We start from the raw sequence: 115,343 nt of genomic DNA, 5'->3' as shown, positions 1-115,343 counted from the left end.
CGCCCCCTGGTGGTGGGCGGACGGCGGCCCGAGGACCCGCGGTGCGGGGACGTCTCCGGACTCGACGCCCGCCTGAAGGGGGACAGATCGGTCGGCTGCCTCGTGCTGTCCCGGCCGCCGGAGGGTGCCGGCGAGGGGGCGCAGGAAGCACTCGTCGCCCTGAGATGCGGGGTTCCCGCCCTCCTCTGGGATTCGCGGGACAGACGTGACCTGAGCACACCGCCGGACGTTGTGCAGTCCGACAACGCGTTGCTCCGCGACCTTTCAGGCCTCCGCGAGGCCGTGACAGAATTGCGAACCGAAGCCCACGGGGGTTCCTTGAACGGCCGCGACGATCATCCGGGGCACCATCTGGTACTCCTGTGGGACGACCCGACGAGGCCGGTCGAGAGCCCTCAGCCGTTGACGGGACCGGACCAGGGGGTGGACGGTCGATGACCGGCGCTGCCCAATTCGAGGGGAACGGCACGGCGGCCGGTTCCGCGCGCCTTCCGCGGCCCTGGTGGATCTACCGGGGCACCGGCCTGCCGCTGCACGACATCGAGCTGTCCGACGTACTGCCCGGGCCCCCGCCCTGGCGGACGTTCACGGGTTCCTCCCCGTCCGCGGACGGGGACGGGACCGGCGGGGCACAGGCGCCGGTGGAGCCGCCCGCGCCGCCGCAGGACGAGGCCGAGCTGCGGCGCAGACTCGGGGCGACCCGCGAGGGCATGGTGGCCGACCCCACCGAGGTCGATCTGGTGAACGCGGCGCTGATCCTGCGCCGGCCGCTGCTGGTCACCGGGCGCCCCGGCACGGGCAAGTCGTCACTGGCCTACCGGATCAGCCGTGAACTGGGGCTGGGACGGGTGCTGCGCTGGCCCGTCACGTCCCGGACCACCCTCTCCTCCGGCCTGTACCGCTACGACGCCGTGGGCCGGATCCACGCGGCGGCCACCTCGGACTCCCGGGCCACGGTCCTGGCCGACGCGCCGTCCGGTGCCGGTGACGCGCCGTCGTCCGACATCGGCGCCTTCCTCGAACTCGGACCGCTGGGGACGGCGTTGCTGCCCCACGCGCTCCCCCGGGTGCTACTCGTCGACGAGTTCGACAAGAGCGACATGGACCTGCCCAACGACCTCCTCGACGTGTTCGAGGCGGGTGAGTTCACCATCCCCGAGCTGGCCCGGCTGCGCGGCCACCGTCCGGTGGTGGAGGTGCGGTCCGACGACCCTGACCGCACGGTCCTGATCCGGGACGGCCGGGTCCGGTGCCGGGAGTTCCCGCTCGTCGTCATCACCAGCAACGACGAACGCGAGTTCCCGCCGGCCTTCCTGCGCCGCTGTCTGCATCTGCACGTCAGGGAACCCGAGCGGGACCGGCTGGCCGACATCGTGGCCGCGCACCTCGGGTCACGGGACGACGATCCCCGGGTCGCGGAACTCATCCGTCTGTTCGCCGAGCGCAGCGCGCAGGAGAACGGCCTGGCCACCGACCAGTTGCTGAACTCCATCTGGCTCGCGACGTCCGGCGCCTACTCCCGTGGCGCCGACTGGGAAGCACTGCTGCGGGCGGTCTGGCACCGGCTCGACGGCGTGAGAGAGCCGTGACGCGAGACGGCGGCACCGAACCGGCCCCTGCGGACCCGGGATCGTTCGGCGCCTCGTGGTCCGAGATCGCCGACGCGCTGATCCTGCTGGCCGTCGGCGCGGGCGAGGGCACCGGCGAACGCGCGGCGGACGGCCCGGAGCCGGCCCGGTCCGAGCCGGAGGCGGCCGATCCACCGCCGGCCGACGCCCAGGGGACGGAGGACGAGCACGGCGCCCCGCCGTCCCCCGCACCGCCCGAGCAGGGCGCCGCGGAGGACGAGACGGGCACCCGGACGTACGCCCCGGACCCGGACGGCACGGGGCGGGCCGACGCGCTGCTCGGCGCCCCGGCCGGGCCGGCGCCGGACGACGCCGTCCCGTCCACCGGCGGTCCGCACGCGCCGGTGCACCGGGCGGCCTGGCCCGCGATCCGGGCCCGTGAGCTGGCCCGGGCGTTACGCCCGTTCAAGCGGGCCACCGCGTCGGCCACGCAGACCGAGCTGGACGAGGAGGCGACCGCGGAGTCCACGGCGCTCAGCCTCCGCTGGGTTCCGCAGTTCCGGCCGCTGCGGGAACGGTGGATGGACGCCGTGCTGGTCGCCGACGTCAGTTCGTCGATGACCGTGTGGCGGCGCACGGTGGCCGAGTTCGAGCAGGTCCTGCGGCACACCGGCGCGTTCCGCGACATCCGGGTGCACACCCTCGACGGCGACCGGCTGGCGGTGTCCGATCCGCCCTGGCGCCTCGGGCGGTCGCCGCTGACCGTGCGGCTGCCCGACCGGGGGCGCCAAGTGGTGTTCCTGGTGACCGACGGCGTCGGGCCCGGCTGGCGCGGCGGACGGGCGGCCCGGCTGCTCGCGGAGTGGGCCCGGCACGCCTCGGTGGCCGTGGTGAACGTGCTCGGCGAGGCCGTGTGGCACCGCACCGGCCTGCCCGCGCACCTGGCGCGGGTCCGCGTCCCGGGGCCCGGCGCGCCCAACAGCACCTGGCAGGTGCGCGGTGGTACGGACACGGCGGTCGTCCCGGTGCTGGAACTGGCCCCGGCGTGGCTGGGCCGCTGGGCCCGGCTGGCCACGGGGCTGGCGACGGGCGCGCACGACGTGTGGGTGACCTCGCCCGGTGCGGGCCGCCAACCGGATCCGGCCGTCGTCGCGGAGCCGCCACCGGACCCGATGGAACGGGTGTCGCGGTTCCGGGCCGACGCGAGCCCGGCGGCCTGGGAACTGGCCGCGCGCCTGGCCGCGATCCCGCTCAACATCCCCACCATGGAACACCTGCTCCGGGCCGGCGGAGCGCGGACCGGGCCCGGCGAGCTGGCCGAGGTCATGCTGGGCGGCCTGCTGCGCAGGGTCGGCGCAGACCCGCTCGACGAACTGGACGTCGCCTACGAATTCCACGACGGCGTACGGGAGTTGATGCTCTCGGCGGCCGAGTCGAGGGACGAGACCCGCTATCTGCTGCGCAGCACCCTGGAACGGCTGGGCCGCAAGTGGCAGCCACTACGGGAACTCGGAGCCCTGCTGGACGACCCGCGGGCCTCCCCGGGGGACATCCCGTTACCCGAACGGCTCATTCCGTACGCCCACGTTCAGGTGAAGGTGACCAGGGCACTGAGCGGCCCCTACTTGGAATCTTCGCGCGTGCTCCGAAGCCGCTTGGAGCAGTCCACTTCCGCTCTCCCGGCCCAGACCGACCAGTCTGAGGTGATAAACGTGAACAATAGCCGCAATTCGGGCGCGGATCGACCCCAAGCCGGAGCGGCGAGCGATCGCACGGCGGATGCGCCACCGACCGACATACACGACTTACCCGATGTGTCAGATGATTCGATAAGAGGAGCACCAGTGTCAGTCCCCCTCGTCCGGAGCTCTCCGCCGACGGAGGAGCGTCGGGCCGGAGACCCGGCCGTGTGGAACGTCCAGCCCCGGAACCCGAGCTTCACCGGGCGGTCGAGAGAACTCGCGGCACTCCACCAGAGACTGACCACGGAGGGCGCGACCGCGGTGCTGCCCGAGGCGCTGCACGGTCTTGGCGGTGTCGGGAAGACGCAGATCGCCATCGAGTACGTGCACCAGCACGCGCCGGAGTACGACGTCATCTGGTGGATCTCCGCCGAGCGCCCGGAGCAGATCCGCCAGTCGCTCACGCAGCTCGGCGCGGCACTCGGCCTGGAGACGGGCGGCGAGCAGGAGATCACCATCGCGACGGTGCTCTCCGCGCTCGGCTCCGGCCACCCCTACCGCCGCTGGATGCTGGTCTTCGACAACGCCGAGGACCCCGATGTGGTACGGCGGTTCTTCCCCGCACAGAACGCCGGCAGGATCCTCGTGACCTCACGCAACGCACAGTGGGGCCGCATCGCCCGGACGGTCGACATCGACGTCTTCACCACCGAGGAGAGCATCGAGCTGCTCGCCCGGCGCGGCCCCGAGCTGCAGCGGGAGCAGGCGGCCCGGATCGCCCAGGCCCTCGGCAACCTCCCCCTCGCCCTGGAGCAGGCCGCCGCCTGGCTGTCGGAGACCGGCATGCCCGCCGACGAGTACCTGCACATCTTCGAGGACGAACGCGCGGACCTCGACTCCCAGCGCAGCGAACTCCTGGCCGCCGGCGTCCCCGTGGACTACCCGGAACCGGTCGCCGCCGCCTGGAACATGTCCCTCGGCCGGCTGGCCGAGCGGCACCCCGGGGCCCATCAACTCCTGCAGGTCTGCTCCTTCTTCGCGCCCGAGCCGATCCCCCGCCGCATCTTCGCCGGCGTCCGCGGGGTCGAACTGCCCGCCGAACTCACCCAGGTGCTGCGCAGCCCGGTCAAACTCGGCGAGGCGATCCGGGAGATCAACCGGTACTCGCTGATCAGGATCAACCACCGGGACGGCACCGTCCAGATGCACCGCCTGGTGCGGGCCGTCCTCGTGGGCCGCATGTCCCTCCAGGAACAGGCCGACATGCGCCACGCCGCGCACATCCTGCTCGCCAACTACGACCCGGTGGACGTGGCCCCCGCCAACTGGCCCCGCTACGCGGAACTGCTCGTCCACGCCCGCTTCTCGCGCGCCCTGGAGTGCGATGACGGCTGGGTGCGGGACATGGTGGTCAACATCATCCGCTATCTGCACCGCTCGGGGGACAACCTGACCTGTGCGGAGTACGGCCGTGAGGTGGTCGAGGCCTGGACCGCCCGCCGCGGCGAGACCGACCTGCAGACGCTCAACGTGGCCGGAACGCTCGGGCACACCCTGCGTGCCCTGGGCCACTTCAGGGAGGCCTCGGAGCTCAACGACAAGAGCCTGCGCCTGCTGCGCGACAGTGTCGGGGACGATCACCCTGACACGCTCGCCGCCATCGGCTCGGTGTCCCAGAGCATGCAGATCCGCGGCGACTTCGGCGCCTCGGTGGAGCTGGAGGAGGACCGCTGGCGCCGCGCCGTCCGCGTGTTCGAGGACGGCGACCCCACGCTGCTGGCCGCCGCCAACGACTACGCCCTGGCGCTGCGGCTGGTCGGTAAGTACACGCAGGCCCGGGACATCGACTCCCAGGCACGGGACGCCGCCCTCAGGTCGCTCGGGTACGACGCCCTGCTGACCCTGCTGATCACCAGCAACCTCTCCATCGACGTGCGGGAGTCCGGTGACTACCTGCGCAGCCGGGAGATGCAGGAGGAGACCCTGCAGCGGGTCCGGAACGTCATCAAGGACCGTGCCGCACCGGTGAGTCTGATCGCCGCCCGCACCCTCGCCGTGGCCCGCCGCAAGGCCGGGGACCACGCCGGTGCTCTGGAACTGAACGAGGAGACCCTGCGGCAGTACCGGAGCAAGTTCGGGGAGCGGAACCTGAACGTGGCCGCGACCGTGCTCAACCTCTCGATGGACCTGCGGCAGAACGCGGACCTGGAGCAGGCCCGTGCCGTCGGCGAACAGTGCCTGACCACGCTGCGGGACCTCCTGGGACCGCGGCATCCCTACACGCTCGCCGCCGCCGCCGACCTGGCGGTGACGCGGCGGCTGATCGGCGAGGTGGACGAGGCGCTCGCGGCGGACAGGGAGACGTACGACGCGCACTGTGCCGCTCTCGGCGCGGAGCACCCGGGTTCGCTGGGCATCGCGATCAATCTGGCGAGCGACCACTACACGCTCGCCGACTACGCCGAGGCGCTCGCGCTCGACGAGCGCACGCTGCCGCAGTGCCGGGCGCGGCTGGGCGACGACCACCCGGCGACGCTGGCGTGTTCGATGAACCTGTCGCTCGACCTGCGAGCCCTCGGCCGCGGTGAGGAGGCCCAGCGCCTGCACGCCGACACGCTGGAGCGCTATCGCTCCGTCCTGGGCAACAGCCACCCGGCCACCGTGGGATGCGCCCGCGGCATGCGCGCGGACTGCGATGTGGAGGTGCACCGCTGACGGCGGGGCCGCCCGGCGCACCGGGCGGCCCGGCAGCGTCGGCCCCGCCCCCGCGGCGGTGACCGTCCGCCTGCCCAGCCGGCCTTTCCGCCGGTTCAGCCGGCCGTCGCGCCCCGGGCGGCCGCCTCGGCGATCAGGGCGGCGAGGGTCTGCGGGGGCTGAGGACGGCCTCGCAGCAGCAGCCGCCGGTACACGGCGGCCACCAGTTCCGGCCGGTGCAGGAGGATGCCGCGGGCCCGGCCCTCGGGCAGGCTGAGCGCCAGTCCGGCCCAGGCGGCGGGGTCGGCCGGGTTCTCGGCGATCAGCCGGCGGTATCCGGCCTGTGCGGCGCCCCGGTCCCCCGCCGCCCACGCGTAGTCCGCCGGGGAGGCACCGACGCTGCCCGGATCCGCGCGCAGGCCCTCGAAGCGCTCGCGGTCGCCGATGCGGATCCGCACCAGCCGGGTGCGGACGTCGGGCGTGAGCGGTCCCGTCCGCAGCGTCACGTCGGGGAACGCGGGCGGTGCCGGTGTGCCGTCCGCGAGGGCGTCGGCCCAGGCCTCTGCCTGAGCGCTGTCGCAGCACAACTGGGAGAGGCGGAAGACCATCCGGTGGTCGTCGCGGGCCTCCTCGGCGGCCAGCGCCGCCGCCGCGGGCACCGACTCCTTCAGCACGGCGGCGAGCGAGCCCTCCACGGCACGCAGGAACCGTTCACCGGCGTCGGTCAGCGCCGCCTGGGCCCACAGCGTGCCCAGCCCCTCCTCCACCTGTCCCCTGCGCAGCGCGCCCTCGAAGTCCGCGGCCGCGCGCTCGGCGTCCGTGATGCCGGGCCGCTCCCTGAACGCGAACCAGAAGGCGGCCACGCCGAGGAACGCGTAGACGCCGTGCAGCATCCCGCGCAGCGGTCTGGGATCCGCGCGCCAGGGCGCGTAGTGCGTCTCCTCCCGCCCCCCGCGCAACAGCGTGACCAGGTCCATGAGCGTGCTGAGTTTGCTGTGCTGTGCCTCGTGGACCAGGGCGACGGCCAGGTCCACGGGCCTGGCCGGTCTGGTCAGCAGCAGCCCTCCGAACGCCTCGGGGTCGCTGCCGCTGAAGACCTCCGCGGGGCTGCGATCGGGCAGCGGGGTGACGGCCAGCAGGCAGTCCGCGAGGCCCTCGGGATCGATCCGGCGCTGTTCGGCCACCAGCGGCCAGGCGTCCTCGTAGAGTCGTCGCCATTCCCGCGTCTCGTCCTCGTCCAGCCGCTCCACCGGCAGCCTGCGCAGGAAGTGCCTCCAGGGGTCGAGATCGTCCAGCAGCGGTGCGCCGGCCGGCTCCGCACCGGGTGCCCGCAGCCGCCGCAGCGCCCACCAGCCGGGGGCGTCGCGGGTGAGGTCGGCGGGTAAGGGGACGGTCCCCGAGGAACACCGCACACCGGAGCCGCCGTGGTCGCGGAAGACCTCGGCGACGGGGTCCGCGGGGTGCCCGGGAAGCCTCACGTACCCGAGCGAGGGAAGGAGCACGCCGCGCTCCGTGAGAGGCACGACGGTGCGGAACGGCACGCGGGCCCGGAGGGCCGCCGCCGCGGCCAGGGCGTGCACCCGGGCGGCGTCCCGCAGCACCGCGGGCGCCGGCCCGGCGTCCCCCTCGGTGCGCAACTCTCGCAGCGTGCGGGCCAGCCAACTGCCCACGCTGGGATGGAGCAGGACGGATTCCACGGCCTGACGGTCGGCGGTCTCGGCGCCGGCCAGCAGTTCCCAGGCCTCCTGCGCGGCGGGCAGCGACGCGTGCCACGGGACGTACCGGTCGGCGCTCTCCACCAGCGCGCGCAGCAGCACCAACCGGCGACTGCGCTGCGCGGAGCGGAGGGCGGCGACGGCGTCCCGCCCGCCACCGCCCTGAGCGAGTTGCACGAAGTGCCCGCCCCGCAGCCGATGCCGTGCCCCGGCGGCCGGGCACGAGTCCGATCCGGCTCCGTTCTTCCCGCCGGGGAGGGTGGTGCCCGCGTCCGACATGGTTCTCCTCACCATGGACCGGCTCAGGACAGTGCTGTCCGGTGCTGTGGCCGGGAAAGGCTCACCGGCTCGCGGCGCCCGGCGCGGGGCCTCGCCGCGCGGCCGTCCGGCACAGCGTCACGGACACGGCGCTAGCAGTCGGCGCTCGACGAATTCCCCAGCGTGGGCGGGTTGTCGACGAGCGCGAGCAGGCGCCGGGCCTCCATGGTCAGACCCGCGGACGCCAGGGAGCCGACTGCCGCCAACGGCACTTCCGAGAGATCCACCAACTCGGTCTCGACATCGGCTGCCGACAGATCCACGGCTCGTCCCCCTTTTTGACGACAGCACACCCGTCCCCTGTCATGGTTACCCAATCGATCGGGTTGCGAAAGATGGCCGCCCGCCGGGACCACGACAAATGGCCATCCTCGGCGGGCCCGCGATCAGCCCGACGCCCGCATTCCGTACGGCGGTTCACCGGCCGGGCGGCGCGGCTGCGGCCGGGCCGCGAGGACCGCGACGTCGTCCTCCGCGTGCCGGGCGTCCAGCCCCGCCAGGATGGTGTCCAGTACGCCGTCGACATCCTGGCCGCCCTGGAAGCGCAGGCCGGCCAGGCGGGCCAGGGAACGGTCGATGTCCTCGCCGCGGCGTTCCACGAGGCCGTCGGTGAACAGCACCAGCGTCTGCCCGGGGGCCGCCGGGTGGGTGACCGACTCGTATCCGCCGAGGCCGGTGCCGAGCGGCGGCCCGACCGGCACCGGCAGCAGCGCGGCCGCGCCGTCCGTTCCGATCAGCAGGGGCGGCAGGTGACCGGCGCCGGCCAGCGTGATCTGCCCCCGGCCGGGGTCGACCCGGGCCAGCAGACAGGTGGCCGGTCTTCGCTCGGTCTCGCCGGAGGCGATGTCGTCCATCTGTCGCAGCACCCGGTGCGGGGGCAGGTCGGCGGAGGCGATGTAGCGCAGGGAGGAGCGGTAGGCGTTCATGTCGACGGCGGCCTCGAGGCCGTGGCCCATGACGTCACCGACGACCAGCAGAGTGCGGCCGAAGTGCAGCCGTACGGTCTCGCACCAGTCGCCGCCGACCAGCGCCCGGCCGCCCGCGGGAATGTGGCGGACGGCGATGTCCAGGTTCGGGTGCGGGCGGCCGGGCTCGGCCAGCAGCGCGCGTTGCAGGTCACCGGCGGTACGGCTGATCCGCTCGTGGGTGCGGGCGTGCCGGATGTGCGAGGCCGCGCGCTCGGCGAGCAGGGCGAGCAGCTCGGCTTCGGCCCGGTCGTGGGGCGCGCCCCGACGGGCCGTGACCAGGAGGCCGTAGTCGTCGCCGCTGGTCAGGGGTGTGACGAGGATGGATCGGCCGGGGGCGCCGGGCGGGCCCCCGGCCCGGCTCCCGGGTGGCAGGCCTCCTGCCGGGGAGCCCGGCTCCCGGGCGGCGGCGAGGGCCCAGCCGGCGGCGGGCAGCAACTCCCCGTCACCGCTGACCGCCCGGTATCCGGAGCGGACGCCACCGCCGTACCCCGCCCCGGCGCCACCGCCGCTGCCGGACCCGGGGTCGCCGCCGTACCCCGGGCCGGTGCCGCCGCCGCGGGGCAGGACGGCCGCCGAACCGCCGGTCAGCCGTACGGCGGCGGCGGTCAGCTCGGCACAGGTCGCCCCCTCGTCGAGCGTCGTGCCGATACCGCCCAGCGCGGCCCGCAGCACCGCCGGCCGCGCCGCCCCGCCGGCTCCGTGCGGCAGCCGGCGGCGGCCGCCGGACACGGGCCCGCGGCGGGACTGGATCCAGCGCGGCACGCCCCACACATGCACAGAATCTCAGACCACGACAAACCGGCCAGCCGGCACTTCGCGCCCCGGCCGATGAGCTTCGCCGGCACGAGGCCCCGGGGCCCCGACGGGACCGGGCGGTCAGCGTTCGGCGGCGGCACCGGTCTCGCGTGGCGCGGGCAGCGCGGCGGCCTGGTCCTGCTGGAGACCGGCGCGGAACTCGGCGGTCCAGTCGCCGGTCTCGGTCTCCAGGTGGATGCGGAGCTTGCCGGTCAGGTCGCCGATCAGCCGCATCCTGCGCTCGACCAGGGTCTGTTCCGGCACACCGGTCGCGTCCCGCAGCAACTCGGCCGACCAGGCCAGACGGAACTCGTTCAGCTCGCCGCGCAGCGCCTGCGCCGCCGTGATGTCCCGCATCCAGGCCGTGGACAGGCCGAAGAAGTGGTCGAAGCCCTTGCAGCCCGCGGCGGCGGCCAGGAAGACATAGCCCCAGCTCTGGATGTCCGCGCCGGTGGCCGCGCCGGCCAGCGGGATCACGGTGCCGGTCGTCGCGAGGACGATCATCAGACCGCGCAGCAGGCGGGAACCGAGCCGTTTGAGGCGCTTGTCCCGCAGGTACCACTCGATGGCGTCCTCGGCCTCCTGCTCGGTCCAGGCGCGCAGCGACTGGACCGACTCCAACCTCTCGTGCGGCGTACCGGTGGTGAGCGCCGGAAAGGCCCTGCCCCGCAGATCCCTTCCGCCCGCCCGGCCACCACCCGACCGGACAGCCGCTGTGCTCCCCGTCAACTCACCCTCCTCGGCAGGGTATTGCCAGCAGGGTAACGGAAACGGCTGCACCCGGTCGGCCTCCGGTCACGGCGGGTGAGCTCCGGCGGGCACCGTCGGCCGAGGGCCCGGGCACGGTCCTCGTCGGCCCGGGCCGGGCCGGTCAGCCCTCGTCGGGCGCCAGCCGCAGCGAGACGCTGTTGATGCAGTACCGCTGGTCGGTCGGGGTCGGATACCCCTCGCCCTCGAAGACATGGCCGAGGTGGGAGCCGCAGCGGGCGCAGCGCACCTCGGTGCGGACCATGCCGTGCGAGCGGTCCTCGACCAGCTCGACGGCGTCGGTGTCCTTGGGGTCGTAGAAGGACGGCCAGCCGCAGTGCGACGCGAACTTGGTGTCCGATGTGAACAGTTCGGCGCCGCATGCACGGCAGGAGTAGACGCCCTCGGTCTTGGTGTCGGTGTACTCACCGGTGAAGGCCGGCTCGGTGCCGGCCTGGCGCAGTACGGCGTACTCGGCCGGGGTCAGCTCCGCCCGCCACTGCTCGTCCGGCTTCTCGACGCTGTACGACATGAGCCTCAGCCCCTTCACTGCTGCGACAGGCGGTCCAGGATCTTCGGGCCCAGGTCGGTCACGTCGCCCGCGCCCATGGTGAGAACGAGATCACCGGGCTTCGCCATTCCCGCGATCACCGTGGGGATCTCCGCCTTGTCGTGCACGGCGGTGACGTCGGCGGCGGCCGCGCGCGCGGCCTCGATGATCAGCTCGCTGGTCACACCGGGGATCGGGTCCTCGCGGGCCGGGTAGATGTCCAGCACGACCGAGGCGTCGGCGAGCGCCAGCGACTGGCCCATCTCCTTGCCCAGTTCCTGGGTGCGGGAGAACAGGTGCGGCTGGAAGACGACCAGGATGCGCGCGTCACCGGCGGCGGCGCGCATGGCCTCCAGGTCGGCGGTCATCTCGGTCGGGTGGTGGGCGTAGGAGTCGATGACCTGCACCCCGGCGGCCTCGCCCTTGAGCTGCAGGCGCCGCTTGACGCCGGTGTACGCGGCGAGCGCGGACGCCAGACCGGCCGCCGGGACGCCGAGCGCGGCACCCGCGGTGAGCGCGGCGACGGCGTTGAGGGCGTAGTGCCGGCCGGGGACGGAGACGGTGAAGGTCAGCTCCTGCCCGTCGAGCACCGCGGTCACCTGGCTGCGCAGCCCCTGCGGGACGATGGAGAGCACCCGCACGTCCGCGTCCTCGGCCTCGCCGTAGGTCACGCACCGCACCGCGCCGGCCAGCCGCCGGGTGAGTTCGCGGGCGCCCTCGTGGTCGGCGGAGATCACCAGCGTGCCGCCGGGCACGATGCGGCCGGCGAAGGTCTCGAAGGACTCGTAGATCTCGTCCATCGAGGCGTAGTTGGCGTGGTGGTCCAGCTCGACGTTGAGGACGATGGCGACCTCGGGCGCGTACTTGTGGAAGCTGCGGTCCGACTCGTCGGCCTCGGCGACGAAGATGTCGCCCTCGCCGTGCAGCGCGTTGGAGCCGGGGGCGTCCAGATCGCCGCCGATGGCGTACGACGGCCGCAGGCCCAGCTCGCCGAGGGAGACGGCCAGCATGGACGTGGTGGTGGTCTTGCCGTGGGTGCCGGCCACGGCGATCGGCCGCAGCCCCTCCATCAGCGCGGCGAGCGCGTCGGAGCGGTGCACCACCGGGATGCCCAGCTCGGCGGCGCGCACCAGCTCCGGGTTGTCCCCGCGGATCGCGGACGACACCACGACACAGCTCGCGTCGTCGGCGAGGTGCCCGGCGGCGTGCCCGATGTGCACGGTCGCGCCGAGGGCCCGCAGCGCCTCGGCGGTCGCCGACTCCTTGGCGTCGCTGCCGGCCACCTCGGCGCCGCGCTGGGCGAGGATCTTGGCGATCCCCGACATCCCGGCGCCGCCGATGCCGATGAAGTGCGGTCGGTCCATGGCGGCAGGAAGTCCGGGTGCCATGCGCGTTTCTCCCAAGATCCGGTACGGGCTGAGCGTGTCTAGCCTATGCGCTCGCGCCCGGCCTCCTTCGCAACGGGCACAACACCCCCGGCCGCCGCCGTGTCAGTCCTCGCCGTGCGCGAAGAGCTTCAGCACCGGCACGCCCACCTTGTGGCGGGCCCGGGAGGCCCAGTCCCGGTGGAAGAACTCCTCCACGTAGTGCGGAGCGGTCAGCACGATCACCTCGTCCGCGTCCACCTCACCGACGAGGGTCCTGAGCGCGTCCAGCGGATGGTCCTCGACGAGCCGCCCCTGCGCCTCGCTGCCCGCGGCGCGCAGCGCCCGCAGGGAGACCGCCAGCGCCTTCTCGGCGGGCTCCTTCGCCGCCTCGCCCTCCGGCGTCCTGCCCTCGCGGACGGCGTCGTCCAGTTCGCCGAGCGCGATGTCGTCGATGGCCCGCAGCAGGCGGTCCTGGTCTCCGCGCGGCTGGAGAAGCACGTGGAACGAGACCGGCTCGTCCCCGTGCAGGGTGGTGACGAACTCCACGTCGACCGACGACAAGGCCTTCTCGATCATCAGAACGCTAGTGAACACCCGGCGCCTCTCTCCTCCCGTGGGCCCGGCAGGGCCCCGCGGAAACCATCCTGCCCCGTGATCGCACGGGTAGACCGGACTTAGGGGCTGTCCGGTGGATCACACCGGACGGCCTCAGGCCCCAGCCCGCCCGCCCGCCGCGAAGCGGAGCGGGACGACGCGCTCCGCCACCTTCAGGGCCGGCTGTACCGGCTGAAGAGGAATCCCTCCTCCTCGAGCAGGGAAACCAGGGCGAAACGGTGCGGAACGGTGACGGCCGGCCCCCCGGCGATGCGCTGCGCGTCCCCGGCGGTGAGCATCGGCGAGACGGTCAGGCACAGCTCGTCCAGGACCCCGGCGGCCACCAGCTGGCCGAGCAGCCTGGGGCCGCCCTCGGTGAGCAGCCGGGTGTACCCGAGGCCGGCGAGGGCGCTCACCGCGCGGGCGGGGTCGACGCCCACGCCCTCACCGGCGACGGCCACCCGGGCGCCTGCTTTCTCCGCGGCGGCGACCCGGTCCGGGGCCGCCGCGGCGCCGGTCAGGATCACGGTCGGCACCAGCGGCGAGGTGAACAGGGGCAGGGAGAAGTCCAGCTCCAGGCCGGCGGTGACGACGGCGATCGCCGGGGCCGGGCCCTGGCCCGCGGCCTGCCGGGCGGCCGCGAACTCGGCACGCGCGCGTGCGGGCCGGTAGCCCTCCTGCCGCACCGTCTCCGCGCCGACCACGATCACGTCCGCGAGCGCGCGCAGGGTGCCGAAGACGCGCATGTCGGCCGCGCTGGAGATGGGCTGGGAGTGCCCCTCGTGCTGGGCGGCGCCGTCGAGGGTGGAGACCATGTTGGCGCGCAGCCACGGCCGCGGGGCGCCGGCGGCGGGCTCCGGGTAGGCGTAGGCGGCGGCCAGCTCGGCGAGGCTCCACTCCCGGGCCTGGTCTGGTGTTTCGTCGGTCACAGGGAACAGGCGTCGCATGTCGTGCAGTGTGACACGGCGCTTAGCATGGGTAACCGTGTCGTCCTCCACCGCAGCCCAAGGTTCCAGCCCTCTGACCGAAGCGGGCCCGCTGTCCCTCGCCGCCCGCGAGCCGCACGTCCCCGCGGACCGGCTGGTCGCCGAGATGGTGCCGCCGCCGCGCTTCGACTCGGTGCGCTTCGCCACCTACATCCCGGACCCGAACCAGCCCAGCCAGACCGAGGCCGTTCGGGTGCTGGAGGGCTTCGCGGCCGGGCTCGGCGGCGCGCACGCCACGGGCGCCGGCAAGCGGGGCTTCCTCGGTTTCGGCCGGAAGGCACCCAAGACCCCGGCGGGCCCCCGCGGGGTCTACCTGGACGGCGGCTACGGCGTCGGCAAGACCCATCTGCTCGCATCCCTGTGGCACGCCACCCCGGCCGAGCCCGCGCTCAAGGCGTTCGGCACCTTCGTGGAGCTGACCAACCTGGTCGGCGCCCTCGGCTTCCAGCAGACGGTGCAGACGCTCGGCAACCACCGGCTGCTGTGCATCGACGAGTTCGAACTGGACGACCCGGGCGACACCGTGCTGGTCTCCACGCTGCTCGGCAGGCTGGTCGAGGCGGGCGTGGCGCTGGCCGCCACCTCCAACACGCTGCCCGGCAAGCTCGGCGAGGGCCGGTTCGCCGCCGCCGACTTCCTGCGCGAGATCCAGGGCCTCTCCGCCCACTTCCGCGCCCTGCGGATCGACGGCGAGGACTACCGCCACCGGGGCCTGCCCGAGGCTCCGGCGCCGTTCACCGACGAGCAGGTGACGAAGGCCGCGTACGCCACGGCGGGCGCCTCGCTGGACGACTTCCCGCATCTGCTGGAGCACCTGGCGAAGGTGCACCCGAGCCGGTACGGCGCGCTGACGGACGGACTGAGGGCGGTGTGCCTCACCGATGTGGCTCCGGTGCCGGACCAGTCGACGGCGCTGCGTCTCGTGGTGCTGGCGGACCGGCTGTACGACCGTGAGGTCCCGGTGCTGGCCTCGGGGCTGCCCTTCGACCGGCTGTTCAGCGAGGAGATGCTGAACGGCGGCTACCGCAAGAAGTACTTCCGCGCGATATCCCGGCTCACCGCGCTGGCCCGGGACGCCAAGGGCCTCGTCACCTCGTAGCCGCGGCCCGATATTCGATCGGGCCCTTGCGGGTCAAGAGCCGGTTCACGCCATCGGACCCGCACTTTTCACGCTCTCTTGCGCGCTCAACCCCCAGTTAACCCTGCAAAGGACTTTGCGGGGTTAACGTGTTTCTTGACCATCCATTGACCAATGTTTGGTACGCACAAGAGGTGTGATTTTCGGGAAGGGGGGCGCATGTTGCGAGGCAGGACGGCCTGGACCACGCTCACCTTCCTCACCGCAGCCCTGCTCACGCTTCAGTTCTTCACATCCGCGGGAACCTTCGCAGCCGCGCACACCTTCGGTGATGCAGAGGCCAAGGCCTGGACCGGAATCACGTCCTCCGCGCAGCGGTCGACCGAGCAGGCGGACCCGTTCCGCGAGCCGGGCCGCCCGAAGGAACCCACCGGTACCCCGCACACCCGGGACCGGCACCGCGCGCCCGCCGCCGGGTGCGCGCGGGAGCACCCGCTCATATCCCGGCAGACGGCCGCCCCGCGGTCACCGGCCCCGGCCGGTGACCCGCACCACCGCACCACGAGATCCTCCAGAGCCCACTCCCCGGCGGCGCTTCAGGTCTTTCGCCGCTGAGAGCCGGCTCGTCCCCCCACGACCGTCGTGCAAGCCCGACGCGCCGGTGCGGCGCGCCAGGAGGAGTCCAGACACATGCAGCCCCTCATCGACAACGCCCGTACGTTCGGACAGCGCCCTGAGGAGTTCGCCGAGCTCGCCGAAGGCCAGTCCCCGCAGGTCCTGTTCATCACCTGCTCCGATTCCCGGGTCGTCCCGGCCCTGATCACGGGCGCCCGCCCCGGCGAGCTGTTCGAGCTGCGCACCGCGGGCAACATCGTCCCGCCGTACGCCTCGCAGCGGCCCACCGGCGAGGCCGCCACCATCGAGTACGCCGTCGAGGTGCTCGGCGTCCGCGACGTCGTCGTCTGCGGCCACTCGCACTGCGGTGCCGTCGGCGCGCTGGTGCGCGGCGACGACCTGACCGCCGTACCCGCCGTGCGCGACTGGCTGGCGCACGCCGCCGCGCGCCCGGCCGGCGCCGCCGAGGACCCGGAGGTCGCCGAGGGCGTCCAGAGTCATGTCCTCGCCCAGCTGCTCCGGCTGCGCTCGTACCCGTGCGTCGAGCGGAGGCTGGCGGAGGGCCGGATCGACCTGCACGCCTGGTACTACGAGGTGCACACCGGCGCCGTTCGGACGCACCGCCCGCGGACCGACACCTTCGAAGCCCTGTGAGCGCGCCCATGACGAACTCGACGCTCATATCCCGTTTCCCCCATCTGCGGCGGGACTTCGCCGCCTCCCTCGTCGTCTTCCTGGTCGCGCTGCCGCTGTGCGTGGGCGTGGCCGTCGCCTCCGGGGCGCCGGCCGAGCTGGGACTCGTCACCGGCATCGTGGGCGGCCTCGTCACCGGGCTGATGCGCGGCAGCAGCCTCCAGGTGTCGGGGCCGGCCGCCGGACTGACCGTGCTCGTCTTCGAGGCGGTCAAGGAGTTCGGACTGCCGGCGCTCGGCGTGATCGTGCTCGCCACCGGTCTGCTCCAGGTGCTCATGGGCACGCTCAGGCTCGGCCGCTACTTCCGGGCCATCTCGGTCTCGGTGGTCGAGGGCATGCTGGCCGGAATCGGGCTGGTCCTGATAGCCGGCCAGCTGTATCCGGCCATGGCGGCCAAGGCCCCCGACTCCGGCCTGGGCAAGATGGCCGGGCTCCCCCGGGCGTTTCTGGACGCCCTCGGCGACGGGCCGGCGCTCGCCTCGCTCGCCGTGTGCGCGGGCACCGTCGCGGTCCTGGTGCTGTGGCGGCTCGCGCCGGCCAGGGTGCGCACGGTGCCCGGACCGCTCGCCGCGGTCGGCCTGGCCACGGCCGCCGCGGCCGTGCTGAGCCTGCCGGTGGCGACCGTCGAGGTGAAGGGGCTGCTGGGCTCGGTGCAGCCGCCCCCGCTGAGCGCGTTCGCCGAACTGGCGGGTCCCGGGCTGCTCGGCACCATCGTCGCGTTCACACTGATCGCGTCCGCCGAGTCGCTGTTCAGCGCGGCCGCCGTGGACCGGCTGCACGACGGGCCGCGCACCGCGTACGACAAGGAGCTGATCGCGCAGGGCGCGGGCAACACGGTGTGCGGGCTGCTCGGCGCGCTGCCGATGACCGCGGTGATCGTGCGCAGCGCGGCCAACGTCCAGGCGGGTGCCCGCACCAAGGCCTCCCGGGTGCTGCACGGCGTGTGGCTGCTGCTGTTCGCAGCCCTGCTGCCGGGTGTGCTCGCCCTCATCCCGATCCCGGCGCTCGCCGGGGTCCTGATCCACGCCGGCGCCAAACTGGTGCCGGTCCGTGCGCTGGCGGCGCTGTGGCGCGAGCACCGGGGCGAGGCGCTGATCCTGGGCGTCACCGCGGTGTCGATCGTGGCGGTCAGCATGTTCGAGGGCGTGCTCATCGGACTCGCCCTGGCGGTCGTCAAGACGGCCTGGGAGGCCTCGCACCTCAGGCTGGAGGTCGTCGACAAGGGCGCGGGCCCGGTCGAGGCGTACCTGTCGGGCAACGCGACCTTCCTGCGGCTGCCGAAGATCCTCGACAGCCTGGAGTCGCTGCCGCAGGACCGTCCGGTGCGGCTGGACCTGTCCGGCCTGCACCACCTGGACCACGCCTGCCGCAAGGCCCTGGAGAACTGGGCCGAACGGCACAGCGCGGCCGGCACCGAGCCGGTTCGGGTCACCGCGCCGGCCCTCCCGGCCGCGCGGTCCGCGCCGGGCGAACCGGCCGGGGCACCGACGGTCTGAGGCCGCGGCCACCACCCCGGACCGGGGCGCCACCCATCGGCACCCCGGTCCGGACCCCGGCCGTCCGGCCCATGGATTCCACCCCGAAGCGGGCATATGGTTGCAGCATCGGACAAAAGGCAGGCCTCTCGATGAGGAGGTCATCATGCTCCAGGAGCTGCTGGGGGCGGCCGCGGCCGCCGCATCCGTCGGCGTCGTCTACTTCGCGATGGCGGCGCGTGTGGTCAAGCAGTACGAGCGGGGTGTGCTCTTCCGGCTCGGGCGGGTCCTGGGTGAGGTACGCGATCCGGGCCTGACGCTGGTGATCCCGTTCGTCGACCGGCTGCACAAGGTCAACATGCAGATCGTGACCATGCCGGTCCCCGGTCAGGAGGGCATCACCCGGGACAACGTCACCGTGCGGGTGGACGCCGTCGTGTACTTCCGGGTGGTCGACGCCGCGAGCGCGCTGGTGAAGGTCGAGGACTACAAGTTCGCGGTGTCCCAGATGGCGCAGACCTCGCTGCGCTCGATCATCGGCAAGAGCGACCTCGACGATCTGCTCTCCAACCGGGAGAAGCTCAACCAGGGTCTGGAGCTGATGATCGACAGTCCGGCCGTCGGCTGGGGCGTCCAGGTCGACCGGGTGGAGATCAAGGACGTGTCGCTGCCGGACACGATGAAGCGGTCGATGGCCCGCCAGGCCGAGGCCGACCGGGAGCGCCGGGCCCGGATCATCAACGCGGACGCCGAACTGCAGGCCTCCAGGAAGCTCGCCGAGGCCGCGGAGCAGATGTCCGACACCCCGGCCGCGCTCCAGCTACGGCTGCTGCAGACGGTGATGGCGGTGGCGGCCGAGAAGAACTCCACCCTGGTGCTGCCCATCCCGGTGGAGCTGCTGCACTTCCTGGAGCGGGGCCACCAGATCCAGCAGCTGCCCACCCCCAACGGTGACGCGGGACAGCGCCAGGCCCAGCGACAGCCGGAGGAGACGACGTGAGGCGGGCCGGGCTGGGTACCCGGCGGCCATGCGCGAGATGCCACAGGTCACCGACTCGTACTGGCTGCGGACCGCCCCCGGACCGTCCCACCCCGCCCTGACGGACGACATCGACGTCGACGTCGCCGTCGTGGGCGCGGGCATGGCCGGGCTGAGCACCGCCCACGAACTGGCCCGGGCCGGGCTGCGGGTGGCGGTACTGGAGGCCGGCCGGGTGGCGGCCGGGGTCACCGGGTACACCACCGCCAAGCTGACCGCCCAGCACACCCTGATCTACGACCGGCTGCGGCGCACCCGCGGGCCCGAGGGGGCGCGGCTGTACGCCCGCTCCCAGTCGGAGGCGATCGAGCACGCGGCCGCGCTGGTGACCGGGCTGGGCATCGACTGCGAGTGGGAGCCCCGGGACGCGTACACCTTCGTCCGGGACGGCGAGCGGGTGGCCGAGGTGCGGGCGGAGGCGGAGGCCGCGCGGGAGGCGGGTCTTGACGCCTCGTTCACCACGGAGACCGGACTGCCGTTCGCGGTGGCGGGCGCGGTGCGGGTCACCGGGCAGGCGCAGTTCCATCCCCTGAAGTACCTGCGGGCCGTCACGGCCGACCTGCTCGCGCGCGGCGGACAGGTCTACGAGAACACCCGGGTCGTCGGCCTCGCGGAGGGCGGCGAGCCCTGCCGGCTGACCACCGGCTCGGGCCGCACGGTGACCGCGCGGGACGTCGTGATCGCCACCCACTACCCGGTCTTCGACCGCGCGCTGCTCTTCTCCCGCCTCTCCCCCCGCCGGGAGCTGGTCGTCGCCGGGCCGCTCGGCGACGGGCCCGACCCCGGGGGCATGTACATCACCCCCGAGGAGAACACCCGCTCGGTGCGCACCGCGCCGTACGGGCAGGACGGGCGGCGGCTGCTCGTCGTCACCGGTGAGCACTTCACCCCGGGCACCGGCGACCCCGGGGCGGGCTTCGGCCGGCTCGCCGAGTGGGCCGGGAGGCACTTCCCGGGAGTGGCCCTGGAGTACGCCTGGGCCACGCAGGACAACGACTCCACCGACACCGTGCCGCTGGTCGGCCCCTTCCATCCCGGCGCCCGTCACACCTACGTCGCGACCGGCTTCGGGGGCTGGGGGCTGAGCGGCGGAATCATGGCCGGGCTGCTGCTGACGGCGCTGATCACCGGTGAGGACCGCCCGTGGCGCGACCTGTACGACCCGCGCCGGGTGAAGTCGGTGCTGCGCGAGGCGCCGTCGCTGCTGAAGAACCAGGCCGAGGTGGCCCGGCACTTCGTCGGTGACCGGCTGCGCTCACCGGCCTCCCCGCACGACCTGGCGCCGGGCGAGGGCGCGGTGGTCCGCGTCGGCGGCAAGCACCTGGCCGTCCGCCGCGACGAGGAGGGCGCCCTGCACGCGCTCTCGGCCCGCTGCACCCACCTCGGCTGCCTGGTCGCCTTCAACGGGGCCGAGCAGGCCTGGGAGTGCCCCTGCCACGGCTCGCGCTTCGACGTCGACGGCCGGGTGATCCAGGGTCCGGCGGTGCGGCCGCTGGAGCACCGGGACCTGTGAGGGAACTCCCGCCGCGCGGGTGACGCCACCGCCGCGTCATTAGTCATATCAACCGATAACAGATCGTTTAGTCATATTTTCATACGGTGATCACTTCCCTACGCCGTCTCACCGCCCTCTGCGCCCTCGGCGCGGCCCTCGCCGCCTGCGGTACCGCGGGCAGCCCCGGGCCCGCCCGTCCGGCCCACGCCAACCCGGCCCCCTCCGCCTCCCCGTCCGCCTCGCGGCCCCCGGCCCTCACCCAGGGCCCGGGCGGCCTGACCCCGGTGTTCGAGCACGGCCCGCGCAATCTCGGCAAGACCGTCGCGCTGACCTTCGACGCCGACATGACCGCCGACGAGGGGCCCCGCGCCGCCGCCGGCGAGCACTTCGACAACCCCGACCTCATCGGCACCCTGCGCCTGCTGAGGGTCCCGGCGACCATCTTCATGACCGGCCGCTGGGCCGAGCAGTACCCGGCCCAGGCCCGCTCCCTCGGCCACGATCCGCAGTTCGAGGTCGCCAACCACTCCTACAGCCACTACGCGTTCACCGGCGACTGCTACGGCCTGCCGACGGTCGGCTCGGCCGGCATGCGCAAGGACGTCGAGCGGGCGTACGCCTCCCTGCGCACGGCGGGCGTGTCGCACCCGCTGCCGTACTTCCGCTTCCCGGGCGGCTGTTACGACCGCCAGGCGCTGCGCGCGCTCAGCGCGACCGGGGTCACCGCGGTGCAGTGGGACGTGGTGAGCGGTGACGCCTTCGCCACGGACGCCGACGCCGTCGTCCAGCAGGTCCTGGACGGCGTGAAGCCGGGCTCGGTGGTCGTCATGCACTGCACCCGCAGCGCCGCGCCCACGACCGAGCGTGTGGTCCGCGCGGTCGTCCCCGAGCTGCGCCGGCAGGGCTACCGGTTCGTGAAGGTCTCCGAGCTGATCGGGGAGACCAAGGGGCACCGGTGACCGTCCTACGCCGACGGCATGACCGACAACGAGACGTACTGCATGGTCGTCGACAGCACCGGGCCGCCGAGGGCCGACGGGCCGCCGTACGCCATGTGCCGAGAGCCCACGGAGTACCCGGAGTCGTACAAGGGCATCACCCCGTGCCCGCGCTGCGAGTGCCAGGGGGGCCCGGCGCACCGCTTGCTCGGGCTGAGCGGCGGGCGGTGCACCGGGCCCGGCCGAGGGAACCGGCGGCCTCCTCGTAAGCTGGGCCCTTGTGAGTCATGCCCCAGCCGCCCCCGGTGACAGTTCCTTCCAGACCGAGCGCAACCCGCGTGACGAGGCGCCGCAGTTCGTGCTGCCGCTCGTCGTGCGCATGGAGAAGAGCGCTCCGCCCGCCCGTACCGACGCCCTGGAGACCGCCGCGCGCGCCGTGCTGCTGATGCTCAGCGACGACCGGACCACCGGGGACGGCGAGTGGGCGGAGGCCGTGCGGAACTGGGAGGACGCCCGGATCCGCAAGGTCGTGCGGCGGGCCCGGGGCGCCGAGTGGCGGCGGGCCGAGGCGCTGCCCGGGATCACGGTGACCGGCGAGTCCGCTGAGGTACGGGTCTTCCCGCCGGTCCCGCTGGACGGCTGGCCCAGGGATCTCGCGAAACTCCAGGTGTCGGGCACGGAGCTGGACGATCCGGAGCCGCCGGCCGGCGCCGACCGCACCCGGCCGGTGCTGTGGCTCAACCCGGAGCTGGAGATGTCGGCGGGCAAGACGATGGCCCAGGCCGGGCACGGCGCCCAGCTCGCCTGGTGGGCCCTGTCCCCCGAGGCCCGTGCCACCTGGCGCGGCGAGGGCTTCCCCCTGTCCGTACGCGCCGCCGCCCCCGGCGACTGGCCCGGGCTGACCACCAGCGGCCTCCCCCTCGTTCGTGACGCGGGCTTCACGGAGATCGCCCCCGGTTCCTGCACGGTCGTCGCGGACCATCCCGTGCTGCGCCGGTAGCCGCCGGGAACCTCAAATGTTGCTCTGAACGCCGCCCGGTCAGGGTTCGGGGCCGTTCCCCGGGGCCATACCCCCGTCATTCGGAGGAGGGGGTGCGGGCATGCTTCGACTGGGGACGGGGATCGGCTGGCGGCCGGAGATCGCGGACGCCGTGGAGGCCATGCCGGGCATCGACTGGGTGGAGGCCGTGGCGGAGAACGTCTGCCCCGGCCACCTCCCCGAGTCGCTGCTGCGGCTGCGCGAGCGGGGCGTGACCGTGATTCCGCACGGTGTCTCCCTCGGCCTCGGCGGGGCCGAGCGCCCCGATCCGGGGCGGCTGACGGCGCTCGCCGAGCGGGTGGCGGCGCTGGGCGCGCCGCTGGTCACCGAGCACATCGCGTTCGTGCGGGCGGGCGGCGCGCTCACCGCGTCCCCGCGTCTGGAGGCGGGCCATCTGCTGCCCGTGCCGCGCACCCGGGACGCGCTCGACGTGCTGTGCGAGAACGTGCGGATCGCGCAGGACGCGCTGCCGGTGCCGCTGGCCCTGGAGAACATCGCCGCGCTGTTCTCCTGGCCGGGCGAGGAGCTGACCGAGGGGCAGTTCCTGTCCGAACTGGTCGAACGCACCGGCGTACGGCTCCTCATCGACGTGGCCAACCTGCACACCAACCACGTCAACCGGGGCGAGGACCCGGCGGCGGCGCTCGCCGGACTGCCGGTGGAGGCCATCGCGTACGTGCACGTCGCGGGCGGGTTCGAACGCGACGGCGTCTGGCACGACAGCCACGCGCACCCCGTGCCGCGTCCGGTGCTCGACATCCTGACCGGCCTCGCGTCCCGCGTCGCACCGCCCGGCGTACTGCTGGAGCGGGACGACAACTTCCCCGAACCAGCCGAGCTGGAGCGTGAGTTGGGCGCCATCCGGGCCGCCGTGACGGCGGGGGCGGCGCGCCTGGCGGACGGGACGGAGAAGCCGGGCGGCGCTGACGGCCCGGCCGTGGGCGCCCCGGCTCCGGCCGGGTCCGGGGTGCGGCAGCGGCTCGGTGTCGCGCAGGCCGCGGTGCTGTCCTCGCTGGTGGCCGGGACACCGGTGCCGGAGGGGTTCGACCGGGCGCGGATGGGCGTGCAGGCGCGGGCCCTCGCCGCGAAACGGGCGGACGTGGTGGCGAAGGTGGCGCCCGAACTGCCGGTGATCCTCGGGGACGGATACCGGCAGGCGTTCCTCGAGTACGCCCGGAGCCTGCCGATGAGCGACGGCTACCGCCGGGACGCGCTGGACTTCGCCGGGCACCTGCTGAAGCTGGGCCGCACGCGGGACCCGGGGACCCGGCGTGAACTGCGGGAGTGGTGGCTGCACCGCTCGGGCCCGGCGCCCCGCCCCCGGGGGCTGGCGGCACGGGCGCGGGTGCTGCTGCGCGGGGCCTGAGCCGCCGGTCCGCCCCGGCCGCCTCCGTGACCGTTCGCGCCGGCCGCCGCAGTAATATGCCAACCCCGCACCCAGCACACCGGAGTGCGGTGCAGGAGGCACCATGCGACCGCGACCCCCCGTCAAGGGCCGAGGCATATTCAGCGGCACCGGGCTCATCATCACGGCCCTCGCGGCGACCGCCGCGGCACTGCTCTTCCCGCTCTGGTCGTACGCCGGCCGGCCGGGCGGTGCGGCCGGCGCTCAGGTGCTCGGCGCGCGTACCGTGACGACGCCGTACGGTCCGCTGTCCGAACGGGACCGGGACTTCGTGACCAAGGTCCGGCTGGCGGGGCTGTGGGAGCTGCCGGCCGGGCAGCTCGCCCTGGAGAAGGGCACCACCCAGGCCGTGCGCGACGCGGGACAGCATCTGGTCGACGGCCACACCTCGCTCGACGCGCACGACCGCACCGTCGCCTCCCGGCTCGGCGTGCCCCTGCCCAACGAGCCCAACGCACAGCAGGATCAGTGGCTCGCCACGCTGCGCAGCGCGCGCGGCCAGGAGTTCGACCGGCAGTTCGCCGCCCTGCTGCGCCTGGCGCACGGCCGGGTGTTCTCGCTGGTCGCCGAGGTCCGCGCGGGCACCCAGAACTCGCTGGTGCGCGACCTGGCCGACGACGCCAACACGACGGTGCTGGACCACATCAAGGTCCTGGAGGCGACCGGGTACGTCGACTTCTCCGCGCTGGCCCGGGACCTCGCCGCCACCCCCTCCGCCGTGCCCACGCCCCCGGTCACCGACGCCGGTTCCGCGGTCCCGGTCGCGCCCTCGCCGTCCGGGTCGTACTCCATGCCGCCCGCCGCCTCGAGCCCGCTCCGGGTCGACGCCCCCTGACCTGCGAGGCAAACGGAACGTCACGTACCGGCAACACTCGGTCCGGATACTGGAACGGGCATGGCGCTTCCGATGCGCCTGGCATAGAAACACGTCATGTTCTGGGTCCTACTGCTGCTTCTGGCCTGGGCGTTCGCGGGCGTCGCGTGCACCCGGCTGTGCCTGGCCGCGGTCCGCTCGGCGGACCTGGACGCCGAGGGCGTCCCCACGGACCGGGAGCACGATCTGACGCTGTACGAGGCGGCGTTCCTGTCCGGCGGTCCGGCGCGGGTCGCCGACGTGACCATGGTCTCCATGGCCCGGCAGCGGCGGCTGCTGCTCGCGCACACCGGCTGGGCCACGGTGGTGGATCCGCGGGGCCGCGACGACATGGAACGGTCCGTCATAGGGGCGATAGGGCCCGAGGGTCAGTCGAGGATCGCCCCGGTGCGGGGCGCCGCGGCCGGAGCGGAGGCCGTACGGCGGCTCGCCGACGGGCTGGTGCGCTCGGGACTCGCGGTCCCGGACGGTGCGCGGACGACGGTGGCGGACGGCGTCCGCCAGGTGCGGGCCGCCGCACTGGCCGTGTGCGCGCTGGCGCTGGCCGCCCTGCTGATGCCCGCTCAGACCGGGATGCCCCGGTTCCTCGTCGCGCTGTGGTTCGCGCTGCCCCTCACGCTGACCCTGAGCTGTCTGGCCATCGCCCGGATCGAGGCGCACCCCTACTCGCGCTGGGCCTCCCCCGCCGGACAGCGGCTGCTGGGCGACCTGCCCCGGCGGCAGGACCGTGACGGCGACGAGCGGTCCTTCCTGACCTCCGTCGCCGTGCGGGGCGTCCGGGCGGTCGGCGAACCGGAGCTGCGCGCGGCCTTCGCCCACCGCGACCAGCCCCGGGGGGAGTGAGACCGCCCTTCGGGGGCGCACTGGGGGCATTCCCGGCGACACCGCCGTGCGGTGCTTGCCTTCACCGGAAGCCGAACGAAACATCCCTTGTGTGATCGTCGGGCCGTGGCAGCCGTGCCATCGCCGCCGCGCACCGGAGGGATACGCGATGAGAGCTGCCGCCCTGTACTCGGCCGCCGGGTCCCTGCTCCTGGCGGCCCTGGCGGCGGCCCCGGCGGACGGCGCCGCCGGCGCGCCGGTCACGGCCGAGACACGCGGCACCGCGATCGCCGCCCAGCGGGCGCGCGAGGCCGGCATCGAGTTCGCCAGGTGCGACGGGCGGGACGCGCCGCGGAGCCTGGAGTGCGGCACGGTGCGCGTCCCGCTGGACTACGCCAGGCCCGGCGGCAAGCAGATCGAGCTGACCGTCAGCCGGTCCCGGGCCACCCACAAGGACCCGCACAACAGCAAGCGGAAGGTGCCCCGGCAGGGCGCCCTCGTCTACAACCCGGGCGGCCCCGGCGGATCCGGCATGTACTTCCCGATGGCCCGCACCCTGCCCGTGTGGCAGCGGATCGCCGCCGCGTACGACCTCGTCGGCTACGCCCCGCGCGGGGTGGGCCGTTCGGCGCCGCTGTCCTGCGTCGAGCCCAGGCTCTTCTTCCACGCGCCCACCGAGTCGCCGGCCCACCCCTCGGAGCAGTACAAGCGGCAGCGCATCGCCCGGGCGAAGGCGTACGCGCGCGGCTGCGCCAAGCGGTCGGGGAGCGGGCTGCGGTTCTACAACTCGCTCAACAACGCCCGCGACCTGGACGTCCTGCGGGCGGCGCTGGGCGAGGACCGGCTGACCTACATGGGCGCGTCGTACGGCACCTACTTCGGCGCGCTGTACGCGACGCTGTTCCCCTCGCACGTCCGGCGGATGGTGCTGGACTCCGCGGTGGACCCGGCCCCGCAGAAGGTCTGGTACCGCGCCAACCTCGACCAGTCCGCCGCGTTCGAGGACCGGTGGACGGACTTCCGCGAGTGGATCGCCCGGCACGACGACGTGTACCGGCTGGGCGACACCGCGGCGAAGGTCCAGGGCAGTTACGACACCGCGCGCGGCCGGCTGGCCGGGAAGGCGGCGGGCGGCAAGGTGGGACCGGGCCAGTTGCAGAACGCGTTCCTCCGGGCCGGGTACTACGACGACCTCTGGCCGGGCCGGGCCGCCGCGCTGTCGGCCTATCTGAAGGGCGACGCGAAGGCGCTGGTCGAGCTGGCCGCGCCGGAGACGGGGGCGGCCGCCGAGGCGGAGAACGCGAGCGCGGTCTACACGGCCGTCGAGTGCAACGACGCGCCCTGGCCGACGGACTGGAAGGTGTGGGACCGCGACAACACCCGGCTCGCGCGCAGCGCCCCGTTCGAGACCTGGGACAACGCGTGGATGAACCTGCCGTGCGCCTACTGGCCGGCCCCCCGGCAGCGGCCGCTGGACGTGCGGACGGGTCCCGGTGAGCTGCCGCCGGTGCTGATCCTGGCCGCGGAACGGGACGCGGCCACCCCGTACTCGGGCGCGCTGGAGATGAGCCGGCGGCTGGCCGGCTCGGCGCTGGTGACCGAGCGGGACGCCGGTACGCACGGCATCGGGGGCGGCCCCAACAGGTGCGTCAACGGCCACCTGGACGGCTACCTGCTCGAGGGCCGCGTCCCGGGGCGGCGCGCCGCCTGCGCACCGCGCCCGGAGCCGAGGCCCGAGGCCCCGGCCTCCCCCACCGCCGAGCGCCCCGAACGGGACGCCCTCAAGGGCAAGGGCGCCTAAGCCGGCCCCGCCACCAGCTCGGCGACGTCCTTCCGGCGCCGGGTACTGCCCATCCCGGGGGACACTCCCCCCCGGCCGGCCCCGCCACCAGCTCGGCGATGTCCTTCCGGCGCCCCGTGCCGCCCTTCCCGGGGGACAACCCCCGGACCCCCGTCCGACCCCTCAGGCCAGCCCGGCCACCAGCTCGGCGATGTCCTTCCGGCGCCCCGTGAAGAAGGGGACTTCCTCGCGGACGTGCCTGCGGGCCTCGGAGCCGCGCAGGTGGCGCATGAGGTCGACGATGCGGTACAGCTCGTCGGCCTCGAAGGCCAGCATCCACTCGTAGTCGCCGAGCGAGAACGAGGCGACCGTGTTGGCGCGGACGTCCGGGTAGCCGCGGGCCATCTTGCCGTGGTCGGCGAGCATGCGGCGGCGGTCCTCGTCCGGCAGCAGGTACCAGTCGTAGGAGCGTACGAAGGGGTAGACGCTCACGTAGTTGCGGGGCGTCTCGTCGGCGAGGAACGCCGGGATGTGCGAGCGGTTGAACTCGGCGGGGCGGTGCAGCGCCATGTTCGACCACACCGGCTCCAGCGCGCGGCCCAGCCTGGTGCGCCGGAAGAGGTTGTACGCCTCCTGGAGCTGGTCGCTGGTCTCGGCGTGCCACCAGATCATCAGGTCGGCGTCGGCACGCAGCCCGGAGACGTCGTACGTGCCGCGGACCGTCACGTCCTTCGCGGCGAGCTGGTCGAACAGCTCCTGGACCTCGTCGGCGAAGCCCGCGCGATCCTCCGGGAGCACGTCCTTCAGCTTGAAGACGGACCACAGCGTGTAGCGGATGACCTCGTTGAGGTCCTTGGCCAGCTTGCCCTTGTTCGGGATCCTGCCGGTCTCGGTGGTGGAGGCGTCGTCACTCATGTTCCTATTCTCCCGCTCCGCCGTGCAGGCTCTGCACCGGGTCGGCCGTCAGCTTCCGCACACCGCCGAGGTCGCCGCCGAGCTGGTCGACGGCCGCGTGGGCGCTCGCGACACAGGCCGGGATGCCGACGCCGTCGTACTGCGCGCCGCACACCGCGAGGCCCGGCAGCTTGGCCACGTGCTCGCGGATACGGGCCACGCGCGCGTGGTGACCCACCGGGTACTGGGGCAGCCCGTCGGTCCAGCGGGTCACGCGGGTCTCCAGCGGCGTGGCGTCCAGGCCGGTGGCCTCGCGCAGGTCGTGCCGGGAGACGGCGACCAGCTCGGCGTCCTCGCGCCGGAGCACCTCGGTCTCGCCGTGCCGTCCGACCGACGTGCGCAGCACGGCCACGTCCGGGTCCTCCTGGGCGAGCCAGCCCCACTTCTGCGAGGCGAAGGTGGACGCCTTGATGGTGCGGCCGTCGACGGGCGGCACCAGGAACCCGCTGCCCTCGGGCAGGGCGAGGCCGGTGCGGCGGTAGGCGAGGGTGATCAGGGCCATGGAGGCGTACTCGACGGCGGCGAGTTCGGCCGCGGCCTCCGGCGACTCGGCGCTCAGCAGCGCGGCGGCGGCCGGGGCGGGTACGGCGACGATCACCGCGTCGGCGTCCAGCACCCGCTCCCCCGCGGTCACCCGCCAGCCGCCGGACGCCTCCCGGCGCAGCCCGGTCACCGGCGTGCGGCAGAGGATGTCGCCGCCCAGGGCGCGCACCGACTCGGCGACCGCGAGCGGCAGCCGGCCCACGCCGCCCTCGACGCCCATGAACACCGGCCCGGTCTGCCGGTTCGCCTCGGCCCTGGCCTGGATGTCGCGCACCGCCTCGGTGAGGGATTCGTGGGCGCGGGCCGCCTGGAAGAGCTGGGGTACGGCCGAGCGCATCGAGATGCGGTACGCGTCGCCCGCGTACACGCCGCCGAGGAGCGGTTCCACCAGCCGGTCGACGACCTCCCGGCCGAGCCGCGCCGCCACGTACTCGCCGACCGCCACGTCGTCGCCGATCTCGGTGCGGGGCAGTTCGGCGTCGCGCCCGATGCGGGCGAGGCCCTCGTCGGACAGCACGCCGGCGAGGGCGGCGGCGGTGCCGGGGACACCCATCACATGCCCCTTGGGCATCGGGCGCAGGGCGCCGCGGGTCCAGATCGAGGCGGTCGCGGTGGCCGGCGGCTGGAGCCGCTCGGCGAGGCCCACCTCGCGCGCGAGGGACACCGCCTCGGGGCGGCGGGCCAGCATCGACTCGGCGCCCAGGTCCACCCGGACGCCCGCGATCTCGCCCGGCAGGAGCTTGCCGCCGACCCGGTCGGAGGCCTCGAGCACGGTCACCCGGGCGCCTCGCCGCAGCAGCCGGTGGGCGGCGGCCAGCCCTGAGATACCGGCTCCGATGACGACGACATGCCCCGAATGCGTACCCGTTGCGCTCATGTCCCCACTCTCTCAGACCCCACCGGCGGTCCCGTCCCGGCCCGGTGTCCGGGACGAGTCCGGACCGTGACCGCATCGGAACCGGCGCGCCCCAACGTCCCGGCTCGCCCCGGCGTCGAAGGAGCGTCAGAGGTCATTGCCGTCGTGTCTCACCGCTTTCGGGAGTACCGCCATGCGCACACCACGTTCCGTACGACCCGTCCGGGCCCTGACCGGGGTCCTGCTCGCCGCCTGTCTGGCGCTGGCCGGGTGCAGCGCCGCGGACGACTCGGGCGGCGATTCCGCCAAGTCCGCCGCGGACGGAGCGGAGCGGCAGGCGGGTGCCGCGGGCGGCAAGGTGGACGACGCGAAGTCCGCCCGCCGGGCACCCTCCTCCGTCCCGAGCGCCGTCATCCGCACCGCCTCCCTCACCGTGGAGGTCAAGGACGTGCCCAGGGCGCTGGAGGGGGCCCGTACGACCGCGGAGAGCGCGGGCGGATACGTCGGCGGCGAGAACACCGCCCGGGACTCGGACGGCCGCGAGTACACGCGCGTGGTGCTGCGGGTGCCGTCCGCGCGGTACGACGAGGTCCTCGGCGATCTGCAGGGCGCCGGCCGGCTCGTCGAGCGCACGTCGAAGGCGCAGGACGTCACCGACCAGGTCGTGGACGTGGAGAGCCGGGTGAAGTCGCAGCGGGCGAGCGTGGCCCGGATCCGGACGCTGATGGACCGGGCGAGCAAGCTGAGCGACGTCGTCACCCTGGAGGGGGAGCTGAGCAGCCGGGAGGCGGACCTGGAGGCGCTGCTCGCCCAGCAGGCGTCCCTGAAGGACCGCACCAGCCTCGCGACGATCACCCTGTCGCTGTCCGAGACACCCGTGAAGAAGGCCGCCGAGGACGACACGCCCGGCTTCGTGGACGCGCTGTCGGGCGGCTGGCACGCGTTCGTCACGATGCTGCGCTGGATCGCCCTGGTCCTGGGCGCGCTGCTGCCGTTCGCCGCGCTCGCCGCCCTGCTGGCGCTGGTGTGGGCGCGGCTCGTCCGGCCGCGGCTGCGGCGCCGCCCGGAGCCGGCCCCGGCACCGGCGACGACCGCGCCGGGTCCGCTGCCGCACGCGCGTCCGGCGCCGGAGCCGGCGCGCGAGCCCGGTCAGGACTGACGCGCGGGCCCGGCCAGGACCGAAATGGCCGCGCGCCGTAGCGTGTTCACATGAGCATGAACGGTGGGCGGGACGGCGGGCGACGGCTGGTGGTGATCGGCGGCGACGCCGCGGGGATGTCCGCGGCGTCGCAGGCGCGCCGGATGTCGGGCCCGGACGAACTGGAGATCGTGGCCTTCGAACGGGGCCATTTCAGCTCCTACTCGGCGTGCGGGATCCCGTACTGGGTGGGCGGTGACGTGGCCGAACGCGATCAGCTCATCGCACGCACCCCGGCGGAGCACCTCGCGCGCGGCATCGACCTGCGGATGCGCACCGAGGTCGTCGAGATCGACGTGGCCGGGCAGCGGGTACGCGCGCGTGACGTCGATTCCGGCGCGGAGTCGTGGACGTCCTACGACGGGCTGGTCATCGCGACCGGTGCCCGTCCGGTCCGCCCCGACATCGTGGGCGTGGACGCTCCCGGCGTGCACGGGGTGCAGACCCTGGACGACGGCGAGGCGCTGCTGGACTCGCTGGAGCGGGCGCCCGGCCGTCGCGCGGTGGTCGTGGGCGCCGGCTACATCGGCGTCGAGATGGCCGAGGCGCTGATCAACCGTGACTTCGAGGTGACGGTCGTCAACCGCGGCAAGGAGCCCATGTCGACCCTGGACCCGGACATGGGCCGCATGGTGCACGGGGCCATGGAGGGCCTCGGTATCACCATGGTGAACGACGCCGAGGTGACCAAGCTGCTCACCGGCGAGGACGGCCGGATCCGCGCGGTGGCCACCGAGGGCGCCGAGTACCCGGCGGACGTCGTGGTCCTGGGCATCGGTGTGCGCCCGGAGACCTCGCTCGCCCGCGCGGCGGGACTGCCCCTCGGCGCCCACGGCGGCCTGCTCACCGACCTCGCGATGCGGGTGCGCGGCCACGAGAACATCTGGGCGGGCGGCGACTGCGTCGAGGTGCTGAACCTGGTCTCCGGGCAGGAGCAGTACATTCCGCTGGGCACACACGCCAACAAGCACGGCCAGGTCATCGGCACCAACGCGGGCGGCGGTTACGCCACCTTCCCGGGTGTGGTGGGCACGGCGGTCAGCAAGGTCTGCGACCTGGAGATCGCGCGTACCGGCCTGCGCGAGAAGGACGCCCACCGGGCGGGCCTGCGGTTCGAAACGGTCACCATCGAGTCGACCAGCCGGGCCGGCTACTACCCCGGCGCCTCCCCGATGACGGTGAAGATGCTCGCCGAGCGCGGCACGGGCCGGCTGCTCGGCGTCCAGATCGTCGGCAGGGAGGGCGCGGGCAAGCGGGTCGACATCGCGGCGGTGGCGCTGACCGCGCAGATGACGGTGCAGCAGATGACGGCCCTGGACCTCGGGTACGCCCCGCCCTTCTCACCGGTGTGGGACCCGGTCCTGGTGGCGGCCAGAAAGGCGTCGGCGAAGGTGCGGGACGGTCAGCGGTAGGCGGCGGGCGGTTCAGGCCGTCGTGCTGATCCGCGGCAGGGAGGTGACGCCCCCGCCGGCCGTCACGGCCGCGGGCTGCTCCCCCGCGGGTTTGGCGTGCGAGGCGGACGGCCGGGTGGACCGCAGCCGGTAGCTCACCGCCTCGTCCAGCGTCACCGGCCGCTGCATCTGCGCCGCCAGCCGCCCGGCCTCCTGACCGAGCCGGGCGACGTCCTCCCAGGGGATCCGTATCACCAAGGACAGCTCGGCCTCGCCGTCGGGCAGCGCCTGCATCGCCGTCACCTGTGGAGCGTTCGCACTCATCGCCTGATCCTCACGTCGGTTGAGAGGAGATACGCGTGCCCGCCCGCCGGCGTTCACCGATTCACCCGCCGTATCCCGGGCAGTACTTCTGTGTGGTCATCCCCGTCCATGACGTGAACCCGGCGCGCCGCACCCCGTACGTGACGTACGCCCTCGTCGCCGCCAACGTCCTCGTCTTCCTCGTGACTCCCGGCACCGTCGGCTCCCTGCCGGGTTCGGGCGAACTGGCGCGGCTCTGCCATCTGCAGGCCTTCATGGACCACTACGCGGCGGTTCCCAGAGAGCTGATCGGTCATCGGATGCCCCGGGTGGTCCCGACCGGCGGCGTGGGCGTGGGCCCGCACGGTCCGGGCTGTGTGGTGGCGCCGCCCGCCTACGACAAGTCCCCGGCGCTGTCGGTGTTCACGGCGATGTTCCTGCACGGCGGCTGGCTGCACCTGCTGGGCAACATGCTGTTCCTGCTGATCTTCGGCAACAACGTCGAGGACCGGATGGGCCACATCCGGTTCTTCCTCTTCTACGTCTTCTGCGGCTACGCGGCCGGTTACGGCTTCGCGCTGCTCAACGCCACCTCCGGCGACCCGCTGATCGGCGCGTCCGGCGCGATCGCCGGTGTGCTGGGCGCCTACCTGGTGCTGTATCCGAGGGCGCGGGTCTGGGTGCTGGTGCCGTTCCTGATCTTCCTGCCGCTGCGGCTGCCCGCCTGGCTGGTGCTGGGCTTCTGGTTCGGGCTGCAGGCGGTGTACTCCTCCGGGCACGGTGTGTCCGGCGCGGGGACCGTTGCCTACTCGGCCCACGTGGTCGGCTTCGTGGTGGGCATGCTGCTGGCCTGGCCGCTCAAGCCGGGCACCCCGCCACCGCCGGAGCCGCGCCGCCTGGTGTTCGGCAGGCAGGCACGACCCCGTCAGGTGTGGTGAGCGGCGGGTGCGCGGTGCGCGTGCGGTGAGCGGCTCCGCTCAGCGGGCGGTGCGGGTGTGGACGTACTCCACGAGCCGGGTCAGCGCGTCCGGGTCGGTGTTCGGCATGACACCGTGGCCGAGGTTGAAGACATGGCCCTCGAGGCCGGCGGCCGCGTCGAGCACCTCGCCGGCCCGGGCCTCGACGGTGTCCTTGTCGGTGAACAGCACCGTCGGGTCCAGGTTGCCCTGGAGCGCCTTGCCGGGGCCGACGCGGCGCACGGCCTCGTCCAGCGGGACGCGCCAGTCGACGCCGACCACGTCGGCGCCGGCCTCGCCCATCAGCCCCAGCAGCTCTCCGGTGCCGACGCCGAAGTGGATGCGCGGGACGCCGTACCCGGCGACGGCGTCGAACACCTTCGCCGAGGCGGGCATGACCGACCTCCGGTAGTCGGCCGGGGCCAGCGCGCCGACCCAGGAGTCGAAGAGCTGGACCGCCGAGGCGCCCGCCTCGATCTGCACCTTCAGGAACGCGGCCGTGATGTCTGCGAGGCGGTCCAGCAGATCGGCCCAGAGCTGCGGGTCGCCGTACATCATCGCCTTGGCGTTCTCGTACGTGCGCGACGGGCCGCCCTCGACCAGGTAGCTCGCCAGGGTGAACGGCGCCCCGGCGAAGCCGATCAGCGGGGTCCCGCCCAGCTCCCGGGTGAGCAGGCCGATCGCCTCGGTGACGTAGGAGACGTCCTCGGGCGTCAGGTCGCGCAGCCGGGCCAGGTCGGCGCGGGTGCGGACGGGCTGCTCCACGACCGGGCCGACGCCGGGCTTGATGTCCAGGTCGAGGCCGATGGCCTTGAGCGGGACGACGATGTCGCTGAAGAAGATCGCCGCGTCCACGTTGTGCCGGCGCACCGGCTGCAGCGTGATCTCGGTGACCAGCTCGGGCCGCATGCAGGACTCGAGCATCGGGACGCCCTCGCGCACCTTGCGGTACTCGGGCAGCGAGCGGCCGGCCTGGCGCATGAACCACACGGGGGTGTGCGGCACGGGTTCACGCCTGCACGCCTTGAGGAAGGCGCTGTCGTACGTAGCGGTCGGCTGCTTGCCCGTGGGGCTTGGGTTGGCACTCACGTCGGCAAGTCTCGCACGGCCGCGAAGCGAGAAGTGCGGCCGCCCTCAGGGGTGTCCTCCCTGCACCGGAGCGCTGTTCCCCTTACTCTTCCCCGCATGGCTGCGGCTCAGGGACGATCGTCGGACGGCGCTGACGGAATGGACGACGCGAAGGACTCCGCTCAGGCGGAGGGCCGGACGGGCACGGCGGCGCCGCCGGCGTTCCGGGCCGCGGTCGACGCGCTGCGCACCGCGCGGCTGCGGCCGCAGATCGAGGTGGAGCCGACGCCCGCCCCGCAGCGGCTCGCGCCGTTCGCGTACGCGCTGGAGGCCGCGGTGGTCGACGGCGACGAGGACCTGGCCGACGGCCGGCTGGTGCTGCTGCACGACCCGGCCGGGCACGACGCCTGGCACGGCACCTTCCGGCTGGTGACGCTGGTGCGCGCGGAGCTGGAGCCGGAGATGGCGGCCGATCCGCTGCTGCCCGAGGTGTGCTGGTCGTGGCTGACCGGGGCGCTGCAGGCGCGCGGGCTGACGTACGGCGAGCCGAGCGGCACCGTCACGCGCGCGAGTTCGCACTACTTCGGCGGGCTGTCCGCGCGCCCGGCCGCCTCCCAGATCGAGATCCGCGCCTCCTGGACGCCGCGCGAGGGCCTCGGCGGGGTGCCGGACACCGCCGCGCACCTGGCCTCGTGGTGCGATCTGCTGGCCCAGGTCGGCGGGCTTCCGCCGGCCGGTCCGGGCGACGCCTCGGTGGTGACCCTGCCGCAGCGCAGGGGGCCGCAGTCACGGTGACCTGAGCACCGGCCGTACCAAATTCATCCTCTTGGGCGCCGTATTGACTCTCTCTTTGTCGATACGGCCACTTTCTGTACTCGAATCGAATCTGCTCGAACCGATTCGATCTTCGGATGATCGATCACATGTCCGAATTGAACGGATTGTTACTCACTAGATCGTGATCATTCTCTAAAGGCGCACGGCTTTGCTGCCGAAGACGACTGTGACCCTGAAAGCACGTTTCGTCCCGGCTTCCTCCCCACAAGCCGGCCCCGTCCCCCCACCCAGGAGGCCTGGTGTCCGTTCTCCTCGAGCAGCCCGCAAGCCTGGTCGCCTACCGCCCGAACAAGCCGACCGCCATGGTGGTCGTGGCCGACCCGCGCGTCCGTTCCACCGTCACCCGCCATCTGTGGGCCCTCGGTGTGCGCGACGTCATCGAGGCCTCGTCCGTCGCGGAGGCTCGTCCCCGCATCGGCAACCCCCGCGACATCTGCGTCGCCGACGTCCACCTGCCCGACGGCTCCGGCCTGACCCTGCTGTCCGAGACCCGCGCCGCGGGCTGGCCCAACGGGCTTGCCCTCTCGGCCGCCGACGACATCGGCGCCGTCCGCAACGCCCTCGCGGGCGGGGTCAAGGGCTACGTCGTCACCGGAACCCGAACCAACATCGGCCTCCCCAGCCGGCCCGGCGCCGCTCCCCTCGGTGCCGCCACCCGTATGCACCGCCGCCCCCCGGGTGCCCCGAGCCACCCGGGCGGCTACCGCGAACTGTCCGGACGGGAGGTCGAGGTGCTCCGCCTGGTCGCCGAAGGCCAGTCCAACAAGGCGATCGGCGTCTCGATGGGCCTGTCCGCACTGACCGTGAAGAGCCACCTTGCCCGCATCGCCCGCAAGCTCGGCACCGGCGACCGGGCCGGCATGGTGGCCGTGGCGCTGCGGACCGGCATCATCCACTGACCCCTACCGATTCCTCCGCGCGCCCCGTGAGCGCGTCATCCGTTCACTCATATGAACCGGCAGTTTCACCGGCCTGACTGGTTTACGACCATGCGGCGCCCGTCGACGGAACGTTCCGTCGACGGGCGCCGTCCACACACGGATACCCTTGACAGGTGACCGACGCCCAAGAGACCGCAGCAGACAGTTCCGTGCGCATCACCGGGGGCACTCCTCCGGACGACGCCGGGGCCTCTGTGCTGGGGGCGCCGACTCCGCTGCTCGAACCCCGCGAGGGCATTCCGCCCGTGATCGCCGACGAGGCCGCTCTCGCCGAGGTGATCGCCGCCTTCGCCGCCGGCTCCGGCCCCGTCGCCGTCGACGCCGAGCGTGCTTCCGGCTACCGGTACGGCCAGCGCGCCTACCTGGTGCAGCTCCGTCGTGAGGGCGCGGGCAGCGCGCTCATCGACCCCGTCGCCTGTCCCGACCTCTCCGGTCTCGGCGAGGCACTGACCGGCGTCGAGTGGGTGCTGCACGCCGCCACCCAGGACCTGCCCTGCCTGCGGGAGATAGGCATGGTCCCGACCCGGCTGTTCGACACCGAGCTGGCCGGCCGGCTCGCCGGGTTCCCCCGGGTCGGCCTCGGCGCCATGGTCGAGGGCGTGCTCGGTTTCGTCCTGGAGAAGGGCCACTCCGCCGTCGACTGGTCGACCCGGCCGCTGCCCGAGCCCTGGCTGCGCTACGCCGCCCTGGACGTCGAGCTCCTCGTGGACCTGCGGGACGCCCTGGAGAAGGAGCTGGACCGGCAGGGCAAGCTCGACTGGGCGCTCCAGGAGTTCGGGGCGATCGCGGCGGCGCCCCCCGCCGAGCCCCGCAAGGACCCCTGGCGCCGTACGTCGGGGATGCACAAGGTGCGGCGTCGCCGGCAGCTCGCCGTCGTACGCGAGCTGTGGCAGACGCGAGACAGGATCGCCCAGCGGCGGGACGTGTCACCGGGCAAGGTGCTGTCGGACGCGGCCATCGTGGAGGCCGCGCTCTCGCTCCCGGCCAACGTGCACGCGCTGGCCGCGCTGAACGGGTTCGGGCACCGGGTGGGGCGCCGGCAGCTCGAGCAGTGGCAGTCGGCGGTCGACCGGGCCAAGGCGCTGCCCGAAGCCCAGTTGCCCCAGCCGGGTCAGCCGGTCACCGGACCGCCGCCGCCGCGGGCGTGGGCCGACAAGGACCCCGCCGCGGCGGCCCGGCTCTCGGCCGCGCGCGCGGGGGTGTCGGCGCTGGCCGAGCAGCTCAACATGCCCCAGGAGAACCTGGTCTCCCCCGACACCGTGCGGCGGGTGTGCTGGGAGCCGCCGGCGTCGGTGGGCGCCGGGCCGGTGGCGGACGCGCTGGCCGGATACGGCGCGCGGCCCTGGCAGATCGAGCAGGTGACACCCGTGCTGGTCGCGGCGCTGTCGGGCGCGAGCGCCTGAGCCCGCTCACCCGGTCGCACCACGCGTGACCCCAGGGGTGTCGATATCACGCCAAGATCCTGGGACGGCGTACCGAGGAAGGGGGTGCGGAAATCGTCGCCGACGATTTCCGCACCCCCTTCCCCTTCCTCCCTTTCCCCGTTCCCGCTGAGCGGCCACCACCACGAGGGGCCGACGGCCCCTCCGGTGTGACGTTCGCCGCTCCGGCCGGGGGGAGGGCTGGGCAGTCACGTTACTCACAAGTAGCATGGCCCGTAAGCAAGCGCTCAGCATCCCGCACCTGGAGGAGAGCCATCGTGCCTCGTACCGTCAGGGACGTCGTCTTCGTCGACGGCGTCCGCACCCCGTTCGGCAAGGCGGGCCCGAAGGGCATCTACCACGAGACCCGCGCCGACGACCTCGTCGTCAAGGCGATCCGGGAGCTGCTGCGCCGCAACCCGGGCCTGGACCCGAAGAAGATCGACGAGGTCGCCATCGCGGCGACCACCCAGATCGGTGACCAGGGTCTGACCCTCGGCCGCACGGCCGGCATCCTCGCGGGCCTGCCGCAGTCCGTCCCCGGCTACTCGATCGACCGCATGTGCGCCGGCGCCCTGACCGCCGTGACCGCCACCGCCGGTTCGATCGCGTTCGGCGCCTACGACGCCGTCATCGCCGGTGGCGTCGAGCACATGGGCCGCCACCCGATGGGCGAGGGCGTGGACCCGAACCCGCGCTTCGTCTCCGAGAAGCTGGTCGACGAGTCGGCGCTGTTCATGGGCATGACCGCCGAGAACCTGCACGACCGCTACCCGCAGATCACCAAGCGGCGCGCCGACGAGTACGCCGTGCGCTCGCAGGAGAAGGCCGCCAAGGCGTACGCCAACGGCAAGATCCAGCAGGACCTGGTGCCGATCTCGGTGCGCCGGACGAGCCCCGATGGCGGCGAGACGGGCTGGGGCCTGGTCACGGCTGACGAGCCGATGCGCCCGGGCACCACGCTGGAGAACCTGCAGGGCCTGAAGACCCCCTTCCGCGTGCACGGCCGGGTCACCGCCGGCAACGCGGCCGGCCTGAACGACGGCGCCACCGCGTCGATTCTCGCGAGCGAGGACTTCGCGCGCGAGAACGGCCTGCCGGTCAAGATGCGCCTGGTCTCCTACGCCTTCGCCGGCGTCGAGCCCGAGGTGATGGGCTACGGCCCGATCCCGGCCACGGAGAAGGCCCTCGCCAAGGCGGGTCTGTCCATCTCCGACATCGGTCTGTTCGAGATCAACGAGGCCTTCGCCGTCCAGGTGCTGGCCCTCCTCGACCACTACGGCATCGCGGACGACGACGCGCGCGTCAACCAGTACGGCGGCGCGATCGCCTACGGTCACCCGCTCGCCTCCTCCGGCGTCCGTCTGATGACGCAGCTGGCCCGCCAGTTCGAGGAGCAGCCCGAGGTCCGCTACGGCCTCACCACCATGTGCGTCGGCTTCGGCATGGGCGCGACGGTCATCTGGGAGAACCCGCACTTTGACGGAGGCGACAAGTGAGCACCACCGCTGAACTCCTTAAGGGCGCGGCCGAGCTGTTCCCGGACGAGGTCGTCACGCAGGCGCACGTACGCCACTTCGACCTGCCGTTCGGGGCCGGGCGCTTCGCGCTCATCACCCTGGACAACGGCCTGGACCACACCAAGCCGACCACCTTCGGCCCGCAGTCGCTCGCGAACCTGAACGCCGCGATCGACCAGGTGGAGAAGGAGGCCGCGGACGGCGAGATCGTCGGCGCCGGCGTCACCGGCAAGCCGTTCATCTTCGCGGTCGGCGCCGACCTCAAGGGCGTGGAGCTGCTCAAGCAGCACGACCACGCGCTGGCCATCGGCAAGGGCGGTCACGAGGTCTTCAAGCGCCTCGCGAAGCTGGCCGTGCCCACCTTCGCCTACTACAACGGCGCGGCGATGGGCGGCGGCGTCGAGGTCGGCCTGCACTGCACCTACCGCACGGTGTCGAAGGCCATCCCGGCGTTCTCCCTGCCCGAGGTCTTCCTGGGCCTGGTTCCGGGCTGGGGCGGCTGCACGCTGCTGCCGAACCTGATCGGCGCCGACAAGGCCGTCTCGGTCATCATCGAGAACAGCCTCAACCAGAACAAGCAGCTCAAGGGCAAGCAGGTCTTCGAACTGGGCATCGCCGACGCCCTCTTCGAGGGTGCCGACTTCCTGGAGCAGTCGCTGCTGTGGACCGCCCAGGTCCTCAAGGGCGACATCGAGGTCGAGCGCCCGGCGATCGACCGCGGCGAGGCCTGGGACCAGGCCGTCGCGCGCGGCCGGTTCATCGCGGACGGCAAGGTGCACGGCGCGGCCCCGGCCGCCTACCGTGCCCTGGACATCATCGCGGCCGCCAAGAACGGCGACCTGCAGCAGGGTTACGACGCCGAGGACCAGGCCCTCGCCGACCTGATCATGGGTGGCGAACTGCGCTCCGGCATCTACGCGTTCAACCTCGTCCAGAAGCGCGGCAAGCGTCCCGCCGGCGCCCCGGACAAGAACCTGGCCCGCCCGGTCACCAAGGTCGGTGTCGTCGGCGCCGGTCTGATGGCCTCGCAGCTCGCCCTGCTCTTCCTGCGCCGCCTCGAGGTGCCGGTCGTCCTGACCGACATCGACCAGGAGCGCGTCGACAAGGGTGTGGGCTACGTCCACGCCGAGATCGACAAGCTGCTCGGCAAGGGCCGGATCAACCAGGACAAGGCCAACCGCCTCAAGGCGCTGGTGACGGGTGTCCTGGACAAGGCCGAGGGCTTCTCGGACGCCGACTTCATCATCGAGGCCGTGTTCGAGGAGATCGGCGTCAAGCAGCAGGTGTTCGCGGAGGTCGAGGCGGTCGCCCCGGCGCACGCGATCCTCGCCACCAACACGTCCTCGCTGTCGGTGTCGGAGATGGCGTCGAAGCTGAAGCACCCCGAGCGGGTCGTCGGCTTCCACTTCTTCAACCCGGTCGCGATCCTCCCGCTGCTGGAGATCGTCCGCGGCGAGAAGACGGACGACGCCTCGCTGGCGACCGCCTTCTCGGTGGCCAAGAAGCTGAAGAAGACGGCGGTTCTGGTGAAGGACGCCCCGGCGTTCGTCGTGAACCGCATCCTCACCCGCTTCATGGGCGAGATCCAGAACGTCATCGACGAGGGCACCCCGGTCGAGGTCGCGGAGAAGGCGGTGGAGCCCCTGGGCCTGCCGATGTCCCCGCTGGTCCTGCTCGAACTGGTCGGCCCGGCGATCGGCCTGCACGTCTCGGAGACCCTCAACCGGGCCTTCCCGGACCGCTTCACGGTCTCCCCGAACCTCGCGGCCGTCGTGAAGGCGGGCAAGCGCGGCTTCTACGTCTACGACAGCGGCAAGCCGGAGCTGGACCCGGAGGTCGCCGCGCTGCTGAAGCAGGGCGACACCGTCCTGACCGAGGAGCAGGTCCGCGACCGCGTCCTGGACGCGGTGGCCCAGGAGATCGGCCTGATGCTCGACGAGGGCGTCGTCGCCGAGGCCCAGGACATCGACCTCTGCCTGATCACGGGCGCCGGCTGGCCCTTCCACCTGGGCGGCATCACGCCGTACCTGGACCGCGAGGGTGTCTCCGAGCGGGTGAACGGCAAGCGGTTCCTGGAGGCGGGCGTGGCGAGCGTGCCCGCGTAAGCGCTCCCGTTCGGGAAGCCTGAGAGGTGTGGGGCGACCGCGGACCGGCTGAGACCGGTCACGCTGTCGCCCCACACCTCTTTCGTCGCCGCGACCGGTGAGGCAGCGGGCCTACACGTCCGATGCCGCGAGTTCCGCGATCGCGGCCGTCGCGCGGGCGCAGTTGTCGCGGTCCTCGAAGGCGAAGAACGCACGCGCCCGGTAGTCGTACTCCCGCTCGCGCACACACCCGTTGCCGAGGTAGCGGATCACCTCGTTCACCACTTCCTCGACGTTGCCGCACACGGGACCGAACCCGTCGTGCGCCGCCTCGAAGTACCCCTTCCTGGCGTGCTTCGCCCAGTACTCGTCCGGGTCGAACCGGGCGTAGACGAGCGGCGTGCCGAGATAGGCCATGTCGAAGTGGACCGAGGACCAGTCGGTGATGAAGAGGTCGCACTGGCGCAGGGCCGTCTGCACGCTGGTCTTCGTCTGGTCCAGGCGTTGCACCCGGGGGTGGTCCGGTACGACCCCGTCGACCATGTTCCGCATCTCGTAGTGCGGAAGGAAGTCGAGCACGTAGTCGTAGTGCTCCAGCGCCTCCATCAGCTTCGGGTGACCCAGCAACCGCACCAGGAACTCCCGGTACGTCGACTCCCGGAAGATCTCGTCGACCGCGTCCTGGTCGGCACCCTCCTGCTGGAGGTAGGAGGGGATGGTCAGGTACTTGCGCCAGGTGGGCATCAGCAGGACCCGCCGTCGGCCCCGGTCCGGCTGCAGCGCGTCGAACCGCGGGAAGCCAAGCGCCTTGGCCCGGTCCCCGTAGTGCATGTGCTCGGAGAAGTACTGGGCCTCCCGGTCACTGGTCGCGAACACCAGGTCCACACCGGTCCGGTTGCGGTGCAGGGCCTTGCTGCCGTCCTCGTCGGTGACGCCGTGCTGGAGGAAGACCCGCCGGGCCCCCACCCGCCAGTTGAGGTGCTTGAGGTACTGCGTGCGGTCCCAGCCGTCGGGGAGCATGTACGAGTCGATGTCGTAGGCGTTGACGAGCAGTGACGCGTGCAGCATGAGCAGCTTGTGCTTCCAGGAACTGTGCGCCACCACGTTCCCCAGGCGCTTCAGCTTCGCCCGGTCCGCGCTGCCCTTGTCGATGACGTAGTAGGCCTTGCGGCGGCGCTCGTGCGTGCGCAGATAGGTGAACAGGTGCAGGCTGTTGTCCTGCGCGGTGTCCTTGCGCTCGCCGATCAGCCAGATCTCCTTGCGGCGGAAGAACCTGAGCGTGGCCCGCCGGATGGCGCGGGCACGCCAGAAGGGGGCCTTTCGCTTCTTCTGGTCGTCGTCCATGCCCTCGAGGAACTTCTCCCAGGCCCGGTCGCCGGCCCGGCCCCGCGCCTCCTGGACCACCAGCACCACGTTGTCCTTCCCCTTCGACAGCGGAAGGACCCACCGGTCCGCGACCTTCATCGGGCGGGCGCCGCGCAGCATCGCGGTGGTGGTCATGCAGGAACGCGAGACATCACGGCCGGAGGTGCAGAACACCAGCTTCAGCGGGAACTCGCCGTCCTTGAGGGCGTCTGCCGGAACGACCGCCTCGAAACCGCCCCAGGCGAGATCGTCTCGCGTGGCCACCAGGTCACTGCGCCACACCTGCCGCGCGGTCACCAGCTGACCGCTCTTCTCCACCCACAGCTGCAGGGGGTTGCGCATGGGCCGGCTCATCGGGAACCCGTTGAGCACGAACCGGCCGGCGACGAGGATCCCGCCGGACCCCGGATCCGCCTGGATCCGTTCCACGTGCACGCTGGTGGAGGAGACCTTCGTCAGCGGGAGCAGCGCGCTCGGCACCGTGATGTCGAGGTAGAGGTCTCCACCCCGTCCGTACAGGCCGCTGATCTCCTCCTCGGGGCGCGCGAACAGCTCGTAGAGGTTCATGTACATCGCCAGGAACGGCACCCGGTGGCGGGTGTCGTGGGTGGAGGCCAGGACCGCGTCGGGCGGCACCTGCGTGAAGACGGCGCGGGCCCGGTAGAAGAGCCTGAGCAGTTCCTCCTCCGGCAGGACCTGCGGCGCGCGAAGGGCGAAACCCTGGTAGCTGCGCACCAGGAACCGGTTGAGGACCTCCTGCCGGTGGCCGGAGAGGCGGGGGCGGAGCGTCATCAGGTACTCCTCCAGGAGGAGGTGGTCCCAGTAGTTCTCCGTGCGCTCCCACAGCTTGTCCATGGTGGAGTCCGCGGTGGCGCGCTTGCGGTACCGGTAGACCGTGTTCGGCACCATCGCGATGCGGTCGGCGAGCAGCATGGCGGGAACCGAGAAGAACGCGTCCTCGAAGTGCACTCCTTCGCGGAACCGGATGTCGTTCGCGCGGATGAACTCGACGTCGAAGAGCTTGTGGCAGGCGCTTCCGCCGTGAATCATCTCCGGGATGTTCTCGATTCCGGGATGCACCTGGACGTGCTTCGCGAAATAGCGGAGCCAGGGCCAGTTGGTCTCCTCGGGGAATGTCTCCATCCGCCCGATGGTGAGCGGCACACGCTCCTTGACCGCGGTTCGCCACATGGTTTCCAGGGCGTCCTCGGGCAGTACGTCGTCGGAGTCGCAGAACGTGACGTAGCGGGCGCTGACCAGTTCCAGTCCCGCGTTCCTCGCCCCGCCGGCCTTTCCCTCGGGATGCACGAGCGCCCATACGTTCTGATGCAGCGCCGCGAAATCCGCGGCGATCGCGGGCGAGTTGTCGCCACTGCCGTTGTCGACCAGGATCACCTGGCAGCGGCTGAAGATCGTCTGCCGCGCCAGCGAGTCGAGGCACTCCTGGAGGTATCTCTCCACGTTGAAGATGGGCACGACGACGGCGACGTCGTAGAGGGGATCGAACACGTATGACTCCTGTTTTCTGCCGCATACCCCATTTCTGGAGCGGACCCTGATCAGTGCTGGGTGGACTCGATGACGAGCCGGGCGTTCCCGTCGTCGGCGGTGATGCGCGCGAGGCCGTGGAGTCCGTTGCCGCCCGGTTGCTGGGCCAGCGCCGGGGAGACGGCGCAGGGGCGCGAGACGTCCCTCCCCCGGGTGCACAACACCAGACGCACGGGGAAGGAGCCGGCCGGGAACTCGCGGGGGTCGATGGTGACGCTGAAGACGGCTCCCGCCTCGCCCGGCAGGCCGTGCGCCTGGCCGTGGTTCACCGCGGGCAGCGTCTTGCCGCTCCGCTCGAACCAGACCTGCAGTTCCAGCTTGGCCAGCAGTTCGTCGGGGAAGCCGTTGAGCGAGAACCGGCCGTGGATCACCGCCGTGCCGCCCTCGCCGGCGGAGACTCCCTCGATCCGGGCCGGGACCGACGTGACCTTGGTGAGCGGCAGCCCCCAGGACGTTCCCGGATAGTCGACGTGGAGGTCCCCCTCGCGGCCGAAGACCGAGCCGAGGACGGAAGCAGGACGGTAGAAGAGGTCGAAGTCCCCGAAGTGCAGCGCGAGGTAGGGAATGCGGTGCCTGGTGTCGTTCGTGCTGCGGACGAACTGCTCCGAGGTGATCCCCCAGTACAGCGTGCGGCAGCGCTCGAAGAGCTGCCGGCAGTCGGCTTCGCCGAAGACCCGCGGCGCCCTCAGCAGGAAGCCCTGCATGCTGCGGATGAGGAACCGCTCCAGTGTCTCCTGCTCGTACGGCGTGAGTCCCTGACGCATGCCCGCGAGGTACTCCAGCATCACCAACTGGTCGGCGTAGTTCTGCGGGAGGTCCCAGATTGTGTCCATGACGGAGGTGCCGTCGCCACGCCTGCGGTACTCGTAGACGGGCGCGTCGACCAGCGCGATGCGCTCCGACAGCAGCAGCGCGGGCAGCGAGACGTAGGCATCCTCGAAGGCGGTGCCGGTACCGAACCGGATGCCCTGGGAGCGCAGCAGGTCCAGGTCGAAGATCTTGTTCCAGCAGGAGGCCGAGTGGATCAGGTCAGGGATGTCGACGACGCTGCCCACCGTCTTGACGTTCTTGCCGAAGTACTTGTGCCACGGCGCCTTGACCGGCTTCGGGACATGCTTCTCGCGGCCCACGACGACCGTGGCCCTGGTCTTGACGATGGTGTTCCGGAGCACCTCGAGTGACCGCTCGGGCACGGTGTCGTCGGCGTCCCAGAAGACGATGTACGGCGTTGTGGCCATGTCCATGCCCATATTGCGCGCGTCGCCGGCCCGGCCCTGAGGCTGCGAGACCAGGTCGACGTGGGGGTGCCGGTCGGCGAACTCACTCGCGATCGCCACCGACTGATCACTGCTGCCGTTGTCGACGAGAATCACATGGGCACGCTCGAAGGCCGTCTGCGCGGCCACCGACCGCAGAAATTCGGCGAAGTAGTTCTGGACGTCCCGGAACGGCACGACGACCGTCACGTCACGGCTGGCTTGGGACATTTTTCCTCCTGGCACACCACATCACTGATACGACCCCCGGACGAGGCGATCGATCGCTTCCAGCGCCCTCACACCGTTCTGCTGGTCCCGGTATTCGAAGAACTTCTCCACCCGCAGTAGATATCCGGGCTCCCTGACACACCCCGCCCGCATGTAGCGGACCACTTCGCCCACGACCTCTTCGACCGTTTCGCCGACCGGCCCGAATCCGTCCCGGCGGGCATCGAAGTAACCCTTCTGGTAATGCCCGTCCCAGTACTCCTCGGCGTCGAACTGCGCGTAGACCAGAGGAGTTCCGAGGTAAGCGACGTCGAAGGCGGTGGACGACCAGTCAGTGATGAAGAGATCACAGCTCCGCATGGCCTCCTGCACACCGACCTCGTCCTGGTCGATGATCCGGACCCGGTCCCGGTCCGGAACCATCTCGCCGACCATCGCGCGCATCTCGTAGTGCGGCAGGAATTCCAGTGTGTAGTCGTACCGTTCCAAGGCGGCCAGCAGATCAGGGTCGTTGAGGAAGCGGACCATGAATGCGCGGTAACTGGAGGCGAGGAACCGGTCGCGCGCCGCCTGTCGTGCCTCGCGGCCGCCGTCGCGGCTGTAGGAGGCGACGGCCAGATAGGCACGCCATGTCGGCATGAACAGGATGGTGCGCCCGCCGCGGCCGGGGAGCAGGGCGTCGAAACGGGGGAAGCCGATGACCTCCGCCTGTCCCTCGTAGCCGAGTTCCTCCGACAGGAACCACCCCTCGTGCCGGCTCACCGCGAGGATGAGGTCGACGCCCGTGCGGTTGCGGTGCAGGCCCTTGCTGACGTCCTTGTCCGTCACCCCGTGCTGGAGGAAGACCCGGCGGGCGCCCACGCGCCAGTTCAGGTGCTTGAGGTAGCGGGTCCGGTCCCAGCCGTCGGGCAGCATGTAGGTGTCGATGTCGTAGGCGTTGACGAGCGCGGACGCGTGCAGCATCAGCAGCTTGTGCTTCCAGGAGCTGTGCGCGACGACGTGCCCGAGCCCCGCCAGGCGGGCCCGGTCGGGGCTGCCGGCCCGGATGACGTAGTACGCCCCGCGCCGCTTCCCAGCGGTGCGGGCGTGGCGGAACAGGTGCCAGCCGTTGTCCTGCGCGGTGTCGCCCCGCTCGGCGAAGAGCCAGATGTCCCGGCCGAGGAACAGGGGGGCCAGCGGCTTCGTGAACAGCCTTATCAGACGCTGCTTCCAGAAGGGCCTGCGGCGCAGCACGTGCTTGGCGTCCTTGACGAGAAGGCTGTCCAGGATGCCACGCCCGAGCGACCGGCGCGCCGTGCCCAGGACCATCAGGACCGCGCGGTTCTTCCCCTTCCAGTGCGGCACCACCCGGGTCCCGCCGTACTCGGCCACCCGCGCCCCGCGCAGGTAGCCCGCGGCGACCAGACACGGGGTGGCCACCTGGCCGTCCCCGGTGTCGAGGACGAGTTCGAGTTCGTGGACCCCGGGACGAAGGGCGTCGAGCGGCAGGTCGGCGGTGAACCCGCCCCACTCCGTGTCGGGCCGGGTGTTCCTCATGTCCCGCCGGCGGTCCTGCGTGGCGCAGACGCTGAGGCGGCTGCCCCGGACCCGCAGGCCGAGTTGCCCCGCCAGGGGTCGCACCAGGGGCATGCCGCTGATCTCGAACCGTCCGGAGAGCCGCAGCGTCCCGGTTCCCGGCAGCAGACGGACGTGCTCCAGGTGAGCGGTGAAGGGCGTGGCGTGCGCCAACGGTGCCAGCCGGTCCGGCAGTCCGCCGGTGAGGTAGGGGCGGCCGTCGCGCACGGAGAGCTTGCGCAGTTCGGCCGCCCGGTCCGCGAAGAGGCCGAAGTTCCCGGTGATGAAGGCGAGGTAGGCCACACGATGACGCGCGTCGGCGGTGGCTCTGACGACCACGTCGGGCGGGATGTTCCAGTAGACCGCGCGGCACCGCGAGTAGATCTCCTCCAGCTCCGCCCCCTGGAAGAGGTCGGGCGCCCGGAGCGCGAAGCCCTGGTAGCTCCGTACCAGGAAGAGGTCCAGCACGGCGCGCGAGGATTGCGGGAGTTCCGCGCCGAGCCTGTGCAGGTGCTCCACGAGTTGGAGGTGGTCCCAGTAGTTCTGCCTCCGCGTCCAGATCGCGTCCATGGTCGAGTTGCCCGCGGCGCGCTTGCGGTACCGGTAGACGCAGGCGTCGACCAGGGCGAGCCGGCCGGCGAGGACGAGCGCGGGTACGCCGACATAGGCGTCCTCGAAGTGGACGCCCTCCGCGAAGCGGATCGCGTGGGAGCGCAGGTAGGAAAGGTCGAAGAGCTTGTTGCAGGCGCTCGCGCTGTGCACCAGTTCGGGCATCTCGGCAAGGCTGCCGAACGTCCGGTCACCCTTTCCGAAGTGCTCCTTCCAGGCCCAGCCGGTCGGCTTGGGGAACGTCTCCATCGCGCCCACCACGACCTGGGCGCCGGTCGCCACGGAGGCGTCCAGCATGCGTTCGAGCGCGGTGGGCGGGAGCACGTCGTCGGAGTCGCAGAACGCGATGCGCGGACCGGTCGCCCGGTCCATGCCGAGGTTGCGGGCCGCTCCGGCGCCGCCGCCGAGGCGCACCAGCACCGTGGTGTTGGCGTGCCGGCCCGCGAACTCCGCGCAGAGCCGGTAGGAGCCGTCCGTGCTGCCGTTGTCGACGAGTATGACCTCGCAGCGCTCGAACACCGTCTGTGCCTCTATGGAAGCCAGACACTCCGGGAGGTACTGCTCCACGTTGTAGACCGGCACGACCAGCGTGACGTCATAGGAATTCATGTGTCGCGGGACTCACTTGCGTGCGGTGCGGCGGGGAGGGGGAGGTCATCGGTCAGCGGCATCGAGACTCCGCCCCGTCTCGGCGGGCCGCTCGAGGACGTTCTCGTTCTCCGCGACCTCGTAGGGGCTGGGCACCGGGAAATACGCCTCGAGAAAACGCGCGAGCATGAGCCGCTGAGCTTCCGGGTCGGCCGACTCCACCGTGTCGTTGAGGCAGAAGGTGTCCATGTTCCGGTTGGCGAGGAGCGTGTTCAGGCGTCGCTCGGCCAGATCGGCCGAGAGGTCGATGTACCGGTACTGGATGTCGCCCGCCGTGGCCCGGGCGGAGTGGTACGCGAAGTAGTGGTGCAGTGACGAGGCGATCGGTACGTCCTCGGGCGATCGGAAACGAGAGTTCTGGGTGTCGGCGTGCTGCTCCGCGAAGGTCTCCTCGATCTCCTGCAGCACACTCCTGCGCAGCGCGTGCGGCGTGTGCTTCATCTTCTGGGAGATGGCGGTACCGAACTTCTGCGCGATGAGCCACCGGCTGTTCTTGCCCGCGGCGTTGACCGGGAGGTCGGTCGAGGAGACGCCGCCGCCCGGTATCAGCGCGGGCGAGGCGAAGAACTTGGTGATGCCGTTCGGATGGAAGAAGTGGGCGGGCGTCACCGGCCGGCCGAGGAACACGTCGTCGTTGAGGTAGAGGAAGCACTCCGAGAGTCCCGGAATGTGGTGGAGCTGGCTCTCGATGGCGTGCGAGTTGAACGTCGGCAGCGCGGCGGGGTCCGAGAAGATCTCCCGGTGGTCCACCACCCGGAGGTTCGCGTGCTGGGCATGGAGCCAGGACGGGACCTGGCCGGCCGTCACGAGATAGATGTTGCGCACCCAGGGCGCGTTCTGGTGGAGCGACCGCAGCGAGTAACGCAGTTCGTCACGACTGGCGTACCGCGAGTCGTTGGCCGCCTGCTCGTGCAGCCCGTCCGCGGGCAGACGCCCTCGCGCGCGGTCGCGTGAAGCCCGCCAGACCGGGTCCGAGTCGTCCACCCAGGTGTAGACGACGTCGATGGGGAACCGGTGGTCCTCCGGGAGCGGCACCGCGAACTCGGCCAGCGTCCTGGCGTGCCCGGTGTGGTACGCGGAGGGTATGGGGCTGAACAGACTCTGCGGTGCCGACTTGCGCGGAGCACTCGCCGGAACCGCGTCGATGACCCGGTTGGGTCGCGGAGCCCGCAGCTCACCGTCCCGCTCCGTCCACACCTCGAGATCGCACCCGGAGGCCGCACCGAAGACAAGCTGCTGGGTCGGGTCGCACACGTACCAGGCGACCCGCAGCACCTTGTGCTTGCGCAGCTGCCGCCACGACCGCTCCTCGTCGCCGGGCTCCATGCGGGCCTCGTCACCGTCGGCCGGTCCCACGTAGCCCGGGGCCTGCGCGAAGGCCGCCTGGAGCAGTTCCTCGACCAGCGGGCGGGACGCGGCGAGGACGGCGACGGCGGGCAGTCCGCTGCTCGTGCCGCGCACGCAGAAGTAGTCGATGCCCGCCGCCTCCAGGACGGAGACCAGGATGTTCAGGTTGCGGGCGCGGGCCGCCCAGTCCGTCGCCCCCTCGACCAGCAGCGCGCGCATGTGGCGGCGGCCGACCCGGACGACCCGCCGGCCGTAGGCGGTGCTGTGCCGGGGGGCCTTGCGCTTGCCCCCCATCGCCCAGACCACCGTGGCGGAGCGCACGGAGTCCGCCGCGGTGAGCGAGGACTTCACGGCCTTGCGGACCGGGTTCGGTACCCCACGGACGATGCGCCGACGCGCGCCGGTCGGGACCGCGGACCGGTACGCCGAAATCAGCGCCCCGGCCTCAGGGTTGTCCGAGCCCGCCACAAGGCATCCACCATCCACACCAGCTATCCGTCAAACTTTCACATAATGATCTCCTAAAAGTTGAATCCAAGACAGCCAATGGGCAGGCAGCGGCACGTGTCAATCATCACTTGATGAGCGGTACAACCTTTTTTTTCCTGGACTCACAGGAGAATCTGGTGTAGTGAAGTGCGCCGCAGGAGCTCAGTCGCCCGGCAGGCGCTCCCAGTCGGACAGGGTGAGCCCGGGTTCCGGCCGCTGCCGATTCACGAGGACGGTGCCGTCCGCGGCGACCAGCGCCATGACGACCCGGCCCCGGCCGTCGAGCGCCAGGGCCGGAGTACCGACGCAGGTCACCCCCGTGTCGGTCCACCACAGTCCGCCGGATTCCCCACCGGTGCCGCAGACGCCGAGCACGGCTGTTCCCATACGCCCCTGGTGGGCCAGGAGCGTGCAGTCGTAGCCGTCGACGGCGGCTCGGAGCGTGGCGTGCGGCCCCTCGCCCGGGGCCCCGCCCGCCGGCAGGGCCCACTCACCGGGCCGCTGCGCGTACACGCCCGTCCCGCTCTGCTCGGACCAGTACGCGGTGAACACCCCGGGAGCGGTCTCGAGGAGCGCGGCCGAGCCGGGTACCGGAGCGGGCATGAGGTCCTGTGCCCGTCGCAGGACCGCTCCGGGCTCCGTCTGGATCCAGCGCATGACCGACCGGTTTCCCGGCGCGAGGACCTCCACCAGACCGGCGGAGTTCGCCGCGGCGGCCGGCCCACCGGCGACCGCGCCGCCGCGCAGGTCCTGCCAGGCCTCCCACGCGCCACTCCTGGACTCGCGCCGGAGCATGACCCCACCGGCGCCGCCCGAGACGAAGACGTGCACCGTGCCCTGCCCGTCGACGGCGGCGGTCGGCACACCGAGTGACGCGGCGTCCTTGGGGTCGCGGTACGGGTTGCCCAGGGAACGCCACTCCCCCAGCGTCCGGCCCGACTGGTACTGCACGGCGTAGAGCAGGTCGACCTTAGGCGCGCCCCCACCCGTCCGCGTCTCCCTGCGCCCGAGGAAGTGGGCGTACCGATTGGCCCCCTGGGCGACGGCGAGACCCGTCAGCCCCTCAGCGGGGAAGAAGTCCGGCCCGCTCCAGGACCCGCTGCCGACCGCGGTCTCCGTCCAGCGGCGCACACCGCCTTCGACGAGCGCGTACACGGCGAGGCGGTCGTCGTTCCCGCGCAGCAGCCACGAGCCGGTGGCCACCGCCGTAGCGGACGCCCGTTGGGACCGCGCCTCGGCCTCGACACCGGCTCGGGACCGCCGGTCCACGGCCTGCGCACCTCTGCCGCGCATGTGCACCGCCCCTTCCCACCCCAGGCACGTTGCCCACAAATGACTCCAGAATCCGCCACATCATAAGCACGCCCGAACAAGCGTCCCGCTGCTCCGTCGGAGCCCCTCGGGCCTCGGGTCGCGGCCTCCGGAACGGATCCAGACGCGGACGGAACCTCACGGGCCGGGGCGGCGTGCCGTCCTCACCAGGGCGAACAACCGGGCACATCGTTCATACGCGTGTGCGAGCGCACGTCTATAGTTCAATGCCAACCAAGTGTCAGCCGAGCAGCACCGACCCGGCCCCTCACGGGAGCGGCCTGCTGCTCCTGCCCCTCTGGGCATGAGTTGCGAGGACCCCGCCGTGAGCCACGACCTGAGCACCCCTGTGCCGCCTGACCGTCAGTCCCCGCCCGGCAAGCGCGGCGGCCGCAGAGCCCCGAAGAAGAAACGCCGTACCGGCCGGATCGTGCTCTTCTCCCTGCTCGTCCTCGTCCTCGCCCTCGGCGGCACAGCCTACTGGCTCTACAGCGACCTCGACGGCAACATCAAGGGCGTCGACATCGACAAGGCGATCGGCGACGACCGGCCCGAGAAGCTGCCCACCTCCGGCCAGAACATCCTGATCCTGGGCTCCGATTCGCGGGCCGGCGCCAACGCCTCGCTGGGCACGGGCAACGTCTCGGGGGCCCGCTCCGACACCGCGCTGGTGATGCACATACCCGAGGGCCGCACCAGGGCCGTCGCCGTCAGCATCCCCCGCGACACCCTGGTGACCCGGCCCGAGTGCGCCAAGTCGGACGGCTCCACGGTCTCGTCCGCGAAGCGCGTGATGTTCAACTCCATCTACTCCCAGGTCGGTCCCGCCTGCGTGGTCAAGACCGTCGAGCAGATCTCCGGGGTCCGCATGGACCACTACGTCGAGATCGACTTCGCCGGCTTCAAGGGGCTCGTGGACGCCATCGGCGGGGTCACCGTCACCGTCGACCAGGACATCCACGACAGCTCCAGCGGCCTCGACCTGACCGCCGGCACCCACAAGCTGAACGGCACCCAGTCCCTTCAGTTCGTGCGCACCCGGCACGGCATCGGCGACGGCAGCGACCTCGGACGCATCGGGCTCCAGCAGAAGTTCATGCTGGCCCTGCTGAGCGAGATCAAGAGGCAGGACCTGCTGGGCAGCCCCACCAAGTCCTACAAGATCGCGGACAAGCTCACGGCCGCCCTCACCACGGACTCCGACCTCGCCTCGCTGACCAAACTGGCGGAGTTCGGGCGCAGCCTCAACGGTGTCGACCCCTCCACCATGGAGACGATCATGCTGCCGGTGCAGTACGACAAGGTCGATCCCAACCGCGTGGTCGCCGCCGAGCCTCAGGCGTCGCGACTGTGGAAGGCGCTCCGCCGCGACACCACGATCCCGGAGTCCGCGAAGAAGTCCCCCGCCACGGGCGGCGGTTCGTCCTGATCCTCGTCGTACCTCACGGCCCGACGCCGGCATGGGACCCTTGGACCATGACGGACCCCCTCGGCTCTCCCGCCTCCGACGGCCCCCTGCTGCTGATCGTCGACGGCGCGAACGTCGTCGGGTCGCGGCCGGACGGCTGGTGGCGGGACCGCCGGGGCGCCGCCGGGCGGCTGCGGGACCGGCTGGCCGCCGAGGGACTGCCGGGGCATGACGGCGCGGTGGAGATCGTGCTCGTGGTCGAGGGCGCGGCGCGCGGGGTGGAGTCCGTGCCGGGGGTACGGGTGGAGTCGGCGCCCGGCAGCGGGGACGACCGGATCGTGGAACTGGCCGCCGAGTTCGCCGGCCGGCGCCGTCTGGTGGTCACGGCCGACCGCGAGCTGCGGCGCCGGGTGACCGAGCTGGGCGCGGAGGTGACCGGCCCGCGCGCCGTGCTCGGCTGAGGCGGCGCGCCGGGTCGAGCGCGTGAGCGCCGTCAGCCCGAGAAGGCCGCCATCAGGAAGAAGAAGCCGGTCAGGCCGAGGAAGCCGAGGACCGTTCCGGTCACGGCGGGCCACATGCGACCGGTGCCCTGGCGGGCGTAGTGGATCCCCGCCAGGCCGAAGGTGAGGGCGAGGCCGCCGGCCAGCCACGACCACGGCATCACGGCGAACATGAGGCCGGGCCAGAGGCCTGGGGCGGCGATGATGCCGAGGACGAGCGCGGTGGGGCCGAGGGCGACGGCAGGTGTGTCGTCGGGGTCCGGCGTGGTGGGCGCAGGCATGTGATCCCCCTGGTCAGACTTATTTGAACATGTTCAAATGGCTGCCACGAGCATAGCAGCAGGGCTCGCGCCCGACCGGGCCAACTCCCCCTCAGTCGCCCGGGATCGGGGCGTAGAGCACCGCTCCGTCGACCCGGCCCACCTCCTCGTACCGCCCGTCCAGCAGCCGGCGCAGGCTGGGGACCCGGTCGGGGCGGTACGGCTTGCCCCGGGAGTCGTCGACCACCAGGGCCGGGGCCCGCGCGGTCATCTCCGCTCGGAAGACGGGCCAGGCGCCCTCGACCGCGTACTTCTCGCCGACCCGGGGGCCGTCGCGGCCGCCGCTGTAGTTGGTGAGCAGGCCCGCGGTGAGATAGCGGCTGGCCGGGGTGCGGTCCGCCAGCCAGTACGTCTCGGGGTGCATGCCCCACACCAGGACCCGGTCGGCCGGTGCCGTGCGGTGCGCGAGCGCGGTGGCGAGGCGCTGGGCGTGGGCGAGTTCGTGGCGCGGGGCGAGCAGGCCCCAGGTGAGGAACAGGACGCAGCAGCAGGCCGAGGTGAGGACGGCGGACGTCAGGCGTGCGCGGGGCAGGAGTTGAAGGGCCGCCGTGGCCAGCAGGGCGGCGGGCGGGAGGAGTTGCAGGTAGTAGTGCCCGAAGAAGTGAAAGCCGAGGACGACCGCGCCGGCCGAGGAGGCCAGCCAGAGCCACAGGTCGGCCCCCATGGCTCCCATCACCCGCCTGGTCCCCGGCCCACGGGGGGCGCCAGTGGCGCGGGGGGCCCGCAGCACCCGCACCACCGGTGGGATCAGACCCGCGCAGGCGACGGCCAGGATCGCGGTGTTGGCCAGTCCCCGGCCGAGGACGAGCAGTTCGGAGCCGGTCAGGGAGGCGTAGGTGGCGGATCCGGTGACCGTCCAGAACAGGAACCCGGCGGGGTCGGTGGCGAGGGCCGCGCACAGGACGGGCAGCGCGAAACCGGCCGCCAGCCGCACGGCCCCCGCCCGCACCCCACCCCGCCGGTACAGCAGCAGGACGACCGGCAGCAGCGCGGCGCCGCCCGTCTGCTTGGTGAGGAAGGCGCAGGCGACGGCGGTTCCGGCCGCGCCCCAGCGGCCGCGGTCCGCGCACCACAGGGCGGCCGCCGTGCCGGGCAGTATGAACACCTCGAAGGTGGCGGCCTGCGCGTCCTCCGGGTTGAGTCCGACCGACACCAGCAGGTACAGCACCCCCGCGGCGCGTCCGGCGGAGTCGCCCCAGCGGCGCCGGGCCACGGAGGCCAGCAGGGCCGCGGTGAGCAGTTGCGCGGCGACCGCCAGCACCCGGAGCGGGGTGAGCGAGCCGGAGCCGCAGACCGCGAAGGCGGCCTCGTACAGCCAGGGCAGCATGGGCGGCTTGCGGTCCACGACCGTCTCGTACAGCCGGCCGCCGTGTGCGAGGAGACCCGCCTGGACGGCCAGATAGCCCTCGTCGGGGTTCCACAGCGGACGGACGAAGGACGGCACCCGGGTGACGCAGGCCAGCGCCGCCAGGGCGGGCAGCAGCCGTATCCAGTACGCCGTCCGGGTGGCCGCGGGCCGTGCGGAGGTGGACGGAGCGGCGAGCATGGGCAGCACGGACAGCACGTTATCCGGCCCCGCGGTTCCGGCGAAGCGGAACATACGGGGCCGAAGGGAGCGGTCGGTTGCCTACCGATTCTTTCCGGGCGGTGCCCCGGGCACCTCACCCGCCGGGGCCTTCTCACGCAGGGCGAGCAGGCTGTGCTTGCGGCCGTAGAGGAGGTAGACCAGGATGCCGATGACCATCCAGATGGCGAAGCGGAGCCAGGTCTCGGCCGGCAGGTTGAGCATCAGCCACAGCGTGGCGCACACGGACACGATCGGGACCACCGGGACCCAGGGGGTGCGGAACGCGCGGGGCAGGTCCGGGCGCGTCTTGCGCAGGATGATGACGCTGATCGCCACGACGACGAACGCGAACAGCGTGCCGATGTTCACCAGTTCGGCCAGCTCGCTCAGGCTGGTGAACCCGGCGACGATCGCGATGATCACGCCGAGCAGGATGGTCGGCCGGTGCGGGGTCTTGAAGCGCGGGTGGACGCGGGAGAAGAAGCGCGGCAGGAGGCCGTCACGGCTCATCGCGAAGAACACCCGGGTCTGGCCCAGCAGCAGGATCATGCAGACGGTCGTCAGGCCGACCGCGGCGCCGAAGCTGATCACGCCCGCGTACCAGGGATGCCCGATGGCCTTGAAGGCGTCGGCCAGCGGGGCCTCCACCGACAGGCGGGTGTACTTCTGCATGCCGGTGACGACGATGGAGACGGCGACGTAGAGGATGGTGCAGATGAGCAGTGAGCCGAGGATGCCGCGCGGCATGTCCCGCTGCGGGTTGCGCGTCTCCTCGGCGGCCGTGGCGACGATGTCGAAGCCGATGAACGCGAAGAACACCACCGAGGCGGCGGTGAAGATGCCCATCACACCGAAGTTGGCGGGCGCCCAGCCGAACATGAGCTGGATGAGCGGGGCCTTGAGATTGCCGCCGGCCGCCACCGGCTCGGGGTGCGGGACGAACGGCTTGTAGTTCTCGCCGCGGATGAAGAAGGCACCGGCGATGATCACGATGAGGACGACGGCAACCTTGATGGCGACCACGACCGAGGTGATCCGGGCGGACAGCTTCATGCCGAGCACGAGGATGCCGGTGAGGACCAGGACGAGCGCAGCGGCGAGGATGTCGAAGCCGAATCCGGAGGCCCCGTCCCGCCCGGCCAGGTAGTCCGGCAGGTGCCAGCCCGCGTTGTCGAGCAGCGAGCGCATGTAGCCCGACCAGCCGACGGCCACCACCGCCGTACCGAGGGCGAACTCCAGGACGAGGTCCCAGCCGATGATCCACGCGGGCAGCTCGCCGAGTGAGGCGTACGAGAAGGTGTACGCGGAGCCCGCCACGGGGACCGTGGAGGCGAACTCGGCGTAGCAGAGCGCGGCGAGCGCGCAGACCACGCCGGCCGCGACGAAGGCCAGGGACACCGCCGGGCCGGCGTTGTTCTTGGCCACCTGTCCGGTGAGGACGAAGATGCCGGTGCCGATGATGACACCGACGCCGAAGACGGTCAGATCGAGCGCGGAGAGGGACTTCTTGAGTGAATGCTCGGGTTCCTCGGTGTCCCGGATGGACTGTTCGACGTTCTTCGTCCTGAAGAGCGCGCTGCTCACGTGCCTACCTCCCACGCTTGTCGTCCTCGACATGATCGAGAGGGCCGGGTGTGCGTATGCCCCGGCACAGGCAGGTTCACGCAGAAGGGCCGGTTCCGCCACCGGGAGAAGGAGGCGGAACCGGCCCTGGGACTGCTTTTTCCTAGTCGCGCGCGGGCTGCACGGAGTCGACCTCTGCCGCCGTACGGTCGAACCGGCCGTCCAGCTTGGAGACCAGACCGGTGACCTGGCGGGCGATGTCGGGCGCGGTCAGCCCGATCTCGGCCATGACCTCGGCGCGGGAGGCGTGGTCGAGGAAGCGCGGCGGGATGCCGAAGTCGCGCAGCGGCGCGTCCACGCCGGCGTCGCGCAGGGCCTGGGCGATCGCGGAGCCGACACCGCCGGCGCGGCTGTTGTCCTCGACGGTGACGACGACCCGGTGCCGCTCGGCGAGCGGGGCCATGGCCTCGTCGACGGGCTTGACCCAGCGCGGGTCGACCACGGTGGTGGAGATGCCCTGCCGGTCGAGCAGGCCGGCGATCTCCAGGCACATCGGCGCGAGGGCGCCCACGGAGACCAGCAGCACGTCCGGGCGGTCGGTGCCGGGCTCGCGCAGCACGTCCATGCCGCCGACCCGGCCCACGGCCGGTACGGCGGGGCCGACGGCGCCCTTGGAGAAGCGGACCACGGTAGGCGCGTCCTCGACGGCGACCGCCTCGCGGAGCTGCGCCCGGACCTGTTCGGCGTCGCGCGGGGCGGCCAGCCTCAGGCCCGGCACGACCTGCAGGATCGACATGTCCCACATGCCGTTGTGGGAGGCGCCGTCGGTGCCGGTGACCCCGGCCCGGTCCAGGACGAAGGTCACCCCGCACTTGTGCAGGGCCACGTCCATCAGGACCTGGTCGAAGGCGCGGTTGAGGAAGGTGGCGTAGACGGCGAAGACCGGGTGGACGCCGGCGTGGGCCAGGCCCGCCGCCGACACGGCTCCGTGCTGCTCGGCGATGCCGACGTCGTAGACCCGGTCGGGGAAGCGCTTGGCGAACCTGTCCAGGCCGACGGGCTGGAGCATGGCCGCCGTGATGGCGACGACGTCGTCGCGCTCCTCGCCGAGCTTGACCATCTCGTCGCCGAAGACGGAGGTCCAGTCGGCGCCGGAGCTGGCGATCGGCAGACCGGTGTCGGGGTGGATCTTGCCGACGGCGTGGAAGCGGTCGGCCTCGTCCTGCAGCGCGGGCTGGTAGCCGCGGCCCTTCTCGGTCAGGCAGTGCACGATGACGGGCCCGCCGAACCGCTTGGCCCGGGCCAGCGCCGACTCCAGGGCCTCGATGTCGTGCCCGTCGATCGGGCCGACGTACTTCAGGCCCAGGTCCTCGAACATGCCCTGCGGGGCGATGAAGTCCTTCAGCCCCTTCTTGGCGCCGTGCAGGGTCTCGTACAGCGGCTTCCCGACGACCGGGGTGCGGTCGAGGATGTCCTTCGTCCGGGCGAGGAAGCGCTCGTAGCCGTCGGTCGTGCGCAGGGTCGCCAGGTGGTTGGCGAGGCCGCCGATCGTCGGCGCGTAGGAGCGCTCGTTGTCGTTGACGACGATGACCAGCGGGCGGTCCTTGGCCTCGGCGATGTTGTTCAGCGCCTCCCAGGCCATGCCGCCGGTCAGCGCCCCGTCACCGATGACGGCGACGACGTGGCTGTCCCGCTTCTTGAGCTGGTTGGCCTTGGCGATGCCGTCCGCCCAACCGAGCACCGTGGAGGCGTGGCTGTTCTCGATGACGTCGTGCTCGGACTCGGCCTGCGAGGGGTAGCCGGACAGGCCGCCCTTCATCTTGAGCCGGGAGAAGTCCTGCCGGCCGGTGAGGAGCTTGTGGACGTAGGACTGGTGTCCGGTGTCCCACAGGACCTTGTCCTTCGGGGAGTGGAAGACGCGGTGCAGGGCGATGGTGAGCTCGACCACGCCCAGGTTGGGGCCGAGGTGGCCGCCGGTCTTGGAAACGGCGTCGACGAGGAAGGTCCGGATCTCCTCTGCCAGCTGGTCCAGCTCCTCCAGGCTGAGCCGGTCCAGATCGCGCGGTCCCCTGATGCGGGTCAGCAGCGGCACCCGTGCCTCCTTGCAGTAGAGCTGATCGAGCTGTTGCCGGGCTTGTCGAGTCTAATGTTCCGGGTTTGCGGGACACGACAGTGCCCGGCACCTTCCGGTGCCGGGCACTGGTTCGACCCAGGTCGCTACGCGCGACCAGCGGTCTTCTGCGTCTTGCGCGTGACGGAGTCGATGACCACGGTGGTCAGCAGCACCGCTGCGGTGATCATGTACTTCACCGGCTCCGCGATGGACTCCAGCTGGAGACCGTACTGGATGGACACGATCACCAGCACACCCAGCAGGGCGTTCCAGGTGCGGCCACGGCCACCGAAGAGCGAGGTGCCGCCGATGACGGCCGCGGCGATCGCGTTCATCAGCAGGTCGCCGGTACCGGCGCTCTGGTTGGCGGAGGCGATCTTGGAGGCCAGGAACAGGCCGCCGATGGCCGCGAAGCCGCCGGAGATGGCGAACACGGAGATCCGCACCGCGGTGACGTTGATGCCCGCACGCCGGGAGGCCTCGACGCTGCCGCCGAGCGCGAAGATCTTGCGGCCGTAGGAGGTGCGGCGCAGCAGGAAGTCGGTGCCGACCAGGAAGGCGAGGAAGATCACCGTGGCCAGCGGCAGGCCCTTGTACTGGTTGTACATGTACGCCGCGGCGAAGGAGACCACGGCCAGCAGGACGGTGCGCAGGACCGTGTCGCTGAGCGGCCGGGACGGGACGCCCGCGGCCTCGCGGCGCCGGTTGCCGAGGAAGGAGCTGACGAAGAACAGCACGACCACGACGGCGGCAAGACCGTAGGCGGCGGCCAGGTCGGTGAAGGTGTACGTGGTCAGCTTGCCGATCAGGCCGTCGCTGTCGAGGTTGATCGTGCCGTCCTCGCCCAGCACCTTCAGCATGAAGCCGAGCCAGAACAGCAGACCGGCCAGGGTGACGGCGAAGGCGGGGGCGCCGAGCACCGCGAAGAAGAAACCGTGCAGCGCGCCGATGACGGCACCGGCGGCGATGGCGACCAGTACGGCCAGCCACTCGGGCCAGCCCTGGTTGACCGTGAGGACGGCCGCGAGGGCGCTGGCCGCGCCGCTGACCGAGCCGACCGACAGGTCGATCTCACCGAGCAGCAGCACGAAGACGATGCCGACGGAGATCATGCCCGTGCCGACCATCGTGACCGTGATGTTGCTGATGTTCTGCGCGGAGAGGAACTCGGAGTTCAGGACCTGGAAGATGATGCAGATGATCGCGAGGCCCAGGATCACCGGGAGGGAACCCAGCTCACCGGCCTTCATCTTCCGCTTGAACTCGCTCCAGTAGCCGAGCAGGCCCTGCTCGCGCACCAGCAGCCGGGGGTCGACCGCGGTGACCGCGGCGGAGGCGGCCTCTGGGTTCACGACGGGCGCGTCCTTGCCGGGCCCGGGCGTCTTGTCGACGTTCGCGGAGGTCTTGTCGACGCTCACTTGGAAACCTCCCCGTTCGTGCGCGCCGCACGGCGGGTCACGGCGTTGTCGGTGGCGCCGGTGATGGCGGAGATGATCTCCTCCTGCGAGGTCGTCTTGACCTCGAAGACGCCGTTGTTGCGGCCGAGGCGCAGGACGGCGACCTTGTCCGCCACCGCCTTCACGTCCGCCATGTTGTGGCTGATGAGGATGACGGCGTGACCGCGCTCGCGCAGGCGCTCCACGAGGTCGAGGACCTGGGCGGTCTGCTCGACGCCGAGGGCGGCGGTGGGCTCGTCGAGGATGACCAGCTTGGGGTCACCGAGCATCGAACGGGCGATGGCCACGGTCTGGCGCTGACCGCCGGAGAGCGAGGCGATCGGGATACGGACGCTGGGGATGCGGATCGACAGCGTGGTGAGCAGCTCGCGGGCGCGGCGCTCCATCTCGACCTCGTCCAGGACACCGAACTTCTTCAGCTCGCGGCCGAGGAAGAGGTTGCCGACGACGTCGATGTTGTCGCACAGCGCGAGGTCCTGGTAGACCGTCGCGATGCCCAGGGCCTGGGCGTCGTGCGGCCGGCTGATCGACACGGGCTTGCCGTCCCACTCGATGGCGCCCTCATCGATGGGGTGCACGCCGGCGATCGTCTTGACCAGCGTGGACTTTCCGGCGCCGTTGTCGCCCACCAGGGCGACCACCTCACCGGCGTGGACCTCAAGCTCTACGTCGGTGAGCGCCTGAACGGCACCGAACCGCTTGGAGACCCCGCGCAACGCCAGCACGGGCGTAGCGGACACGTGAACCATCTCCTTCGCCGCCTGACCCGGCGGGAGGTTGTGCAGAAGAGTTTGGGGGGTAGTTCCGTCCGGCGCCCCGCGCCGAGCTTGCGGGGCTGCGTGAATGCGCGGGGCACCGGAGGAGCCTGGGAGCACCCGGTCCGGCCCGGCACCGGCGTTCTGGACCGAACGCCGGTACGGGAGGCGGGATTTGGTGCTGCTTACTTCAGGCCGAGCTTGTCGCAGGCGGACTTGTACTTGCCCGTGCAGATGTCGGCGACGGTGTAGACGCCGTCCTTGATGACGGTGTCGTTGATGTTGTCCTTGGTCAGCGCGGTGACCGGGACCAGCACCGAGGGGACGTCCTTGGCGGAGCCGGAGGAGACCTTGTCCTTGGCGACGGAGTCCAGGCTCTCGCCCTTGGCCAGGGCGACGGCCATCTCGGCGGCGGCCTCGGCCTCGGGGGCGTACGGCTTGTAGACGCTCATGTACTGCTCACCGGAGACGATGCGCTGCACACCGGCCAGCTCGGCGTCCTGGCCGGTGACCGGGACGGAGATGCCCGCGGCCTTCAGAGCGGTGATGATACCGCCGGCCATGCCGTCGTTGGCGGAGTAGACACCCGCGATCTTGCCCTTGCCGACCGAGGAGATCGCCGCCTCCATCTCGGAGTTGGCGTTGTCCGGCGACCACTCCTTGGTGTCGTACTCCTTGGCGACAGTGACCTTGCCGTCGAGGACGGAGTGCGCGCCCTTCTTGAACTGCGCGGCGTTCGGGTCGGTGACCGAGCCGTTGACCATGACGATCTTGGAGGACTTGGTGGCCTTGCTGCCCAGCGCCTTCAGCAGGGCCTCACCCTGGGTCTTGCCGACCTCTTCGTTGTCGAACGAGGTGTAGGCGCTGATCGGGCCCTCGGCCAGACGGTCGTACGCGACGACCTTGATGCCGGCGTCCTTGGCCTTCTGGACCGAGTTCTGGATCGCCTTGGCGTCGACCGCGTCCAGGATCAGCACGTCCACCTTGTTGGTGATCATGGTGTCGACCTGCTGGGCCTGCAGGTTCGCGTCCTGACGGGCGTTGTTGTACTGGATCTCCGCCTTGTTGTTCGTCAGCTCCTGGATCTTCTTCGTGATCAGAGGCTTGTCGAACTTCTCGTAGCGGGCGGTCTTGTTCTCCGGAAGCAGGAGACCGACCTTGATGTTGTCGCCCTTCTTGGCGGACGACGCCGAAGAGCTGTCGTCTCCCTTGGACTCCTTGGCACTGCCACAGGCGGCCAGCGAGACGGCCATCGCACCAGCGGCAACGGCAACGGCGGCACGACGCATACGCGTGTTCACTCTGTAAACCTCCCTGACGAGGCCGCGTCGTTGCGGCCGAGGTGGCTGGAAGTCAACTCGGCCACACGTGCGACGTCAAGAAGTAAATCCTTAACGAGATGGCAACGGTGCCATCCGTTCTCTAAGTGAAGGCAGGGGTGGCCGTCGCGAGCGTACCCGCGACAGATCCGTCCAGAAGGGTCGAATCGCCCATCTCGCTGAGTGCGAGGGCGAGCGCTCCGAGCACCTCCGCACGGCCCCCAAGTGCCCCGGGAAGAACGGACAGTTGGCGCGCCGCGCTGGGGATCGCGTAGCGGCCGACGGACTCCCTGATGGGCCCGAGAACGAGCTCTCCGGCCTCGGCGAGATCACCACCGAGGACCACCCGGCTCGGGTTCAGCAGATTGCAGAGATTGGCCACTCCACTGCCGATGTGGCGGCCGACGTCGGCGATCACCCGACGACAGCCCGGGTCTCCGTCCCTGGCCAGCCGAACGACGCCTTCCATGGTCAGATCGGTGCCGTGACTGGGCTGGAGCAGCGGAAGCACATAGCGCGCGGCCGTGAACGTCTCCAGGCAGCCACGGTTCCCGCATCGGCAGACCGGGCCGGATTCGTCGAGTGTAATATGTCCGATTTCGCCAGCCGTGCCACCCGGGCCGCGATAGATCTTCCCGTTGATCACGAGACCGGCGCCGACACCGCTGGCGACCTTGATGTACGCGAGGTCGCGGACGCCCTTGCCGCTGCCCCAGACCAGCTCGCCCAGCGCGCCGAGGTTGGCGTCGTTGTCCACGTGCACGGGCACGCCGAGCCGCTCGCGCAGCTCCTCGGCGGGCCTGGTGCCGCCCCAGCCCGGCAGGATCGCGGTGGACCCGAGGGTCCCCGACTCCACGTCGATCGGGCCGGGCACGCCCAGCCCCACGCCGGCCACCTTGGTCCGGTCCACACCGGTGGCCGCGATCAGCCGGTTGACCAGCTCCTCGGCCCGGTCGAAGCCCTGCGTCGAGGAGGCGTCCACGTCCAGCGGCTCGGACTCCTCGGCCAGCACCTGGTGCGCGAGGTTCCCGATCGCGACGCGCAGGTGCGTGTGCCCGAAGTCCACGCCGATCACGATGCCGGCGTCCCCGCTCAGCGAGACGCTGCGGGCCCGCCGCCCGCCCGCCGACGTGGGCGTGACCTCGACGGTTCCGCCGTCCTTCAGCTCCCGCACGATGTTGGAGACCGTCGCGGCGGACAGGCCGGTCGTCCGTGCGATCTCCGCCTGCGTGAGCGACCCGGCAAGCCGTACTGCCCGCACGACCCGTTCCAGGTTGGCTCGGTGCAGCGACGACTGCGACCCCGGAGTCTCCATCGACCCATCCACTCCCGCCATCGGACGGGCGGCCCCAGTGCCGCCCGTGGCCCAGGTCACATCCGCGGAACCGGGCCACTTACAAGTTGTGAACTCCAAGCTCGGCTGTACGGGTTACATCAGTCAAGTCCTTGACGGAAATCGCTCTCGCTTTCACTGTTCCGCCCAGGACACCCGGGGGACATGTACAGGCCACCCGCGAGCAGGGCGGAAGGACACCCGGGCGGGTGCTCCGGGAGGGGGCCGGCGAGGGCGGTGCCAGGCGGGGCGGGTTCCCGCGGATCGTTCAGCCGCGGAATGCGGCGACCCGGCCCGTTACCCGCCCGTGACCCGGCGTGGTATCGGGTCGCGGGAACGGGGGTGCGAATCGCGAGTGCGAAGAGCGCGGGACGGCGAGGGCGCGCGGGACACCCGGTGCGGCCGGGCCCGCGGGTGGGGCGCGGGGGCCGCCGGGACGTGGGGGAAACGTCACGGGCCCGGGCGGCCCCCGTGGGGACGTCCGGGCCCGCCAGGCGGCCTGCCGCTACTTCAGCGCCCCCGCCGTCAGTCCCGCCACCACCTGGCGCTGGAAGACGATGTACGCCGCCAGGACCGGCAGCATCGCCATCACCAGGCCGGCGAACAGGCCGGACCAGTCGCCCTTGTAGCCCTGGCTGACCGCGAGCTGGACCAGGCCCTGGGTGAGGACGCGCTTGTCGGGGTCGGTGTTGAGGACCGTGGGCAGCATGTACTGGTTCCACTGGCCCAGGAAGTTGAAGATGCCGACGCTGATCAGGCCCGGCTTGGCCATCGGCAGCATGATCTGGAAGAACGTACGCGTGTGCGAGGCGCCGTCGACGAAGGCCGCTTCCGCCACCGAGGTGGGCAGGGTGCGGAAGAAGGCGGTCAGGAAGAAGACCGTGAACGGCAGCGAGTACGCGATGTAGACCAGGATCAGGCCGTGGATGGTGTTCAGCAGGCCCATGTTGTTCACCACGTAGAACAGCGGGACCAGCGCCAGCATGATCGGGAAGCTCATGCCGCCGATGAACAGGAAGTAGATGAAGCGGTTGCCGGGGAAGTCGAAGCGGGCCAGGACGTAGGCCGCCATGGAGCCGAGCACCAGGGTGCCGATGAGCGAACCGCCGACCACCAGGATCGTGTTCAGGAAGTAGTCGCTCATGTTGGCCTGGGTCCAGGCCCTCGACCAGTTGTCGAAGTGCAGCCGGTCCGGCAGGGACCAGGGCGAGCCGAAGATGGAGGCGTCGTCCTTGAAGGACGTCATCACCGCCCACAGCAGCGGCAGGGCCACCATGATCGCCCACAGGACCAGCATGCCGTGCGAGAAGACGTTGAGGACGGAGCCCTCCTTCTTCTCCACGGCCGGCCGCGCCGGCGCCACGTCGACCTTCGATACGGTCGCGCCGGACTCGGCCGGCAGCGGGGCGGGGGTCTCGGTCGTCTTCATCGCTTCAGTACTCCAGCCGCTCGCGACGGCCCAGTCGCATCACGACCGCCGCGAAGGCGAGCGTGACCACGAGGAGGGCGACGCCGATGGTGGTGGCGTAGGCGGCCTGACCGTCCCGGAACGCCTTCTGGTACACGTACAGGACCATCACGGTGGTCGAGTAGTCGGGACCGCCCGGCCCGGTCGTCATGATCTGGACGACCGCGAAGGACTCGGCGCCGAGCGCGAGGATGCCCATGTAGACCCAGCCGGACTGCACGGTGTCCCACAGCAGCGGCAGGGTGATGCGGAAGAACGTGGTGAAGCGGCTCGCACCGTCGAGCAGGGCCGCCTCGTACATCTCGGCCGGGATCGACGCCATACCGGCCGAGAACAGCACCACGAAGAAGCCGACCGTGGACCACACGAGCACGGCCATCACGCACCACAGGGCGAGGCCCGGATCGCCCAGCCACAGGGGCTGGACGCTGTCCAGGCCGATGCCGCGCAGGAACGAGTTGATGGCGCCGCTGTCCGGGTTGTAGGCGAAGGCGAACAGCAGTGAGACGATCGCGATCGACAGCACCTGCGGGAAGAAGTAGACGATTTTGTAGAAACCGGAGCCGCGGACGCCGGAAATCACCGGGCCGCCCCTCCGGCGCCGTCCGCCCACATTGATCATGAAGGCGAAGAACAGCGCCAGACCGATCGTCACCAGCGGCAGGACCAGCGCGAACAGCAGGCTGTGCTGCAACGACTTCCAGAAGATGTCGTCGTCGAACATCCTCCGGTAGTTGTCGAAGCCGACCATCTTGAATTCGGGACTCAGTCCGGTCCAGTCCGTGAACGAGTAGTAGATGGACTGGATGAAGGGCCATACGACGAAAAGCGCGTAGAGCCCGAGGGGTGCCGCGAGGAACCCCACGATGAACCGGTACTTGCCGTGCTGCATTACTGCCGACCCCGATCTCCGGTCAGGTGCTGCCGCTGGTGACGAACCCTCATTTCGGGCCTACTGGTGCTTGTAGTGCTTGATCGACGTGTCCTTCGCGGCCTCGTCGGCGAAGCCCTGGATCTTCTTGATGGCCTCCGCCGGGGTGAGGCGGCCGGCCATCATCTCGCCGAGCCCGGCCACACCGATCTTCTCCTTCTGGAGCTGCACGTACCAGTCCTGCAGCCGCGGATTCACCACGTTGGCTCCGGCCTTGTCCAGCGCCGCCACGCCCGACTTCAGGCCGGGGGTGAGGGTGATGCCGTCGGTGCCGCCGTTGAAGGCCGTCAGCGACTTCACCTTGGCGGTGAAGTTCCTCGAGGAGGCCTCGGAGAGCATGATGCGCAGCTGCTCCATGCCGCCCTCGGAGTTCGCCGCCTTGGCCGGCACGACGAAGGGCTCGCCGCCGGACGCCCAGATGGTGCCGAACGGCATCTTGTCGGAGCCGTCGAGGCCGGTGGGCGCGGAGACCGCGAGGTTGAAGTCGGCCGGGATGACGTTGGCCGACTCGTTCTCCACCCAGGAGCCGTTCGGGATGAACAGCGCCTTGCCCTTGGCCCACGCCGTCTGCGACTGGATGTGGTCCAGGCCCGGGGTGCCCTTGAGGACGTAGCCCTTCTTGTAGAGCTCGTAGTAGGCCTCGAAGCAGGCCTTGACGGCCGGGTGCTTCCAGGCGTTCGGCTCCAGGTTGTCGATGGCGTCCAGCACCTCGCGGCCGCCGACCTTGCCGATCATCGGGTACAGCGAGAACGGGAGGTAGTACGGGTACTTGCCCGCGTACGTCCAGCCCGCCATGCCCTTCTTCTTGGCCTTCTCGCAGACCTTGAGCATCTCGTCCCAGGTCTCCGGGTACTTCTCGTCGAGCGAGTCCAGGGCCTTCTGCGAGTACCAGACGCCGTACACCGTGTAGGCGTAGTACAGGATCCAGACCTTGTCGCCGTCGAACTGGCCCATCTCCACGATGCCCGGGCGCAGCGTGTCGCGGACCTTCTTGCCCGGGTCGTCGAACGACGGCGCGTCCAGCAGCGGGGTGAGGTCCGCGAGCTGGTTCTTGCCGACGAGCACGCCCATGTCCATCTGCTCGGCGCCGGAGTTGTCGATGAGATCCGGCGGGTTGCCCTGGTTGAAGCGGGGCTGCAGGGTGGACTGGATCTTCTGGGTGGCGGAGAACTTCACCGTGGCCTTGGGGAAGTCCTTCTGGTAGATCTTCACCGCGTCCTGGGCGTACTCCTTGCCGAAGCCGCCGTCGAAGAGGACGAACTCCATCTTCGCGCCGTCGTTGACGCCCAGCGGGTTCTTCGCGGTCTTCTTGCCGGCCTTGGCCTTGTCCTGTCCGTCGCCGCCGCTGCTCGCGCAGGCGGAGAGCAGGCCCATTCCGGGGGCGGCCACCAGGCCGAGCGCCGCGGACCGCTTGATCAGATCGCGGCGGCCGACACCCTCGCCACCGTGGTGCGCAGTGGATCCCATGCTCAAGTCCTCGCCTTCTCCAGGACTCAGGCGGTGAACCGGATCCTCCCCGGCACCGCTGTCGGGTAGTGCAGGGTCATGCGGGAAACGCCGACAGGTATAGTCCACTTCCCGCCAGCGGAGCAAGATCGAATGCAAGGTTCGCGTTGGGTCTTTTCCGAGTTGAGACCTCGCGGAAATATGAAGGGCCTGTGGGCGCCCTGCCGGAAAAATTCGCGACATAAGGCCCTGAATGCCACGCTCAACACCCTTGACATCATGGGCCACTTGACCACCTACTGGTTCCTGCGCATCGAGCTGACAACGTTGTCCGAAGCGACGCAGGAGGGGAAGCTGTAGATGCAGCGCAGAAGTCGACCCAGAAACGGTCCGGCGGTCGTGCTCACGGCCGCCTTTGTCATGGCCGTCGGCAGCCAGGGCGCGGCGGTCGCCCTGCCGGCGAAGGCACCGGCCGCCGACCGGGAGTTCGCATCCTCGTTCGAGGCGGGCGACCCGGCACCGGACTGGCTGAACACCGTGGACACGGCGGCGGACGGGGGCAAGCGCGCCTCGGGCGTGGACGGCGGCTACAGCACCGGCATCCCGGGCAATGTCGACGACCATGTGACCGAGGTCCGGGCCAGTGACGAGAACGCCGGCGCGGGCGAGGTGAAGGAGAACCTCGTCGACGGCGAGCCCGGCACCAAGTGGCTGGCCTTCCAGCCCACCGGCTGGGTGGAGTTCGACCTGGACAAGCCGGTCAAGCTGGTGACGTACGCGCTCACTTCGGCCAACGACTACGCCGAGCGCGACCCGAAGGACTGGACGCTCCAGGGCTCCGCGGACGGCAAGGACTGGAAGACGCTCGACACCCGCTCGGGTGAGAGCTTCAAGGAGCGCTTCCAGACGAAATCGTACGATCTGGCCGAACCCGCCGAGTACCAGCACTTCCGCCTCGACGTGACCGCGAACAACGGCGCCTCGGGCATCCTGCAACTCGCCGACGTGCAGTTCTCCACCGGCGGTGGGGACACCACGGTGCCCCAGGACATGCTGTCGCTGGTCGACAAGGGACCGATCGGCTCGCCCACGGCCAAGGCCGGCGCCGGATTCACCGGAAAGCGTGCCCTGCGCTACGCCGGACGGCACACGGCGGACGGGCGGGCGTACTCGTACAACAAGGTCTTCGACGTAAACGTACGGGTCGGCGGTGACACCCGGCTGTCCTACCGCGTCTTCCCGTCGATGGCCGACGGCGACCGCGACTACGACGCCACCAACGTCTCGGTCGACCTGGCCTTCACGGACGGCACCTACCTCAGCGGCCTCGGCGCCACCGACCAGCACGGCTTCGCGCTGACACCGCGGGGCCAGGGCGCGTCGAAGGCGCTCTACGTCAACCAGTGGAACAACGTGGCCTCCCGGATCGGCTCGGTGGCGGCCGGCAAGACGGTGGACCGGATACTGGTGGCGTACGACTCGCCGGACGGCCCGGCGAAGTTCCGCGGCTGGATAGACGACGTCGCCCTGAAGCCGGTGGCGCCCGAGAAGCCGAAGGCGCACCTGTCGGACTACGCGCTGACCACCCGCGGCACCAACTCCAGCGGCAGCTTCTCGCGCGGCAACAACTTCCCGGCGACGGCCGTCCCGCACGGCTTCAACTTCTGGACACCGGTCACCAACGCGTCTTCGCTGAGCTGGCTCTACGAGTACGCACATGCGAACAACGGCGACAACCTGCCGACGATCCAGGCGTTCAGCGCCAGTCATGAGCCGAGCCCCTGGATGGGCGACCGGCAGACCTTCCAGCTCATGCCGTCGGCCGCCTCCGGCACGCCGGACACCGGCCGTGAGGCACGCGAGCTGGCCTTCGAGCACGAGAACGAGACCGCGCGGCCGTACTACTACGGCGTCCGGTTCGAGAACGGGCTGAAGGCGGAGATAACCCCGACCGACCACGCGGCCGCGTTGCGCTTCACCTACCCGGGTGACGACGCGAGCGTGGTGTTCGACAACGTGACCGAGCAGGCGGGGCTGACCCTGGACAAGGAGCACGGCGTCGTCACCGGCTACTCGGACGTGAAGTCGGGCCTGTCGACGGGCGCGACCCGGCTGTTCGTGTACGGCCGGTTCGACAAGCCGGTGACCGGCGGCGACTCCAGCGGGGTGAAGGGCTTTCTGCGTTTCGACGCGGGCGCCGACCACACGGTCACCCTGCGGCTCGCGACCTCGCTGATCAGCGTGGACCAGGCGAAGGACAACCTGGCGCAGGAGATCCCGGACGGTACCTCCTTCGGCACGGTCGAGGCGCGGGCCCAGCGGGCCTGGGACGAGCTGCTCGGCAAGGTCGAGGTGGAGGGCGCGACCCCGGACCAGCTCACCACGCTGTACTCCAGCATGTACCGGCTGTACCTGTACCCGAACTCGGGCTTCGAGAAGGTCGGCGGCAAGGACCGGTACGCCTCGCCCTTCTCCCCCATGCCGGGCCCGGACTCCCCGACGCACACCGGCGCGAAGATCGTCGACGGCAAGGTGTACGTCAACAACGGCTTCTGGGACACCTACCGGACCACCTGGCCCGCGTACTCGTTCCTGACCCCGTCGCAGGCGGGTGAGATGGTCGACGGGTTCGTGCAGCAGTACAAGGACGGCGGCTGGACCTCCCGCTGGTCCTCCCCCGGCTACGCCGACCTGATGACCGGGACGTCCTCGGACGTCGCCTTCGCCGACGCGTACGTCAAGGGCGTGAAGTTCGACGCGAAGGCGGCGTACGACGCGGCGGTCAAGAACGCCACGGTCGTCCCGCCGTCCTCGGGCGTGGGCCGCAAGGGCATGAGCACCTCGCCGTTCCTCGGCTACACCAGCACCGACACGCACGAGGGCCTGTCCTGGGCGATGGAGGGCTACGTCAACGACTACGGCATCGCCAAGATGGGCGAGGCCCTCTACAAGAAGACGGGCGAGAAGCGGTACGAGGAGGAGTCGCGGTACTTCCTCAACCGCGCCCGGGACTACGTGAACCTCTTCGACTCCAAGGCGCGCTTCTTCCAGGGCCGGGACGCCAAGGGCGACTGGCGCCTGGACTCCTCGAAGTACGACCCGCGCGTGTGGGGCTACGACTACACGGAGACCAACGGCTGGGGCTACGCCTTCACCGCACCGCAGGACAGCCGGGGCCTGGCCAACCTGTACGGCGGCCGGCAGGGCCTCGCGGACAAGCTCGACGAGTACTTCGCCACGCCCGAGACGGCCTCCCCGGACTACGTCGGCTCCTACGGCGGTGTCATCCACGAGATGACCGAGGCGCGGGACGTCCGGATGGGCATGTACGGCCACTCCAACCAGGTCGCGCACCACGTCATCTATATGTACGACGCGGCCGGTGAGCCCTGGAAGGCGCAGGAACACGTGCGCGAGGCGCTGTCCCGGCTGTACACGGGCAGTGAGATCGGCCAGGGCTACCACGGCGACGAGGACAACGGCGAGCAGTCGGCCTGGTACCTGTTCTCCTCGCTCGGCTTCTACCCGCTGGTCATGGGCGGCGGCGAGTACGCCATCGGCTCACCGCTGTTCAAGAAGGCGACCGTGCACCTGGAGAACGGCCGCGATCTGGTGATCAAGGCACCGCGCAACAGCGCGAAGAACGTGTACGTACAGGGTGTGAAGGTGAACGGCAGCCCCTGGACGTCCACTTCGCTCCCCCACTCGCTGCTGTCCAAGGGCGGGGAGCTGGAGTTCTTCATGGGGTCCAGGCCCTCGACCTGGGGGACGGGCGCGAAGGCGGCGCCGGTCTCCGTCACCCAGGACGACAAGGTGCCGGCGCCCCGTGCGGACGTGCTGAAGGGCGACGGCGCCCTGTTCGACAACACGTCGGCGACGAGCGCGACGGTCACCACGGTGGACCTGCCGGCCGCGGGCGGCGCCAAGCCCGTCCAGTACACGCTGACCTCGGCGGCGGACCACACGAAGGCGCCGGCCGGCTGGACCCTGCAGGGGTCCACGGACGGCACTGCCTGGAAGACCCTGGACCACCGCTCCGGCGAATCGTTCCGTTGGGACCGGCAGACCAGGGCGTTCGGCATCGCCGCCCCGGGCAGCTACACGAAGTACCGCCTGGTCCTCGACGGCGAGGCGACGCTGGCGGAGGTGGAGCTGCTGGGCTGACCGGCGCATGAGCAAGGGGGCGGGCCCGGCGGGTCCGCCCCCTCGTCGCGTGTGCGCTCAGCCGGTGGCGAGGGTGAAGACGTGCAGATCGGCGTCGTGCGGGAGGGTCACGCTGCGGACGGCCTTGCCGTCCGGGGCGACGACGGGCTTCGTGGCGAAGACGTAGGTCGCCACCGGGTCCTTGTCGGCGCCCGCGACATTGCGGTACGCCGCCTTCGCGACCACCTCGTTGCCGTGCCCCACGGTGCCGCCCCCGCCGCCGACGGTCCAGTCGGTGAAGGCGAGGTCGACGGTGCCGGTGGTGCCGTCGGTGTAGGTGACGGTGGCCTTGGTCTGCTGGTCGCCGTTGACGGCGCTGCCGATGAACGACAACCGGGCCGCCGGTTCGGCGAGTTCGATCGTCTGGCCGGCGGCCGAGGCGTTGTCCGGGCGGCCGTCGGGCGAGTCCGGCCAGGTGAAGGTGAGACCGTGCACCGTGCCCCGGCCGCCCGGGGTCAGACCGGCCGCGGCGAGGGCCTGGCGGGAGTAGCTCCAGCCACCGCCGTCGTAGTCGGCCTCGTCGTGGTCGCCCTCGTCGTCCGAGACACCGGTGTTGTCGTAGGCCGCCAGCAGGGAGCCCGGAGCGGCCACGGTCAGGGAGACCGGCTGGTCGTAGGAGGTGCCGCCGGAGGTCACCGTGACCTTGACGTCGTAGAAGCCCTGGGTGGCGTCCTCCGCCGCGGCCAGGGTGATCTGCTGGGCTCCGTCGGTGACCGTGCCCTCGGCGGGCGTGGCCGTGACGCCGGCCGGGGCCTGGACCCGGAAGCGCACCACGGGTCCGGTGCCGCCGCTCAGCGCCAGCGCACGGATGCCGATCTTCGTGCTGTCGCCCGGTGCGACCGTGGCTGTGGTGGGGCCGACGCCGATCTGGTACGGCTGCTCGCCCTCCCGGAAGGACGGTGGCGACGAGGACGCGCCCCAGGTGCGGTTCGGGGTGGCGGACAGGGTGTAGTCCAGCCGGCCGCCGTCGCGTACGAAGGAGGCGGGCAGCCAGGGGCGGTCGCTGCTGCGGCCGTCGACCTTCAGGGACTGGACGTACGGGGCGTCGGCGGCCGCTCCGGTGGCCCGCACGGAGATGTCGTTGCCGTGCGGGCGGTCGATCTCCACCCGCTCGAACAGCGGTGACGACAGCACGAGTTCGGCTCGGGAGGGCACCTGCGGGTACATGCCGAGCGCGGAGAAGACGTACCAGGACGACATGGCGCCGAGGTCGTCGTTGCCGGGTATGCCGCCGGGCCCGGTCGACCAGAGCTGCCGCATCGCGGCGCGGACGGTCTCCTGCGCCTTGTACGGGGCTCCGGCGTAGTCGTACAGGTAGGGCACGTTGATGGACGGTTCGTTGTCCAGCTCGGACTTGGCGCCGCCCCTGCCGGTCAGGGCCCAGCTCCCGTCGGCGTCGTGGAAGAAGCTGTCGAGCCGGGCGAGCGCCTTGCCGGTGCCGCCCATCGCCGCGAAGAGCCCGGCCGGGTTGTGCTGGACCATCCAGGTGTACTGGGCGGCCGAGCCCTCCACGAAGCCGTTGCCGGTGTCGGGGGTGAAGCCGGTGACCCAGCTCCCGTCGGCCTTGCGGTTGGCGATGTAGCCGCCGTCCTGGTCGGCCGCGAGGTTGAAGTTGTTCTGCCACCACTGGGCCCGGCGGGCGAAGGTGGTGGCGGTGTCCTTCTCTCCGGCGGCGGCGGCGAGTTGGGCGAGGGAGAAGTCCGCGGTGGACATCTCCAGGGTCTCGGCGGCGCCGCCCCAGGCGTTGGAGACGCTCGGCATGTAGTGCAGCTTCAGGTACTTGTCGAGCGACGGGCGCTGGCCCACCGACAGCACCGGCTTGCCGGCCGCCGACAGGTCCTGCGCGGTGGGCACGGTCGCCGCCTTCACCAGTGAGTCCAGGGCGCCCTTTAGGTCGAAGCCGGTGCCGCCGAAGGCGCGGATGCCGGCCAGGGCGGTCGGCGCGGGGTCGCCGTTCATGACGTGGGTGCCGCTCGCGCCGTGCAGCCAGCGGTCCCAGACGCCGCCGTTCTGCCGGGCGAGTTCGTACAGCGACTGGGCGATGTCGGAACCCGTGTCCGGGTCGAGCAGGGTCAGCAGCTGCACCTGGTCGCGGTAGACGTCCCAGCCGGAGAAGGTGCCGTACTGGGCGCGGTGGCCGCGGCCGACCCGGTGCACCTTGCCGTCGCCGCCCCGGTAGCGGCCGTCGGCGTCGCTGATGACGTTGGGGTGCAGCAGGGAGTGGTAGAGGGCGGTGTAGAAGGTGGTGCGCTCGGCGTCCGTGCCGCCGCCGACCCGGACGGCGGCGAGCCGGTCACGCCAGGCGCGGCGGGCCGCGACCGCGACCGCGTCGAAGGACCGCTTCGCGGGGTTCTCCGCCGCGAGGTTGGCCGCCGCGGCCGCCTGGCTGACGTAGGAGATGCCGACCTTGACGTTCACCGGTCCGGTGCCGGGCGCGAACTCCACGTATCCGCCGGCGCCCGCGCCCGCCACGGGCCGGCCGCCGTGCGAGAAACCGCCGGTGCCGCCGCCGGCCCGGGTGGACCCGGCCTGGAGCCTGTCGTCCTGCCAGGTGCCGGTGGCCTTGAAGGCGCGGTCGAAGCGGGCGGTGAAGTACAGGGTGTAGTAGGAGCGCTGCCCCTCCGGGTCGAGGTAGCCGCAGAAGTCGCCGGAGGTGACGGAGCCGGAGACGGTACGGGTCTCCGGGTCGATGGTGACCGACGAATCCTCGGATCCCACTTCGGAGTTGGCGGTGCGGACGAGCAGCGAGGCGGGCTTGTCCGCGGGGTAGGTGAAGCGGGCCGAGCCCGTGCGGGCGGTCGCCGTGAGGTCGGCGGTGACACCCGAGGCCAGGCCCACCTTGTAGTGGCCGGGCCCGGCGCTCTCGTCGGAGTGCCGGAAGTCCGAGGCGTAGACGGCGTCCTTGGTGTCGCTCGCCGGGGAGGAGGTGACCTCGCCCGCGTACGGGAAGAACGGGATGTCGCCGCTGCCGCCGGCGCAGCCGGTGCCGGACATGTGGGTCAGGCTGAACCCCCGGACACGGGTGGCGTCGTACTGGTATCCGCCGGGCGCGGCGGTGCGGGTGGCGTCGCCTCTGGTGTTCTCCGGGCTCCAGGAGAGCATGCCGAACGGCACCACGGCGCCCGGGAAGACGTTGCCGCCGTTCTTGGTGCCGATCAGCGGATCGACGTACGGGGTCGGGTCCTTGACGAGTTCGGGGGGTGCTGCGGTCGCCGCGAGGGCGAGAGTGGGGGAACCGCCGGTCGCGAGCACCGCGGCCAGCAGCAGGGACGTGGGACGGAAACGCATGACGCGGCCCTTCCTCGGGATGGACGGGTCGCGCACCACAGGTCGCACAAGCCGCAGGGACAGTAACGCGCGCCACCGGTAGCACGGAAGACCGCGTACTCCCCCGCAGGCACACGCCGGTATCACCCGGCCGGGTTACCCCAAGTGAGTTGACATCGTTGTCCGTTGGCGCGGTAGAGTCATGTACGGACCATAAGACAACGTTGTCGCGCTCCACTCGGTCGAGGCCGGCCCACGACCCGGCCGCCACAAGCCAGCACCACCCGGACAGGGACCGAACCCCCCTCGCCTGTCCGGCTCGCGGACCCGGTGCGTCACTTCACCGGGTCCGCCCAGAGCGGCTCAACCGACCCCGCAGGGAGGGCCGGCGGAGTCGTCGGCGCCGGGGCCCCGGACCACGTAGCCGAACGCCGTGCTCTGCCCCGGACTCAGGGAGCCGTTCCAGTCGGCGTTGTGCACCATCACGTCCTGCCCGGTGTAGGTGGCGTCGCCGTTCCAGAGACTGGCCACCGACTGGCCGGCGGGCAGGGTCCAGTCGACCATCCAGCCGAGCATCGGCACGGTGCCGGTGTTGGTCACGGTCACCTCGGACTGGCGTCCGCCGGACCAGGTGCCCGTGGTCCGGCGGGTCGCGGTGCAGGCGCCGGGCGGGGGCTCCCCGGGGTTGCCCGGCTCGTGGATGCCGGTGACCTCCCCGTGGCCGCCGTCGAAGACGACGTCGGAGCAGGAGTAGAAGGTCTCGGCACTGCCCGAGCGCTGCCACACCATGTAGACGACGTGCCGCCCCGTCTTGCCCGAGGGCAGCCTGCCCGACCAGGAGTAGTCGGCGTCGACCGTGCCTGGTGTGCCGTTCAGCGGCGGGTGGTCGACGGTGAGGAACGGCTGGTCCTCCATCCCGGACCAGGTGAGCGGCTCGGCCGGGTCGTAGCCGTCCTTGGTGACGTACACGTAGAACCAGCCCGGGTGGGCGGCCCAGGCGTTGTAGGAGAAGTCGACCGTGGCGCCGGCGGTCAGATGGGTCACCGGCCAGTCGTCGCGGGCCAGGTCGAACCCGGTGAAGTCGGGGTTGCCGCCGCTGCAGAGCCGCCCGTCCGGCACGAAGCCGCGGGTGCGGCCGGCGCCGTCCGAGCGGAGCACCGAGAACCAGTTGTAGAAGGGGGTCGCGCCGCCGGCCTGCTGGGCCGCCTTGCAGGCCGGGTTCACGGGCTTGATCTCACCGGTGTCGGTGAGCCCGTCCTGCCAGCACAGGAAGGTACGGCTGCCCGGCTTCATGGGGGTGCCATGGGCGGAGGCCGGGATGCCGGCGGCGAGCATCAGGCCTAGGGCGGGGAGCGTGGTCAGCAGGGCGAGGAGGACCAGGAACAGACCTCTGCCGCGGGTGGGGTGCGGTAATCGTGGGCGCCCCGGGAGGCCGAACCAACTGCCCGTCATAGGCATGACACATACACCTCCGAGTGTGTCCGTGGTCGTGCGGACGGACGGAAACGAGAAGGGCGGGACGGGGTGGGAGCGGACCCGGCCCGGGCGGGTTCCGGTCCACCGGGGCCGAACCTCTGATGGGAGCGCTCCCACCCCTGACTCGTGAAGTTAGCGCGCACCGCACCCGCTGTAAACGCCTGCCGCCACACCTGTGACACGGCACTGGTGGAAAGGGGTGGGGCGCGCGGGACTGAAGAGGCGGGGGCGTCCACGGCTCGGGACGGACGTAGCCATCGTCAATCACCCAGTGCTAGAAATGTCGCATGTCGGACCAATTCGGCCGATTCAGGCGCTTGTCTTGGCGCTCGATGGTCGGCAAGAGCCCACGAAGTGTCGCCGGACAGGTCTTCCTCCTGCAGGTGGCCCTCGTGGTGCTCCTCGTGGTCTGCGCCGTCATCGCCCTCGTGCTGCAGTCGGAGCGGGACACCGCCACGGAGGCCAAGCGCCGGTCCGTGGCCGTCGCGCAGACCTTCGCCCACTCGCCGGGCGTCCAGCAGGCACTGGACAGTCCTGATCCGTCGAAGGCCCTCCAGCCGCTCACCGAGGCGGGACGCAAGGCCGCGGGCGTCGACTTCATCGTGGTCATGGACACCAAGGGCATCCGCTACACCCATCCGATACCGAGCCGGATCGGCAAGCGGTTCGTGGGCCGGATAGGCCCTTCGCTGGCCGGCCGGGTCTACACCGAGAGCGTGCACGGCCCGCTGGGCCACGAGGTGCAGGCGACCGTGCCCATCCGGGACACCGACGGCCGTGTGACCGCGCTGGTCTCCGCCGGCCTGAAGGTCAAGAACGTCACCAGCGAGGTCGACCGGCAATTGCCGATCATCCTGGCCGCCGGGGCCGGCGCGCTGATGCTGTCGACCGGCGGGACGGCCCTGGTGGGCCGGCGGCTGCGGCGGCAGACCCACAGCCTGGCCCCGGAGGAGATGACCCGGATGTACGAGCACCACGACACGGTGCTGCACTCGGTACGGGAGGGCGTGCTGATCGTCGGCCACGACGGGCGGCTGCTGCTGGCCAACGACGAGGCAAGGCGGCTGCTGGAGCTGCCCCCGCAGGCCGAGGGACGCAATGTGCGGGAGCTGTCGCACCTCGAGCCCGAGACGGTGGAACTGCTCGGTTCGGGGCGCGAGGCCAGCGACGAGGTGCACTTCGCCGGCGGGCGGCTGCTGGTGGTCAACCAGCGGCCCACCGATGGTGCGGGTGCGTGCGGCGGGACCGTGGTGACGCTGCGCGACTCCACCGAGCTCCAGGCGGTGTCCGGCCGGGCCGAGGTCGCCAGGGAACGGCTGGAGCTGCTGTACGACGCGGGCCTGGGCATCGGCACCACCCTCGACGTGATCCGCACGGCCGACGAACTGGCCGCGGTCGCCGTCCCCCGCTTCGCGGACTTCGTCACCGTTGACCTGGCCGACAACGTCCTGCACGGCGAGGAGCCGGCCCCCACCGCCACGGACATCCGGCGGGTCGCCGTGAACGGCATCCGGGACGACCACCCGCTCTACGAGAAGGGCCGTCTGATCGACTTCCTGCCCTCCACCCCGCAGGCGCGCGGCTACAACACCGGCCGCTCGGAGCTGGTGCCCAACCTGGCGAGCGCCCCGGGGTGGCAGGCGCAGGACCCCTCCCGCACCCAGCGAATACTGGAGTTCGGCATCCACTCGCTCATCGCCGCCCCGATCCAGGCGCGTGGTGTCGTCCTGGGCATGGCCAACTTCTACCGTTCCAAACAGGAGCCCTTCGACGAGGAGGAGCTGTCGCTGGCGGACGAGCTGGTGGCCCGGGCGGCGGTCAGCATCGACAACGCCCGCCGGTACACCCGCGAGCACGCCCTCGCGGTCACCCTGCAGCGCAGCCTGCTGCCGCGGGCGCTGCCCGAGCAGAGCGCCCTCGACGTCGCCTACCGCTACCTTCCGGCGCAGTCCGGCGTGAGCGGGGACTGGTTCGACGTGATCCCGCTGCCCGGGGGCCGGGTGGCGCTGGCCGTGGGCGACGTGGTCGGGCACGGGCTGCACGCGGCGGCGACCATGGGCCGGCTGCGCACCGCGGTGCACAACTTCTCCACGCTCGACCTGCCGCCGGACGAGCTGCTCAGCCATCTGGACGACCTGGTCGGCCGCATCGACCAGGACGAAGCCCGCGCGGAGGCGGCGGCGGAGATCGTCGGCGCCACCTGTCTGTACGCGATCTACGACCCGGTGACCCGCCGCTGCGCGATGGCGCGGGCCGGGCATCTGGCGCCCGCGCTCGTCTACCCCGACGGCGGCGTCACCTTCCCCGACGTACCGGCCGGGCCGCCGCTGGGCCTGGGCGGCATGCCGTTCCGGACGGCCGAGCTGGAGCTGCCCGAGGGCAGCCAGCTGGTGCTCTACACCGACGGGCTCATCGAGGACCGCAGACGCGACCTGGACGTGAGCATGGAGCTGCTGCGCCTGGCGCTGTCGGGCCATCCGGACCGGTCGCCGGAGGAGGGCTGCCAGGCGGTGCTGGACGAGCTGCTGCCCGAGCGCCCCAAGGACGACGTGGCCCTGCTGATCGCGCGTACCCGGGCGCTGCCGCCGGAGAACGTCGCCGACTGGGACGTGCCGCGCGACCCGGCCGCCGTGTCGGGGATGCGCGGCGCGGTGTCCGCCAAGCTCGAGGAATGGGGCCTGTCGGAGCTGGGCTTCGGCATGGAACTGGTGCTGAGCGAGCTGATCACCAACGCCATCCGCTACGGCTCGGACCCGGTCCATGTGCGGCTGATCCGGGACCGTGTGCTGATCTGCGAGGTGGCCGACGGCAGCAGCACGTCCCCGCATCTGCGGTACGCCGCGACGACCGACGAGGGAGGCCGGGGTCTGTTCCTGGTCTCCCAGATGACCGAGCGCTGGGGCACCCGGTACACGCCGCAGGGCAAGGTGATCTGGGCGGAGGTGGCGCTGCCGGACCTCTCGGCGCTCCTCGGGGAGTGAGCCGCGGACGGCGCGAGGGCCGCACCCCCGGTGCCGGGGGTGCGGCCCTCGTCCGCCGTGCCGTGCCGCTTACTTGCGGATCAGGCTGCGCAGCACGTACTGCATGATGCCGCCGTTGCGGTAGTAGTCGGCCTCACCGGGGGTGTCGATGCGGACGACCGCGTCGAACTCGACACCGGTGTCGGTGGTGACCTTGACCGTGCGCGGCGTGGTGCCGTTGTTCAGCTCGGTGACACCGGTGAAGGAGAAGGTCTCCTCGCCGGTCAGGCCGAGGGAACCGGCGGAGGCGCCCTCCGGGAACTGCAGCGGCAGGACGCCCATGCCGATGAGGTTCGAGCGGTGGATGCGCTCGTAGGACTCGGCGATGACGGCCTTGACGCCGAGCAGCGCGGTGCCCTTGGCGGCCCAGTCGCGGGACGAGCCGGAGCCGTACTCCTTGCCGGCCAGGACGACCAGCGGGATGCCCTGCTCGATGTAGTTGCGGGAGGCGTCGTAGATGAACGACACCGGCGCGTCGGCCTGGGTGAAGTCGCGGGTGTAGCCGCCCTCGGTGCCCGGCGCGATCTGGTTGCGCAGGCGGATGTTGGCGAACGTGCCGCGGATCATGACCTCGTGGTTGCCTCGGCGGGAGCCGTAGGAGTTGAAGTCACGACGCTCCACACCGTGCTCGGTGAGGTACTTGCCGGCCGGGGTGTCGGCCTTGATGGCGCCGGCCGGGGAGATGTGGTCGGTGGTGACCGAGTCGCCCAGCTTGGCGAGCACGCGGGCGCCGGCGATGTCCTCGACCGGGGCCGGCTCCATGCCCATGCCCTCGAAGTACGGGGGCTTGCGGACGTAGGTGGACTGCGGGTCCCACTCGAAGGTGTTGCCGGTCGGGACCGGGAGGGACTGCCACTGGGCGTCGCCGGCGAAGACGTCGCTGTAGGACTTCGAGAACATGTCCTCGCCGATGGCGTTGGCGACGACGTCGTTGACCTCGGCCTCGGAGGGCCAGATGTCCTTCAGGAAGACCGGGTTGCCGTCGGTGTCGGTGCCCAGCGCCTCACGGGTGACGTCCACCTTCATGGAACCGGCGAGGGCGTACGCGACGACCAGCGGCGGGGACGCCAGGTAGTTCATCTTGACGTCGGGGTTGATACGGCCCTCGAAGTTCCGGTTGCCGGAGAGGACCGAGGTGACGGCGAGGTCGTGGTCGTTGACGGCCTTGGAGACCTCCTCCGGCAGCGGGCCGGAGTTGCCGATGCAGGTGGTGCAGCCGTAGCCGACCAGGTTGAAGCCGACCTTGTCGAGGTACGGGGTCAGGCCCGCCTTGTCGAAGTAGTCGGTGACGACCTTGGAGCCCGGGGCGAGGGTGGTCTTGACCCACGGCTTGCGGGTCAGGCCCTTCTCGACCGCCTTCTTGGCCACCAGGGCGGCGGCGACCATGACGTACGGGTTGGAGGTGTTGGTGCAGGAGGTGATGGCCGCGACCGTCACCGCACCGTGGTCCAGCTCGTACGAGGTGCCGTCGGGGGCGGTGACGGTGACCGGGTTCGACGGGGCGCCGTTGGGGTGGACGGCCGGGGCGTCGGAGGCCGGGAAGGACTCCTGGCCCGCCTCGTCCACGCTGTCGACGTAGTTGCGCACGTCCTGCTTGAACTGCTCGGCGGCGTTCGCCAGGACGATGCGGTCCTGCGGGCGCTTGGGGCCGGCGATGGACGGCACGACGGTGGACAGGTCCAGCTCGAGCTTCTCGGAGAAGTCCGGCTCGGCCTTCGGGTCCAGCCAGAGGCCCTGCTCCTTGGCGTACGCCTCGACGAGCGCGACCTGCTGGTCGCTGCGGCCGGTCAGGCGCAGGTACTTCAGGGTCTCGTCGTCGATCGGGAAGATCGCGGCGGTGGAGCCGAACTCCGGCGACATGTTGCCGATGGTGGCGCGGTTGGCGAGGCTCGTGGCCGCCACACCCTCGCCGTAGAACTCGACGAACTTGCCGACCACACCGTGCTTGCGCAGCATCTCGGTGATGGTGAGCACGAGGTCGGTGGCGGTGGTGCCGGGCGTGAGCTCGCCGGTGAGCTTGAAGCCGACGACGCGCGGGATGAGCATGGAGACCGGCTGGCCGAGCATGGCGGCCTCGGCCTCGATGCCGCCGACGCCCCAGCCGAGGACGCCGAGACCGTTGACCATGGTGGTGTGCGAGTCGGTGCCGACCAGGGTGTCGGGGTACGCCTGGCCGTTCCGGACCATCACGGTGCGGGCGAGGTGCTCGATGTTCACCTGGTGGACGATGCCGGTGCCCGGCGGGACGACCTTGAACTCGTCGAAGGCGGTCTGGCCCCAGCGCAGGAACTGGTAGCGCTCCTTGTTGCGGCCGTACTCCAGCTCGACGTTCTGCTTGAAGGCCTCGTTGGTGCCGAACTTGTCGGCGATGACGGAGTGGTCGATGACCAGCTCGGCCGGCGCCAGCGGGTTGATCTTCGCCGGGTCGCCGCCCAGCTCCTTCACGGCCTCACGCATGGTCGCGAGGTCCACGACGCAGGGGACGCCGGTGAAGTCCTGCATGATCACGCGAGCCGGCGTGAACTGGATCTCCTGGGAGGGCTGGGCCTGCGAGTCCCAGCCGCCGAGGGCGCGGATGTGGTCGGCGGTGATGTTCGCGCCGTCCTCCGTGCGGAGCAGGTTCTCCAGCAGGACCTTGAGGCTGTACGGCAGGCGAGCGGAGCCCTCCACCTTGTCCAGCCGGAAGATCTCGTACGACTCGTCGCCCACCTGCAGCGTGCTGCGGGCGTCGAAGCTGTTCGCCGACACGACAGTCTCCTTCATTGATGTGCGCGTACCACCGTCAATCGTGCCGCCACGTCGGCTTGGCCGATTCAGTAAGGTCAGGCTAAGTTAGGCAAGCCTTACCGAAGTGGCGGCTACGGTGCGCCTCGGCAGATATCTCGATGTCGAGATAACTCTAGTACATGGGGGCCGACTGGTCATGTCCGGCCGGGCCCGACCCTGCCGTTTTTCGGTGGCGTCCGCCACAGCGGAGCCCGCCGCGCGGGGCGGACCGGCGCACACCGGACACCGCCCCGCGGCCGTCCGCCCCCGCCGGCCATCTCCACGCGGTTACGGGGTATCCGGGTTGAGCGTCACCCAGCTCGGAACACACCGAAGGAGGCACCCGTGCCGCTCACTTTCCGCAAAGCTTCCGGATCCTGCCCGGGGTGCGGCTGAACATCAACCGGCACTCCTGGTCCATCACCACCGGCGGCAAGAACGGCCCGAAGCACACCCACAGCAGCACCGGACGTCGTACGACATCGATGGATTTGCCCGGACCTTTCGGGTGGCGCCGTACCCGTACGACCAGGGGCCATTGACGGGGCATCACCCGAACGGACCCCCCAAGAGGCGCCATCTCATATCTGAGATAACCTCAGCCTCATGGCAGACGACTACCTCGTACGCATCGGCAAGCTCATCCGTGACGCCCGGCAACACCGTGGCTGGACACAGGCGCAGCTCGCGGAGGCTCTCGGCACCAGCCAGAGCGCCGTCAATCGCATCGAGCGCGGGAACCAGAACATCAGCCTTGAGATGATCGCCCGAATCGGTGAAGCCCTGGACAGCGAGATCGTGTCGCTGGGCTACGCGGGTCCGATGCATCTGCGGGTGGTGGGCGGCCGCCGGCTGTCCGGTGCCATCGACGTCAAGACCAGCAAGAACGCGTGCGTGGCACTGCTGTGCGCCTCACTGCTCAACAAGGGGCGCACGGTGCTGCGCCGGGTGGCCCGGATCGAGGAGGTGTACCGCCTGCTGGAGGTGCTCAACTCCATCGGCGTGCGCACCCGCTGGATCAACGACGGCGTCGACCTGGAACTCGTCCCGCCGGCCGAACTGGAGATGGCGGCGATCGACGCCGAGGCGGCCGTCCGCACCCGCTCCATCATCATGTTCCTCGGCCCGCTGCTGCACCGCGTGGACAGCTTCAAGCTGCCCTACGCCGGCGGCTGCGACCTCGGCACGCGGACCATCGAACCGCACATGATCGCGCTGCGCCGGTTCGGCCTGGACGTCGCGGCCACCGAGGGCCAGTACCACGCCCAGGTGGACCGCACCGTCAGCCCCGACCGCCCGATCGTCCTGACCGAGCGCGGCGACACGGTGACCGAGAACGCTCTGCTCGCCGCCGCCCGGCACGACGGCGTGACGGTCATCCGCAACGCCTCCTCCAACTACATGGTCCAGGACCTGTGCTTCTTCCTGGAGGCGCTGGGCGTCCGGGTCGAGGGCATCGGCACCACGACGCTGACCGTCCACGGCGTGCCGAACATCGACGCCGACGTCGACTACTCCCCCTCCGAGGACCCGGTCGAGGCGATGAGCCTGCTGGCCGCCGCCGTCGTGACCGAGTCGGAGCTGACGGTGCGCCGGGTGCCGATCGAGTTCCTGGAGATCGAGCTGGCGGTCCTGGAGGAGATGGGCCTCGACCACGACCGGTCCCCCGAGTACTTCGCGGACAACGGCCGCACCCGTCTGGTCGACCTCACCGTCCGCCCGTCCAAGCTCGAAGCCCCGATCGACAAGATCCACCCCATGCCCTTCCCGGGCCTGAACATCGACAACGTCCCCTTCTTCGCGGCCATCGCGGCGGTGGCCTCCGGCCAGACCCTGATCCACGACTGGGTCTACGACAACCGCGCGATCTACCTGACCGACCTCAACCGCCTCGGCGGCCGGCTGCAGTTGCTCGACCCGCACCGCGTCCTGGTCGAGGGCCCGACGCGCTGGCGCGCCGCCGAGATGATGTGCCCGCCGGCCCTGCGCCCCGCGGTCGTCGTCCTGCTGGCGATGATGGCGGCCGAGGGCACCTCGGTCCTGCGCAATGTGTACGTCATCAACCGGGGTTACGAGGACCTGGCTGAGCGGCTGAACTCGATCGGGGCGCAGATCGAGATCTTCCGGGACATCTGAGAACTCGCGCCGGCCGCCGCCGTGTCCCGTCCGAGGTGCGCTGACGCAACGACGGGACACGGCGGCGGCGCCGGGACACATCGCGGACCTCGGCGCCGCGGCGGGCCGTGGGGGGCATGACGTCCGGGGACGGGGCCGCGTAAATCATTGGTGCGCGGCCCGCCGGCGCTTGTACGTTGGCGTCGCGACCGCGCCTCCGATGCGCTCGGCTGCGGCTACTTCCTTCCGAGACCAAGTGACGCCGCCGCCATTCCTGATCTCGGCGGCGCGGGCGTGCACGCCCTGCCGGACTTCTCGGCCGGGGGCCGTCCCGTCCCTTGAATCCGGGGGGATTCGCTGCCTCGTCACACCCCACGCGTCTCCAAGATCTGGTCCGAGATGCTGGTGGCCCCGCACGTCTCGGCGGCCGCACGCTCCCTGCCCCCGCCACCGCTCCGTCCCGGCCCCGCCGGGACGGCCCTCCTCACCCACGCGCGCGGCCCTGCCTTCGTCCGGGAACCCCGCGAGGAGCTCTTCCTCCTCGCGGTCGGCAACTTCGTCTCCCAGCGGACCTTCTACGAGAGCGGGGAGGAGCGGGACGACCGGTACACCCGTCTCGTCGGCCGGCTCGCCCTCCAGGACCCCGTGTGGACGGCGGGGCTGCTGCGGTGGCTTCGCGGCGAGGGCAACATGCGTACGGCCTCCCTGGTGGGCGCCGCCGCGTACGTGCACGCACGGCTCGAGGCCGGGGCGTCGGGGGGCCCGTCCAACCGGTCCGTGACCGACTCGGTGCTCCAACGCGCCGACGAGCCGGGCGAGCTGCTCGCCCACTGGATCTCGGCGCACGGGCGGAACGTGCCGCAGCCCGTCAAGCGGGGCATCGCCGACGGCGTCCGCCGGTTGTACACGTCCCGTTCCCTGCTCAAGTACGACACCGCGTCCAAGGACTTCCGCTTCGGCGACGTGCTCAACCTGGTGCACGCCTCCCCCGACCCGGGCAAGCCCTGGCAGGGTGCGCTCTTCCGGTACGCCCTGGACCGCCGGCACCACCCGGAGCGCGCGGTTCCGCCGGCCTCCGACCCTCTCCTGACCGCCCACCGGGCGCTGATGGAGTCGGCGGCGGACGAGCGGCGCGCGCTGGTGACCGGACCGGGCGGCTCCGAGCGGCTGGCCGCGGCGGGCATGACGTGGGAGGCCCTGGCCGGCTGGCTCCACGGACCGATGGACGCCGCCGTCTGGGAAGCCGTGATCCCCACGATGGCGCCGATGGCGCTCCTGCGGAACCTGCGGAACTTCGACGAGGCGGGGGTCTCGGACGAAGTCGCGGCCCAGGTCGCCGCCCGGCTCTCGGACGCCTCCGAGGTCGCCCGGTCCCGGCAGTTCCCCTTCCGCTACCTGGCCGCTCACCAGCACGCGCCGTCGCAGCGCTGGACGGCAGCGCTGGAGCTGGCGCTGGGCCACTCACTGGCCAACGTACCGCCGCTGCCCGGCCGGACCCTGATCCTGGTGGACCGGTCCGACTCCATGTTCTGGGACACCGTCTCCGAACGTTCCACGCTGACTCGGGCGGACGCTGCGGCCGTGTTCGGCACCGCGCTGGCCATGCGCGCCGAGCAGGCGGATCTGGTGGAGTTCGGCTGGAGAAGCGCGAAGGTGCCGTTCGCGCCGGGCGAGCCGGTGCTCGGGGTGCTGAAACGGTTCCACAGCCTGGGAGGCACCCACACCACGAAGGCGGTGCGGACCCATTACCGGGACCACGACCGGGTACTGATCGTCACCGACGAGCAGGCCGCGCCCCACGGCCCCGGCGGGCCGGCCGAACCGGTCCCGGCCGGCATCCCGGTCTACACCTGGAACCTGGCGGGGTACCGGCCCGCACACGACCCCGCGGGACCTCACCGGCACACCTTCGGCGGCCTCACGGACACGGCGTTCCGGACGGTCGGCCTCATCGAGGCCGGCCGCGAGGCGGCTTGGCCGTGGACCGCTGAGCCGGCCTGACCCTTGGGACAGGGTTCAGGGCCTTCGCCGGTCCCTGAGGGACGTCCGACCGGCGTCGGCGCGGCGCCGCCGTACCCCCACGAGCAGGCGCGGCGGTCGCGCCCGCATCTCCCCGGGGTCCTCGCCGTCCTTGCGGCCCGTCTCCATGTCCGTGATGCACTGCTGCAGGCCGGTGGCGATGATCGCGAACCCGGCCCGGTCCAGCGCCCGGGACGCGGCGGCGAGCTGGGTGACGACCTCCTCGCAGTCGCGGCCCTCCTCGATCATCCAGATCACGCCCGAGATCTGGCCCTGCGCGCGGCGCAGCCGCTGCACTCCGGTCTTGGCCAACGCGTGTGCGGCGGAACGGAGTTGACCCATGACCGCGGCGGCTTCGAGGCCGCGGCCCATCACGTCGCCGATCAGCACCCCCACCCGGCCGGCGCCCAGCGGGATCAGGTCGAACCAGTCGCCGCCCACGCCCGCGCCCTGGGTCGCCGGAAGGTAGCGGCTGGCGGTGGCGAGGCCCGGGATGGTGGGCGGCGTGCCCATCAGGCTGCGCTGCAGCCTGAGCGCGATGTGCCGCTGCTGCTCGTACAGCTCCGTCAGCTCCGCCTCGGCACGCTTGCGGTCGCTGATGTCCCGGACGATCGCGCACGCTCCGACGACCCTGCCGTTGCGGCCCCGGGTCGGGCTCGACATGAGACGGGCCATTCCAGTGCCATCCGTACCGCACCGGGCTCCGCGCGGGGTGCGGTCGTCCTCCCCGAAGAGGCTGACGGCCCGCGTCGGCCTGGTTCACCCATGGCCCCTGAGGATTCGGTCACACGGCCCGTGCCGCCTCCCCTCCGCCTCCCGATGAGGGCACGCACCATTTTCGGCCATTGCCGATCTTCACGAATGCCTCACATCCCCTTCCGCTTCCAGGGTGGTTGACCGGTTTCACCGGCCATATCACCGGGCGGAGAGGCCTGTTGGGCCGGGCTCCGCTTCGCAGAGCGACTTTGCGCCACGATCGGAATCGGCCCTTCTGCCGGTGTTTCCCGTGTGTCTACAGTGACGGGCGCCCATCGCAGGCACCGGACCCGACCCGTCCGGCCGGGGCGCCGACCATCCACGGGGACCATCGATCCGCGACTCGCCACGTGAGCGCACCCACCCCTGCCCGACCACGAAACGGGCGACGGGTACGCGCGGCCACGGCCGGGTTCGCGTACGCGCGCGCCGGGCCGGCGCGGCGGAATCGGCGGCACCCCACGCGAGGTCGTACTCCGGACCCACCAGTGAGGATCACTCATGCGCAGAACGCTGACCGCTGTCGGAATCGCCTCAACCGCCGTCGCCCTCGGCGCGCTTCTCGCCGGCCCGGCCGCCGCGGCGACGACCGCGACCACCACCACGTTCGACATCACCTTCCCCGGCAGCAAGCCGCAGACGGAGTACTACGTCGACAACAGCGCGGCACTGGTGAACGGCAAGCTCACCACGAGGTCGATGACGTACTGGCAGATCCTGGACGACCAGGTCATCGACAACTCCAAGCGGTTCACCAGCTTCAAGATCACGAGCCGGGTGGAGGAGCGTCTGACCAAGACCAGCGAGGACCACATCGTCACCAGCAAGACCTGCGACCTGACCCAGCTGGTCAACGACAACTACAGCTGGTTCCAGGACGAGCCCGCGAACAACTGCGTCGCTCCGTCCCCCGTCTACGACGGCGAGGTGTTCTGGTCGACCGACTCCACGATCGTCTACGACATCGAGGGCGACGGACACGGGGCCTTCACCAAGGAACTGACGGGGTCTCCGCTCGTCCACGGCTGACGCCCGCCCTGGCACCGGGCCGAGGGTGATCCACGCCGTACAGGTGGGCGGACCTGACCAGTTCGCCTCCTGTCGGCGAGGCCCCTTCGCCCCGCAACGCAGCACCACGCACCACCACAACTCCACATCAAAACGGGGAAACACGGGGAATCTCTCTTGAGATCAAGAAGACACAGACTCGCGCCGCTGGCCGCCGTGGTGGCCTGCACCGCGCTGACCGGCACCCTCATACAGACCGCTCCCGCTCTAGCGGCACCGCGTCCCGGCGCCGCACCGGACCGGTCCGGACCGACGCCGCCCGCACGCGTCGCGCATCCCGACAGCCTGCTCGGCAAGGGCTGGAAGAGCAGCGCGGACCGGGCCGTGACCGCGGCCGCCGACACCGGCGGACTGAAGATCCTGGTGGCCGACAGCAGCCGGGCCTACGAGTGGAAGACCGCCGCCGTCCTGTCGGAACCGGGCCTCACGACGGACTCGTGGATCGGCAACCAGTGCGTACTGGACCGCGACCATGTCGCGGCCGTCTACGCTCCGCGCACCTTCACCAACAAGCCCGACCTCATGCAGGGGGGCGCCTTCGCCGCCATCGTCAACACCGCCGACGGGCACGTGACGAAGCTGCCGTTCACGGTGTCGCTGGCCTACTTCGACCCCTCCTGCAACACGCAGACGCACACTGCCGCGTTCACCGCCTTCCGCGACATGAACGACCCCGCCAGGACACGGACCCGTGTGGTGACCGTCGACGCGGCGGGCAAGGCACTCGATGAGGCGGCGCTCAAGGGCGAGGTCACCAGTGCCGTCCCGGTCGCGGACGGTGCGGTGGCCGCGCGCGGCCGCGACCTGGTGCACATCGACCGCTCCGGCAAGGTGAAGAGCCTCGCCACCGGGGACAGCGTCCCCTTCGACATCCGCCCCGCGCGGGACGGCCTGATCGGCTTCGTCGACCGCAGGGACGCGAAGACCGTGCGGGCGAAGGTGTGGTCCGGGCACGGCAAGCCGGCCCTGGTCGCCACCGGGAAGCTCGGCGACCTCGACCTGATGCCGGGCGAGGCGGGCCGGGTGTTCCTCACCGGCCATCCCAAGGGCGCCCCGAGGACGAAGGGCACCGGGGTCACCCCGATCAACGCCCCCGCAGGCACGGACATCTCCACCCGGGGCCGTCTCGCCGTCGAGCCGGTCCTCACCCCGGGCGTCCGCGCGGGCCTCGCGCACATCAAGAACTCCGGCAAGGGTTTCTCCAGGGCGGAGCCCCGTCCGAAGGGCGACCCCGCGCCAACCCCCGAGACCGTGGCGGCGGACCAGCCGGTGACGGTCACCAGTACCGCCACCGCCACCGGCAGGAAGGTGGAGCAGACGGTCGCGGACACGACCGCGCCGGGCGGCAAGAACCCCTCACCCGCCCTCCCCGGGGCAGGCGCCAAGGCCAGGCGGTCCTCGCTGTCGGGTGTCGCGGACCCGAACGCGCAGTTCGACCCGCGCGACACCGACCGCATCTGCGGCGTCTCCCGCAACGACGTGAACGCGCAGGCGCTGCAGCCGACGCCGAACCAGGTCGAGTGGGCCGTCGACATGGCCGTCCGCGGCCAGCTGCGCGCCCAGTACCTGCGACAGGGCGGCTACCGCAGCCAGGCGGGCCTCGGCAACATCGACCCGCAGGGGCTGTTCCCGGTGCCGAAGCTGGCGGGCGGTGACGGCAAGGGGCGCATCCCGGCGAACGTGCTGCTCGGCATCATGGCGCAGGAGTCCAACCTGTGGCAGGCCGAGAACGGCTCGATCCCCGGCCAGATGGGCAACCCGCTGGCCGCGATGGACGGTTACTACGGCCGCAAGACGGTCAAGGACGACCCGGACGCGTACTGGCAGATCCACTGGGACAAGTCCGACTGCGGTTACGGCGTCGGACAGGTCACCGACGGCATGCGGCTGGCCGGTCACGAGAAGACCGACGACAACGGTCACAAGGAGACCGCCCTGTCACCGGCCCTGCAGAAGCTCGTCGCGATCGACTACGCCACGAACGTCGCGGCCTCGATGTCGATCCTCGCCGACAAGTGGAACGAGGTCCACAAGGACGGCCAGAAGGTCACCGTCAACAACGACGACCCGGCCATGGTGGAGAACTGGTTCACCGCCGTGTGGAACTACAACCTCGGCTTCAACCCGGCCGCGGACGCGCCCAAGAACGCCGGCCACTGGGGTCTGGGCTGGTACAACAACCCGGCCAACCCGCTCTACAAGAAGAGCTGGGGCCACCCGTTCATGGACACCGACGTGGACGGTCCGGACGCGAACAAGGACGCGGCGCACCCGCAGGACTGGCCGTACGAGGAGAAGGTGATGGGCTGGGCCGCCTGGTCCATCGACACCGGCTTCTCCTACGGCACCGACGGCCATCAGGACTGGCCCGGTGACTCCGGGTTCTCCTCGGCCGGTTTCCAGCCCGCGTGGTGGACCATGAAGGCCTACCGCAGCATGGTCTCCCCGCCCCTGGACGCGTTCTGCAACACCAAGAACGGCTGTGACGCGAACGTCCCACCGAACTGCTCCAACGAGGACTGCTACAAGCAGTACTGGTGGAACCAGCCCAACGTGACCTGGAAGTCCGACTGCTCATTGAGCTGCGGACACGAGAACATCAAGTACCAGACGCTGATCTCGGAGCCGGGGCAGGGCCATCGGCTCAAGGACGGCACCCCGGTGTGCACCGGCGCACCGTCGGGGGCGAAGGTCGTGGCCTCCGTGGCGGACGGGACACCGACGTGGTCCGACTGCGGGCCGGTCAAGTCCGCGGGGTCCTTCGGGTTCCACTTCAACGCCGACAAGGACGGGCACTACGAGGGCAAGGAGGACCTCCACCAGATCGGGGGCGGCTACGGCGGCCACTTCTGGTACGCCCACACCCGTGACGCGGCCCACCTCGGCGGTGACGCCGGCCGGATGACCATCACCGGCACCTGGACCCTCGGGCAGAACCTGACCTGGGCGCGCGTGCTGGTGCACCTGCCGGACACCGGCGCGCAGACGCGGGTCGCGGGCTACCACGTCCTGAACAGCGACAGCAAGAGCCCGGAGCGCTCCGTGCAGCAGCGCGCCGGGCGCTGGGTGAGCCTGGGCGCGTTCCACTTCACGGGGCGGCCGGCGGTGACCCTGTCGAGCTCCACCAGGGACGGCATGGGCACGGCCGACGAAGACATCGCCTGGGGCGCGGTGGCGTTCCAGCCGCTGCCGGGCAAGCCGAAGAACTCGGTCGTCGCGATGGGCGACTCGTACTCCTCCGGCGAGGGCGCCTCCGAGGGCGACCGGGACTACTACCCGGAAACCAACTACCGCAGCAAGCTGGACGACAACGCCCGTGACGCCTGCCACCGCTCCACCCAGGCGTGGTCGCGCCAGGCGAAGCTGCCCGGGGCGTCGAAGTCCGTCGGCGAGCTGGACGACTCGCTGGACGCGAACATGGACTACCACCTGATCGCGTGCTCCGGTGCCCGCACCTACAACGTGATGACCGAGGTGAAGGATCCGGGCGCCACGAAGCACGGTGGAGTGATCCAGGGCGGCGGCAAGGAACTGCCCCAGATCGACAAGGGCTACCTGGACCAGAACACCACCCTGGTCACCATCTCCATCGGCGGGAACGACTCCCGGTTCTCCGAGATCGTCCAGAAGTGCCTGCTGTCCCTCGGCAACGGCAACTGCAAGAACCAGACGTTCGACAAGACGGACGACCCGGTCAACGGCCGGGACAAGAAGTTCGTCGGTCAGCCGCTGGAGACGGCCGTTCCGGGCCTCATGAACGATGTCGTCCGGCCGGACGTCACAGAGGTCCTGACGCAGATCCACCAGCGGGCCAAGAACGCGAAGATCGTCCTGATGGGGTACCCGCCCCTGATCTCCGACAAGGGATCATGCCTGAACATCGGCTTCACGGGCATGGCCATCGGTATGTCCGAGGAGTCCGCGGGCTGGCTGGACGACACCGCCGACACGCTGGCGGCGGCGATGCAGGGTGCGGTCGACGACGCCAAGGCCGCGGGCATCAAGGCGTGGTTCTCCAACCCGAAGGGCGACTTCGCGGGCAAGGGCGTGTGCGGTGACCCGGAGCAGGTCCACGGCATCGTCAAGACGCTGGTGAAGTCGGACGATCCGGTCAAGGACTGGCCGCTCGTCAACCAGTTCGGCCTGTCGGCCCAGTCGTTCCACCCGAAGATCGGGGGCGCGCGCCTGTACGCGAACTCCCTGGAGCGCACGATGGCGGGCATGGGCCTGTAACGGTCGGCGGTGAGTGCTCCGGTGCGGTCCTCGTGAGGGCCGCACCGGAGCCGTATGAGTAGCGGTACTCATGCCCGGACCGGCCGTTCTGGTGGACAGTGACGGCCGGGCCGGGCGCGAGCCATGAAGAGCACCTGCCGACGGGAGTGTCGATGAGAGGCGGACAAGCATGACGGAAAGCGGGACACCCGGGGCCCTCCCGCGGCGCGCCGCCGGCGGGAAGAGCGTGTGGGCATCGCTGGCGGCCGTCGTCCTGCTCGCCGTCTCCGCCTGTTCCTCGACCCCGGACCGTGCCGTCGGCGACAGGGAACTGCGCGAACTCGGGAGCGGCGGGAGGGCGGTCCAGGCCCGGGAACGGGCGGAGGAGCGGCTTCGGGACGTGGCGCGGGCGTACGCCGACCGCACCTCCCTCTCGCTGGGCCTGGTCGTGGTGCACGACGTGTGCGTGCCGGGTTCGGGACCGGGCTGGTTCTTCCAGCAGGAGACCGACAACTACAAGATCGCCTGCTCGATGAACGTCACCGCCTACTACGGTGCCGACCCGGGGCACATGGGCGACACCCTCGACGGGATCCTGGCCGCGGGTGACCGCGACAGGTCCGGGCCGGGTGGTTCCGGAGGTTCCATCCCGTTCACCCACACCGGCTACGGCAAGCGGCTCGTCGCCTACTACCGGGGCGAGGGCCCCAACCCCCAGGGGGCGAAGGCTGCGGAGCCGACCCGCCTGTCCGCGTCCGGGCAGACGCTGACCTGGGACACGATGCGGGGCGGGGACTCCCGCAGGCTGGTCGAGGAGCCCTACGCCGGCCTGGTCGACGACCCTCCGGTGTCCCGGGTGGTGCGAGACCCGAAGGCCGCCACGGTCGCCGCGATCCGGAAACGGTACGGCCTGGCGATCCGGCTCGAACTCCCCTATCGGGACTACTTCGGAGTGCTCAAGAACGGCCGGACCCGCACCGCGGCGCCGAGCTAGCCCGCGGGCACGGGAACCCGCTCCCGCCACGGGATCCAGGTGGCCGACAGCGTGACGACCAGGGTCGACGCCGCGACCGTGGCCATGCCGAGGGTCAGGCCCGCGGCTCCCGCCACGAAGCCGATCAGGGCGGGGCCGGCCAGCAGGCCCGTCGTGCCCATCGCGGCGACCAGGGAGAGCGCGTCCGGGCCGCGTCCGGCGGCGGCCACGTACACGCACGGGGTCACCGCGGCCGCGCCCAGACCGACACAGGCGAAGCCGAGCAGGGTGGGCACCACCCCGCCGGCCGGCAGGGCCAGGGCCAGGCCGAGACCGGCCACGGCGCTGCCGGTGCGCACCACGCGGGCGTCGCCCCAGCGGTCGCGCCAGTGGTCCGCGCGCACCCGGGCCATCAGCATCATGGCCGAGACGACGGCGATGCCCATCGGGGCGACGGCGGGCGAGGCCCTGACGACGTCCTTCAGGTAGAGCGTGGACCAGTCGTTCATGGCGCCCTCGGTGATGGTGCCGAACGCCATGGCGCAGCCCATGAGCAGGGTCTTCCCGGACGGTGCGGCCAGGCGTGACCGCTTCTTCGGGGTCTCGGGGCCGGCACCCGTGTGCGGCAGCAGGCCCCGGCGCGCGGCGGCGAGCAGCAGGAGCAGGAGAGCCGCCGCCACCGCGAAATGGGCCGGGACGGACGGGGTGAGCGCGGTGACGCCGGAGGCGAGGAGCGCGGCGGCGAGCAGGCCCGCGCTGAACGTGGCGTGCAGCTGGGACATGGCGGTGCGGCCGTGGGCCGCTTCCAGGGCCGCGCCCTGCGCGTTCATCGCGACGTTCAGGCAGCCCACGGCGACACCGTCGGCGCAGACGACCAGCAGGGCCAGCGGGTAGTCCGGGACCACCGAGAGGGCGGCCAGCAGCGCGGTGAGGCACAAGGCGGACACGAGGCACAGGCGCCGGGAGCCGAGCCTGCGCATCAGGTGGGCGACCAGCGGGAAGGAGGCCGCCGCGCCCGCGCCGCAGGCCATCAGCAGCAGACCCAGCTCGCCGGCGCCGAGGTCCAGCCGTGCCTTGAGCGCGGGCAGCCGGGCGGCCCAGGTGGCGTACTGCAGGCCGAGGAAGCAGAACAGCGCGGCGACGGACCACTTGGCGCGGCGGAAGTCGGAGTGCTCCATCAGCCGGCCCTCCGGTGCTCGGAGGTCACCCGCGTGGACATGTACACCGCGTCGCCGCCGTAGCCGGCGGGCAGGCGTGCCCCGGGATGCGGTCGGTAGCCGTTGGCGCGCCAGAAGGGCTCCTTGCCGGCGACCGCGATCAGCGACATCGTGCGGTAGCCGCGCGCGCCCGCCGCATGGTGCAGGTGGCGCACCAGGCGGCTGCCCAGTCCCCTGCGCCGCAGGGGAGCGCTGATCACGAGGTCGTGCAGATGGAGGTTGGGCGACCGGTGGGCGACGCGCTCCGGCCGGGTCAGGTCCGGGTAGCGGAACATCGGGTAGGGCAGGGCCAGTACGTAGCCCGCGAGGCGGCCGTCGAGGTCGAGTACGAAGCAGGTGCCCGCCGAGGCCCGGGAGCGCAGGCCCGCCTCGCCCTCGGTGAGCGAGGTGTCCGCGTACGCCCCGGCCTCCAGGGCCGCGACCCGGGGCCAGTCGGCCTCGGTGATGCCGCGTATCAGGTCTGTCATGTCAGTGTTGTCCTTCCGGACCGCGCGTGCAGACGCACGGCAGCGGGCGGATGCCGTTGAAGCCCCGGGTGGTGTAACTGGCGGCGTAGGCACCGGCGGAGAGGATCCAGACGGGGTCGCCGGAGGCCGCCGCGCGGGGGACGCGCGCCGGGTACCGGCCGCCGCCGTAGGCGTCGTCGCTGTCGCAGGTGGGGCCCGCGACGACGGCGGGTACGCGGTCCCCGTCCGGGTGGGTGGGGAAGAACAGCCGGTGGCTCACCTGGTCCATCTCGTACAGGCCGTTGAACCGGCCCACGCTGAGGTAGAGCCAGCGGGCGTGGCCGCCGTCCGGCTGTGTCCGCCCGGTCAGGCGGTAGACGTGCGCGCGGACGGCTCCGTGGTCGGCGACCAGGTGCCGCCCGGGTTCCATGACGAGGCCGAGCGGGCCGGCGGTGAGGCCGCTCAGGCGCTCCGTCCCCTCGCGGATCACGGTGAGGATCTTGTCCAGGGGCGGGTCGAGGGGGTCGCCGTGCCGGTCCAGATAGCCGAGCGCGGGCAGACCACCGCCGAGGTTGACGTGGTCCGGTGCGATCCCCAGCCCGTCCAGCGTCACGAGCACCTCGGCGAGCAGGTCCACGGCCTGCTGCCAGGCCTCGCCGGTCATCTGCTGGGAGCCGACGTGCACGGAGAGGCCGGCCGGGGTGAGGCCGGACGCGCGGGCGGTGGTGAGGATGCGCACGGCGTCGCCGGCGGAGCAGCCGAACTTTCGGTTCAGGCCCCACAGGGCCCCTTCGCCGCTCGTGGCGAGGCGGCAGAACACCCTGGCGCCGGGGGCGTGTTCGGCGATCGCCATGACGTCCTGGAGACTGTCGGTGGCGAACGTGCGGACGCCCAGCCGGTGGGCCTCGGCGATGTCCGCGTCGGACTTCACGGTGTTGCCGTAGTGCACGCGGTCGGCGGGGGCTCCGGTGCGCAGGGCCTGCCGGATCTCGGCGGGGCTCGCCGCGTCGAAGCCGGCGCCCCGGTCCGCCAGGCACCGCAGGACCTCGTCGACGGGGCAGGCCTTCAGGGCGAAGCGGACCTGGACGCCGGGGAGTTCGGCGCACAGCCGGTCCAGTTGGTCCTCGATGCCGACGAGGTCGTAGACGATGCGGTCCGCCGGGGCGTCGGCCAGTGCGGCGGCCAGCCGCGGGCCGGGTTTCATGGTGACCCGCTTCCGGGCGCGGTGTCGCGGGCCGCGTCGACCAGCGCGGGCCAGGCCTCGGTGAGCAGGGCGAAGTCGTCGATGTCCCGGCGGGCCCGGTCCAGCAGTTCCGCGCGCCGGTGGGTGAGCCGCTCGGCGAACTCCTCGTAGGAGCCGCCGAGTTTGCGGTAGGCGGTGTCGATCCGGTCCAGGCGCCACACGTTCTCGGCGCGGTCCAGCGCGGTGCTCTCGCGCAGGAACGCCACGACCGGTTCGGCCCGTACACGCTGCCGGTCGTCCAGGAGGGCGGCGCCCGCCTCGGCCATGCGGTCGTAGACGTGGTGGAAGTACAGCATCGAGAGCAGGAACTTCACGAAGCGGGCCTGGTAGGCGAGGAAGCCCGTGTCCGTGCGGCGTTCGGGGGTGTGGAAGTTCTCGATGTGCCGGTTGTGCAGGACGCCGGGGAGCGTGGCGTCGTGGACCAGATGGGTGAGGAAGTAGTCGCTGCCGATGGTTTCGGTGGCCGGGGGGAGCGGGATCCGCTCGTACACGTCGTGGTGGAGGGCGATGTTGCACATGTCCACCCGCATCGGGTCCACCAGGGTCAGTGTGGAGTGGTCGCGGGTGAAGGGAGTGGTGCCCGCTCCGGTGAAGGACTCCTCCACCAGCCGGTGCCTGTCCTCCGGGTCGCAGTCGGCGGGCGCCCACAGGCCGACGACGTCGTGGTAGATCTGCTCGTCGAGGCGCCGTATCTCGCCGATGTCGACGGAGAGTTCACCGATGAAGGAGGCTCCGGCCAGGGACACCGGGCGGCCGGTGTGGGCCGGGTCGAGGTCGGTGACGGTGACGTGGGCCGAGGCGTCGGCGGCCCGCAGGCCCAGCGCGGGAAGTTCGTGGTGGACGGGGAAGACCTTCTCCCCGTGCTGGATCTGGTAGGTGCTGTCGGAGTCCCTGCGGTGCACCGACCGGCAGCCGAGGGCGGCGGCCAGCAGGAAGGCGCGGTCGGTGCACGAGCCGTAGGAGACGCCGGCGGGGAGCAGGAGGTCGAGCACGCGGTCGGGTTCGGGCGGGCCGGAGCGCCGGATCGCGCGGCGCAGGAAGTCGGCTTGCGCCTCCTCCCCGAGGTGGTGCACGGTGACACCGGCCGCCGGCGGGAGCTGCGCCACCACCCGGGCGTGTTCCGCCCGGGTGCGGTCGTCGCAGGAGTCGAGGATCAGCAGCTGGACGTCGGCGCCGAAGCGCCCGGCCGCGTACACCGCTTCCTCGTGGATGGCGCGGATGGTGGCGGGGCAGGCCCGGTTGGTGGGCAGGCAGAGGCAGACGCGGTTCACTGTGCCCCTTCCGCGACGGACCATGAGTCCAGGCCGAGCACCTTGCGTCCGAGCGTGTCGAGTTCGGCGGGTCCGTAGCGCAGGGCCTCCGGCCGGCGGGCGTCGCCGAGCAGCGTCGCGTTCCAGTCAGGGGTGCTGAGCGTGCGCCAGGACTCGACGCGGGACCGGCGCAGCTCCGTGTGCTCCTCCAGGGCGGGCATCATCGACAGGTACTGGACGGCCCGCAGTCCGTCGTCGGAGCGGTTGGGTGCCACGCCGTGCGCCAGCAGACCGTTGAAGATCAGCAGGTCGCCGGCCTGGAGGTCGGGCCGGACCACGGGGAACTCGGCGCGGTCGACGGCCGGGCGGACCGGGTCGCGGCCGGCCGGCTGGGCGAGGCGCCACTCCTCGAAGCGGCGGAACAGCTCGGGCGCGCACTGGAAGCCGCCGAGTTCGGGGCGGGTGTCGGTGAGCGCGATGATGCCCTGGACCCGCTGCGGCAGTACGGCGAGGGTGGTGTCGACGTCCCAGTGCAGCTCGATGTCGAAGCCCTCGTCGGTGGCTTCGATCAGGGAGCGGGAACGGCTGCGGACGTTGGGCGGGTTGAGGCCCAGCCGGTCGAGGGTGACCCACAGCTCCTCGCAGTCCCAGACGTCCACGAAGGCGTCGTACACGCGGCGCGTCTGGCGGCTGTCCCAGATGAGCTGGTGGTGGTAGGCCTCGACGAATCCGTAGATGAACAGGTGCCGGTCGAGTTCGGAGCGGAACTCCGGTTCCTCGTACCAGGTTTCGGGGCGGCCGGGGTCGAGGCCCTGGAAGTCGAGGGCGAGGTCGAGCAGGCCCTTTGCCTCGCCGGGGGTGATGGCCTCCCGGACGACGACGTAGCCGTAGGTCTGCCAGAAGGCGAAGTCCTCCTCGGACAGCACCCTCAGGGGCCGTGACTTCTCCAGGTCGCGCAGCGGGGCCGGGGCGAGATAGGTCTCGCCGTCCGCGCTGAAGTAGGGGCGGCCGGAGGCCGCTCGGTGGAGGTAGGGGGTGGTGGGCTGGTGCATGCCGTCACTCCGTGGTGATCGAACAGAAGCGCCCTCCCAAGCTGGACTAGACCAATTGAGGTGTCAACGACTACCGGTCGGTACCCCCGGCAAAGTGCCGCTCAACTGCCGCTGGAATGCCGCCTGTCGAGCATGAGAGAGGCCGGCACCAGGCCCCCGGTGAGAGGCTCGGTGCCGGCCCGTGGTGACAGCTCCGGCGCGGCTGCTCAGCCCGCGACGACGGCCTCCGCGGCCGCCACGCCGCAGACGCGGGCGGCGCCGTGGGTGGCGATGTGCGCGGCGCCGCGCGGCGGGGCCTGCGGGACGCCCATCTCGACCACCACGGTGTCCGGGCGGGCGGCGAGCAGGGCGTCCAGGGCGGAGCCCATCCAGCCGTGCCGGTGCTCGTCGCGGACCACGGCGACGACCCGCCGGCCGGCCGCCGCCGTGAGGGCCTCCCGACCCGCTTCGGGCCCGGTGAACGAGCCGGCCGAGGTGCCCGGGAGCAGCCGCGTCAGCTCGGCGGCCACACCCCACGGGGTCTCGTCGCCGACGGCGATGTTCGGCGCCGGGTCGAACCGGGCCACGTACACCGGCTCCGTGACGGGCGCGGCGGTGGCGCCGCGGGTCACGGTCAGCGCACGGCGGGCCGCGGCCAGGCCGATCTCCGGTTCGGGCTCGACGGTCCCGGCGTCCTTCCGGGCCGCAGCCGTCCAGCGCGCCAGTTCCCGCACCCGCGAGGCCGCGTCGGCCAGCCGCTCCTCCGGCAGCTCGCCGGAGCGCACGGCGGCCACCAGCGCGTCCCGCAGGTTCAGCACGGTGGCCTCGTCGCACAGGCCGCCGCCGACGCAGATCGCGTCCGCGCCCGCCGCGATCGCGAGGACCACCCCGTGCTCCAGGCCGTAGGTCCCGGAGATGGCGCGCATCTCCATGCCGTCCGTGACGATCAGGCCCTGGTAGCCGAGTTCGCCGCGCAGCAGGTCGGTGAGGACACGGCGGGAGAGGGTTCCGGGGCGGTCCGGGTCGAGGGCCGGCACGAGGATGTGCGCGCTCATCACCGCCCGGCTGCCGGCCGCGATCGCGGCGCGGAACGGCGGCAGTTCACGCGCGTACAGGGTCTCGGCGTCCACGTCGATGCGCGGCACCGCGTGATGGGAGTCGACGTTGGTGTCGCCGTGCCCGGGGAAGTGCTTGGTGCAGGCGGCGACACCGGTGGATTGCAAGCCCTCCACCCAGGCGGCGGTGTGCCGGGCCACCAGTGCGGTGTCCGCGCCGAAGGCACGCACCCCGATCACGGGGTTGTCGGGGTTGGCGTTGACGTCGGCGGACGGTGCCCAGTCGAAGTTGACGCCGCAGGCCGCCAGGCGCCGGCCCAGCTCGCGCGCCACGCCCCGGGTGAGGCCTGGGTCGTCGACGGCGCCGAGCGCGTGGTTGCCGGGGAAGGAGGAGCCGGTGCGCACGTCCAGGCGGGTGACGTCCCCGCTCTCCTCGTCGATGGCCACCAGCAGGTCGTCCCGCTCGGCGCGCAGTTGCGCGGTCAGCGCGGTGACCTGTCGCTCGGTGACGACGTTGCGGCCGAACAGGGCGACGGAGGCCAGGCCTTCGCCGAGCCGCCGGCGCACCCAGTCCGGGGCCGTGGTGCCGTCGAACCCCGGCTGCAGCACCGCGAGCGCGTCCCGGGTGAGGGTGTCTGTCCCAGTGGCGAGTGTTGTCATCGGGGCGTCATCCCTTCACGGCGCCGTCGGTGAGACCGCTGACAGCCTTGCGTTGCAGGAAGATGAACAGGATCAGGATGGGCAGCGCGAACAGGGACGAGGCTGCCATCGTGGCGCCCCAGTCGTCACCGAAGGCGGTCTGGAACTGGGACAGCCACAGCGGCAGGGTCTGCTTCTCGATGTCCTTGTTGAGGATCAGGACCAGCGGGAACTCGTTCCAGGCGGTGATGAAGCCGAACAGCGAGGTGGCCATCAGACCGGGGGCGAGCAGCGGGAAGATCACCCGGACGAAGGCCTGGGTACGGGTGCAGCCGTCGACCATCGCGGACTCCTCCAGCTCCTTCGGCACGGCGGCCACGTAGCCGCGCAGCGTCAGGATGGTCAGCGGCAGCACCATGATCGCGTAGAAGACGGTGAGCGGGACCAGGCTGTCGAGCATGTCGTTGTCGCGGACCAGCATGTAGATGGCGATGACCATGACCTCCCAGGGCGCCATCTGCGCCAGCATGAAGGTCACGATGAAGCCGCGCCGGCCCCTGAACCGCATCCGGGCGAGCGCGAAGGCGGCGAACAGGGCGATGACGAGCGAGAGCAGCACCGCGCTGACCGTGACGGTGACGGAGTTGAGGACCAGGGTCCAGAAGTGGTCGGCGTCCACGGCCTTGGCGAAGTGGCCGATGGTGACGTTCGTCGGGAACCACACAGGGTTCTCGGAGATGATGTCGCCGGTCGGCTTGAACGCGGTCGCGAACATCCAGTAGACGGGGAACACGAAGCCGGCGAAGAGGACGACGGCGGTCGCGTTGGGCCAGATACGGCCGAAGACCGAGCGCTTCACAGCTCGTCCTCCTCTTGCTTGAGCACCATGCGCAGGTAGTACGAGGTCATGACGAGCAGCACCAGGACGGTCAGGAAGGAGATCGCCGCGCCGACTCCGAAGTGCTGGTTGCCGACGCCCTCTACGAAGGCGTAGATCGGCAGGGTCTCGGTGAGGCGCTCGGGGCCTCCCTCGTTGATCGCGAAGATCTGCGGGAACGCCTTGAACACCCAGATGACCTCGAGGAACGTCGTGGCGTAGAGGAACGGCCGGAGGAACGGGAAGGTCACCGAGGTGAAGCTCTTCCACGCGCCGGCGCCGTCCAGGGACGCGGCCTCGTACAGCTCCCTGGGGATCGTGGTGGTGGCCGCGTACAGGTTGATCGCCACGAACGGGATCGACTGCCAGACGATCAGCAGCGTGATCACGGAGAAGGTGGAGAGCTGGGAGCCGAACCAGTTGTAGTCGGCCATGGAGTGCCAGCCGAGCTTGTCCAGCACCCAGTTGACGACACCGAAGCGCTGCGCGAACAGCCACTGGTAGACGGTGGTGGCCGCGATGACGGGCATGGCCCAGGCGAGCACCAGGCCCAGCAGGAGCAGCAGCCGCATCCTCTTGCCGAGCCGGGCCAGCAGCAGCCCGGTCAGGGTGCCGAGCAGCATGGTCAGAACGACGTTGACCGCGGTGAAGACCACCGACCGTTCGACGACGTGCCAGAAGTCGGAACCGGACAGGACCTCTTCGTAGTTGTCGCCGCCGTTCCACTCGGTGAGGTGCTGGATGAGCTGCCGCGGGTTGAGGTTCTGGAACGACAGCATGCCGTTCTTCACCAGGGGCCAGCCGAGCAGGATCAGTGTGGCCAGCAGCGCCGGCAGCAGGAGCAGATAGGGAGCCGCGACGCCGCGGCGGGCGGAGGGCGCGGAGCCGCCGTCCTCACCCCTCGGCGGCGCCGGCACCCGGGCCTTGTGGACAGCGGGCTCCCCGGCCGTGTCCGTGCCTTCGGTCTGCACTGACATGAGTTGCCATCTCTTCCGTGACCGTACGAGCTGTGGGCTGTACGGGCTTTACGGGCGGTACGGACGACCGCGCCGGGGGCGTCCGCCGACGCCCCCGGCGCGGGTCATCAGTTCTGCTGGGCCAGGCGCTTGTTGATCTCGCCCTCGACCTGCTTGGCGGCGGCCGCCGGGGACTTACCGTTCAGCACCGCGGTCATGTAGGACTTGATCGGGTTGGGGGTGTTCTCCACCGCGGCCCACTCGGGGATCAGCGGGGTGGTGCCGCCGGCCGCGGCGCCGGGAGCGGCGGCCTCGGCGGCGCCGTTGCCCTTGAGGTTGCTCTCCAGCGACTCCTTGTTGGGGATGACGCCGTTGAGCTTGGCGAGCTGGCCCTCGTACTGGTCGGACAGGGCGATCTTGAGGAACTCCTCGGCCAGGGCCTGCTTCTTGCTGCCCTGGGCGACGGCGAGGTTGGAGCCGCCGAGGAAGACGCCCTCGGGCTTGTCGGCACTCTCGCCCGGGATGGTGAAGTAGCCGAGGTCCTTCTCGATGGACTTGTTGGCCTGGATCGCCGTGCCGGCCTCCCAGCCCATGCCGATGAAGGCGCCGGTCTTGCCCTTGGCGAAGACCGTGGCCTGCTGCGGGGTGGCCTCGTCCTTGTCCTTGGGGGCCTTGGAGTAGGCGGCGTACTTCTTGTAGAGCTCCATGGCCGCGGAGACCTTGGGGTCGCCGAGGTTGGAGACGTACTTGTCGCCCTGCTTCTTCACCAGGTCGGCGCCCTGGCCGATGGTCAGGCCGTCGAAGAAGTACCAGTTCTGGCCGGGCAGGTAGAGCGGCTCGGCGTCGGTCTTCTTGCCGATGGTGTCCAGGTCCTTGAAGAACTCGTCCCGGGTCTTCGGGGTGTCCTTGATGCCGGCCTTCGCCCAGATCTTCTTGTTGTAGATGACCACGCGGTTGGCGAAGTACCAGGGAGCGGCGTACTGCTTGCCGTCGTAGACGGAGGACTGCGAGACCGACGGGGTCCAGTCCGAGCCGATCTCCTGCTTGAGGTCGCCCAGTTCGGCGAGACCGCCGGTGGCGGCGTAGGCCGGGGTCTGGGTGTTGCCGACCTCGATGACGTCCGGCGGGTTGGACTCGGAGAGGGCGGTGGTGATCTTCTGCTGGATCCCGTCCCACTTCTGGATCTCGAACTTCAGCTTGGCGCCGGTCTTCTTCTCGAAGGCGGCCTGCACGTCCTTCGACCACTGCGGCGGCGCCGAGCCGTCCATCGTCCAGACCGTCAGGGTCTGGCCCTTGAAGCTGTCCGGTCCCGCGTTCTTGCCCGTGTCGTTGTCGTCGTCGCCGCCACACGCCGAGACGGAGACCATCATGCCCGCGATCACGATCGCGGCAGCAAGCTTGCGCTTCACGCCACCCTCCTCAGGGATGCCACTAATCCCCCCACGCCCTCGGCGGTGACCTGCGTACGACGCTGTTGCACGTAGGGCTCGGGACCTGGTCACTAATGGTGTAGACCAGTACGGTGGAGCTTGGCCTAGACCTTTTTGAGTGTCAAGGGTGGTTCGGGAAGGCGTTCCGGCCGTTACGAGAAAGTCACCGGAGCGCATCCGTCCCCTTCCGGCCCGGCGCGTCCGCTGGACTAGACCTCTCGCGCCAGTTGGACTAGACCATAGGGCAGTTGGTCGCTATAACGGGAGCCCCCACACCCACAGCCGGGAAGGCAGGCATGGCCACCGACGTCAGCAGCGCCCAGCACCCAAGGGGGGCGCCCGGCCGCACCGCGCGCGTGCCGAAGTACTACCGGATCAAGCAGCAGGTGCTGGAGATGACGCAGGCGCTCGAGCCCGGCTCGGCGATGCCCGCGGAGCGCCTGCTCGCCGTCCGGCTCGGCACCTCGCGCACCACCGTCCGGCAGGCGCTGCAGGAACTGGTCGGAGAGGGCCGGCTCGACCGCATCCAGGGCAAGGGCACCTTCGTCGCCCAGCCCAAGCTGTACCGGACCCTGCAGCTCACCTCGCACACCGAGGACATGCACGCCCAGGGTCTGGAGCCCGCCTCACAGGTGCTGGACATCGGCGAGGTGCCGGCGGACGCACGGCTGTCCGCGCTCCTCGGCATCGACGCCGGCGAGCACGTACTGCGCATCGAGCGGCTGCGGCTGGCCAGCGGCGACCCGATGGCGATCGAGACGACCCACCTGTCCGTACGGCGCTTCCCCGGGCTGCGGCACTCGCTGACCACGTACCCCTCGCTCTACACGGCCCTCGCCGAGGTGTACGGCGTGCATCCGGCGGAGGCCGACGAGACCATCGAGACCTCGCTGTCGACTCCGCGCGAGGCCCATCTCCTCGCCACCGACGTGGGCCTGCCGATGCTGCTGCTGTCCCGGCACTCGCGGGACGCCCAGGGCACTCCGGTGGAGTGGGTGCGCTCGGTGTACCGGGGCTCGCGCTACAAGTTCGTCGCCGCGCTGCGCCGGCCGCTGAGCGGTCCGTCCGTGGTGTCCGTCCGGGAGAACGGGTGACGTTCCAGCCTCCCTCCGGGGCCGGTCCGCACCCCACGGGGCACGGGCCGAGCCTCGCCGTGGCGCTGGTACGGGCACGGGAGGCGGCCTGTCTCACCCAGGACGAGCTGGCCGTGCGGTCGGGGCTGAGTGTGCGGGCCATACGGAATCTGGAGACCGGGCACACCGCGCGGCCGCGCAGGCAGTCGCTGGTGCTGCTGGCCGAGGCGCTCGGGCTGGCCCCCGCCGAGGCGCGACGGCTGTTACGGCTGCCCCGGGGCGGCGCGCGGCCGCCAGGTGCCGCCGCTCCACCCGGTTCCCCCGTGCCGGCCGAGCTTCCCCCTGCGCCCCGGCACCGCCTCGCCGGACGGGAGGCGCTCGCGGACGCGCTGGCGGCGCGCCTGCCCGGCCGGGGCGGACCCGTCGTGGTGGTCGGGCCGCCGGGCGCCGGGAAGACCGCCCTGGTGCTGCGCACCGCGCACGCGGCGCGCGACCGGTTCCCGGACGGCCAGGTCTACGTCGACCTGCATCCCACCTCCTGCCTCCCCTTCACCTCCGACCAGTTGGTCCACCGCGTCCTGCGGTCCCTCGGCCGCAGTGCCGGTGTCCGCGGCCCCGAGGAGGCCCGGGCCCGGCTGCGGGACGCGCTCAGCGGACGACGGGTGCTGGTGGTGCTCGACAACGTGGTCACCGAGGCACAGGTGCGTCCGCTGCTCGTGGACGGCGGGCACAGCGCCGTCCTGGTCGCCGCGCGCCGCGAACTGCCCGCCCTGCCGGGGCGCTCGGGCCACCGGATCGGCGCGCTCGGCCGGCCGGATGCCTTCCGGGTGCTGGAGGACCTGGCCGGTGCGGCCCGCGTCCGGGCCGACCGGCCGGCCGCGCTGGACATCGTGCGGTACTGCGGCGGGCTGCCGCTCGCCCTGCACCTCGCCGGGCTGTGGCTGTCGGCCCGCCCGCGCCGGTCGCCGCGCGACCTGGCCGACCGGCTGGCGGACGAGCGGGACCGGCTGGCCACGCTGACCGTCGGGGACCTGTCCCTGCGGGCGAGCGTGGCCGCCTACCACCGGCCCCTGCCTCCCCCGCTCAAGGCCTCCTTGCACCAACTCCGCGATGTGAAGGACGACTTCGGCGTCGTGGAGGTGCTGTCCCGGGTGACCCCGTCCCGGCGGCTCGCCGTGGACCTGCTGGAGGAACTCCTGCACCGCCAGATGATCCGGGCCGGCGGGCCGGACCGGTCCGGCCGGGCCCGCTACCGGCTGCACGAGGCGGTACGCCTTTACGTGGCGCACGGTGCGTGAGGCGGCGCGGCGCCGCGTCCCGGGCCTGTGGTGAGGTCTTTCGCAACAGGCCCTAGTCCAGGAACGCCGTCTCTATCCAGCGGCGTACCGCCCGCGGGCGCATCCGGTGCAGCCCGCCGACCGTGTCGGCGACCTCGTGCGAGCCGCCGGCCGACAGGAACTTCTCCCGCACCAGTCCGGCGTGGTCCGCCCGGGTCTCCGGACCGGCGGCGCCGACCGGGATCAGCCGGGTGCGGGAGACCGTGCGGCCGTCCGTCAGCCGGACGGTGACCCGGGCTCCGGTGGCCTTGGTGGACCGGGAGAAGTCCCGGTCGTCGGCCTGCAACGCCCCGATCAGGTCGACGAGTTCGTCCCCGCCGAAGCCACGCAGCCAGGGCACGGCCGACTCCCCCGCCTCGCGCACCGCCTCCCCGAACGGCGCGTCGGACAGGAACAGTTCACGGGTCATCTCGGTGTCGTGCTCCAGCCGGATCCGCTTGGCGAGCGCCCAGCGGTCGGGATCGTCCACGGCGGGCGAGGAGAAATCGTCCACCGAGAACTCGCCGGTGAGCAGGGTGGTGGCCACCGGATAGGGGACGTCCAGGACCAGCGCGCCCAGCGGGGAGCCGGGACCGGTGACGTAGTGGGCGGCCCGCTCCCCCGCGAACAGCGTGTAAAGCGAGGCCTCGACGACCACCTCGGCCACGTCCCGGGGCCTGAGCGCGCCGAGTTCCCGGTGGATCTCGGCGGCGCAGTCCACCGCCGCGTCGATGCCGGGGCCGCCGGGGTGCATCTTGAACGAGAGGGTGTCGGTGTGCCAGCGGCGGCCCAGCCCCTTCGCCACCGCCTGCGGCAGCGGCACGGTGGCGAACCGGGCCAGGAAGCCGTCGCTGTGCTCCATGATGTCCGGCGCCCCGCGCAGCCCGGCGTACGCCGCGTCGCAGGCGTCCATCGCGGTGCGCACCGGGGTGAAGGTGTTGAACAGGCGGGCGTCGCTGGCCAGGAAGGCGCGCATCAGCGGCCAGTTGGGCATGGCGAAGGCCAGCCCGAAGGCGTTCTCGAAGAGGCTCGCGGAGGCCCGGTCGCTGTGCAGCCGCCCCGCCACCGCGCCGGCCAGATGGGTGTGGACGGCGCTCTGGCCGCGCAGCGGGCCGAGCGTCGCGGAGGCGGTGATGCGGGCCGCGCACTCGTTGGCCGCGACCACCGCGGTGAGCAGCGAGAGACCGTCGAGCCCGCGGGCGTAGGCGAAGGCGAGGGGGACCGCGACCGTGGAGTTCGACAGGTGCCCGGCGTAGGCGGTGTCGTCCAGGTTGAGCCAGGAGCCGAGCGCGGCGAACACACCGGCGGCCTGCCGGGGGTCGCGCTGCATGGGGTGCCCGAAGGCGGCCACCAGCTTTCTGCCGAGCGGGTGCTGGAGACCGGCCCGGATGGAGGCGATCTGCGACAGCACCTGGCTCGCGGCGAGCTTCAGCACCCGGCACGGGATGTGCTGCGGGCGCAAGGACGCGGCCCAGTGCGAGAGTTCGCGCAGCGGGGTGTCGGCCGGTGCCCGGCCGGCGGCGGCCCGGGGCAGGGTGTGGGCCTGCTCGGCCCAGTCGGCGCACAGGGCCTGGGCCACGCTCTCCCCGAGGACAGCGGTCATGAGGCGGCTACCTTCCTTGCCGTGCGTACGTCGGGCGGTGTGCGCACGAACGCGGGAGCACCGGCGGTCCCGGTGCTCCCGCGCTGGGTGCGTGCTCAGGCGGCCGGGACCTTGTCCAGGAAGCCGTAGACGCCCTGGATCTTGCCCTGGTCGTTGGTGACGAGGACGTCGAAACCGATGGCGATCGGCTCGGCGCCCGGCTCGGTCACCAGGCCCCACTGGAAGCGGGCCTGGTTGTGGTGGGCGTCGACGGTGCCGTGCAGTTCGAAGGTGAGGCCCTTGAACTGGTCGCGGGCGCCGGCCACCACGGCCCCGAAGCCCTCGTGACCCTCGACCGCGGCGAGCGGGTCGATGTACGGAGCGTCGGCGGTGAACAGCTCGGCGATGGCCGCGGCGCGCTTGTCGGCGTCCGCCTCGTTCCAGATGTCGAGGTAGCGGGAGACGGTGGTGGTCAGGTCGCTCATGCGGGCGTTCTCCTCTGTGTCTTGCCTACTTGTGATTCCGGCAGGTGGCTTGGTACGGGCTTCAGGGGGTGGCCGGCGCCCAGACCGGGAGGGCTCCGGGGAGCACCTCGAAGGTGGCCGAGTCGCCGATGCCCTGCTGGTACTCGCCGTCGTGCTCCAGCGGCAGCCGGTGGCCGTCGGTGCGCTCGACGGTGATCCGGCGGCCGCGCGCGTACACGGTCGCCGGGTGGTCCATGTGCGCCGCCTCCAGCGTCAGTCCGGGCACGTCGGCCGCGGGGACCTCGCCGCCGATGACACAGACGTCGAGCAGTCCGTCGTCGAGCAGCGAGTCGGGCAGCACCTTGAACCGGCCGCCGCGGTAGGGGCCGCCGCCGACGTTGGCGAGGACCGTGGGGCCCTCGTGCACCACCCGGCCGTCGACGGTGACCCGGCCCGGATAGGGCGCGTAGCCGTCGGCCGTGTCGGCGAAGGCGCGGGCGTAGCGCTCCCGCCCGGTAAGCGGCAGCTCCCGGGCGGTGATCAGCGCGTCGGCGATCACGCCCGAGCAGGCGCCCAGGTAGACGTAGTTGCGGGTTTCGGCGAGGCGAGCCAGATCGAGCCGGCGCAGGCGGGCGCTGCCACCGATGCCGGAGTCGGTCAGGACCGCCTTCAGCGACTCGGTCCAGGGGCGGTCGCCCCACAGCATCTTGTAGCCGGAGTTCCCGGTGCCGCCGGGCACGACGGCCAGGGTCGCCCGGCCGGTCGTGGGGACGAGCCCCTGGACGACCTCCCGGACCGTGCCGTCACCGCCGATGGCGACGACCAGGTCGGGTGCGCCGTCCTTGCGCTCCAGCGCCCGGCGCACCGCGCCGGTCGCGTCGCCCGGCGCGCTGGTCAGGTGGACCTCGGCGCGGTCCAGGCAGGACTCGCACAGCTCCGCGACCTGGCGGACCAGTTCGGGGCTGTGACTGCCGGAGGCCGGGTTTGCCACGATCAGGGCCCGGGTCGGCCCCGGGGCTGCGGTGTCTGCCATGACGAGCGTTCTCCTCACGTCGGACGCAGCCGGCGGACCGGCACGGCAACGATGGGGGGTGTCCCCGCCACGGGCGGACGCGGGCCACGGATGCGGCCCCGGCTCGGGCGGGGAGGAGCGTGCGACAGGGACGACTCTGCCAAGTGCCGCTGACCCGTCTCTGACACCCGCCTGATGCCCGAAAGCCGGTCGCCCGGAATGATCAGTAACGCGTCAGGGTGCCTGGTTCGAATGGGTGGGGTGCCCCGGCGGCCCGTGGGTCGCCGGGGCAGAGATCCGTACGCAATCCATCGACCGGAGTGAGACCTCATGACCGCACAGACGTACGTTCCGCTGCCCATGGACCGCTGCACCTCGGAACTCCGCCGGGAGGCGGCCCGCTTCGCGGACGCCGCCCGGGACCTTCCGCTGACGGAGCCGGTCCCCACCTGCCCCGGATGGACACTGGGCGACCTGGTGCGGCACTTACGCCAGGGCCACGAGTGGGCGACGACCATCCTGGCCACCCGGAGCACCGAGTTCCTGCTGCCGGGCGGTGACCCGGCCGGCGGCGCCGGCGACGACACGAGCTGGACCGAGCGGGTGGCCGGGCTCGGGGCGCGGCAGGCCGCGGAGGACAGCCGGCTGCTGGACCCCCGGGAGCGGGCGCGGTTCGTCACCGAGGGCGCGGACCGGCTGGTCGAGGCGATCGACGGAATCGGCCCCGAGGTGCCCGTCTGGGCGCCGCACGGCAAGCAGAACAAGGAGTTCTGGCCGCGCTGGGCGATGTACGAGACGACCGTGCACCGGGCCGACGTGGACCTGCTGGCCGGCCGGCCCTTCGACCTGGCCGCGGATGTCGCCCTGGACTGCGTGGACTTCTGCGTGGCCGCCTTCGGCGTCCCCGAGGCCAGGCCCTTCCACTCCCCCCTGTTCGCCGAGGTGCCGCGCGGCGGTGAGACGCTGAGCTTCCGGTCGGCCCGGAGCGCTCCGGGCCGGGTCTCGAACTGGCTGGTCACCTGCGCCCCTGACGGTGTGCGGGTCACCCGGGACGCCCCGGACGGCACCCCGGCCGACGCCGTCGTGGTCGCCTCGCCCTCGGACCTGCTGCTCGTGGTCAAGGGGCGGCTGCGGCCGGAGGGCCCGCGCATGACGGTGTCGGGCGACCGCGAGCTGCTGGACTTCTGGCTGGAGCACGCCGTCTCCTGACCGCCCGGCACGGAAGAGGGCGAGCACGCGGCCGCGTGCTCGCCCTCTCTCATGGCCCCGGGCGGGGCCCCGCCTCGCTCAGGGGGCGGGGGCCGGCTTGGGACGGGGGATGAGCTGGACCAGCGCGGCCACGGCGAGCGCGAGCGGCGCCAGCAGGTAGACGCTGGCCTTGAAGGCGTCGGCGTAGGCACCGGGTCCGGTGCCCTGTCCGAGGACGTGGTAGAAGACCACGCCGACCGCGGCCACTCCCACCGCGCCGCCGACCTGCGCGGCCGTCGAGAGCACGCCCGAGGCGGCTCCGGCGTAGCGCGGGTCGGTGCCGGCGAGGGCGATGGAGGCCAGCGGGGCCATCACCATCGCCATGCCCGAGCCGCCCACCAGCAGTCCGGGCACCAGCCAGGCCACGGCGCCCTCGGTGCCGATGTGGTCGACCGCTTCCCACAGGCCCCCGAGCCCGGCCAGCAGCACCAGGGCGCCGACCGCGAGGACCTGACGGCCGAGCAGCGCCGCGACCTTGCGGGCCAGCAGCGAGGTGGCCAGGAAGCCCACGCCGAGCGGCAGGAAGACCAGGCCCGACTCCAGGGCGGTCAGCCCCACCCCGGCCTGCAGGTACAGGGCGAGGACCAGGAAGAAGGACGCCATGCCGGAGTAGTACACGACACCGGTGACGACGCCGACCGTGAACGGCCGCTTGTGGAACAGCACGGGGTTGACCAGCGGGCTGCCGCCGTCGTTCGCCAGTCGCCGCTGGTACACCGCGAACAGCAGGAGCAGCACGGGCGACGCGGCCAGGCACAGCCACGTCCACAGCGGCCAGCCCTGCTGCTGGCCCTCGGCGAGCGGCAGGACCACGGCGACCAGGCCGGCCGAGACCAGCACCATGCCGAGCGGGTCGAGGTGGGCCCGGCCCTCGGCGCGGGACTCGGGGATGAGCCTCGGTCCGAGCAGCAGCGCGGCGATGCCGACGGGCACGTTGACCAGGAAGCAGGTCCGCCAGCCGAGGCCGGCGATGTCGGCGTGGATCAGCAGACCGCCGATGAGCTGTCCGAAGACGCCCGCGAGGCCCATGGTCAGACCGAACGCGTTGAAGGCCCTGACCCGGGCCTGGCCCTCGTAGGTGACGCCGATGATGGCCAGCACCTGCGGGCCCATCAGCGCGGAGGCGAGGCCCTGCGCGATCCGGGCCACGACGAGCTGACCGGCGGTCGGCGCCATGCCCGCCCAGGCGGAGGAGAGGGTGAACAGCGCTACGCCGAGCAGGAACATCCGCCGCCGGCCGTACAGGTCGCCGAGCCGGCCGCCGGTGATGAGGCCGGCGGCGTAGGCGAGGGCGTATCCGGCGACCACGAACTCCACGGCGGAGGCGCTCGCGTGGAGGTCGCGCTGGGTCTCGGGGATGGCGACGTTCACGATGAACACGTCGAGCGTGATCACGAACGTACCGACCAGGATGAGCGGCAGCGTCGCCCAGTGCGGGCCGGCCGGCTCCCGCTCCCGGGTCTCGGCGCCGGCTGTCCGCGCTTGCTGCAGGGACATGGTTGACGGTTCCTTTCTTGTCCTGCGTGTACCCGGCCGGCAAGGCGGACCGGAACCGGCGGGCACGCGCGGCTACTGCCAGTCGGGGACGTCGAGGATCTCGACCACGGCGGCGGAGAAGCTGAATCCGGCCCCGGCCGCCACCATCAGGACCAGGTCGCCGGGGCCCACGGCCCGCTGCTCGACCAGGTGTTCGAGGCCGAGGAACTGGTCGCCGGCGCCGATGTGGCCCACCCGGCGGCCCAGGTCCCAGGTGCTCTGCTTCTCGGTGAAGCCCAGCACGTCGTAGTTCTCGGGGTACTCACCGCGGTGTATCAGCGGGGTCACCACGCGGGATATGTCCTCGGTGGTGACGCCCGCGTCGGCCAGTGCGCCGGCCGTGGTGTTCTTCAGTCCGGCCTCGATGCGCTCCCAGGAGCCCTCGGCCTCCGCGGTGACTGCGTGCTGGCGGCCGCGCGCGCGCAGCGGCACGGGCATCTCCCGGCCCGGTATGGTGCCGAACGGCTCCAGGCCCCGGTTCCAGCGCTCCAGCGAGTTGTCGGCGCCCACGCGGGCGGAGACGACCCGGGCGAAGCCGCCGCGGCCTGACAGCAGCAGGGCGCTGCCGCCGTCGGCGAAGATGAGGTTGAGCTGCACGTTCCAGCGGTCCACCCATGGTGGCGCGAAGTGGTCGCCGCTGGTCAGCAGCACGGCTTCGGTGAACCCGGCGGCGATCTGCCCGGCGGCCAGGGTCAGCGAGGCGAGCCCGGCGTTGCAGCGCTGCTGCAGGTCGAAGCCGGCCGCCGCGCGGCCCACGGTCTCGTTGGCGACGTACGACGCCGTCGGCCACATGTCGTGCCCCTGGTAGCCGCACGTGGAGTGCAGGACCAGGCCGACCTCGTGGCCGTCGGACCCGGCTCGCTCCAGTGCCAGCCGCCCCGCGCGCACCGCCATCTCGGGCCCGGAGACGCCCTCGGCGACCGTGATGGACTCGTAGCCGAGGTTCTGGTGCTCCTCGTCGACGAGGCCCTCCGCGACGGCCTCGCTCAGCGGGCGGGCGTCCGGGAGCCAGGAGGCGGCGGAGGCGATGTACATCTCTGTGTCCAGCTTCATGTCTTCTCGATCCTTCGCTCAGGGGTGGGGGGGTGGCATGCCCTGCCCGCCTGCGCGCGGACGGCGGCGGTCTCCCGTGTGCGTCGGACGGCCACTGTCCCGCAACCCGCTGACACGGCGCTGACGCGCCGGCCGGACGGACCGGGGGACAGCGGCACCCCCTACCGCCAGTCGGGGACGTCGAGGATCTCGACCACGGCGGCGGAGAAACTGAAGCCCTCGCCGGCGGCCACCAGCAGGACGAGGTCGCCCCGGCCGACGGACCGCTGCGCGACGAGGTGTTCGAGGCCGAGGAACTGGTCGCCGGCGCCCATGTGGCCCACCCGGCGGCCCAGGTCCCAGGTGCTCTGCTTCTCGGCGAAACCGAGGAGCTCGTAGTTCTCAGGGGACTCGCCCCGGTGGATGTGCGGTACGACGGCCCGCGCGATGTCCTCGGTGGTGACGCCCGCGTCGGCCAGTGCCCGCGCCGTGGTGTCCAGCAGGCCGGCCTCGAAGCGCTCCCAGGAGCCCTCGGCCTCGGGGGTGACGGCGTGCTGTACCCCGCGTTCGCGCAGCCGCAGTGGCAGTTCCCGGCCGGGCGTGCTGCCGAACGGCTCCAGGCCCCGGTTCCAGCGCTCCAGCGAGTTGTCGGCGCCCACGCACAGGGAGACCACCCGGGCGAAGCCGCTCCGCCCGGACACCAGCAGCGCGCTGCCGCCGTCGGCGAAGATGAAGTTGAGCTGCACGTTCCAGCGGTCCACCCACGGCGGCGCGAAGTGGTCGCCGCTGGTCAGCAGCACGGCTTCGGTGAACCCGGCGGCGATCTGCCCGGCGGCCAGCCACAGCGAGCCGAGCCCGGCGTTGCAGCGCTGCTGGACGTCGAAGCCGGCCGCCGCGCGGCCCACGGTCTCGTTGGCGACGTACGACGCCGTCGGCCACATGTCGTGCCCCTGGTAGCCGCACGAGGAGTGCAGGACGAGACCGACCTCGTGCCCGTCGGTCCCGGCCCGCTCCAGTGCCAACCGCCCCGCGCGCACCGCCATCTCGGGCCCGGAGACGCCCTCGGCCACGGCGATCGACTCGTAGCCGAGGTTCTGGTGCTCCTCGTCGACGAGGCCCTCCGCGACGGCCTCGCTCAGCGGACGCGTGCCGGGCACCCAGGCCGCGGCCGAGGCGATGTAGAGGTCGTGAGGTGCTTTCATGTGTTTCTCTCTCTCGCTGCTCGGGGCGCCGGCGCGGCTCGCTCCGAGCGCGTGCGGCAGCGGCCGGCCCGGTCGGCCGCTGCCTGGAGGAACGGGTGCTCAGGCCGGCTGGGTCGCGGCGATGCGCTGCAGCCGGTGGGCGAAGTGGGCGGTGACGGACTGGGCGTGGGTGTCGATGTAGAAGTGGCCGCCCGGGTACTCGTTGTGGCCCAGGTAGGTGGGGGTGCGTCCGGCCCAGTGGGACATGGCGTCCGGGTGCTCCTGGAGCGGGTCGGAGCGGCCGCCGTAGGAGGCGAGCGGGCAGTTGACCCCGGCGCCGTCGTCGTCGTGGTCGGCGGCGACGCGCAGGTCGGCGCGGAGCGCCGGCACCACGAGGGCGAGCATCTCGGGGTTGTCGTAGATCTCCGCCGGGAAGGAGCCCAGCTTCTTGATCCACTGGACCATCTCGGGCTCGGGCATCCGGCTCTGCTCCTCGGTGGGCTTGAAGAAGCCCTGGGGGGACCAGCCGGAGGTGCCGACCATGAGGGGCGACGGGCCGCCCTCCTCCTCCATGCGGATGGTGAGCCGGAACGCGAGCTGGGCGCCGAGGCAGTGCCCGAACAGGGCGAACGGGCGGTCGTCGAGGTCGTCGAGCACGGCCTCGTGCAGCGCCTCGAGCAGCGGTTCGAACTCCTCGTACGTCTGCTCCTCGCGGCGGTTGTGCCGGCCGGGCAGGGTCACCGCCTGCGGGGCGATGTCGGGCGGCAGCAGACGTTCCCAGTCGCGGTAGATGATGGCCCCGCTGCCCGCGTGCGGCAGCATGAACAGCCGGATCGAGGCGTCGGGCGAGGGATCCGCGGGGTGGAACCACTGCCCCGCACGGGACATGTCCTGGCCGACGGCGGCGATGGCACTGGTCACGACTGGGTGCTCCCAACGGTGGGGCCGAGGGCGCGTACCGCGGGCAGCAGCACCTCGGCGATCTCCTTCAACTGCGGTTCCGGGTCGAGGGATCCGATCCGCACGACCAGGT

General features: G+C 71.6%; 85 protein-coding genes and 1 pseudogene (2 of these 86 running past the window's edge). 36 read left to right on the top strand and 50 right to left on the bottom strand.

The window, feature by feature from the left end; genetic code table 11:
* The 3 genes in view from ACZ6B1_RS24990 to fxsT are tightly spaced (each overlapping or abutting the next) and all read left to right on the top strand, a layout consistent with a single transcriptional unit that may run on beyond the window.
* Nucleotides 1-438, top strand: the 3' end of a protein-coding gene (locus ACZ6B1_RS24990) for a VMAP-C domain-containing protein (RefSeq protein ID WP_468781820.1). 1,053 nt of this gene lie to the left of the window's left edge; 438 of the gene's 1,491 nt are visible here — the last part of the coding sequence; its start codon lies off the left edge, out of view; it ends in the stop codon at nt 436-438.
* Nucleotides 435-1,589 (top strand): AAA family ATPase, encoded by a 1,155-nt coding sequence (locus ACZ6B1_RS24985; protein WP_468781818.1) that lies wholly within the window; start codon nt 435-437, stop codon nt 1,587-1,589. Before ACZ6B1_RS24990 ends, ACZ6B1_RS24985 begins: the two co-directional genes overlap by 4 nt.
* A complete protein-coding gene (gene fxsT / locus ACZ6B1_RS24980; protein ID WP_468781816.1) occupies nt 1,586-5,965 on the top strand; it encodes an FxSxx-COOH system tetratricopeptide repeat protein in 4,380 nt (1,459 codons plus the stop codon). The genes ACZ6B1_RS24985 and fxsT overlap by 4 nt, the downstream gene beginning before the upstream one ends.
* 95 nt (nt 5,966-6,060) lie before the next feature.
* Here the strand turns inward: fxsT and ACZ6B1_RS24975 are convergent, their stop codons facing one another.
* The 8 genes from ACZ6B1_RS24975 to ACZ6B1_RS24940 all read right to left on the bottom strand — a co-directional run bounded on the left by ACZ6B1_RS24975 (nt 6,061) and on the right by ACZ6B1_RS24940 (nt 13,945).
* Nucleotides 6,061-7,938 carry an HEXXH motif domain-containing protein gene (locus ACZ6B1_RS24975; RefSeq protein WP_468781814.1) on the bottom strand — a complete coding sequence of 626 codons (1,878 nt, stop codon included), beginning with the start codon at nt 7,936-7,938 and terminating at the stop codon, nt 6,061-6,063.
* Between the two features lie 131 nt (nt 7,939-8,069).
* On the bottom strand, nt 8,070-8,240 hold the full coding sequence (locus tag ACZ6B1_RS24970; protein ID WP_199212496.1) for a hypothetical protein: 171 nt from the start codon (nt 8,238-8,240) through the stop codon (nt 8,070-8,072).
* A 123-nt stretch (nt 8,241-8,363) separates the two neighbouring features.
* Complete coding sequence (locus ACZ6B1_RS24965) at nt 8,364-9,707, bottom strand: PP2C family protein-serine/threonine phosphatase (protein WP_468781812.1); 1,344 nt, start codon at nt 9,705-9,707, stop codon at nt 8,364-8,366.
* A 114-nt stretch (nt 9,708-9,821) separates the two neighbouring features.
* Complete coding sequence (locus tag ACZ6B1_RS24960; protein ID WP_468781810.1) at nt 9,822-10,469, bottom strand: SLATT domain-containing protein; 648 nt, start codon at nt 10,467-10,469, stop codon at nt 9,822-9,824.
* 142 nt (nt 10,470-10,611) lie between these two features.
* Nucleotides 10,612-11,019 carry a peptide-methionine (R)-S-oxide reductase MsrB gene (gene msrB, locus ACZ6B1_RS24955; protein ID WP_468781808.1) on the bottom strand — a complete coding sequence of 136 codons (408 nt, stop codon included), beginning with the start codon at nt 11,017-11,019 and terminating at the stop codon, nt 10,612-10,614.
* Nucleotides 11,020-11,033: 14 nt separating this feature from the next.
* On the bottom strand, nt 11,034-12,425 hold the full coding sequence (gene murC / locus ACZ6B1_RS24950; protein WP_468781806.1) for a UDP-N-acetylmuramate--L-alanine ligase: 1,392 nt from the start codon (nt 12,423-12,425) through the stop codon (nt 11,034-11,036).
* 102 nt (nt 12,426-12,527) lie between these two features.
* Nucleotides 12,528-12,998, bottom strand: coding sequence for an indole-3-glycerol phosphate synthase (locus ACZ6B1_RS24945; protein WP_468781804.1), 471 nt, complete (start codon nt 12,996-12,998; stop codon nt 12,528-12,530).
* A 173-nt stretch (nt 12,999-13,171) separates the two neighbouring features.
* Nucleotides 13,172-13,945, bottom strand: a complete 774-nt coding sequence (locus ACZ6B1_RS24940) for a pyrimidine reductase family protein (RefSeq protein ID WP_468781802.1) — start codon at nt 13,943-13,945, stop codon at nt 13,172-13,174.
* A 37-nt stretch (nt 13,946-13,982) separates the two neighbouring features.
* Between ACZ6B1_RS24940 and zapE the strand changes: the two genes are divergently transcribed.
* The 7 genes from zapE (at nt 13,983) to ACZ6B1_RS24905 (ending at nt 21,338) form a co-directional block, all read left to right on the top strand.
* Nucleotides 13,983-15,083: a cell division protein ZapE gene (zapE, locus tag ACZ6B1_RS24935; RefSeq protein WP_468781800.1), complete on the top strand. Its 1,101-nt coding sequence runs from the start codon at nt 13,983-13,985 to the stop codon at nt 15,081-15,083.
* Nucleotides 15,084-15,281: 198 nt separating this feature from the next.
* Nucleotides 15,282-15,677 carry a hypothetical protein gene (locus tag ACZ6B1_RS24930; RefSeq protein WP_468781798.1) on the top strand — a complete coding sequence of 132 codons (396 nt, stop codon included), beginning with the start codon at nt 15,282-15,284 and terminating at the stop codon, nt 15,675-15,677.
* Nucleotides 15,678-15,752: 75 nt separating this feature from the next.
* Complete coding sequence (locus tag ACZ6B1_RS24925) at nt 15,753-16,331, top strand: carbonic anhydrase (RefSeq protein ID WP_468781796.1); 579 nt, start codon at nt 15,753-15,755, stop codon at nt 16,329-16,331.
* Between the two features lie 8 nt (nt 16,332-16,339).
* Nucleotides 16,340-17,866: a SulP family inorganic anion transporter gene (locus ACZ6B1_RS24920; RefSeq protein ID WP_468781794.1), complete on the top strand. Its 1,527-nt coding sequence runs from the start codon at nt 16,340-16,342 to the stop codon at nt 17,864-17,866.
* Nucleotides 17,867-18,011: 145 nt separating this feature from the next.
* Nucleotides 18,012-18,845: a slipin family protein gene (locus ACZ6B1_RS24915; protein ID WP_468781792.1), complete on the top strand. Its 834-nt coding sequence runs from the start codon at nt 18,012-18,014 to the stop codon at nt 18,843-18,845.
* A gap of 28 nt (nt 18,846-18,873) precedes the next feature.
* Entirely contained in the window at nt 18,874-20,397 is a 1,524-nt protein-coding gene (locus ACZ6B1_RS24910; protein WP_468781790.1) for an FAD-dependent oxidoreductase, read from the top strand.
* A gap of 86 nt (nt 20,398-20,483) precedes the next feature.
* Entirely contained in the window at nt 20,484-21,338 is an 855-nt protein-coding gene (locus ACZ6B1_RS24905; protein WP_468781788.1) for a polysaccharide deacetylase family protein, read from the top strand.
* A 5-nt stretch (nt 21,339-21,343) separates the two neighbouring features.
* Here the strand turns inward: ACZ6B1_RS24905 and ACZ6B1_RS24900 are convergent, their stop codons facing one another.
* Nucleotides 21,344-21,469 (bottom strand): hypothetical protein, encoded by a 126-nt coding sequence (locus tag ACZ6B1_RS24900; protein ID WP_468782113.1) that lies wholly within the window; start codon nt 21,467-21,469, stop codon nt 21,344-21,346.
* Nucleotides 21,470-21,597: 128 nt separating this feature from the next.
* Between ACZ6B1_RS24900 and ACZ6B1_RS24895 the strand changes: the two genes are divergently transcribed.
* The 5 genes from ACZ6B1_RS24895 (at nt 21,598) to ACZ6B1_RS24875 (ending at nt 27,258) form a co-directional block, all read left to right on the top strand.
* Entirely contained in the window at nt 21,598-22,317 is a 720-nt protein-coding gene (locus tag ACZ6B1_RS24895; protein WP_468781786.1) for an aminoacyl-tRNA hydrolase, read from the top strand.
* Nucleotides 22,318-22,417: 100 nt separating this feature from the next.
* Complete coding sequence (locus ACZ6B1_RS24890; RefSeq protein ID WP_468781784.1) at nt 22,418-23,722, top strand: MbnB/TglH/ChrH family RiPP precursor modification enzyme; 1,305 nt, start codon at nt 22,418-22,420, stop codon at nt 23,720-23,722.
* A gap of 103 nt (nt 23,723-23,825) precedes the next feature.
* Nucleotides 23,826-24,596 carry a DUF4142 domain-containing protein gene (locus tag ACZ6B1_RS24885; RefSeq protein ID WP_468781782.1) on the top strand — a complete coding sequence of 257 codons (771 nt, stop codon included), beginning with the start codon at nt 23,826-23,828 and terminating at the stop codon, nt 24,594-24,596.
* Nucleotides 24,597-24,692: 96 nt separating this feature from the next.
* The gene (locus tag ACZ6B1_RS24880) at nt 24,693-25,478 is read left to right on the top strand and encodes a TIGR04222 domain-containing membrane protein (protein ID WP_468781780.1); all 786 of its coding nucleotides are present in this window, start codon (nt 24,693-24,695) and stop codon (nt 25,476-25,478) included.
* A gap of 148 nt (nt 25,479-25,626) precedes the next feature.
* On the top strand, nt 25,627-27,258 hold the full coding sequence (locus ACZ6B1_RS24875) for an alpha/beta hydrolase (protein ID WP_468781778.1): 1,632 nt from the start codon (nt 25,627-25,629) through the stop codon (nt 27,256-27,258).
* 162 nt (nt 27,259-27,420) lie between these two features.
* Here the strand turns inward: ACZ6B1_RS24875 and hemQ are convergent, their stop codons facing one another.
* Together hemQ and hemG are read right to left on the bottom strand one after the other, a co-directional pair.
* Nucleotides 27,421-28,152 (bottom strand): hydrogen peroxide-dependent heme synthase, encoded by a 732-nt coding sequence (gene hemQ / locus ACZ6B1_RS24870; protein ID WP_468781776.1) that lies wholly within the window; start codon nt 28,150-28,152, stop codon nt 27,421-27,423.
* A gap of 4 nt (nt 28,153-28,156) precedes the next feature.
* Entirely contained in the window at nt 28,157-29,611 is a 1,455-nt protein-coding gene (gene hemG, locus ACZ6B1_RS24865; protein ID WP_468781774.1) for a protoporphyrinogen oxidase, read from the bottom strand.
* 172 nt (nt 29,612-29,783) lie between these two features.
* On the opposite strand from hemG, the gene ACZ6B1_RS24860 reads away from it, so the two are divergent.
* Together ACZ6B1_RS24860 and ACZ6B1_RS24855 are read left to right on the top strand one after the other, a co-directional pair.
* A complete protein-coding gene (locus tag ACZ6B1_RS24860; protein WP_468781772.1) occupies nt 29,784-30,749 on the top strand; it encodes a DUF4349 domain-containing protein in 966 nt (321 codons plus the stop codon).
* Nucleotides 30,750-30,799: 50 nt separating this feature from the next.
* Complete coding sequence (locus ACZ6B1_RS24855) at nt 30,800-32,200, top strand: FAD-dependent oxidoreductase (RefSeq protein ID WP_468781770.1); 1,401 nt, start codon at nt 30,800-30,802, stop codon at nt 32,198-32,200.
* Nucleotides 32,201-32,212: 12 nt separating this feature from the next.
* Here the strand turns inward: ACZ6B1_RS24855 and ACZ6B1_RS24850 are convergent, their stop codons facing one another.
* Nucleotides 32,213-32,473 carry a hypothetical protein gene (locus tag ACZ6B1_RS24850; protein WP_199213697.1) on the bottom strand — a complete coding sequence of 87 codons (261 nt, stop codon included), beginning with the start codon at nt 32,471-32,473 and terminating at the stop codon, nt 32,213-32,215.
* A 122-nt stretch (nt 32,474-32,595) separates the two neighbouring features.
* On the opposite strand from ACZ6B1_RS24850, the gene ACZ6B1_RS24845 reads away from it, so the two are divergent.
* The gene (locus tag ACZ6B1_RS24845; protein WP_468782099.1) at nt 32,596-33,420 is read left to right on the top strand and encodes a rhomboid family intramembrane serine protease; all 825 of its coding nucleotides are present in this window, start codon (nt 32,596-32,598) and stop codon (nt 33,418-33,420) included.
* A gap of 39 nt (nt 33,421-33,459) precedes the next feature.
* On the opposite strand, the gene hemE is transcribed toward ACZ6B1_RS24845, so the two are convergent.
* Nucleotides 33,460-34,527, bottom strand: coding sequence for a uroporphyrinogen decarboxylase (gene hemE, locus ACZ6B1_RS24840; RefSeq protein ID WP_468781768.1), 1,068 nt, complete (start codon nt 34,525-34,527; stop codon nt 33,460-33,462).
* 96 nt (nt 34,528-34,623) lie between these two features.
* Here hemE and ACZ6B1_RS24835 point away from each other — a divergent pair, with 96 nt between their 5' ends.
* The 5 genes from ACZ6B1_RS24835 (at nt 34,624) to ACZ6B1_RS24815 (ending at nt 41,330) form a co-directional block, all read left to right on the top strand.
* On the top strand, nt 34,624-35,301 hold the full coding sequence (locus ACZ6B1_RS24835) for a DUF3000 domain-containing protein (RefSeq protein ID WP_468781766.1): 678 nt from the start codon (nt 34,624-34,626) through the stop codon (nt 35,299-35,301).
* Nucleotides 35,302-35,582: 281 nt separating this feature from the next.
* A complete protein-coding gene (locus tag ACZ6B1_RS24830; protein WP_468781764.1) occupies nt 35,583-36,242 on the top strand; it encodes a helix-turn-helix transcriptional regulator in 660 nt (219 codons plus the stop codon).
* A 155-nt stretch (nt 36,243-36,397) separates the two neighbouring features.
* Complete coding sequence (locus ACZ6B1_RS24825) at nt 36,398-37,687, top strand: ribonuclease D (RefSeq protein WP_468781762.1); 1,290 nt, start codon at nt 36,398-36,400, stop codon at nt 37,685-37,687.
* Nucleotides 37,688-37,983: 296 nt separating this feature from the next.
* Nucleotides 37,984-39,204, top strand: a complete 1,221-nt coding sequence (locus tag ACZ6B1_RS24820) for a thiolase family protein (RefSeq protein ID WP_468781760.1) — start codon at nt 37,984-37,986, stop codon at nt 39,202-39,204.
* A complete protein-coding gene (locus ACZ6B1_RS24815) occupies nt 39,201-41,330 on the top strand; it encodes a 3-hydroxyacyl-CoA dehydrogenase NAD-binding domain-containing protein (RefSeq protein WP_468781758.1) in 2,130 nt (709 codons plus the stop codon). The genes ACZ6B1_RS24820 and ACZ6B1_RS24815 overlap by 4 nt, the downstream gene beginning before the upstream one ends.
* A gap of 111 nt (nt 41,331-41,441) precedes the next feature.
* Here the strand turns inward: ACZ6B1_RS24815 and ACZ6B1_RS24810 are convergent, their stop codons facing one another.
* The 5 genes from ACZ6B1_RS24810 to ACZ6B1_RS24790 all read right to left on the bottom strand — a co-directional run bounded on the left by ACZ6B1_RS24810 (nt 41,442) and on the right by ACZ6B1_RS24790 (nt 51,649).
* Nucleotides 41,442-44,183: a bifunctional glycosyltransferase/CDP-glycerol:glycerophosphate glycerophosphotransferase gene (locus ACZ6B1_RS24810; RefSeq protein ID WP_468781756.1), complete on the bottom strand. Its 2,742-nt coding sequence runs from the start codon at nt 44,181-44,183 to the stop codon at nt 41,442-41,444.
* Nucleotides 44,184-44,233: 50 nt separating this feature from the next.
* Nucleotides 44,234-45,709, bottom strand: coding sequence for a glycosyltransferase family 2 protein (locus ACZ6B1_RS24805; protein WP_468781754.1), 1,476 nt, complete (start codon nt 45,707-45,709; stop codon nt 44,234-44,236).
* Nucleotides 45,710-45,730: 21 nt separating this feature from the next.
* On the bottom strand, nt 45,731-48,481 hold the full coding sequence (locus tag ACZ6B1_RS24800; RefSeq protein WP_468781752.1) for a bifunctional glycosyltransferase/CDP-glycerol:glycerophosphate glycerophosphotransferase: 2,751 nt from the start codon (nt 48,479-48,481) through the stop codon (nt 45,731-45,733).
* A gap of 45 nt (nt 48,482-48,526) precedes the next feature.
* Complete coding sequence (locus ACZ6B1_RS24795; protein ID WP_468781750.1) at nt 48,527-50,335, bottom strand: stealth family protein; 1,809 nt, start codon at nt 50,333-50,335, stop codon at nt 48,527-48,529.
* Between the two features lie 183 nt (nt 50,336-50,518).
* Entirely contained in the window at nt 50,519-51,649 is a 1,131-nt protein-coding gene (locus ACZ6B1_RS24790) for a hypothetical protein (RefSeq protein WP_468781748.1), read from the bottom strand.
* 322 nt (nt 51,650-51,971) lie between these two features.
* Here ACZ6B1_RS24790 and ACZ6B1_RS24785 point away from each other — a divergent pair, with 322 nt between their 5' ends.
* The gene (locus ACZ6B1_RS24785; protein ID WP_468781746.1) at nt 51,972-53,096 is read left to right on the top strand and encodes an LCP family protein; all 1,125 of its coding nucleotides are present in this window, start codon (nt 51,972-51,974) and stop codon (nt 53,094-53,096) included.
* A gap of 47 nt (nt 53,097-53,143) precedes the next feature.
* A complete protein-coding gene (locus tag ACZ6B1_RS24780; RefSeq protein WP_468781744.1) occupies nt 53,144-53,536 on the top strand; it encodes a PIN domain-containing protein in 393 nt (130 codons plus the stop codon).
* A gap of 32 nt (nt 53,537-53,568) precedes the next feature.
* Here ACZ6B1_RS24780 and ACZ6B1_RS24775 read toward each other — a convergent pair whose 3' ends face one another.
* The 11 genes from ACZ6B1_RS24775 to ngcE form a co-directional block, all read right to left on the bottom strand.
* Nucleotides 53,569-53,856: a hypothetical protein gene (locus ACZ6B1_RS24775; RefSeq protein ID WP_468781742.1), complete on the bottom strand. Its 288-nt coding sequence runs from the start codon at nt 53,854-53,856 to the stop codon at nt 53,569-53,571.
* 91 nt (nt 53,857-53,947) lie between these two features.
* Nucleotides 53,948-55,441 (bottom strand): glycosyltransferase family 39 protein, encoded by a 1,494-nt coding sequence (locus ACZ6B1_RS24770; protein ID WP_468782097.1) that lies wholly within the window; start codon nt 55,439-55,441, stop codon nt 53,948-53,950.
* 81 nt (nt 55,442-55,522) lie between these two features.
* Nucleotides 55,523-57,046, bottom strand: coding sequence for an amino acid permease (locus ACZ6B1_RS24765; protein WP_468781740.1), 1,524 nt, complete (start codon nt 57,044-57,046; stop codon nt 55,523-55,525).
* Nucleotides 57,047-57,188: 142 nt separating this feature from the next.
* Nucleotides 57,189-59,117, bottom strand: coding sequence for a 1-deoxy-D-xylulose-5-phosphate synthase (dxs, locus tag ACZ6B1_RS24760; RefSeq protein WP_468781738.1), 1,929 nt, complete (start codon nt 59,115-59,117; stop codon nt 57,189-57,191).
* Nucleotides 59,118-59,242: 125 nt separating this feature from the next.
* Entirely contained in the window at nt 59,243-60,556 is a 1,314-nt protein-coding gene (locus ACZ6B1_RS24755; RefSeq protein WP_468781736.1) for a sugar ABC transporter permease, read from the bottom strand.
* Nucleotides 60,553-61,344 carry an ATP-binding cassette domain-containing protein gene (locus ACZ6B1_RS24750; RefSeq protein WP_174266236.1) on the bottom strand — a complete coding sequence of 264 codons (792 nt, stop codon included), beginning with the start codon at nt 61,342-61,344 and terminating at the stop codon, nt 60,553-60,555. The genes ACZ6B1_RS24755 and ACZ6B1_RS24750 overlap by 4 nt, the downstream gene beginning before the upstream one ends.
* Before the next feature lie 191 nt (nt 61,345-61,535).
* Nucleotides 61,536-62,639, bottom strand: a complete 1,104-nt coding sequence (locus tag ACZ6B1_RS24745; RefSeq protein ID WP_468782095.1) for a sugar ABC transporter substrate-binding protein — start codon at nt 62,637-62,639, stop codon at nt 61,536-61,538.
* Nucleotides 62,640-62,772: 133 nt separating this feature from the next.
* The gene (locus tag ACZ6B1_RS24740) at nt 62,773-63,984 is read right to left on the bottom strand and encodes an ROK family transcriptional regulator (RefSeq protein WP_468781734.1); all 1,212 of its coding nucleotides are present in this window, start codon (nt 63,982-63,984) and stop codon (nt 62,773-62,775) included.
* A 523-nt stretch (nt 63,985-64,507) separates the two neighbouring features.
* On the bottom strand, nt 64,508-65,431 hold the full coding sequence (locus ACZ6B1_RS24735) for a carbohydrate ABC transporter permease (protein ID WP_468781732.1): 924 nt from the start codon (nt 65,429-65,431) through the stop codon (nt 64,508-64,510).
* A gap of 4 nt (nt 65,432-65,435) precedes the next feature.
* Nucleotides 65,436-66,362: a carbohydrate ABC transporter permease gene (locus ACZ6B1_RS24730; protein ID WP_468781730.1), complete on the bottom strand. Its 927-nt coding sequence runs from the start codon at nt 66,360-66,362 to the stop codon at nt 65,436-65,438.
* A gap of 60 nt (nt 66,363-66,422) precedes the next feature.
* Nucleotides 66,423-67,868: an N-acetylglucosamine/diacetylchitobiose ABC transporter substrate-binding protein gene (gene ngcE / locus ACZ6B1_RS24725; protein ID WP_468781728.1), complete on the bottom strand. Its 1,446-nt coding sequence runs from the start codon at nt 67,866-67,868 to the stop codon at nt 66,423-66,425.
* 339 nt (nt 67,869-68,207) lie between these two features.
* Between ngcE and ACZ6B1_RS24720 the strand changes: the two genes are divergently transcribed.
* A complete protein-coding gene (locus tag ACZ6B1_RS24720; protein WP_468781725.1) occupies nt 68,208-72,011 on the top strand; it encodes a GH92 family glycosyl hydrolase in 3,804 nt (1,267 codons plus the stop codon).
* A gap of 57 nt (nt 72,012-72,068) precedes the next feature.
* On the opposite strand, the gene ACZ6B1_RS24715 is transcribed toward ACZ6B1_RS24720, so the two are convergent.
* Together ACZ6B1_RS24715 and ACZ6B1_RS24710 are read right to left on the bottom strand one after the other, a co-directional pair.
* The gene (locus ACZ6B1_RS24715) at nt 72,069-75,338 is read right to left on the bottom strand and encodes a GH92 family glycosyl hydrolase (protein WP_468781723.1); all 3,270 of its coding nucleotides are present in this window, start codon (nt 75,336-75,338) and stop codon (nt 72,069-72,071) included.
* Between the two features lie 342 nt (nt 75,339-75,680).
* The gene (locus ACZ6B1_RS24710) at nt 75,681-76,775 is read right to left on the bottom strand and encodes a lytic polysaccharide monooxygenase auxiliary activity family 9 protein (protein WP_468781721.1); all 1,095 of its coding nucleotides are present in this window, start codon (nt 76,773-76,775) and stop codon (nt 75,681-75,683) included.
* Nucleotides 76,776-77,125: 350 nt separating this feature from the next.
* Between ACZ6B1_RS24710 and ACZ6B1_RS24705 the strand changes: the two genes are divergently transcribed.
* The gene (locus tag ACZ6B1_RS24705) at nt 77,126-79,774 is read left to right on the top strand and encodes a SpoIIE family protein phosphatase (RefSeq protein ID WP_468781719.1); all 2,649 of its coding nucleotides are present in this window, start codon (nt 77,126-77,128) and stop codon (nt 79,772-79,774) included.
* Between the two features lie 69 nt (nt 79,775-79,843).
* On the opposite strand, the gene acnA is transcribed toward ACZ6B1_RS24705, so the two are convergent.
* Nucleotides 79,844-82,561 carry an aconitate hydratase AcnA gene (gene acnA / locus ACZ6B1_RS24700; RefSeq protein WP_468781717.1) on the bottom strand — a complete coding sequence of 906 codons (2,718 nt, stop codon included), beginning with the start codon at nt 82,559-82,561 and terminating at the stop codon, nt 79,844-79,846.
* A gap of 363 nt (nt 82,562-82,924) precedes the next feature.
* On the opposite strand from acnA, the pseudogene ACZ6B1_RS24695 reads away from it, so the two are divergent.
* From ACZ6B1_RS24695 to ACZ6B1_RS24685, 3 genes and pseudogenes are all read left to right on the top strand, one after another.
* A pseudogene (locus ACZ6B1_RS24695) lies at nt 82,925-83,121 on the top strand (DUF4236 domain-containing protein).
* A 64-nt stretch (nt 83,122-83,185) separates the two neighbouring features.
* Complete coding sequence (locus ACZ6B1_RS24690; protein WP_468781715.1) at nt 83,186-84,715, top strand: helix-turn-helix domain-containing protein; 1,530 nt, start codon at nt 83,186-83,188, stop codon at nt 84,713-84,715.
* Between the two features lie 378 nt (nt 84,716-85,093).
* Nucleotides 85,094-86,695, top strand: a complete 1,602-nt coding sequence (locus ACZ6B1_RS24685) for a TROVE domain-containing protein (RefSeq protein ID WP_468781713.1) — start codon at nt 85,094-85,096, stop codon at nt 86,693-86,695.
* A 15-nt stretch (nt 86,696-86,710) separates the two neighbouring features.
* On the opposite strand, the gene ACZ6B1_RS24680 is transcribed toward ACZ6B1_RS24685, so the two are convergent.
* Nucleotides 86,711-87,226: a metal-sensing transcriptional repressor gene (locus tag ACZ6B1_RS24680; protein WP_468782093.1), complete on the bottom strand. Its 516-nt coding sequence runs from the start codon at nt 87,224-87,226 to the stop codon at nt 86,711-86,713.
* 744 nt (nt 87,227-87,970) lie between these two features.
* Here ACZ6B1_RS24680 and ACZ6B1_RS24675 point away from each other — a divergent pair.
* The 3 genes from ACZ6B1_RS24675 (at nt 87,971) to ACZ6B1_RS24665 (ending at nt 93,743) form a co-directional block, all read left to right on the top strand.
* A complete protein-coding gene (locus tag ACZ6B1_RS24675) occupies nt 87,971-88,498 on the top strand; it encodes a hypothetical protein (protein WP_468781711.1) in 528 nt (175 codons plus the stop codon).
* 156 nt (nt 88,499-88,654) lie between these two features.
* Nucleotides 88,655-92,770, top strand: a complete 4,116-nt coding sequence (locus ACZ6B1_RS24670; protein ID WP_468781709.1) for an SGNH/GDSL hydrolase family protein — start codon at nt 88,655-88,657, stop codon at nt 92,768-92,770.
* 169 nt (nt 92,771-92,939) lie between these two features.
* Nucleotides 92,940-93,743 (top strand): hypothetical protein, encoded by an 804-nt coding sequence (locus ACZ6B1_RS24665; RefSeq protein WP_468781707.1) that lies wholly within the window; start codon nt 92,940-92,942, stop codon nt 93,741-93,743.
* Here the strand turns inward: ACZ6B1_RS24665 and ACZ6B1_RS24660 are convergent.
* From ACZ6B1_RS24660 to ACZ6B1_RS24620, 9 genes are all read right to left on the bottom strand, one after another.
* Nucleotides 93,740-94,900 carry an MFS transporter gene (locus ACZ6B1_RS24660; RefSeq protein WP_468781705.1) on the bottom strand — a complete coding sequence of 387 codons (1,161 nt, stop codon included), beginning with the start codon at nt 94,898-94,900 and terminating at the stop codon, nt 93,740-93,742. The genes ACZ6B1_RS24665 and ACZ6B1_RS24660 overlap by 4 nt on opposite strands.
* On the bottom strand, nt 94,900-95,406 hold the full coding sequence (locus ACZ6B1_RS24655) for a GNAT family N-acetyltransferase (protein ID WP_468781703.1): 507 nt from the start codon (nt 95,404-95,406) through the stop codon (nt 94,900-94,902). Before ACZ6B1_RS24655 ends, ACZ6B1_RS24660 begins: the two co-directional genes overlap by 1 nt.
* A 1-nt stretch (nt 95,407) precedes the next feature.
* Nucleotides 95,408-96,589 carry a type III PLP-dependent enzyme gene (locus ACZ6B1_RS24650; RefSeq protein ID WP_468781701.1) on the bottom strand — a complete coding sequence of 394 codons (1,182 nt, stop codon included), beginning with the start codon at nt 96,587-96,589 and terminating at the stop codon, nt 95,408-95,410.
* Entirely contained in the window at nt 96,586-97,899 is a 1,314-nt protein-coding gene (locus ACZ6B1_RS24645) for a DUF6271 family protein (RefSeq protein ID WP_468781699.1), read from the bottom strand. The genes ACZ6B1_RS24650 and ACZ6B1_RS24645 overlap by 4 nt, the downstream gene beginning before the upstream one ends.
* The gene (locus tag ACZ6B1_RS24640; RefSeq protein ID WP_468781697.1) at nt 97,896-98,930 is read right to left on the bottom strand and encodes a phytanoyl-CoA dioxygenase family protein; all 1,035 of its coding nucleotides are present in this window, start codon (nt 98,928-98,930) and stop codon (nt 97,896-97,898) included. Before ACZ6B1_RS24640 ends, ACZ6B1_RS24645 begins: the two co-directional genes overlap by 4 nt.
* Before the next feature lie 206 nt (nt 98,931-99,136).
* Nucleotides 99,137-100,624: a glycoside hydrolase family 3 protein gene (locus tag ACZ6B1_RS24635; protein WP_468781695.1), complete on the bottom strand. Its 1,488-nt coding sequence runs from the start codon at nt 100,622-100,624 to the stop codon at nt 99,137-99,139.
* Nucleotides 100,625-100,631: 7 nt separating this feature from the next.
* Complete coding sequence (locus tag ACZ6B1_RS24630; protein WP_468781693.1) at nt 100,632-101,462, bottom strand: carbohydrate ABC transporter permease; 831 nt, start codon at nt 101,460-101,462, stop codon at nt 100,632-100,634.
* Nucleotides 101,459-102,457 (bottom strand): carbohydrate ABC transporter permease, encoded by a 999-nt coding sequence (locus ACZ6B1_RS24625; RefSeq protein ID WP_468781691.1) that lies wholly within the window; start codon nt 102,455-102,457, stop codon nt 101,459-101,461. Before ACZ6B1_RS24625 ends, ACZ6B1_RS24630 begins: the two co-directional genes overlap by 4 nt.
* Before the next feature lie 107 nt (nt 102,458-102,564).
* A complete protein-coding gene (locus ACZ6B1_RS24620) occupies nt 102,565-103,845 on the bottom strand; it encodes an extracellular solute-binding protein (RefSeq protein WP_468781689.1) in 1,281 nt (426 codons plus the stop codon).
* 317 nt (nt 103,846-104,162) lie between these two features.
* Between ACZ6B1_RS24620 and ACZ6B1_RS24615 the strand changes: the two genes are divergently transcribed.
* Together ACZ6B1_RS24615 and ACZ6B1_RS24610 are read left to right on the top strand one after the other, a co-directional pair.
* A complete protein-coding gene (locus ACZ6B1_RS24615; protein ID WP_468781687.1) occupies nt 104,163-104,960 on the top strand; it encodes a GntR family transcriptional regulator in 798 nt (265 codons plus the stop codon).
* Nucleotides 104,957-106,237: an AAA family ATPase gene (locus tag ACZ6B1_RS24610; RefSeq protein ID WP_468781685.1), complete on the top strand. Its 1,281-nt coding sequence runs from the start codon at nt 104,957-104,959 to the stop codon at nt 106,235-106,237. Before ACZ6B1_RS24615 ends, ACZ6B1_RS24610 begins: the two co-directional genes overlap by 4 nt.
* 52 nt (nt 106,238-106,289) lie before the next feature.
* Here ACZ6B1_RS24610 and ACZ6B1_RS24605 read toward each other — a convergent pair whose 3' ends face one another.
* The 3 genes from ACZ6B1_RS24605 to ACZ6B1_RS24595 all read right to left on the bottom strand — a co-directional run bounded on the left by ACZ6B1_RS24605 (nt 106,290) and on the right by ACZ6B1_RS24595 (nt 109,334).
* Nucleotides 106,290-107,858: an MmgE/PrpD family protein gene (locus ACZ6B1_RS24605; RefSeq protein WP_468781683.1), complete on the bottom strand. Its 1,569-nt coding sequence runs from the start codon at nt 107,856-107,858 to the stop codon at nt 106,290-106,292.
* Between the two features lie 95 nt (nt 107,859-107,953).
* Nucleotides 107,954-108,322 (bottom strand): nuclear transport factor 2 family protein, encoded by a 369-nt coding sequence (locus ACZ6B1_RS24600; protein ID WP_351666716.1) that lies wholly within the window; start codon nt 108,320-108,322, stop codon nt 107,954-107,956.
* 61 nt (nt 108,323-108,383) lie between these two features.
* Nucleotides 108,384-109,334, bottom strand: coding sequence for a diacylglycerol/lipid kinase family protein (locus ACZ6B1_RS24595; protein WP_468781681.1), 951 nt, complete (start codon nt 109,332-109,334; stop codon nt 108,384-108,386).
* A 309-nt stretch (nt 109,335-109,643) separates the two neighbouring features.
* Here ACZ6B1_RS24595 and ACZ6B1_RS24590 point away from each other — a divergent pair, with 309 nt between their 5' ends.
* Nucleotides 109,644-110,522 (top strand): maleylpyruvate isomerase N-terminal domain-containing protein, encoded by an 879-nt coding sequence (locus ACZ6B1_RS24590; protein ID WP_468781679.1) that lies wholly within the window; start codon nt 109,644-109,646, stop codon nt 110,520-110,522.
* Nucleotides 110,523-110,600: 78 nt separating this feature from the next.
* Here ACZ6B1_RS24590 and ACZ6B1_RS24585 read toward each other — a convergent pair whose 3' ends face one another.
* The 5 genes from ACZ6B1_RS24585 to ACZ6B1_RS24565 all read right to left on the bottom strand — a co-directional run.
* Nucleotides 110,601-112,058 (bottom strand): MFS transporter, encoded by a 1,458-nt coding sequence (locus ACZ6B1_RS24585; protein ID WP_468781677.1) that lies wholly within the window; start codon nt 112,056-112,058, stop codon nt 110,601-110,603.
* A gap of 72 nt (nt 112,059-112,130) precedes the next feature.
* Complete coding sequence (locus tag ACZ6B1_RS24580; protein ID WP_468781675.1) at nt 112,131-113,150, bottom strand: ketoacyl-ACP synthase III family protein; 1,020 nt, start codon at nt 113,148-113,150, stop codon at nt 112,131-112,133.
* 161 nt (nt 113,151-113,311) lie between these two features.
* Entirely contained in the window at nt 113,312-114,331 is a 1,020-nt protein-coding gene (locus ACZ6B1_RS24575) for a ketoacyl-ACP synthase III family protein (RefSeq protein ID WP_468781673.1), read from the bottom strand.
* Between the two features lie 99 nt (nt 114,332-114,430).
* The gene (locus ACZ6B1_RS24570) at nt 114,431-115,198 is read right to left on the bottom strand and encodes a thioesterase II family protein (protein WP_468782091.1); all 768 of its coding nucleotides are present in this window, start codon (nt 115,196-115,198) and stop codon (nt 114,431-114,433) included.
* Between the two features lie 29 nt (nt 115,199-115,227).
* Nucleotides 115,228-115,343 carry the final stretch of an LLM class flavin-dependent oxidoreductase gene (locus ACZ6B1_RS24565; RefSeq protein ID WP_468781671.1) on the bottom strand. It continues 886 nt past the right edge of the window, so only the last 116 of its 1,002 coding nucleotides appear in the window; its start codon lies off the right edge, out of view; the stop codon is at nt 115,228-115,230.

This window comes from Streptomyces sp. NPDC041129, from assembly GCF_055592265.1.
The sequence above is the reverse complement of the archived record's forward strand: the minus strand, read 5'-3'. Positions and strand labels throughout refer to the sequence as shown.

What these genes read in the sequence shown, in the direction of transcription:
- ACZ6B1_RS24985 (WP_468781818.1), top strand. Translation starts at nt 435, where the DNA reads ATGACCGGCGCTGCCCAATTCGAGGGGAACGGCACGGCGGCCGGTTCC.
- ACZ6B1_RS24975 (WP_468781814.1), bottom strand. Translation starts at nt 7,938, where the DNA reads ATGTCGGACGCGGGCACCACCCTCCCCGGCGGGAAGAACGGAGCCGGA.
- msrB (WP_468781808.1), bottom strand. Translation starts at nt 11,019, where the DNA reads ATGTCGTACAGCGTCGAGAAGCCGGACGAGCAGTGGCGGGCGGAGCTG.
- murC (WP_468781806.1), bottom strand. Translation starts at nt 12,425, where the DNA reads ATGGCACCCGGACTTCCTGCCGCCATGGACCGACCGCACTTCATCGGC.
- ACZ6B1_RS24940 (WP_468781802.1), bottom strand. Translation starts at nt 13,945, where the DNA reads ATGCGACGCCTGTTCCCTGTGACCGACGAAACACCAGACCAGGCCCGG.
- ACZ6B1_RS24930 (WP_468781798.1), top strand. Translation starts at nt 15,282, where the DNA reads ATGTTGCGAGGCAGGACGGCCTGGACCACGCTCACCTTCCTCACCGCA.
- ACZ6B1_RS24925 (WP_468781796.1), top strand. Translation starts at nt 15,753, where the DNA reads ATGCAGCCCCTCATCGACAACGCCCGTACGTTCGGACAGCGCCCTGAG.
- ACZ6B1_RS24920 (WP_468781794.1), top strand. Translation starts at nt 16,340, where the DNA reads ATGACGAACTCGACGCTCATATCCCGTTTCCCCCATCTGCGGCGGGAC.
- ACZ6B1_RS24915 (WP_468781792.1), top strand. Translation starts at nt 18,012, where the DNA reads ATGCTCCAGGAGCTGCTGGGGGCGGCCGCGGCCGCCGCATCCGTCGGC.
- ACZ6B1_RS24910 (WP_468781790.1), top strand. Translation starts at nt 18,874, where the DNA reads ATGCGCGAGATGCCACAGGTCACCGACTCGTACTGGCTGCGGACCGCC.
- ACZ6B1_RS24890 (WP_468781784.1), top strand. Translation starts at nt 22,418, where the DNA reads ATGCTTCGACTGGGGACGGGGATCGGCTGGCGGCCGGAGATCGCGGAC.
- ACZ6B1_RS24885 (WP_468781782.1), top strand. Translation starts at nt 23,826, where the DNA reads ATGCGACCGCGACCCCCCGTCAAGGGCCGAGGCATATTCAGCGGCACC.
- ACZ6B1_RS24880 (WP_468781780.1), top strand. Translation starts at nt 24,693, where the DNA reads ATGTTCTGGGTCCTACTGCTGCTTCTGGCCTGGGCGTTCGCGGGCGTC.
- ACZ6B1_RS24875 (WP_468781778.1), top strand. Translation starts at nt 25,627, where the DNA reads ATGAGAGCTGCCGCCCTGTACTCGGCCGCCGGGTCCCTGCTCCTGGCG.
- hemQ (WP_468781776.1), bottom strand. Translation starts at nt 28,152, where the DNA reads ATGAGTGACGACGCCTCCACCACCGAGACCGGCAGGATCCCGAACAAG.
- hemG (WP_468781774.1), bottom strand. Translation starts at nt 29,611, where the DNA reads ATGAGCGCAACGGGTACGCATTCGGGGCATGTCGTCGTCATCGGAGCC.
- ACZ6B1_RS24860 (WP_468781772.1), top strand. Translation starts at nt 29,784, where the DNA reads ATGCGCACACCACGTTCCGTACGACCCGTCCGGGCCCTGACCGGGGTC.
- ACZ6B1_RS24855 (WP_468781770.1), top strand. Translation starts at nt 30,800, where the DNA reads ATGAGCATGAACGGTGGGCGGGACGGCGGGCGACGGCTGGTGGTGATC.
- ACZ6B1_RS24850 (WP_199213697.1), bottom strand. Translation starts at nt 32,473, where the DNA reads ATGCAGGCGCTGCCCGACGGCGAGGCCGAGCTGTCCTTGGTGATACGG.
- ACZ6B1_RS24835 (WP_468781766.1), top strand. Translation starts at nt 34,624, where the DNA reads ATGGCTGCGGCTCAGGGACGATCGTCGGACGGCGCTGACGGAATGGAC.
- ACZ6B1_RS24805 (WP_468781754.1), bottom strand. Translation starts at nt 45,709, where the DNA reads ATGTCCCAAGCCAGCCGTGACGTGACGGTCGTCGTGCCGTTCCGGGAC.
- ACZ6B1_RS24800 (WP_468781752.1), bottom strand. Translation starts at nt 48,481, where the DNA reads ATGAATTCCTATGACGTCACGCTGGTCGTGCCGGTCTACAACGTGGAG.
- ACZ6B1_RS24790 (WP_468781748.1), bottom strand. Translation starts at nt 51,649, where the DNA reads ATGCGCGGCAGAGGTGCGCAGGCCGTGGACCGGCGGTCCCGAGCCGGT.
- ACZ6B1_RS24785 (WP_468781746.1), top strand. Translation starts at nt 51,972, where the DNA reads ATGAGTTGCGAGGACCCCGCCGTGAGCCACGACCTGAGCACCCCTGTG.
- ACZ6B1_RS24780 (WP_468781744.1), top strand. Translation starts at nt 53,144, where the DNA reads ATGACGGACCCCCTCGGCTCTCCCGCCTCCGACGGCCCCCTGCTGCTG.
- ACZ6B1_RS24775 (WP_468781742.1), bottom strand. Translation starts at nt 53,856, where the DNA reads ATGCCTGCGCCCACCACGCCGGACCCCGACGACACACCTGCCGTCGCC.
- ACZ6B1_RS24770 (WP_468782097.1), bottom strand. Translation starts at nt 55,441, where the DNA reads ATGCTCGCCGCTCCGTCCACCTCCGCACGGCCCGCGGCCACCCGGACG.
- ACZ6B1_RS24750 (WP_174266236.1), bottom strand. Translation starts at nt 61,344, where the DNA reads ATGGTTCACGTGTCCGCTACGCCCGTGCTGGCGTTGCGCGGGGTCTCC.
- ACZ6B1_RS24745 (WP_468782095.1), bottom strand. Translation starts at nt 62,639, where the DNA reads ATGCGTCGTGCCGCCGTTGCCGTTGCCGCTGGTGCGATGGCCGTCTCG.
- ACZ6B1_RS24740 (WP_468781734.1), bottom strand. Translation starts at nt 63,984, where the DNA reads ATGGAGACTCCGGGGTCGCAGTCGTCGCTGCACCGAGCCAACCTGGAA.
- ACZ6B1_RS24735 (WP_468781732.1), bottom strand. Translation starts at nt 65,431, where the DNA reads ATGAAGACGACCGAGACCCCCGCCCCGCTGCCGGCCGAGTCCGGCGCG.
- ACZ6B1_RS24730 (WP_468781730.1), bottom strand. Translation starts at nt 66,362, where the DNA reads ATGCAGCACGGCAAGTACCGGTTCATCGTGGGGTTCCTCGCGGCACCC.
- ngcE (WP_468781728.1), bottom strand. Translation starts at nt 67,868, where the DNA reads ATGGGATCCACTGCGCACCACGGTGGCGAGGGTGTCGGCCGCCGCGAT.
- ACZ6B1_RS24720 (WP_468781725.1), top strand. Translation starts at nt 68,208, where the DNA reads ATGCAGCGCAGAAGTCGACCCAGAAACGGTCCGGCGGTCGTGCTCACG.
- ACZ6B1_RS24715 (WP_468781723.1), bottom strand. Translation starts at nt 75,338, where the DNA reads ATGCGTTTCCGTCCCACGTCCCTGCTGCTGGCCGCGGTGCTCGCGACC.
- ACZ6B1_RS24710 (WP_468781721.1), bottom strand. Translation starts at nt 76,775, where the DNA reads ATGCCTATGACGGGCAGTTGGTTCGGCCTCCCGGGGCGCCCACGATTA.
- ACZ6B1_RS24705 (WP_468781719.1), top strand. Translation starts at nt 77,126, where the DNA reads ATGGTCGGCAAGAGCCCACGAAGTGTCGCCGGACAGGTCTTCCTCCTG.
- ACZ6B1_RS24690 (WP_468781715.1), top strand. Translation starts at nt 83,186, where the DNA reads ATGGCAGACGACTACCTCGTACGCATCGGCAAGCTCATCCGTGACGCC.
- ACZ6B1_RS24685 (WP_468781713.1), top strand. Translation starts at nt 85,094, where the DNA reads ATGCTGGTGGCCCCGCACGTCTCGGCGGCCGCACGCTCCCTGCCCCCG.
- ACZ6B1_RS24680 (WP_468782093.1), bottom strand. Translation starts at nt 87,226, where the DNA reads ATGGGCACGCCGCCCACCATCCCGGGCCTCGCCACCGCCAGCCGCTAC.
- ACZ6B1_RS24675 (WP_468781711.1), top strand. Translation starts at nt 87,971, where the DNA reads ATGCGCAGAACGCTGACCGCTGTCGGAATCGCCTCAACCGCCGTCGCC.
- ACZ6B1_RS24665 (WP_468781707.1), top strand. Translation starts at nt 92,940, where the DNA reads ATGACGGAAAGCGGGACACCCGGGGCCCTCCCGCGGCGCGCCGCCGGC.
- ACZ6B1_RS24660 (WP_468781705.1), bottom strand. Translation starts at nt 94,900, where the DNA reads ATGGAGCACTCCGACTTCCGCCGCGCCAAGTGGTCCGTCGCCGCGCTG.
- ACZ6B1_RS24655 (WP_468781703.1), bottom strand. Translation starts at nt 95,406, where the DNA reads ATGACAGACCTGATACGCGGCATCACCGAGGCCGACTGGCCCCGGGTC.
- ACZ6B1_RS24650 (WP_468781701.1), bottom strand. Translation starts at nt 96,589, where the DNA reads ATGAAACCCGGCCCGCGGCTGGCCGCCGCACTGGCCGACGCCCCGGCG.
- ACZ6B1_RS24640 (WP_468781697.1), bottom strand. Translation starts at nt 98,930, where the DNA reads ATGCACCAGCCCACCACCCCCTACCTCCACCGAGCGGCCTCCGGCCGC.
- ACZ6B1_RS24635 (WP_468781695.1), bottom strand. Translation starts at nt 100,624, where the DNA reads ATGACAACACTCGCCACTGGGACAGACACCCTCACCCGGGACGCGCTC.
- ACZ6B1_RS24625 (WP_468781691.1), bottom strand. Translation starts at nt 102,457, where the DNA reads ATGTCAGTGCAGACCGAAGGCACGGACACGGCCGGGGAGCCCGCTGTC.
- ACZ6B1_RS24615 (WP_468781687.1), top strand. Translation starts at nt 104,163, where the DNA reads ATGGCCACCGACGTCAGCAGCGCCCAGCACCCAAGGGGGGCGCCCGGC.
- ACZ6B1_RS24605 (WP_468781683.1), bottom strand. Translation starts at nt 107,858, where the DNA reads ATGACCGCTGTCCTCGGGGAGAGCGTGGCCCAGGCCCTGTGCGCCGAC.
- ACZ6B1_RS24600 (WP_351666716.1), bottom strand. Translation starts at nt 108,322, where the DNA reads ATGAGCGACCTGACCACCACCGTCTCCCGCTACCTCGACATCTGGAAC.
- ACZ6B1_RS24595 (WP_468781681.1), bottom strand. Translation starts at nt 109,334, where the DNA reads ATGGCAGACACCGCAGCCCCGGGGCCGACCCGGGCCCTGATCGTGGCA.
- ACZ6B1_RS24590 (WP_468781679.1), top strand. Translation starts at nt 109,644, where the DNA reads ATGACCGCACAGACGTACGTTCCGCTGCCCATGGACCGCTGCACCTCG.
- ACZ6B1_RS24585 (WP_468781677.1), bottom strand. Translation starts at nt 112,058, where the DNA reads ATGTCCCTGCAGCAAGCGCGGACAGCCGGCGCCGAGACCCGGGAGCGG.
- ACZ6B1_RS24580 (WP_468781675.1), bottom strand. Translation starts at nt 113,150, where the DNA reads ATGAAGCTGGACACAGAGATGTACATCGCCTCCGCCGCCTCCTGGCTC.
- ACZ6B1_RS24575 (WP_468781673.1), bottom strand. Translation starts at nt 114,331, where the DNA reads ATGAAAGCACCTCACGACCTCTACATCGCCTCGGCCGCGGCCTGGGTG.
- ACZ6B1_RS24570 (WP_468782091.1), bottom strand. Translation starts at nt 115,198, where the DNA reads ATGTCCCGTGCGGGGCAGTGGTTCCACCCCGCGGATCCCTCGCCCGAC.